Origin of the sequence: Rhodopila sp. (assembly GCF_035548095.1) — a bacterium.
Taxonomy (GTDB): Bacteria; Pseudomonadota; Alphaproteobacteria; order Acetobacterales; family Acetobacteraceae; genus Rhodopila.
In genome coordinates, this window is sequence record NZ_DASZUV010000002.1 from 1 (window position 1) to 113367 (window position 113367).

Annotated in this window: 112 protein-coding genes, 5 pseudogenes and 2 riboswitches (1 of these 119 only partly in view); of the genes and pseudogenes, 53 read left to right on the top strand and 64 right to left on the bottom strand. The window is 63.3% G+C overall.

The window, feature by feature from the left end; translation table 11 throughout:
* Window positions 1–146 precede the first annotated feature (146 nt).
* The 12 genes and pseudogenes from VHC04_RS02180 to VHC04_RS02235 all read right to left on the bottom strand — a co-directional run bounded on the left by VHC04_RS02180 (window position 147) and on the right by VHC04_RS02235 (window position 9127).
* On the bottom strand, window positions 147–593 hold the full coding sequence (locus VHC04_RS02180; RefSeq protein ID WP_325677478.1) for a type II toxin-antitoxin system MqsA family antitoxin: 447 nt from the start codon (window positions 591–593) through the stop codon (window positions 147–149).
* A gap of 36 nt (window positions 594–629) precedes the next feature.
* Window positions 630–893, bottom strand: a complete 264-nt coding sequence (locus VHC04_RS02185; RefSeq protein WP_325677480.1) for a type II toxin-antitoxin system MqsR family toxin — start codon at window positions 891–893, stop codon at window positions 630–632.
* A gap of 478 nt (window positions 894–1371) precedes the next feature.
* Complete coding sequence (locus VHC04_RS02190) at window positions 1372–1782, bottom strand: hypothetical protein (RefSeq protein WP_325678273.1); 411 nt, start codon at window positions 1780–1782, stop codon at window positions 1372–1374.
* A 197-nt stretch (window positions 1783–1979) separates the two neighbouring features.
* A pseudogene (locus VHC04_RS02195) lies at window positions 1980–2081 on the bottom strand (hypothetical protein); the annotation flags it as partial.
* Window positions 2082–2433: 352 nt separating this feature from the next.
* Window positions 2434–2703 (bottom strand): type II toxin-antitoxin system VapC family toxin, encoded by a 270-nt coding sequence (locus tag VHC04_RS02200; protein WP_325677482.1) that lies wholly within the window; start codon window positions 2701–2703, stop codon window positions 2434–2436.
* Window positions 2704–2861: 158 nt separating this feature from the next.
* On the bottom strand, window positions 2862–3215 hold the full coding sequence (locus VHC04_RS02205; RefSeq protein WP_325677484.1) for a UPF0175 family protein: 354 nt from the start codon (window positions 3213–3215) through the stop codon (window positions 2862–2864).
* 216 nt (window positions 3216–3431) lie between these two features.
* A complete protein-coding gene (locus tag VHC04_RS02210; protein ID WP_325677486.1) occupies window positions 3432–4052 on the bottom strand; it encodes a MaoC family dehydratase in 621 nt (206 codons plus the stop codon).
* Between the two features lie 33 nt (window positions 4053–4085).
* Window positions 4086–4874, bottom strand: coding sequence for a citryl-CoA lyase (locus VHC04_RS02215; protein WP_325677488.1), 789 nt, complete (start codon window positions 4872–4874; stop codon window positions 4086–4088).
* Between the two features lie 95 nt (window positions 4875–4969).
* Window positions 4970–6199, bottom strand: a complete 1230-nt coding sequence (locus VHC04_RS02220) for an ABC transporter substrate-binding protein (RefSeq protein WP_325677490.1) — start codon at window positions 6197–6199, stop codon at window positions 4970–4972.
* Window positions 6200–6240: 41 nt separating this feature from the next.
* Window positions 6241–7011 carry an SDR family NAD(P)-dependent oxidoreductase gene (locus tag VHC04_RS02225; RefSeq protein WP_325677492.1) on the bottom strand — a complete coding sequence of 257 codons (771 nt, stop codon included), beginning with the start codon at window positions 7009–7011 and terminating at the stop codon, window positions 6241–6243.
* 73 nt (window positions 7012–7084) lie between these two features.
* Window positions 7085–8305, bottom strand: a complete 1221-nt coding sequence (locus tag VHC04_RS02230) for a CaiB/BaiF CoA transferase family protein (RefSeq protein WP_325677495.1) — start codon at window positions 8303–8305, stop codon at window positions 7085–7087.
* A gap of 30 nt (window positions 8306–8335) precedes the next feature.
* A complete protein-coding gene (locus VHC04_RS02235) occupies window positions 8336–9127 on the bottom strand; it encodes an enoyl-CoA hydratase-related protein (protein ID WP_325677497.1) in 792 nt (263 codons plus the stop codon).
* A 130-nt stretch (window positions 9128–9257) separates the two neighbouring features.
* On the opposite strand from VHC04_RS02235, the gene VHC04_RS02240 reads away from it, so the two are divergent.
* On the top strand, window positions 9258–10211 hold the full coding sequence (locus VHC04_RS02240) for a LysR substrate-binding domain-containing protein (RefSeq protein WP_325677499.1): 954 nt from the start codon (window positions 9258–9260) through the stop codon (window positions 10209–10211).
* Between the two features lie 141 nt (window positions 10212–10352).
* Here VHC04_RS02240 and VHC04_RS02245 read toward each other — a convergent pair whose 3' ends face one another.
* The 10 genes and pseudogenes from VHC04_RS02245 to VHC04_RS02285 all read right to left on the bottom strand — a co-directional run bounded on the left by VHC04_RS02245 (window position 10353) and on the right by VHC04_RS02285 (window position 16959).
* Window positions 10353–11129, bottom strand: a complete 777-nt coding sequence (locus VHC04_RS02245; protein ID WP_325677501.1) for an enoyl-CoA hydratase/isomerase family protein — start codon at window positions 11127–11129, stop codon at window positions 10353–10355.
* A gap of 122 nt (window positions 11130–11251) precedes the next feature.
* Complete coding sequence (locus tag VHC04_RS02250; protein ID WP_325677503.1) at window positions 11252–12139, bottom strand: aromatic ring-hydroxylating dioxygenase subunit alpha; 888 nt, start codon at window positions 12137–12139, stop codon at window positions 11252–11254.
* Between the two features lie 15 nt (window positions 12140–12154).
* A complete protein-coding gene (locus VHC04_RS02255) occupies window positions 12155–12403 on the bottom strand; it encodes a hypothetical protein (RefSeq protein WP_325677505.1) in 249 nt (82 codons plus the stop codon).
* 255 nt (window positions 12404–12658) lie between these two features.
* Window positions 12659–13321 (bottom strand): GntR family transcriptional regulator, encoded by a 663-nt coding sequence (locus tag VHC04_RS02260; protein ID WP_325677507.1) that lies wholly within the window; start codon window positions 13319–13321, stop codon window positions 12659–12661.
* Between the two features lie 22 nt (window positions 13322–13343).
* Window positions 13344–13694, bottom strand: coding sequence for a Rieske (2Fe-2S) protein (locus VHC04_RS02265; protein ID WP_325677509.1), 351 nt, complete (start codon window positions 13692–13694; stop codon window positions 13344–13346).
* Between the two features lie 18 nt (window positions 13695–13712).
* Entirely contained in the window at window positions 13713–14831 is a 1119-nt protein-coding gene (locus tag VHC04_RS02270) for an amidohydrolase family protein (protein ID WP_325677511.1), read from the bottom strand.
* Window positions 14832–15111: 280 nt separating this feature from the next.
* Window positions 15112–15711, bottom strand: a pseudogene (locus VHC04_RS02275) (enoyl-CoA hydratase/isomerase family protein); the annotation flags it as partial.
* 34 nt (window positions 15712–15745) lie between these two features.
* Window positions 15746–15901: pseudogene (locus tag VHC04_RS23020) on the bottom strand (enoyl-CoA hydratase-related protein); the annotation flags it as partial.
* A 405-nt stretch (window positions 15902–16306) separates the two neighbouring features.
* Entirely contained in the window at window positions 16307–16474 is a 168-nt protein-coding gene (locus tag VHC04_RS02280; RefSeq protein ID WP_325677513.1) for a DNA methyltransferase, read from the bottom strand.
* A gap of 23 nt (window positions 16475–16497) precedes the next feature.
* On the bottom strand, window positions 16498–16959 hold the full coding sequence (locus VHC04_RS02285; protein WP_325677515.1) for a DNA methyltransferase: 462 nt from the start codon (window positions 16957–16959) through the stop codon (window positions 16498–16500).
* 643 nt (window positions 16960–17602) lie between these two features.
* Here VHC04_RS02285 and VHC04_RS02290 point away from each other — a divergent pair.
* Window positions 17603–17758 carry a hypothetical protein gene (locus VHC04_RS02290; RefSeq protein ID WP_325677517.1) on the top strand — a complete coding sequence of 52 codons (156 nt, stop codon included), beginning with the start codon at window positions 17603–17605 and terminating at the stop codon, window positions 17756–17758.
* 94 nt (window positions 17759–17852) lie between these two features.
* Here the strand turns inward: VHC04_RS02290 and VHC04_RS02295 are convergent, their stop codons facing one another.
* Genes VHC04_RS02295 through VHC04_RS02310 form a run of 4 tightly spaced genes read right to left on the bottom strand, consistent with a single transcriptional unit; the run spans window position 17853 to window position 21870 of the window.
* Window positions 17853–18734, bottom strand: coding sequence for a MaoC family dehydratase (locus VHC04_RS02295; RefSeq protein ID WP_325677519.1), 882 nt, complete (start codon window positions 18732–18734; stop codon window positions 17853–17855).
* Window positions 18735–18758: 24 nt separating this feature from the next.
* Window positions 18759–19982 (bottom strand): acyl-CoA dehydrogenase family protein, encoded by a 1224-nt coding sequence (locus tag VHC04_RS02300; protein WP_325677521.1) that lies wholly within the window; start codon window positions 19980–19982, stop codon window positions 18759–18761.
* On the bottom strand, window positions 19979–20665 hold the full coding sequence (locus VHC04_RS02305) for a TetR/AcrR family transcriptional regulator (protein ID WP_325677523.1): 687 nt from the start codon (window positions 20663–20665) through the stop codon (window positions 19979–19981). The genes VHC04_RS02300 and VHC04_RS02305 overlap by 4 nt, the downstream gene beginning before the upstream one ends.
* Window positions 20644–21870 (bottom strand): ABC transporter substrate-binding protein, encoded by a 1227-nt coding sequence (locus VHC04_RS02310; RefSeq protein ID WP_325677525.1) that lies wholly within the window; start codon window positions 21868–21870, stop codon window positions 20644–20646. Before VHC04_RS02310 ends, VHC04_RS02305 begins: the two co-directional genes overlap by 22 nt.
* 113 nt (window positions 21871–21983) lie before the next feature.
* On the opposite strand from VHC04_RS02310, the gene VHC04_RS02315 reads away from it, so the two are divergent.
* Entirely contained in the window at window positions 21984–23171 is a 1188-nt protein-coding gene (locus tag VHC04_RS02315) for an acyl-CoA dehydrogenase family protein (protein ID WP_325677527.1), read from the top strand.
* Entirely contained in the window at window positions 23161–24396 is a 1236-nt protein-coding gene (locus VHC04_RS02320; protein ID WP_325677529.1) for a CaiB/BaiF CoA transferase family protein, read from the top strand. The genes VHC04_RS02315 and VHC04_RS02320 overlap by 11 nt, the downstream gene beginning before the upstream one ends.
* Before the next feature lie 395 nt (window positions 24397–24791).
* Here the strand turns inward: VHC04_RS02320 and VHC04_RS02325 are convergent, their stop codons facing one another.
* Window positions 24792–25403, bottom strand: coding sequence for a hypothetical protein (locus VHC04_RS02325; RefSeq protein ID WP_325677531.1), 612 nt, complete (start codon window positions 25401–25403; stop codon window positions 24792–24794).
* Between VHC04_RS02325 and VHC04_RS02330 the strand changes: the two genes are divergently transcribed.
* Window positions 25383–25922: a glycoside hydrolase family 99-like domain-containing protein gene (locus VHC04_RS02330; RefSeq protein WP_325677533.1), complete on the top strand. Its 540-nt coding sequence runs from the start codon at window positions 25383–25385 to the stop codon at window positions 25920–25922. The two genes, VHC04_RS02325 and VHC04_RS02330, sit on opposite strands and share 21 nt — an antisense overlap.
* 2 nt (window positions 25923–25924) lie before the next feature.
* Window positions 25925–26251: a hypothetical protein gene (locus tag VHC04_RS02335; protein WP_325677535.1), complete on the top strand. Its 327-nt coding sequence runs from the start codon at window positions 25925–25927 to the stop codon at window positions 26249–26251.
* Between the two features lie 305 nt (window positions 26252–26556).
* Here the strand turns inward: VHC04_RS02335 and VHC04_RS02340 are convergent, their stop codons facing one another.
* Window positions 26557–26997 (bottom strand): hypothetical protein, encoded by a 441-nt coding sequence (locus VHC04_RS02340; protein ID WP_325677537.1) that lies wholly within the window; start codon window positions 26995–26997, stop codon window positions 26557–26559.
* 280 nt (window positions 26998–27277) lie between these two features.
* On the opposite strand from VHC04_RS02340, the gene VHC04_RS02345 reads away from it, so the two are divergent.
* Window positions 27278–27637, top strand: a complete 360-nt coding sequence (locus tag VHC04_RS02345; RefSeq protein WP_325677539.1) for a hypothetical protein — start codon at window positions 27278–27280, stop codon at window positions 27635–27637.
* A 25-nt stretch (window positions 27638–27662) separates the two neighbouring features.
* On the opposite strand, the gene VHC04_RS02350 is transcribed toward VHC04_RS02345, so the two are convergent.
* From VHC04_RS02350 to VHC04_RS02360, 3 genes and pseudogenes are all read right to left on the bottom strand, one after another.
* Window positions 27663–28592, bottom strand: a complete 930-nt coding sequence (locus tag VHC04_RS02350) for a DUF2493 domain-containing protein (protein ID WP_325677544.1) — start codon at window positions 28590–28592, stop codon at window positions 27663–27665.
* A gap of 328 nt (window positions 28593–28920) precedes the next feature.
* Window positions 28921–29973: pseudogene (locus VHC04_RS02355) on the bottom strand (DUF7146 domain-containing protein).
* A 58-nt stretch (window positions 29974–30031) separates the two neighbouring features.
* Window positions 30032–31600 (bottom strand): DNA-binding protein, encoded by a 1569-nt coding sequence (locus VHC04_RS02360; protein WP_325677546.1) that lies wholly within the window; start codon window positions 31598–31600, stop codon window positions 30032–30034.
* 81 nt (window positions 31601–31681) lie between these two features.
* On the opposite strand from VHC04_RS02360, the gene VHC04_RS02365 reads away from it, so the two are divergent.
* The 3 genes and pseudogenes from VHC04_RS02365 to VHC04_RS02375 all read left to right on the top strand — a co-directional run bounded on the left by VHC04_RS02365 (window position 31682) and on the right by VHC04_RS02375 (window position 33803).
* Window positions 31682–32614 (top strand): ISNCY family transposase, encoded by a 933-nt coding sequence (locus VHC04_RS02365; protein ID WP_325677548.1) that lies wholly within the window; start codon window positions 31682–31684, stop codon window positions 32612–32614.
* 30 nt (window positions 32615–32644) lie between these two features.
* Entirely contained in the window at window positions 32645–32866 is a 222-nt protein-coding gene (locus VHC04_RS02370) for a hypothetical protein (RefSeq protein ID WP_325677550.1), read from the top strand.
* Between the two features lie 304 nt (window positions 32867–33170).
* Window positions 33171–33803 (top strand): annotated as a pseudogene (locus VHC04_RS02375) (histidine phosphatase family protein).
* A 54-nt stretch (window positions 33804–33857) separates the two neighbouring features.
* Here VHC04_RS02375 and VHC04_RS02380 read toward each other — a convergent pair.
* The 3 genes from VHC04_RS02380 to VHC04_RS23025 are packed head-to-tail and all read right to left on the bottom strand — an operon-like array spanning window position 33858 to window position 35158.
* Window positions 33858–34253 (bottom strand): hypothetical protein, encoded by a 396-nt coding sequence (locus tag VHC04_RS02380; RefSeq protein ID WP_325677552.1) that lies wholly within the window; start codon window positions 34251–34253, stop codon window positions 33858–33860.
* Between the two features lie 24 nt (window positions 34254–34277).
* Complete coding sequence (locus VHC04_RS02385) at window positions 34278–34694, bottom strand: metallophosphoesterase (RefSeq protein ID WP_325677554.1); 417 nt, start codon at window positions 34692–34694, stop codon at window positions 34278–34280.
* Window positions 34652–35158: a metallophosphoesterase gene (locus VHC04_RS23025; RefSeq protein ID WP_408903767.1), complete on the bottom strand. Its 507-nt coding sequence runs from the start codon at window positions 35156–35158 to the stop codon at window positions 34652–34654. Before VHC04_RS23025 ends, VHC04_RS02385 begins: the two co-directional genes overlap by 43 nt.
* 125 nt (window positions 35159–35283) lie before the next feature.
* Window positions 35284–35345, bottom strand: a riboswitch (Fluoride riboswitch).
* A gap of 204 nt (window positions 35346–35549) precedes the next feature.
* Window positions 35550–35611: riboswitch (Fluoride riboswitch) on the top strand.
* Between the two features lie 110 nt (window positions 35612–35721).
* Between VHC04_RS23025 and VHC04_RS02395 the strand changes: the two genes are divergently transcribed.
* From VHC04_RS02395 to VHC04_RS02435, 9 genes are all read left to right on the top strand, one after another.
* Window positions 35722–36669, top strand: coding sequence for a respiratory chain complex I subunit 1 family protein (locus tag VHC04_RS02395; RefSeq protein ID WP_325677558.1), 948 nt, complete (start codon window positions 35722–35724; stop codon window positions 36667–36669).
* A 4-nt stretch (window positions 36670–36673) separates the two neighbouring features.
* Window positions 36674–37354 (top strand): hydrogenase, encoded by a 681-nt coding sequence (locus tag VHC04_RS02400; RefSeq protein WP_325677560.1) that lies wholly within the window; start codon window positions 36674–36676, stop codon window positions 37352–37354.
* Window positions 37354–38034, top strand: a complete 681-nt coding sequence (locus VHC04_RS02405) for a hypothetical protein (RefSeq protein ID WP_325677562.1) — start codon at window positions 37354–37356, stop codon at window positions 38032–38034. The genes VHC04_RS02400 and VHC04_RS02405 overlap by 1 nt, the downstream gene beginning before the upstream one ends.
* Window positions 38027–38818: a proton-conducting transporter membrane subunit gene (locus VHC04_RS02410; RefSeq protein ID WP_325677564.1), complete on the top strand. Its 792-nt coding sequence runs from the start codon at window positions 38027–38029 to the stop codon at window positions 38816–38818. The genes VHC04_RS02405 and VHC04_RS02410 overlap by 8 nt, the downstream gene beginning before the upstream one ends.
* Window positions 38815–40323, top strand: a complete 1509-nt coding sequence (locus tag VHC04_RS02415) for an NADH-quinone oxidoreductase subunit C (protein ID WP_325677566.1) — start codon at window positions 38815–38817, stop codon at window positions 40321–40323. Before VHC04_RS02410 ends, VHC04_RS02415 begins: the two co-directional genes overlap by 4 nt.
* Window positions 40324–40332: 9 nt before the next feature.
* Window positions 40333–41145, top strand: coding sequence for an NADH-quinone oxidoreductase subunit NuoB (nuoB, locus tag VHC04_RS02420; protein WP_325677568.1), 813 nt, complete (start codon window positions 40333–40335; stop codon window positions 41143–41145).
* Window positions 41135–43123 (top strand): proton-conducting transporter membrane subunit, encoded by a 1989-nt coding sequence (locus VHC04_RS02425; RefSeq protein WP_325677570.1) that lies wholly within the window; start codon window positions 41135–41137, stop codon window positions 43121–43123. The genes nuoB and VHC04_RS02425 overlap by 11 nt, the downstream gene beginning before the upstream one ends.
* 22 nt (window positions 43124–43145) lie before the next feature.
* On the top strand, window positions 43146–43520 hold the full coding sequence (gene crcB, locus VHC04_RS02430; RefSeq protein ID WP_325677572.1) for a fluoride efflux transporter CrcB: 375 nt from the start codon (window positions 43146–43148) through the stop codon (window positions 43518–43520).
* Between the two features lie 109 nt (window positions 43521–43629).
* Window positions 43630–43842 carry a DUF190 domain-containing protein gene (locus VHC04_RS02435; RefSeq protein ID WP_325677574.1) on the top strand — a complete coding sequence of 71 codons (213 nt, stop codon included), beginning with the start codon at window positions 43630–43632 and terminating at the stop codon, window positions 43840–43842.
* Here the strand turns inward: VHC04_RS02435 and VHC04_RS02440 are convergent.
* The 9 genes from VHC04_RS02440 to VHC04_RS02480 all read right to left on the bottom strand — a co-directional run bounded on the left by VHC04_RS02440 (window position 43819) and on the right by VHC04_RS02480 (window position 49563).
* Window positions 43819–44172 carry a hypothetical protein gene (locus VHC04_RS02440; RefSeq protein WP_325677576.1) on the bottom strand — a complete coding sequence of 118 codons (354 nt, stop codon included), beginning with the start codon at window positions 44170–44172 and terminating at the stop codon, window positions 43819–43821. The two genes, VHC04_RS02435 and VHC04_RS02440, sit on opposite strands and share 24 nt — an antisense overlap.
* Window positions 44173–44610: 438 nt before the next feature.
* On the bottom strand, window positions 44611–45249 hold the full coding sequence (gene trhA, locus VHC04_RS02445) for a PAQR family membrane homeostasis protein TrhA (RefSeq protein WP_325677578.1): 639 nt from the start codon (window positions 45247–45249) through the stop codon (window positions 44611–44613).
* Between the two features lie 232 nt (window positions 45250–45481).
* Window positions 45482–45682 carry a hypothetical protein gene (locus tag VHC04_RS02450; RefSeq protein WP_325677580.1) on the bottom strand — a complete coding sequence of 67 codons (201 nt, stop codon included), beginning with the start codon at window positions 45680–45682 and terminating at the stop codon, window positions 45482–45484.
* A 42-nt stretch (window positions 45683–45724) separates the two neighbouring features.
* On the bottom strand, window positions 45725–45931 hold the full coding sequence (locus VHC04_RS02455; RefSeq protein WP_325677582.1) for a cold-shock protein: 207 nt from the start codon (window positions 45929–45931) through the stop codon (window positions 45725–45727).
* Between the two features lie 467 nt (window positions 45932–46398).
* Window positions 46399–46974 (bottom strand): peroxidase-related enzyme, encoded by a 576-nt coding sequence (locus tag VHC04_RS02460; RefSeq protein WP_325677584.1) that lies wholly within the window; start codon window positions 46972–46974, stop codon window positions 46399–46401.
* A 130-nt stretch (window positions 46975–47104) separates the two neighbouring features.
* Complete coding sequence (locus VHC04_RS02465) at window positions 47105–47770, bottom strand: GntR family transcriptional regulator (protein WP_325677586.1); 666 nt, start codon at window positions 47768–47770, stop codon at window positions 47105–47107.
* Window positions 47771–47900: 130 nt separating this feature from the next.
* A complete protein-coding gene (locus tag VHC04_RS02470) occupies window positions 47901–48455 on the bottom strand; it encodes a hypothetical protein (RefSeq protein WP_325677588.1) in 555 nt (184 codons plus the stop codon).
* Between the two features lie 58 nt (window positions 48456–48513).
* On the bottom strand, window positions 48514–49317 hold the full coding sequence (locus VHC04_RS02475) for a pirin family protein (protein WP_325677590.1): 804 nt from the start codon (window positions 49315–49317) through the stop codon (window positions 48514–48516).
* A gap of 27 nt (window positions 49318–49344) precedes the next feature.
* A complete protein-coding gene (locus VHC04_RS02480; RefSeq protein WP_408903768.1) occupies window positions 49345–49563 on the bottom strand; it encodes a rubredoxin in 219 nt (72 codons plus the stop codon).
* 656 nt (window positions 49564–50219) lie between these two features.
* On the opposite strand from VHC04_RS02480, the gene urtA reads away from it, so the two are divergent.
* The 13 genes from urtA to VHC04_RS02545 all read left to right on the top strand — a co-directional run bounded on the left by urtA (window position 50220) and on the right by VHC04_RS02545 (window position 61863).
* Window positions 50220–51557, top strand: a complete 1338-nt coding sequence (gene urtA / locus VHC04_RS02485; RefSeq protein WP_325677592.1) for an urea ABC transporter substrate-binding protein — start codon at window positions 50220–50222, stop codon at window positions 51555–51557.
* Between the two features lie 74 nt (window positions 51558–51631).
* Complete coding sequence (gene urtB / locus VHC04_RS02490) at window positions 51632–53245, top strand: urea ABC transporter permease subunit UrtB (protein ID WP_325677594.1); 1614 nt, start codon at window positions 51632–51634, stop codon at window positions 53243–53245.
* Window positions 53242–54360: an urea ABC transporter permease subunit UrtC gene (gene urtC, locus VHC04_RS02495; protein WP_408903769.1), complete on the top strand. Its 1119-nt coding sequence runs from the start codon at window positions 53242–53244 to the stop codon at window positions 54358–54360. The genes urtB and urtC overlap by 4 nt, the downstream gene beginning before the upstream one ends.
* Before the next feature lie 5 nt (window positions 54361–54365).
* Window positions 54366–55106 carry an urea ABC transporter ATP-binding protein UrtD gene (urtD, locus tag VHC04_RS02500; protein ID WP_413789059.1) on the top strand — a complete coding sequence of 247 codons (741 nt, stop codon included), beginning with the start codon at window positions 54366–54368 and terminating at the stop codon, window positions 55104–55106.
* Complete coding sequence (gene urtE / locus VHC04_RS02505) at window positions 55106–55801, top strand: urea ABC transporter ATP-binding subunit UrtE (protein WP_325677598.1); 696 nt, start codon at window positions 55106–55108, stop codon at window positions 55799–55801. Before urtD ends, urtE begins: the two co-directional genes overlap by 1 nt.
* A gap of 70 nt (window positions 55802–55871) precedes the next feature.
* The gene (locus VHC04_RS02510) at window positions 55872–56615 is read left to right on the top strand and encodes an urease accessory protein UreD (protein ID WP_325677600.1); all 744 of its coding nucleotides are present in this window, start codon (window positions 55872–55874) and stop codon (window positions 56613–56615) included.
* Between the two features lie 13 nt (window positions 56616–56628).
* On the top strand, window positions 56629–56931 hold the full coding sequence (locus tag VHC04_RS02515) for an urease subunit gamma (protein ID WP_325677602.1): 303 nt from the start codon (window positions 56629–56631) through the stop codon (window positions 56929–56931).
* A gap of 11 nt (window positions 56932–56942) precedes the next feature.
* Complete coding sequence (locus VHC04_RS02520) at window positions 56943–57251, top strand: urease subunit beta (RefSeq protein WP_325677604.1); 309 nt, start codon at window positions 56943–56945, stop codon at window positions 57249–57251.
* Entirely contained in the window at window positions 57251–58960 is a 1710-nt protein-coding gene (ureC, locus tag VHC04_RS02525; RefSeq protein ID WP_325677606.1) for an urease subunit alpha, read from the top strand. Before VHC04_RS02520 ends, ureC begins: the two co-directional genes overlap by 1 nt.
* Window positions 58960–59430, top strand: coding sequence for an urease accessory protein UreE (locus VHC04_RS23030; RefSeq protein ID WP_408903770.1), 471 nt, complete (start codon window positions 58960–58962; stop codon window positions 59428–59430). Before ureC ends, VHC04_RS23030 begins: the two co-directional genes overlap by 1 nt.
* Window positions 59414–60076, top strand: coding sequence for an urease accessory protein UreF (locus VHC04_RS02535; RefSeq protein ID WP_325677610.1), 663 nt, complete (start codon window positions 59414–59416; stop codon window positions 60074–60076). Before VHC04_RS23030 ends, VHC04_RS02535 begins: the two co-directional genes overlap by 17 nt.
* A complete protein-coding gene (ureG, locus tag VHC04_RS02540) occupies window positions 60073–60696 on the top strand; it encodes an urease accessory protein UreG (RefSeq protein WP_325677612.1) in 624 nt (207 codons plus the stop codon). The genes VHC04_RS02535 and ureG overlap by 4 nt, the downstream gene beginning before the upstream one ends.
* A gap of 111 nt (window positions 60697–60807) precedes the next feature.
* Complete coding sequence (locus VHC04_RS02545; RefSeq protein ID WP_325677614.1) at window positions 60808–61863, top strand: S8 family serine peptidase; 1056 nt, start codon at window positions 60808–60810, stop codon at window positions 61861–61863.
* 85 nt (window positions 61864–61948) lie between these two features.
* Here VHC04_RS02545 and VHC04_RS02550 read toward each other — a convergent pair whose 3' ends face one another.
* The 4 genes from VHC04_RS02550 to VHC04_RS02565 form a co-directional block, all read right to left on the bottom strand.
* Window positions 61949–63514, bottom strand: a complete 1566-nt coding sequence (locus VHC04_RS02550) for a SpoVR family protein (RefSeq protein ID WP_325677618.1) — start codon at window positions 63512–63514, stop codon at window positions 61949–61951.
* Window positions 63511–64815 carry a YeaH/YhbH family protein gene (locus tag VHC04_RS02555; RefSeq protein ID WP_325677620.1) on the bottom strand — a complete coding sequence of 435 codons (1305 nt, stop codon included), beginning with the start codon at window positions 64813–64815 and terminating at the stop codon, window positions 63511–63513. Before VHC04_RS02555 ends, VHC04_RS02550 begins: the two co-directional genes overlap by 4 nt.
* 39 nt (window positions 64816–64854) lie before the next feature.
* Window positions 64855–66801 carry a PrkA family serine protein kinase gene (locus VHC04_RS02560; RefSeq protein ID WP_325677622.1) on the bottom strand — a complete coding sequence of 649 codons (1947 nt, stop codon included), beginning with the start codon at window positions 66799–66801 and terminating at the stop codon, window positions 64855–64857.
* 937 nt (window positions 66802–67738) lie between these two features.
* The gene (locus tag VHC04_RS02565; protein ID WP_325677624.1) at window positions 67739–67984 is read right to left on the bottom strand and encodes an anti-sigma factor family protein; all 246 of its coding nucleotides are present in this window, start codon (window positions 67982–67984) and stop codon (window positions 67739–67741) included.
* 308 nt (window positions 67985–68292) lie between these two features.
* On the opposite strand from VHC04_RS02565, the gene VHC04_RS02570 reads away from it, so the two are divergent.
* The 5 genes from VHC04_RS02570 to VHC04_RS02590 all read left to right on the top strand — a co-directional run bounded on the left by VHC04_RS02570 (window position 68293) and on the right by VHC04_RS02590 (window position 73607).
* Window positions 68293–69093, top strand: a complete 801-nt coding sequence (locus tag VHC04_RS02570) for an RNA polymerase sigma factor (RefSeq protein ID WP_325677626.1) — start codon at window positions 68293–68295, stop codon at window positions 69091–69093.
* Window positions 69093–69923, top strand: coding sequence for a dihydropteroate synthase (gene folP / locus VHC04_RS02575; protein ID WP_325677628.1), 831 nt, complete (start codon window positions 69093–69095; stop codon window positions 69921–69923). The genes VHC04_RS02570 and folP overlap by 1 nt, the downstream gene beginning before the upstream one ends.
* Window positions 69924–70045: 122 nt before the next feature.
* Window positions 70046–71416 (top strand): phosphoglucosamine mutase, encoded by a 1371-nt coding sequence (glmM, locus tag VHC04_RS02580; RefSeq protein WP_325677630.1) that lies wholly within the window; start codon window positions 70046–70048, stop codon window positions 71414–71416.
* A gap of 3 nt (window positions 71417–71419) precedes the next feature.
* A complete protein-coding gene (gene thiD, locus VHC04_RS02585) occupies window positions 71420–72232 on the top strand; it encodes a bifunctional hydroxymethylpyrimidine kinase/phosphomethylpyrimidine kinase (protein WP_325677632.1) in 813 nt (270 codons plus the stop codon).
* 115 nt (window positions 72233–72347) lie between these two features.
* Entirely contained in the window at window positions 72348–73607 is a 1260-nt protein-coding gene (locus VHC04_RS02590; RefSeq protein WP_325677635.1) for an ABC transporter substrate-binding protein, read from the top strand.
* Window positions 73608–74030: 423 nt separating this feature from the next.
* Here VHC04_RS02590 and VHC04_RS02595 read toward each other — a convergent pair whose 3' ends face one another.
* From VHC04_RS02595 to VHC04_RS02625, 7 genes are all read right to left on the bottom strand, one after another.
* Window positions 74031–75095 (bottom strand): ketopantoate reductase family protein, encoded by a 1065-nt coding sequence (locus VHC04_RS02595; protein ID WP_325677637.1) that lies wholly within the window; start codon window positions 75093–75095, stop codon window positions 74031–74033.
* Window positions 75096–75377: 282 nt separating this feature from the next.
* A complete protein-coding gene (locus VHC04_RS02600; RefSeq protein ID WP_325677639.1) occupies window positions 75378–76115 on the bottom strand; it encodes an ABC transporter ATP-binding protein in 738 nt (245 codons plus the stop codon).
* Window positions 76112–76912, bottom strand: a complete 801-nt coding sequence (locus tag VHC04_RS02605; RefSeq protein ID WP_325677641.1) for an ABC transporter ATP-binding protein — start codon at window positions 76910–76912, stop codon at window positions 76112–76114. The genes VHC04_RS02600 and VHC04_RS02605 overlap by 4 nt, the downstream gene beginning before the upstream one ends.
* A 3-nt stretch (window positions 76913–76915) precedes the next feature.
* Window positions 76916–78244, bottom strand: coding sequence for a high-affinity branched-chain amino acid ABC transporter permease LivM (gene livM, locus VHC04_RS02610; RefSeq protein WP_325677643.1), 1329 nt, complete (start codon window positions 78242–78244; stop codon window positions 76916–76918).
* Complete coding sequence (locus tag VHC04_RS02615) at window positions 78241–79155, bottom strand: ABC transporter permease subunit (protein WP_325677645.1); 915 nt, start codon at window positions 79153–79155, stop codon at window positions 78241–78243. Before VHC04_RS02615 ends, livM begins: the two co-directional genes overlap by 4 nt.
* 84 nt (window positions 79156–79239) lie before the next feature.
* Window positions 79240–80292, bottom strand: a complete 1053-nt coding sequence (locus VHC04_RS02620) for an LLM class flavin-dependent oxidoreductase (protein WP_325677647.1) — start codon at window positions 80290–80292, stop codon at window positions 79240–79242.
* A 223-nt stretch (window positions 80293–80515) separates the two neighbouring features.
* Window positions 80516–81949: an FAD-dependent oxidoreductase gene (locus tag VHC04_RS02625; protein ID WP_325677648.1), complete on the bottom strand. Its 1434-nt coding sequence runs from the start codon at window positions 81947–81949 to the stop codon at window positions 80516–80518.
* 205 nt (window positions 81950–82154) lie between these two features.
* On the opposite strand from VHC04_RS02625, the gene VHC04_RS02630 reads away from it, so the two are divergent.
* Window positions 82155–82634, top strand: a complete 480-nt coding sequence (locus VHC04_RS02630; RefSeq protein ID WP_325677650.1) for a helix-turn-helix domain-containing protein — start codon at window positions 82155–82157, stop codon at window positions 82632–82634.
* Between the two features lie 283 nt (window positions 82635–82917).
* On the opposite strand, the gene VHC04_RS02635 is transcribed toward VHC04_RS02630, so the two are convergent.
* Window positions 82918–83631, bottom strand: coding sequence for a cyclic nucleotide-binding domain-containing protein (locus tag VHC04_RS02635; protein WP_325677652.1), 714 nt, complete (start codon window positions 83629–83631; stop codon window positions 82918–82920).
* A 223-nt stretch (window positions 83632–83854) separates the two neighbouring features.
* Here VHC04_RS02635 and VHC04_RS02640 point away from each other — a divergent pair, with 223 nt between their 5' ends.
* The 15 genes from VHC04_RS02640 to VHC04_RS02710 all read left to right on the top strand — a co-directional run bounded on the left by VHC04_RS02640 (window position 83855) and on the right by VHC04_RS02710 (window position 102903).
* Window positions 83855–86554, top strand: a complete 2700-nt coding sequence (locus VHC04_RS02640; RefSeq protein ID WP_325677654.1) for a nitrate/nitrite transporter — start codon at window positions 83855–83857, stop codon at window positions 86552–86554.
* Window positions 86555–86568: 14 nt separating this feature from the next.
* Complete coding sequence (locus VHC04_RS02645; RefSeq protein WP_325677656.1) at window positions 86569–90312, top strand: nitrate reductase subunit alpha; 3744 nt, start codon at window positions 86569–86571, stop codon at window positions 90310–90312.
* On the top strand, window positions 90309–91835 hold the full coding sequence (gene narH / locus VHC04_RS02650) for a nitrate reductase subunit beta (protein ID WP_325677658.1): 1527 nt from the start codon (window positions 90309–90311) through the stop codon (window positions 91833–91835). The genes VHC04_RS02645 and narH overlap by 4 nt, the downstream gene beginning before the upstream one ends.
* Window positions 91835–92518, top strand: coding sequence for a nitrate reductase molybdenum cofactor assembly chaperone (narJ, locus tag VHC04_RS02655; protein WP_325677660.1), 684 nt, complete (start codon window positions 91835–91837; stop codon window positions 92516–92518). Before narH ends, narJ begins: the two co-directional genes overlap by 1 nt.
* 12 nt (window positions 92519–92530) lie before the next feature.
* Window positions 92531–93289, top strand: coding sequence for a respiratory nitrate reductase subunit gamma (narI, locus tag VHC04_RS02660; protein WP_325677662.1), 759 nt, complete (start codon window positions 92531–92533; stop codon window positions 93287–93289).
* Between the two features lie 4 nt (window positions 93290–93293).
* The gene (locus VHC04_RS02665) at window positions 93294–94175 is read left to right on the top strand and encodes a peptidylprolyl isomerase (protein ID WP_325677664.1); all 882 of its coding nucleotides are present in this window, start codon (window positions 93294–93296) and stop codon (window positions 94173–94175) included.
* Between the two features lie 67 nt (window positions 94176–94242).
* The gene (locus VHC04_RS02670) at window positions 94243–94542 is read left to right on the top strand and encodes a hypothetical protein (RefSeq protein WP_325677667.1); all 300 of its coding nucleotides are present in this window, start codon (window positions 94243–94245) and stop codon (window positions 94540–94542) included.
* A 47-nt stretch (window positions 94543–94589) separates the two neighbouring features.
* Window positions 94590–95798 (top strand): gephyrin-like molybdotransferase Glp, encoded by a 1209-nt coding sequence (gene glp / locus VHC04_RS02675; protein WP_325677669.1) that lies wholly within the window; start codon window positions 94590–94592, stop codon window positions 95796–95798.
* 43 nt (window positions 95799–95841) lie between these two features.
* Complete coding sequence (locus VHC04_RS02680) at window positions 95842–96393, top strand: DUF2478 domain-containing protein (protein WP_325677671.1); 552 nt, start codon at window positions 95842–95844, stop codon at window positions 96391–96393.
* A 447-nt stretch (window positions 96394–96840) separates the two neighbouring features.
* Entirely contained in the window at window positions 96841–97833 is a 993-nt protein-coding gene (locus VHC04_RS02685) for a glycosyl transferase family protein (RefSeq protein WP_325677673.1), read from the top strand.
* 31 nt (window positions 97834–97864) lie between these two features.
* Complete coding sequence (thrC, locus tag VHC04_RS02690) at window positions 97865–99271, top strand: threonine synthase (RefSeq protein WP_325677675.1); 1407 nt, start codon at window positions 97865–97867, stop codon at window positions 99269–99271.
* A complete protein-coding gene (locus VHC04_RS02695; protein WP_325677677.1) occupies window positions 99271–99813 on the top strand; it encodes a hypothetical protein in 543 nt (180 codons plus the stop codon). The genes thrC and VHC04_RS02695 overlap by 1 nt, the downstream gene beginning before the upstream one ends.
* A gap of 32 nt (window positions 99814–99845) precedes the next feature.
* The gene (locus VHC04_RS02700; protein WP_325677679.1) at window positions 99846–100709 is read left to right on the top strand and encodes a DMT family transporter; all 864 of its coding nucleotides are present in this window, start codon (window positions 99846–99848) and stop codon (window positions 100707–100709) included.
* Between the two features lie 158 nt (window positions 100710–100867).
* Window positions 100868–101323, top strand: a complete 456-nt coding sequence (locus VHC04_RS02705) for an RrF2 family transcriptional regulator (protein ID WP_325677681.1) — start codon at window positions 100868–100870, stop codon at window positions 101321–101323.
* 131 nt (window positions 101324–101454) lie between these two features.
* Entirely contained in the window at window positions 101455–102903 is a 1449-nt protein-coding gene (locus VHC04_RS02710) for an FAD/NAD(P)-binding protein (RefSeq protein ID WP_325677683.1), read from the top strand.
* A gap of 25 nt (window positions 102904–102928) precedes the next feature.
* On the opposite strand, the gene VHC04_RS02715 is transcribed toward VHC04_RS02710, so the two are convergent.
* From VHC04_RS02715 to VHC04_RS02755, 9 genes are all read right to left on the bottom strand, one after another.
* Entirely contained in the window at window positions 102929–103807 is an 879-nt protein-coding gene (locus VHC04_RS02715; protein WP_325677685.1) for an oxygenase MpaB family protein, read from the bottom strand.
* 7 nt (window positions 103808–103814) lie between these two features.
* Window positions 103815–104654 carry a hypothetical protein gene (locus VHC04_RS02720; protein WP_325677687.1) on the bottom strand — a complete coding sequence of 280 codons (840 nt, stop codon included), beginning with the start codon at window positions 104652–104654 and terminating at the stop codon, window positions 103815–103817.
* Between the two features lie 119 nt (window positions 104655–104773).
* Entirely contained in the window at window positions 104774–105178 is a 405-nt protein-coding gene (locus tag VHC04_RS02725) for a hypothetical protein (protein WP_325677689.1), read from the bottom strand.
* Window positions 105179–105282: 104 nt separating this feature from the next.
* Window positions 105283–107205: an ATP-dependent zinc metalloprotease FtsH gene (gene ftsH, locus VHC04_RS02730; RefSeq protein ID WP_325677691.1), complete on the bottom strand. Its 1923-nt coding sequence runs from the start codon at window positions 107203–107205 to the stop codon at window positions 105283–105285.
* Between the two features lie 78 nt (window positions 107206–107283).
* The gene (tilS, locus tag VHC04_RS02735) at window positions 107284–108654 is read right to left on the bottom strand and encodes a tRNA lysidine(34) synthetase TilS (protein ID WP_325677693.1); all 1371 of its coding nucleotides are present in this window, start codon (window positions 108652–108654) and stop codon (window positions 107284–107286) included.
* 15 nt (window positions 108655–108669) lie between these two features.
* The gene (locus VHC04_RS02740) at window positions 108670–109533 is read right to left on the bottom strand and encodes a hypothetical protein (protein ID WP_325677695.1); all 864 of its coding nucleotides are present in this window, start codon (window positions 109531–109533) and stop codon (window positions 108670–108672) included.
* 146 nt (window positions 109534–109679) lie between these two features.
* Window positions 109680–110549: a polyamine aminopropyltransferase gene (gene speE, locus VHC04_RS02745; protein WP_325677697.1), complete on the bottom strand. Its 870-nt coding sequence runs from the start codon at window positions 110547–110549 to the stop codon at window positions 109680–109682.
* A gap of 129 nt (window positions 110550–110678) precedes the next feature.
* Entirely contained in the window at window positions 110679–111146 is a 468-nt protein-coding gene (speD, locus tag VHC04_RS02750; protein WP_325677699.1) for an adenosylmethionine decarboxylase, read from the bottom strand.
* A 157-nt stretch (window positions 111147–111303) separates the two neighbouring features.
* Window positions 111304–113367 carry the 3' portion of a tetratricopeptide repeat protein gene (locus tag VHC04_RS02755; protein WP_325677701.1) on the bottom strand. Its footprint extends 1083 nt past the window's final position, so the window shows 2064 of its 3147 coding nt (coding positions 1084–3147); its start codon lies off the right edge, out of view; its stop codon occupies window positions 111304–111306.

Consider the following 113367-nt stretch of genomic DNA (forward strand, 5'->3'; position numbering starts at 1 on the left):
CAACTTCACCGCGGCGATGGCGGCTTCGAACTTGGCCCACTGGGCATCAGTCAAGACTTGCAACATCTACCCCTGCGAAAGCCGCAGAAAGACAGCACGTGCGCCGATTCGCCAAGTGATGAAATGCGAACAGGCCCTAGACAAGGCTATAAATGCGGCGTTGGCACAGGGGGGCGGGCAGGAGTTTTCGCCTGACGTGCTTCAAGCACCGTCAACGCCTTCGGATCGTGATCCAAGAGGACCAAGGCGCTGCTAATTGCGCGACTCGGCAACAGGTCGCCGGTTTCGTATTTCTGAAAAGCACGCGGTCCGCCGCCGATAAGCTCGCCCGCCGCTTCCTGCGTGAGGCTGAGTTTTTTGCGGATGCGTCTGATTTCCTCGGGTTCAAGCAAACCCTCGGTACGGGCCTTGAGCCGGTTCAACGCCCGGTCGGAAACCTTCATGTCCTCGGCCTCGAAAATCCCTTCGTCCGGCTTGTCGCCATACCAGCCGGGCATATCCACGGTGATGCTCTGCCCCTTGTAGGCGAGCGTCAGCGGGCGCACGTCGCGCCGCAACGGTGCGCCCGTTTCAGGATCGACAGGGTTAGTCATTGTCTTTCTCCTTGAACGACAGCAGCACAAATTCCGTCACGGCATCAGCCGTGAACTTGACGTAAAGCGTCCCTGCCGGTGAGGGGACGTGGAAACGTCCTGCCAAATCCGATGATCTCCATAGGAGGTCATGGATTTGTAGAACTGCCTCCGCTGCATGGTCTGAATGGTTGCCTCGATCTCGGCGCGGCCAAACCCAAGTGCGGCGGCGGTTCTAGTGGCAACAATCGTCACCCGCATCCCGTGCGCGGCAGCCTTAAAGGCATCAAGGTCGTAAGTCGGCTTCCGCTTTTCCGTCATGCTGCAATATACACCTTTAAGGTGTATTATCAAGGGGTCATCTCAAAAAATCGACGCCATCGCCCCCGGCGGTTCTCACGGCCCTTCCTAAACCAAGGTTCCTTGTTCGACGTGCCGCAGGCGTGGCGAAACCTTATGACGTTCTGTTCGCATTTGAATACTGTTCAGCGCACAGGCTAGAACCAGAAAACCGCCGCAAGCCTCCTGCTCGCCTATGTCGGCTACCACGATGACGCCTACGGGTGGGCAGAGCGCCGCCGCCGCATCGAGGCCCACCCAAAGACCGGCGCGATCCAGATCGTGGAGGTGCGGGAGAGGGTAGAGGAAATCGCGGCCCCCTTTGCGGCCGCGGCTCCTCAGGCACAGGCGCCGCGCAACCCAGATCTGGCCCTCACGGTAAAGTAGAACAACACGCGAGAAGGGCAATTATCGCGTCTTGGGCCGGGGAGGGCATTGCGGATAGGTTGGTCGCCGGGATTCATTCAGTCCGCCTGATTCGCCGCGATCGCGCTGCGGTTTCCAGCGCGAGGAATCGGCGACGGAGCTCAACGAAAAAGCGCGGCGGGAGAAACCCGTACGCGACGGAACTGTCATCGCGATAGCCCACACGCCGGAGATCCGGCCCAGGCCACTCGAACACATTGATCTCGGAGAGGATGACCCACGAGCGTTCGGAATCAAGGCCGAGATGGCGCTTGATCGCCACGGGTAGTTCCAGAGCAGCGTCGCGACTCTCCGGCGAGCTGTGGGTGACAGGAACGACCACCACCTGGGTCGCGGTATCACGATCCCGAACGGCAAGGATGATTGCGCAAGGCCGGTCCTTGGTGCCTTCCTCATGACCCTGCCGATGCTCCCGAAGCCACAGGTAGGAATAGCGGATGACCAAGCCGGGCTCAGGCGCGGGGAGCCGCACGGGATCCAGTCTTGGATCAGCTCATCAAGATGCTGGTGCCGCGGATCCATTTCGCTGCCGCGGATCGCTTCGACGATCTCGTCGAGAAGCTCGCCAGCGGCATAGACCTGACGGTCGCGACGCTTCAGGCGTTGATACTCCTCGGCCGAGATCACGACGGTTCGGTCCCGGCCGTTGCGGGTGACGATGACCGTTTGGCTCAAGGCCAGATCCTGGTAACGGCCGATCTCTTTGCCGAACTCGGTCGCAGATACACGGACGACGTCTGCCACGGCCTCCTCCGGGAACCGGAATTATAGCCGAAATCCTGGATTAAGGCAACAAATTGATTCCCCATAGATTTTGGCCATTGGTCATGCCGCGATTGATAAGAAACTAGGCCGCGTGGACACCGAGGACGGTTTCCTGGCGTTAGCAGCCCTCTGTCTTCACTCCAAGCGAAGAAGCGACTGCAGGCGCGGGCGTAGGCGCGGCGCGTGTTTGGGTTGCGAATGTTGGCAGTGAAGAACTCGACATAACGCCAGCTTGCCTGTTCGCTGACCGAGGCGATCAGCAGTGGCACGACGGCGGACGCATGCCCCACCAAGGTGACATCCAGCCCGCCAGGAGATTTTGCGATCTCGTTCATGGCGCGACCGCAAACAACGTGACGCCGGCCGTAGGGGCGGCAACGAGGAGGTCGCGGTCCCTGGTTGCGAGCGACAAGCCGCGCCGTTGCGCGAGCTCCAAATAGGCCGCGTCGTAGGCTGTCAGGCGATACGTGCGCATCAAATCGAGAACCACCTCGCACCGTGCAAGCGATGGCGGTTCGTCGATCTCGAGCGGAAGGGATCGCAGCAGGTTCATCGCCTCCGGCATACCAGTCTGGCTGATCCGCCCACGCCATTCAGCCATGCCGAGACCATTGGTGATTTCGGTAAATCAGAGCGGGGGGATGATTGCCCCTTCGCGTCCTACGACAGCCAAGGCTGCATATCCCTCAGGCGAGGCCTCGTCCCGGAACAACCATTGGTAGGTGAACGAGGCGTCCAGTACACAGACGGTCACGCCAGTTACCGCCTGCCTTCGCTGATCAGTTCCTTGATGTCGAGACCGCCAAGCGTGTGGGTGTCGGCAAAAGCTCGGAAACGCCTGACCAAATCGTCCGCCGCGACCTCGCGGTCCAGGTCCTGCATCTGGCGGTCGGCTTCCTCGGCGGTGATGCCGGCGGCGACGCCGCGCTCCTTGAGGAAGCCATCCAGCTCGCCGCGCGTGGCGAACCCGAGTAGATGCAGGAGCTCGGGCCGTGTCAGGCGGCCGGCACGGTACTCCTCGAGCGCCAGCGCCTCAACCGCGCGGCGGCCCAGCTCGGCTTCGGAGCCGAAGCGCGCCGCCAAGGCGTCGGGAATGGGGACCATGACGTTCATGAGGGTAGACTACGAACCCCCTGCCCGTTTTCGCAAGTCTCGCATGATAAAGGACGTTATCATGCATGACATTTGTCTTGAGCGCTTACCTGAATGGGCTGTTCGCAACAAATGTCGGATTGGCCGCTTTTCCCACGCCGCCTCACAAACACCTCTCGCGTGGTGACGCCACGCTGGCCGCTAAAGCGGTTTGAACCAGAGCACCGTTCTGCGTGGTTACCGTTCAGTCGCTTCCGGAACCTGATTGCGGATAACGAAGCGCATGTTCCCGTCCAACACCAACTCCCGACGCTGATTGTGGACGGTGCTGCTGAGACCGACGACGCCTGTTGTGCGCCGCGGGGTTAGTTCGGTAACCTCGAGCATCGGATAAAGCGTGTCGCCCACGAAAACTGGCTTGTGGAACCGACTAGACTGCTCCAAGAAGCCGCCTAGCGAGTCCTCGATCAGATAAGGAAACAAGCCGGCGCCGGGGGCGGTCTGGATAAGCGTTTGCAAGCCGTGTGCAAGCATATGCGGCATGTCGCGTGCACGGCAGTATTCGACGTCGTAGTGGACAGGGTGGTTGTCGCCGCTGGCGGCTTGGAAGGCGAGGAAAATCGCCTCGGTCATGGTTCGGCTAGTAAGGACGAAGCGCATGCCGAGGCTGAAGTTCTCGAACCACCGCTGCTCCGGCACCATGCGGTGGTTGGCGGGATCAAAGCTCGTAGGCTTCATTTCTGATTTTCCAGATTGTTGTGCAGCAGTCATTTGCCGGCGGGTGGCCGCAAGCCTGGCGTTTGCACTTCCCTTGGCCGCAACAAATACCGTCGCTCCGTTGCAGGCGTAGGGGCTCACTCATGGTAAACTCCAACGGCCTGTCACTCGGGCTTAGGTCGGCCGGAGATGCGCGGTCGCCTCGTCGTCCACCCGAAGCCAGATTTCACGGGCGATCGGCCGCTCGCTCTCCTCCAGGATATGGCCGACGAGGCCGATAGCCCGCGCCATCACGCAGAAGCCGCGGACAATCCGCCAGGGAAACCCGAATTCGCAGCAGATCGCACCGATTGCACCCGTTGCATTAACGGGCAGCGATCGTCCGTGAACGCGCTCGGCCTCAGCGGCGATTGCCTGAATCAGCCTAACGTAGGGTCCAGCCATGCCGTTTTCGGCTGCGATCTCGAAGAGCCGCGGCGCACGGGGATCAACCGGCTTGTGAATCGGATGACCGAGGCCAGGAAGAATACGGTTTGATTGCCGATAGGCTGCAACCTGATCTCGCGCGATTTCGGTCAGTTTTGCCTCGAAGCAGTCTGTAGGATCAGGCAATGCCTCTGACAGCATGCGCGCGGCGTCCTCCATGCTGCCCACGAAAACGGAACCAAGACCGCTGATCCCGGCTGCGACGGCCGCTTGCATCGCCTCCGGTGCGCCGGAGTATGTCAGCCGCGCGGCGATAGCACTTGGCGTGAGACCGTGTTCCACCAGTGTGATGATGATGGCGTTGAATACTGCCGATTGTTGTGGTGTGGCTTCGCGACCTGTGAGTTGCAGGAAGGCGAAGTCGCCGAGGTTCATATGGCCGAGAATTTGCCCGGGCAAGTCGCGCCCGCGCACTGTAATGCGGTCCGTTGTGCTCCATGCGATATCGGAACGGATAGGATTGGCGTTACGGTTCATCGTTTACTCCAGTCTCGCGCTCTGCGTCGTTTACCGTTCATCGGCTGGCCAGCAGCCAGCAGCGCTACAGATCCCGATCAACCTGCGAAGCGGGGTCAGTCCCGCAGGAGACTACAGGCAGCAGGGTCGGCTGGTTTGAAGGCTTGATCGGCGGGGATGGTCGCGATCTGCTCCATCAAATCCCACTCCCCTTTTGACCCGGATGGCGACTTAACGCGAAACACATAGAGGTCGCGCAGCAAACGCCCATCGGCCCTGATATGCCCGTCATGGGTCATGAAATCATTGACCGGCTGCGCCTTCATGACCTTAAGGACCGCCTCCGTCTGGTCCGCATTGGCGGCCTTGACTGCCTCAAGGTAATGCATCACCGCACCATACACACTGGCCTGCAAGCTGTTGGGCATCTGCCCAAAATTCTTGAGGAACCGGGTCGAGAAAGCCCGTGTCCGGTCATTCTGGTCCCAGTAGAACGGCTCCGTGACCAGCAGCCCCTGTGCAAGCGGCAGCCCCAGCGCGTGCACGTCGTTCATGAACAGGCCGATTGGCGCCAATTTCTGCCGTCCATTCAACAAGCCGAATTCCGCCGACTGCTTGACAATGTTGGCGATCAGGCCGGTTGGAGTGGCGAGACCGATTAGGTCGGCGCCAGAAGCCTGTGCTTTCAGCAGATCGGAGGAGAAATCCTTGGTCTCGATTGCGTGGCTGGCTGATCCCAGGACCTTGCCGCCGTGCGCTTCAATATAGCGTGTCGCCTCGGCCTGCAGGCTTCGACCATACGTATAATCAACGGTCATGAAGAACCACGTCTTCCTGTCGTTGGTCATGTTGGCTCTAGCGGCGCCGACAGAAATGCTGTATGAGTCGTAGGTCCAATGAATCCCGTTTGGGCTGCAATACTTCCCGGTGATGTCGACCGAACCCGTACTATTGAAAACGACAATCTTGTTCTTCTCATGCGCGAGTTGTTGCACACCAATTGCGACGGTCGTGATCCCGATATCAAAGATCGCATTGACCCCATCGTCGTACCACTGGCGGGCCATCGTCATACCGACATCCGCCTTGCTCTGATGATCGCCCGTTAGAACGATGATCGGCCGCCCAAGGACTGTGCCACCGAAATCCTCGACAGCCATCTTGGCGCTGATTTGGGAGCCAACACCTGCGAGGTCGGCGTTGGTACCGGAGGCATCTGTCAGAACGCCGATTTTCAGCGGAGCCGCCTCCGCCGATACCGCTGGGCGATATAACGGCATTGCAGCGGCACCAATAGCACCCCCTAGCAGCCCACGACGCCTAATCATGCGATCCACCTGACTCATGCGTTCCCCCTCTGATCTCCGCCTACAACCTGACCGTGCTCTCAACGAAAGCCGCCGCCGCCATTCACATAAACCGTGTCTGCCGTCATGTAGGGGCAAGCATCAGAGCAAAGGAAAAGGACAAGCTCCCCGATTTCATCCGGTTCGCCAAACCGTTTCATGGGGACATCGTCCTGCGACCTTTGCAGAGCCTCCGGCGACGTCTGCGCCGCAGCCTGGAACTGTGTCCTGATCGGCCCAGGTGAAATCGACAGGCACCTTATGCCCCGGTCAGCAAACTCACGTGCAACTCCGAGACTCATGGTCAGGACGGCAGCCTTGGCGGATGCGTAGTGCACAAATGCGCCTGGTCCACCGCGCTTATGTGCCATGCTTGCGACGTTGATAATCACGCCGCTGCCATTCTCCAGCATATGCGGAAGGATGGTCTGCATGCCGTAGAACGTGCCCTTGACGTTTAGGTCAAAGGTCCGCTCAAACAGCGCGTCGTCGATGTCGAGAAATGCGCATCGGCGTCCGCCTGCGCCCGCCGAGTTGAATTGGAACTCCACCCGACCGAATGCATCAATGGAGCGTGCTACCATCTCCTCAACCTGCCGCCGCGACGTCACGTCGGTTGTCACCGCCACCGCGCGCACACCGAGTTTCTGAACATCCTCGGCCGCTAGGGCCGCACCATCCGCATTGATATCTGCGCACACGACGTTGGCGCCCTCGCGCGCGAAAATCAGTGCAGTCGCACGACCGATCCCACTGGCAGCGCCGGTGATAATGATCGTTTTTCCGCGGAAGTAGTCCGGGGTCCTTGTCATCTATCACTCCCAGATGAGTCCGCACGTGCCGCGCACGTCCAGGATAAGCCAAGCGCTTGCTTCAGGAGATTGTTCAAATGACGCCTGCCCTGGCGAGGCTATCGATTTCGACCGTGCTCAGGCCAAGTTCTTCTGCAAGGACTGACGTAGTATGTTCGCCCAGCGCCGGCGGCGCACGATCATAGCTTGGCGGCGTTTCCGAGAACCTAATCGGGTTCGCTAGGATCGGAAGTACACCTGCCCTTTGATGCGGGATCTCCCTTTGCATTTCTCGAAACCGCACGTGCTCGTCAGCAAACACCTGCCGCAGGTCGTTAATTGGCCCGCACGGCACGCCAGCCGCAATCAGGCGCTCAGTCCAGTATGCAACCGGCTGCTTCGCAAACTCCGCTGTCAGCAATAGAATCAGCTTGTCTCGATGGCTGACACGATCAACGTTTGTTCTGAATGACGGACGCTGCGCCAGAGACGGCTGACCGATGATCTCGCACAGCTTCGCAAATTGCCCGTCATTGCCAACTGCCAATACGAACTTGCCATCTGCGCCGTCGAATACCTGGTACGGCACGATGCTTGGATGGGCTGTGCCCATCCGCGGGGGCACCTTTCCGGACACCAGGTAATTCATGTTGATGTGCGAAATAGCCGCGATCTGTACGTCAAGCAGTGACATGTCGATATATTGGCCGACGCCTGTGCGTTCGCGATGGAGGAGCGCTGCCGTGACGGCGAAGCTCGAGTAGATCCCGGTGATCACGTCACAGATTGCCACGCCAATCTTGGCCGGCCCGCCGCCGGGTAGATCGTCACGTTCCCCCGTCAGGCTCATCAGGCCACTCATCGCCTGAAAGACATAGTCGTAGCCAGGACGTTGCCGGTATGGCCCAGTCTGCCCAAAGCCGGTGATGGAACAGTATATTATGCTCGGGTTGATGCGCCTGATGCTTTCATAGTCCAGGCCGTAACGCTGCAGCGTGCCAACGCGATAATTCTCTATGATTACGTCCGTCTTGGCGGCAAGTGACCGGACCAGCGCCTGCCCTTGGGGTGTTGCCAGATCAATCGTGACGGAGCGCTTGCCGCGGTTCACTGAGGAAAAATAGGCGGAGTCGTCAGTCGTGCCGCCATCGGCCCCCTTTAGGTATGGTGGGAACGTACGTGATTCGTCCCCATGGCCCGGACGTTCGATCTTGATGACGTCGGCTCCAAGGTCGGCGAGATTTTGAGCAAGGAACGGTCCAGCGAGGACGCGGCTCATGTCGAGAACGCGTATATGGCTTAGAGCCTTCGCCATTTTGAAGATCTCCAGTAATCAGGGGCTGGTTTAACGGCCGGTAAACTGCGGCCTGCGCTTTTCCTTGAATGCGTTCACCGCTTCCTGATGGTCGGCACCGATATTGGTCAACGCTTCGTAGGCAAGTGACGCATCAAGCTGAGCATGCGCGATCTGGCGTAGTTGAAGATTGACGCAGGTTTTCGTCCAGCGGATCGCTTTGGTCGCGCCGCGGGCAAGCCGGTCGGCAATGTAATTTACCCGTGTGTCGAGATCGGCCGCTGGCACCGCGTGGTTGATCAGGCCAATTCGTTCGGCCTCCGTCGCGGTCAGCGTGTCACCGAGAAGCAGGTATTTCTTGGCTCGTGCAAAGCCGACGAGCTGCGGCCAAATTACGGCACCGCCGTCGCCCGCGACATAGCCCATCTTTACATGCGGATCTCCGATGCGCGCCGTGTTTACAGCAATGATGATGTCACAGAGCAGCGCAAGAGTGGCTCCCAGCCCCATGCAGTCGCCGTTAATCCGGCAAATGATCGGTTTCTCCAACTCGATGAGCCCGAACACAATCCGCTTCATTTCGACGTTCTTGCGGTTGAACAGCTCCGGGTCATCAATCCGGCGCTGCATATTCGGGATGTCGCCCCCTGCAGAAAACACCTCACCGCTACCGGTCAGCACAATGACATCCGCCTCGTGGTCAACCTGCACATCGAGGAAGATGCGGGAGAGCTCATTATGAAGCTCCATTTGGACAGTGTTCATCGGCGGATTGTGCAGCGTGAGAACGAGGATGCGACCGCGCCGCTCCGTCCGGATGAACTTGTACGAACTGTAATCCACGTCTGACGACCTCCTGTCACTCGGCATTTCCGGCGATCCGTAACGGCCGAGGGAAACTTCGTCTAATGCCCATTGCTTTGGGGCTATAACCTGTGGTTATGCTGATTTAATCAGGCCATGCGTCGAGCACATGAACCTCCAGCAGCTCCGCTATCTCTGTGAAGTCGCCCGTAACGGACTGAACATGTCGCTGGCAGCGTCGTCTCTGAACACGTCGCAGCCGGGCATCAGCAAGCAAATCAGGCAACTTGAGATCGAGCTTGGTGTCGAGATCTTCGAGCGTTCGCGAAACCGGGTATCGGGCATCACGGCCATTGGAAAGCATGTGGTCGCCCTTGCTCAGGACGTCGTGAGCCAAGTGAACCACATACGTTCTGTCGCCCACGACTTTGGAAGGGATACGAGCGGTGCCCTGATCGTCGCGACGTCGCACACTCAAGCAAGATACGTCCTGCCGAAGGTTCTGGAGCAGTTCACTCGACGCTATCCCGGTGTCGATCTCACACTGCGCCAAGGAGACCCTGAACAGATTGCGGAAATGGTGATGGCCGGTGAGGCGGATCTCGGAGTGACGACCGAAACCTATCGCAAGGATCCCGGTCTCGCCTTACTTCCGTGCCGAAAATTCCAGCGTGTTGTTGTTGTCCCGGCTGGGCATCCATTGCTCAAACTCAAGAGCATCACGTTGGCCGCGGTTGCCCAGTACCCGTTGGTCGCATACGAGAAGGCCTATACCGGCCGGCGCCTGGTGGTCGAAGCGTTCGAGCGCGAGGGCCTCTCGCCCAAAATCGTCCTGAGTGGCACTGATGCGGATGTCATCAAGGCTTGCGTCGAGCATAGCATCGGTGTGGCAATCCTGTCCGAGGTGACCTTCGATCCCAAGCGAGACCCTGCGCTGCGCGCTGTTCCCCTCGGTAATTTGGTGCAGCCGTCTTTCACAACGTTGGCAATAAGACGCCCGCGACGGCTCCGCGCCTATGAGTACGACTTTATACTTATGTGTTCGCCACACTGGACCCGATCGCGCGTCGACAAGGCGCTTGCGCAGGCAGTTCCTTCGCGAACATCGCGCACAGTGATATAGGCGCCGTACCAGCTAGGCGAAGTGCATTCATTGTTTTGTCCCGCACTGGCAGCGCCGGCCCTGGCACGGTGCTCGGCGGCGCTGCGTAGGAACTTCCAGCGAGGTCGCAGTGGTTGCCCGTTATTCTTCTTGCCGAGGTGGTCACGCCCAGGTCGGTGCGCGCTTTTCCACAAATGCCCGAAGACCCTCCTGCCCGTCGGCAGTATTAAATATGTTACACAACGTTTCAATCTGGTTTTCGACGTTGCGGCGGTAGTCGAGGTCGTTGGCGCGCATGAAGGATTGCCGGCCTAACGCCATAATTGTGGGCGATTTGGCCGCCATAACCTGTGCCACCGCGAATGCGCGAGGCATCAATTGCTCAGGTGGCACCGCGTCGTTAATGATACCAAGCGCAGCCGCTTCCCGGGTGGAAATGGGCTTGCCGCCAAACAGCAGTTCGAATGCCTTGTGACGGCTGATCTGGCGAGGCAGATGTACGTAATGGATCGCGGGGATCACGCCAACGTCGATTTCCGGATACCCAAGATCGACGTCATCGGCCGCCAGGATCATATCGCTGGTGATCGAAAGCGTCATGCCCGCACCGCGCGCGGGTCCGTTAACCGCAACGATTGTTGGTTTGGTCATGACGTATTGGATGTCCATCGTGCCGATATAGAATTTCGTGACGAAAGCTCGCAAATTCGCCGCGTCCCCCTGTGCTATCATCTTCAGGTCCATCCCACCGCAGAACATGCTCTGCAATGCGCTAGTCAGGATGATGGCGCGAACGCTGGGATCGGCATTTGCTGCACGGAGCGCGGCATGAATGGCATCGATCATCGCGTGGTCAATGGCGTTGACAGGCGGGCGCTTCAACGCGATGACCGCCACACGGTCTTCCACCTCATAGCTGATACGGTCGGTCATATCCATTGGCAGGCTCCAAGATTTACAAGGCCGTGCGCCGGCGGTGCGTCAGGACAAGTGCCTGAGGCTTGGACAAGCAGCGGCCAAGCGGGTGCCGCCTGTGGATCAGCCACCGGCGGCCTCGCGTATTAGCGTTGAAGCTGATCCGGCGGTAGTTCCGCTAGCTTGCTCAGGTGCGCGCGCAGATTCTGGTGAAAGTGGACCGCGGCTTTCTCAAAGCGTCCAAATGTAAAATGGGTATTTCCTTCGCCCGCCAGACCTTGTTGGATGGAGCATGCCGCTGCACGGTCCTCCACCACACCGGTGTCCTTGACAAAAGCAGCGTCACGCTTGGATTTTTCGAGATCGTCCGCGGCACCGGCGGCGGTAGGTGGACGCAGCCGATAGATCACCCATCGCGACTGCCTGACCGTCACGGGCTCCAGGATAACCAGCAGATAGTGGTTCGATAAGACCGCCAGGCGGGTGTTGGGAAACAGTTGGTAAAGGTATGTCAGCATCCCATCGGCGCGCCGTTCGCTGGCGGCCTTGTCACGCAGTTTCTCGATGCGGCGAAATGGGAAGACGAGGCGGGAGTTATTGCCGAGGGTTTCCACAATATTCAGGTTATCGTACCCGTACGGATAAAAGCTTTTATTATGCAGGGCCTTGATGTGATAGCCCTCCATTGATGTCTCCAGCAGCAGTTTCCAGTTGGCGTCATCCGTAAAGCTGCTGTACTCGAACACCGTCTGGTTCGGGCCGATTAGATCGGGCAATCCGTCCAGCGCCCCCTGAGAAATCGGTTCTTTTATGGTGATAAACACCAGCCCGCCCCGTTCCTCCGTGCGTACTGGCACCAAACCGTGGGCTTCCGGATCCAAATCGGGGAAACCTTCCTGACCGGCAACGTAGCGCAATCGGCCATCCAAACCGTAAGACCAAGCATGATACGGGCAAGTCAACGACCGCGCATTGCCTTCCCCCTGAGCGATCATCATCCCGCGATGCCGGCAGGTGTTGTGGAAGGCACGCACGACGCCATCTTCGCCTCACACCGCAAGGAGAGCCACACCAGCCAGGGTGCGTGCCACAAAGGAACCGATATCGGGCAGCGCCGCGGATGGGCAATAGACCAAAGGCAGGCGCTTAAACATCTCCATCTCTTCGGCGAACCGCCGTTCCGATCGGTAATTCTCCACTGGCTCACGCCAGATAGTATCGCCAAGGTCAGTCGTCTTCGCGTCTGCGTGGTCGAGGACACGTTGAATGACCTCGCTATCGTCCATAAAACCTGCCATGCGACGGCTCCTCCCTCTGATCGCGGGATCCCGGTCGGGAGTCCCAAATTGGACTATGGTCCGGGGCGGGCGGCCGCCGGAGTTGATCTTCTCGGAAACGATGCGTCGCCTCTCGCTCGGTCCGCAGCCAGAGAGTGGCGACAATCAGTTTGCGGCTCTTGTCCAGGATGTGGCCTACAATCCTTGCTGTGCAAACCGGTCACGCCAAGGCCCCGGCAGATCTTCCAGTCGACATCCATTTTCACGCCAGCGTGCTCACGCGGCGGCCTGCGCGCTTCTGGCCTCAAGCAGGCGGGTTATGGCGCGACGCTCTTTGCGGCCATGCGCTTCCTCGACCTGAGACAGGCTCCGCTGCTCGAGCCCGGCGACGATATCGCGATATTCCTGCAGCGAAAGGGACAGGCTGGCTGGGTGCGACAGCGACATGAAGCGGAACGGCTTCAGCCGGTTCCGTAGCTGTGCGTAGAAATCCTGCATGACAGTGTTGTCGGCAATACGGAACAGCTCCTGAAACATTGCCTCGACCTGTTCAATATACGCCGGAATTGCATTCTCCGCGGCTGCCCCAGCCATTCGTTCAACCGTGCGATTCAAAGCGGCAATCTGGCCATCGGATGCGACTTCAATGACTCGCCTCAAGGCAATCGCTTCCAGTCGATAGGTCGTATCGTAGAGGTCGCGCAGCTCCTTCGCCGTATAATCCTTGACAAATACGCCCCGGCGGGTGTGGCGCACCACCACGCCTTCCTGCTCTAGGATGTATGTCGCTTCGCGGATCGGCGCGCGGCTGGTGCCGAATCTTGCACCAAGTTCAATCTCATTCAGGCGCTCGCCGGACTGTAGCTGGCCGTGCACAATGGCGTCGGCGATCGCACGGGCGATCTGCTGTGCCATCGTGCTCTTGGTAATGTCGAACATGCGCTGCGCCCTGCCCTCTCCGCTATAGCTCCAGATAGACCGATTGGCCCTGCATGGTCACCGGGAAGAGCTTCAGGCGGCTTTTCGAAGGACACAATGTCTGCCCGGTCTCGAGGTCAAACTCCCAGCCATGCCGGGGGCATTGCAGCACCTGGTTCTCCATGCCGAAAACGAAGCTGCCAGATTCGCTCGGCAGCATGGTGCCCCGCATTGTACCCTTGCAAACCGGCGCCCGCTTGTGCGGGCAGAGGTTGCGCACGGCGTAGATCTTGTCGCTGGTGCGAATTAGCCCAATCGACTGTCCCTTCACCTCGAACACCGCTGGCTTGGCTTCAACCAGATTGTCCAGTTCCGTTACGTATTCCAGTGCCATGGCCGGCGCGTCCTTAGGTCAATCGAGATGAAACAAGTCGGCTGCGTTCTGGTAGAAGATCTGTTGCCGCCACTCTGGCGAGAGCTGTGTCAGGGTGTTGATTGGAAAGTCATTATCCCAGTGCGGGTAGTCAGTGCTAAACAACAGCGTTCTCTCAGCGTGGATCATTTGCAGTATTTGATCCAGGTATTCTGACTTTTCCGGCTCTTCAATCGGTTGGCTGGTGGAACGGATATGCGCCAATACCGTTTCGCTTGGCGGGGTCTGAACCCATGGCACTTCCTTGCGGAACTGACGCCAGTTCTGGTCCATGCGCCAGAGGAAATGCGGTAGCCAGCTGAAGCCGAACTCTGCGGCCAGCAGCATCATCTTTGGAAACCGCGCGAAAACGCCCTCAAAGACGAGGCTGTTGATGCTGGAAATGCCGACTTCCGGGAATGCGGTGTGGCGTTCAATGTAGGTAGATGGCGTTCCCCCAGCGAAGGCCACCGCCGTCGGAAAGCCACCTTCGGTCCCAGTGGGGTGGATCAGTATCGGTAGACCCACTTCCTCAGCCGCCTCATAGATCGGGTAGTAATGACGGTTGCCCATCAGGATATTCAGCAGCGGCATGTAGACCGCGACGATGCCTGGTTGTCGTCCGAAGCTGCGGATTTCCTTTGCCGAAGCTGTAGGATCGTGCGCTGCAACTACCATCGCAAGCTTGTAGCGCGGATCGACCGTCATGAACTCGTTAGCAAAGTATTCGTTAAACGCAGTCGCGAGTGCTAGAGCCTCGCCAGCATTGGGTAGCGCGGCTAGCTTGCCGGCCTGGATCGAGGACAGCACCGCATGGGCGATGTTGTGTCTGTCCAGATGGTCCTCCTTCATAAAGTGCGGATCGGATCCCGCTTCGCCACCGCGGGGTGGAAGCGCGTCGATCCGATTAGAGGAGGCACGCGCCAGCGGCGGCCGCAGCCACTGGTTGGGCAGCACGTGCCGGCCGTCGAAGTGTTCCCACCAGCTCCGCGACAGGTAGTTCTTCAATCCAGCAATGTCGCCGTTCACCCACGGATGCACATCGGAATCGATAATTACCTCGGGCGCCCTCAAAGTTGCGGGTGAAGCGTCACGGGCATGCAGGATGGTGTCAGGCATCGGGCAAAGCCTCCCAGAGCAGGCCGCGAGCACGCATTGGATATTGTCGACAGAATTTCCACCTAAACGACAGAACGCACATCGTCAACGCGAGATTCCGCACGGAATCGTCAGGCTTGGGCCCAAGCCGGCCGTTTGGGAGGGCCGTGCAACCATGCTCGACGGATTATCATAGCAAAAGCGCCTTGGTAGCGTCCTTCGAACACGAACTACCACGCCGAAGACCCTGATTCACGCAATCACGCGCAACGGTTACGCGACGACGCTTATGGGCCTTCCTTCAGGGTTTGCTTTGCCCCTTGTCGATGAACTCCTGCATCAGGCCGCGTATCGTTGGATTACCGCCGCACAACGCGTAGCCCCACATCGCCTCAACCCTGAGCTGGTCGTGTAGCTGGCGCCCAATAAGTTCCAGAATCGTTTCCTTCGCCGATTCTACGGCGGTCCGGTCGCAGCGAAGGATATTTTGCACTATCTCATCCGTCTTTGCCTTGAGCTGATCGGGCGGCACGACGTAATTTACCATGTTGGCGTTATACGCTCGATTGGCATCGACCTCCGCGCCCGTAAGCAGGAGCTCAAGCGTGAAGCCGACGCCGCAGGTATTGATCAGGCGCGAGATCCCGCCGTCGGCGTGATGCATCCCCTTGCGGACTTGGAACTCCGCGAAGCGGACGCGGTCAGTGGCAACGCGAATGTCGCATGCCATGACGATTTCGATGCCGTGGCCCACACACCAGCCGTCGATCGCGGCAATGATCGGCTTGTAGATACGCGACAGCGGCCCGCGAGTGATGCCGGAGAGACCGTCCTCGATACGGTGCCGTCCGACCATGGGCCCGATGTCCTGCCACTCCGGCGCATGGGTCTTGAGGTCGGCACCTCCGGTAAAGTGGCCCCCCTGCTCCTGACAGAACGGCCACCCGCAAGTTGCGGTCGTTGCGGAAGTCGGCCCAGATCTGGCACATCAGATCGTGCATTTCATGGTCGATGGCGTTTCGAACCGCCGGGCGGTTTAAAGTGACGTAGGCGACTTCGCCGGACTTCTCATAGACAACCTTATCGGCCATATCACTCTTCCGTCGCAGAGCTCGCTTTCGTGCCGCGGCTTATTTCCTGCCTGCAGAAAATACCATCGAGCGATTGGGCATCAACCAGCGCGGCTTTCGCGACGCCGTATGCACGGAGCAATTTGGACAGCATCATCCCCCCGCCTCTCTCAAAACCGCCTCAGGCGCCCATACATCGCTTTTCGTGCCCGAGCTCGACCGCCTGTTCGTGGCGGCGCGCGCCGGGTTCTTTAGCCTGGATTCAGACGCCGCCATAATTGTGGTGCGACCGGTAGACACGCCGCAAGGCGGCCGGAGGACGGTCAACCGCGCCGCACGACCGCGGCGCGGTTTCCGCTTCCCGTCGGCCAGCCCACATTCGTGCACTCGTACTTTTGTGCACAAATGCAAACTGGCGCCCTCCCCTTACGCAGCCACGGCAACGTCGCCTGTCAGGCGAGCGGTCGCGGTGCGATGGTGCTGAGCGTCGATCTCGAAGCCGAGAAAGCGGCGGCCCTGCTGTTGGGCAGCGACAAGGGAGGAGCCGGAACCGGCGCAGGGGTCGAGTACCACGCCATGCGGCGGGCAGAACACCGAAACGAGGGGTGCTAGTGCCGCTACCGGCTTCTGTGTCGGTGCAGCTTGTTGCCCGTGTAGCGAAACTCGATCACGTCCGGGATGGGCTGGGCGGGCGGGCGGCTGTACGTCACCCCTGGCAAGCAGGTACGCAACCTCATGCTCGGCACGAAAGAACCGCGCGGATAGGCATAGCGTTTGCGAAAGACGATATGTCCCACGGCCCGAAGCCCGGCTTGGCGCCATGCCGCCATGAAGAGGTGCACGCGGTTCCAGCCGTAAAAGCTGACACAGAAGGAGGCGGGCTTCATCACACGGTAGATTTGCGAGAAGGTCGGGCGCAGCCATTCGCCGTTGCGGTCATTGGCGACCTTGCGCCCGTCGCGGCTCTGATAATCGACAAGATAAGGCGGGTCGGTCAGCACAAAATCGACGGATGCCGGAGCCAGATTGCGCATGCCGGTCACACAGTCGCCGTGAACGATGGTGTTGTCGGGGGTCATGGGATTTCCTTTCCTTCTTGCTTGGGGTTGAGGTTCAGCTCGTCTGAACCTCTGCCCGTCGGCGAGACCGGGGTAGCAAGCGGAAGGCAGAAAATGCCGGGTCTTGGTGCGGGCGCAGAGAGCGCAGCGACTGAGCCACGGCCCGGCTTTTTGTGCTTGCAGCGCGCGAGGGCAGCGCCCTTAGCAACCTTGCCGCGTCGGCGTCCTTGTGGGTCTGTGTGAAGGGGCGTTAGCGGATGGCGGAGACGCTACGTCAGCGGCTCCGGTCGCGCAGCGACTAGCACGGGGGGGGGGCGGGGGGCGGTCGCAACGGAACCAAAAGTTCGATTCAGACTGGAGACCGGGCCGAGCTGCCCGATTCGTAGGACCGCATCCGACCCAAGTCGGCAATTCAGGCAGTGGCAGGACCTCCCTTGAACCGGACATAATGGCGGCGCTGCGCCGCCGGCTTGCGGCCTTGGCTATCTATGACTTAGCGCACGTGCCGGACCGATCTGCAGCGAGTACACAGGCTTGGCCATGCCGAAGAAAATCGGCACACTCCCAGGTTGCTTGCCGAGCAAGGCCTCACGCCCAGCGAGGCCACCGCCGAAGGCGTGCAGAATGGGCCGATTACGTCCTTGAGTTTGAGCAGGGGCAGCTGATGAACGAGATCGACTCTTGGAGTACGGGAGTTAATCGAAATGTCGAAGGCAAGCAGAAAGCGCGGATCGTACGCCATACCGGTGGCCACCCAGCGCATCGCGAGTACAGCGATGCTCTTGCAGCGAAGGACTATAGAAGATTGGCGTTGGCCTGAGTGGCAACGTAAATCGGCCGTGCTTCGGAGCGCGGAAGACCCGCAGCCCTGACACAGCCTGTCTCAGCTGCCTCATCTTGACGTGACGACTACCTCACGTGGGACTGGCAGCGGTCAGGGTGCTTGGCTTGAGGCCGCAGTGTCCGTGATCAAGGACAATGACATCCCGTTCCACTGAGCGCGCCCGGAACGAAACCGCCTCGCCGTCCACCCAGATCTGCGTCTCGACATGCTCGCCGGGGAAGACGGGCGCGGAGAAGCGCACGTCGCAGCTGTGGACTCTTGTGTGGTCGTAGTCGCAGACATGCGCCAGCACCTCGCGCGCGGCGACGGCATAGGTGCAGGCACCGTGCAATATCGGCGTGTGGAAGCCAGCATCACGCGCCACTTTGGGGTCGACGTGCACTAGGTTGCGGTCACCGTTGAGCCGGTACAGTAGTGGCTGGTCACGTCGCGTCTCCGCCGTTGCCACAAGATCTGGCTTACGAGTCGGCATCGGATGCGGCGCCGGTACTTTACCGCTAGGTCCGCCAACCCCGCCGTCGCCGCGCGCGACGATCAGGCTCATCCAATCGAACAGCGGCAGCCCACCGTCCGCATCGCGCACGACGCCATCCAATTGAATGACGCAACCCTTGCCGGGACCTTTGTCGTAGACCTCGGAAATCCAGGCATCTGCCAGCAGTGTCGCAGCTCGTGGCAGCGGACGGTGCAGCGTCAGCCGCTGCTCGCCGTGCAGAAACTGCCCGACATCCAGCCCGACATCCCAAATCAGTTTCTGCCGCGCCACGACCACCGCCTGGGTTGGCACGACGCGCAGGGGATAGTTCTCATAGACGTAGTGCAGCTCCTTTTCGTTCAGCGGATCACGCCCCATCCCGATGCTGACGGCGTAGAGCAGCGTGTCGCGCTCCTCGTACCGGTAGCGCACGTTTTCCTCCCGCAGGCGCATCAGCGCTTCATAGGTCGTGGGCATGGTATCGTCCTCCCTGCTTGTTCGTTATGGCTTGTAGACGCGCGGCTCCGCCGGCAGGCCAAGGATTCGTTCTGCAATAATGTTTCGCTGGATCTCGGCCGTACCCCCACCGATGCGCACGGACGCCGCGGTCAGCAGCAGGTTCTGGAACCGGCGCTCCGCATCGTCCGGCAGCAGCACGGACCCTGCCATGCCTTGCAGGTCGAGCGCGAACGACGCGATGTCCTGCACCATGTCACCCGCCACCAGCTTGCCAATAGAGTTCTCCGGCCCCGGCTGCCGACCGGCGGACAGCGCCGAGATCGTCCGCATCATGGTGTGCTCAAGCCCACTGGCGCGCGCGAACCAGGTGGCGAGGCGATCGCGCACGGCGGGATCATTGACCGCTGGATCGGCCGCGGACGGAAAGCAGCGGCAGAAGGCGACCAGCTCGCGCACACCAGTCGGGATGGCAGCGGCAAGCGAAAGCCGCTCATTCATCAGCGAAGTCAGCGCTACCCGCCAACCGTCGCCGGGCTTACCGACCATGGTATTGAGCGGGACGCACACGTCAGTCAGGAAAACCTGGTTGAACGACGCTTCGCCGGTGATCTGCCGCACCGGCTGTACCGTGATCCCCGGTAGCCGCATGTCCAGCAGGAAGATGCTGAGCCCCTGGTGCTTCGGGACAGCCGGATCGGTGCGTGCCAGCAAGAGCCCATAGTCGGCAATCTGCGCGTGCGTGGTCCAGATCTTCTGGCCGTTGATGAGGGCGCTGTCGCCATCCAGCACGGCGCGTGTCAGCAATCCGGCGAGGTCCGACCCGCCGGAGGGTTCGGAATATAACTGGCACCACAGTTCCTCGCCGGCAGCAATGCGCCGCAGATGCCGCATCTTTTGCGCGTCTGTGCCATGCGCCAGGATGGTGGGGCCGGCAATGCCGTGACTGACGGTGAAGGCGTCGTTGAGATGGCTGTAGACACCCTCCTCCTGCTGCCAGATCACCCGCTGGATCGAGGTGGCGTCACGCCCGCCCCATTCGCGTGGCCAGCCGAGGCAGGCCCAGCCACCGTCGTATTTGCGGCGCTGCCACGCGCGGCACTCCGCCAGCGCGTCGAAGCCAGGCAGATGTGGCAGGTGCACCGATGACGTCGTTTGCGCCGCCGACGCCGCAAGCGCGGCCTGCAGGTGATGCGGCGCATTCTGCTTCAGCCAGGTGCGCGCCTCGATGCGGAAGGCCGCCTCCTCCGGCGTATCGTCGAAGTTCATGACGGCGCCGCCTCCGCGGTCAGCGCCGGCCAGACAGCCGCAGGTGGTGGCGCCGTGCTGTAGGCCGCGCGGATGACCTCGTATGTCCACTGGAACAGGTCGTCGAGGCGCTGGAAGCTGCCCTCGAAACGGATGATGTGGCGGCTGGTGTGCAGCAGCGAGGAAATCTGCAGGACCAACGCGTGCCTTGGCGTCGCCGTCGACAGTTCGCCATCACCGATTGCGCGCCCGATGCCGGCGTCGATGTAGCGGTCCATGTCTTCCAGCGTCGTGCGGATGGTCTTACGCATCGACGGTGTCAGCAACTCTCCGTCGGCCACGAAGCCGGCCAGAAGGCCCCAGTTGTGGCCGCCCGACCCGCCGGGATTGAAGCGGATGTACTGCCGCCAGATCCAGTCGCGGCTGCGCACGAAGCGGTCAAACAGGCTGCAGCCGTCCTCTGCCCAGATCGCCAGAAAATCGGCCTTGGTCTGCGCCACGTAGGCATCCAGCACTGCCTCCGCTAGGCGCGACTTCGTGCGGAAATAATAATGAATGTGCGAATGGCTTATGCCCAGCAACGAAGCGATGGCCAGGAAGCTGACGCCCTTGTAGCCGTACCGAATGAACAGATCCGTGGCAACCGCCAGGATGCGCTCCTCCAGCGGCGCCTGCGTGGCATTCAGGCTCGTACGAGGCGGCATTCGCTCTCCGACAATGGCCGAAATCCTTCGGCGGCGGATACTGTGCTGGTGATGCTCAGGCAGTCCCACTCGCCTTTCGAGTCAGCGGGCGATTTCACCTTCACCAGGAAGCGGTCGAACACCATCTTGCCGTCCGCCCGGATGTGCCCGTCTGGGGCGAACATGTCTGATACGGGCGTCTCGCGCAGCGCCGCCATCACCGGTTCGGCCTGGTCGGTCTTCGCCCGTTCCATAGCGCGCAGATACTGCAGCACAGCCGAATACGCCGCCGCATGCGTATCGTTCGGCATCGTCTTCTGCTCCGCGAAGTAGCGTTTGGCCCAGGTGCGATTCGTGTCGCTCTGGTCCCAGTACCAGGACTGCATAAACTGCAGCCCCTTCGCAGTTTCCAGCCCCAGGCTGTGAATATCGCTCAGGAATACGATCGGCCCGACCACCGCCTGCTTCTCGGTCACGCGGAACTCCACCGCCTGCTTGAACGAGTTGACGAAGTCGACGCCGCCGTTCAGCAGCATTACCACATCCGCTCCCGACGACTGCGCCGACAGCAGCAGCGAGGAAAAGTCGCTGGCATGCAGCGGATGACGCGCGATGCCCAGCACCTTGCCACCGCCCGCCTGGATCGCGGTCGTGGCGTCGTTCTCCAGCGTCTTGCCGAAGGCATAGTCCGCGGCAATCAGGAAGTAGCTGGTCTTGCCTTGCTTCAGCAGTGCCCGGATCGGTGCCACGGTATTGGCCCAGGTGTCCTGCGCCCACAGCACACTGAGTGGCGAGCAGGCCTTGTTGACCAGGTCGCTGCTGCCGACTGTGGTGTAGAGCGCGATCCGGTGCGTCTCGGTCAGCAGCGGCTGAATGCCGAGGGCGATCGCGGTGTTGGCGACGTCCGTGATCATGGAGACGTTGCCGGGGCCAAACCATTCGCGCACGATCGACAGGCCGACGTCCGGCTTGTTCAGGTGGTCCGCCGTTACGATCTCGATTGGCCGCCCCAGCACGCTGCCGCCGAAATCAGTGATCGCCAGCCGTGCTGCGACTACTGACCCTGCACCGGAGATCCCGCTGTACGGCCCCGAGAAATCGCCCAATACGCCGATCCGTAACGGCGCCGATGATTGCGCCGCCGCCCGTCGCAGCATCAACGGCGCCAACGCCGCAGCGCCGCCGAGCAGAATGTCACGCCGCCCCGGGTGAAAACAGTTTGTCATTGCCGCCGCCTCCTCCGCACCGGGTCGCCCGGCGTTTGGCGCATCTAGCACCGCTCTTGACATTTATGTCAAACAGGACCGTCAAATAGTGCCTACGCTCAGGAGGAAACAGGTTGGACACGCTCGGAAGCTGGGAGTTGCCGGAGGAACTTGTGGCATTGCGGGAGACGGTGCGCCGCTTCATGGCGAGTGAGGTGAAGCCGGTTGAGGATGCACTGCCGCACGACACCTACCTGCCGCCGCCGGACATCCTCCGGCCGCTGCAGCAGAAAGCCCGCTCGCTGGGCCTGTGGTTCGTGCAGTCGCCGGCCGAATTCGGCGGCGCCGGTCTGAATGTCCTGGCGCAATGCGTGGTTGCCGAGGAAGCCGCGAAGTGCCGCATGGGCGCCTATTTCCCGGCCGGCGGTGCCTTCGGCTGGGACCCGCCGAATGTCATCTTCTCCGGCACACCCGCGCAGATCGAGAAATACGGCAAACCCACCATCGCCAGCGGCGAGGCGACATTCGTGGCCGTCAGCGAAGCCTCCGGCGGCGCCGACCCGGCCCGCGCCATCACCACGCGCGCACGCCGCGAAGGCGACCATTACGTCCTGAACGGCGCCAAGATGTGGATCTCCGGCATCGACCGCGCCCGCTGGGGTGTCGTGTTCGCGCGCATGGAAGGCACCCAGGGCCGCGGCGGCATCACCAGCTTCATCATTGAGCCAAAATGGCCGGGCATCACGCTGAAGAAGATCCCGGTGATGCGCTCCTTCCAGCCATTCGAGGTGCATTTCGACAATGTCCGCGTCCCGTCAGAGAACCGGCTGGGCGAGGAAGGGCAAGGCTTTCAGCTTGCCGAGAAGTGGCTGGTGCACGGCCGCATCCCCTACGCCGCCGTCAGCATCGGTCTGGCGCAGGCGGCGCTGGATCTCGCCGCCGACTGGGTGACGCAGCGTAAAACGTTTGGCTCGCTTCTGGCCGAAAAGCAGGCGATCCAGTGGATGATCGCCGACTCCGAGATCGAGTTGCGCGCCGCGCGCCTGCTGACTTGGCAGGCGGCGTGGAAAGCCGACCTCGGTCAGGATGCCAAGGTGGATTCGTCGATCTGCAAGGTCTACGCCACCGAAACTTCGTTCCGCGTGCTCGACCGCTGCATCCAGATGTTTGGCGGCCTTGGGGTGTCGCACGAAATGCCGCTGGAGCGGTGGTTTCGTGAGGCGCGTATCCGCCGCATTGGTGAGGGCCCCTCAGAGGTACACCGTATGGTGCTGGCACGCGATATTCTGTCCAGGCATGGAGGCGGCCGCCATGCAAGCTGAGCTCAACAAGCCTCGCGGCCCGCTGTCGGGAATCCGCGTCCTTGACCTGACGCGCGTGCTGGCCGGGCCATTCTGCACCATGATCCTGGGCGACCTGGGCGCTGAAATCATCAAGGTCGAGGAGATCAACGGCGGCGACCAGACTCGGAACATTCCGCCACACGTTAGCGGCGAGAGCCACTACTTCCTGACCATCAACCGCAACAAGCAGAGCATCGCGCTGGATGCGCGCACGCCCGGGGGGCGGGATGTGCTGCTGGACCTGGTGCGGCACTGCGACGTGCTGGTGGAGAATTTCCGCCCTGGCGTGATGGACCGCCTCGGCCTCGGCGAGGCCAGGCTGCGTGAGGCGAACCGAAGGCTGATCCTCTGCTCGATCTCCGGCTACGGACAGAAGACCAGTTTGAGCGAGAAGCCGTCCTTTGATCTCGTCGCCCAGGCGCTCAGCGGCGTCATGTCGATCAACGGCGAGCCGGACGGACCGCCGACGAAACTGGGCCTGCCGATGGGTGACCTCGGTGGCGGGTTGTGGGCCGCGATCGCCATCCTGTCGGCGCTGCAGCACCGCAACGCCACCGGCGAGGCGCTGACTGTCGATTTTTCCCTGCTCGAGGGGATGATTGGCATGCTTGGCTACTTGGCGCAGAGCTACTTCGTTACGGGCGAAAGCCCGGTGCGCGTTGGGTCCTCGCACCAGAGCGTGGTGCCCTATGGCCGCTTCCCCACCAGCGACGGCCATCTGGTCGTCGCACTGATGGTTGAGAGCTTCTACGTGAAGTTCTGCGCCGCCATCGGCCACCCGGAATTTGCCACCGATCCGCGCTTCGCCACTACCACGGCTCGCAAGCAAAACCGGGTGTTGCTGGAGGCCTTGGTTAGTGAGGTGATGGCGCAGCGCTCCACTGCCAAGTGGCAGGCAGTTTTCGCCGCGGCCGACATCCCTTGCGGACCGGTTAACACGGTGGCTGAGGCACTGTCGATGCCGATCGTGGCGGAGCGGGAGGTGATCCAGCAGATCAAGCACCCCACCGTCGGCAAGATGCCGATCGTGCGCTCGCCGGTGCGCTTTGCCGAACGGTTCCAGGACCCTGCCATCCAGCCGGCGCCGCTGCTGGGCGAGCACACGACAAAAATCCTGACGGATCTTCTAGGTTATGATCATGCCAAAGTTGAAGCGCTGATACACAAGGGCGCGGTGCAGGTTGCTGCTACAGAGCCAATGTAACGCGTGTTTCGAGACCGGCAGATGCACGGGCTTCCATCAGCCCGCCATGCACTGGACTTGAGCCAATCTCATCAGCGCTTTGGATTAGAATGGCGCGTCGCCTCCTCTTCGATGTCGAGCTATATCAAGAGCCATGGGCTGCCGCGCTTGCTCCAGGATGTGTCCGACCAAGACACGGCCCGCAGGCACCAACATCAAGGGCGCGGCTATCGCAAAGTCGCCGGTGCGAATGTCGGGTTATCCACATCCGGGCTCGATAGGCGCCGTTCCGCTATCCACCCACTCCAGCCTTACCGAAAGCCTTGAATCTCGATCTCCCCCGCCGCTGTCGGCGCATAATCCCCAATACGGTAAAGTTGGAGGCTGCGTGCTTTTTGGCACTCGTAAACGCCCCGTTATAGGCGAAGAGACGTCCCCAGCCTGGGCCTGAGCTGCTCCCGGTGAACTTTCCGCGCTTGATCCTGCTGCGGCGTGTGACGTCTCGCGATCTCGCGCAGCCGTTCGCGAGCAACCTCGTTGACTTGGTGCAGCACGTGCTGAACCCGCCCAACAGCCTGATGCAGCCACTTTACCCGCTCCGCCTGGTGCAGCGCCTGCGTCTGTTGGAAGGATGGCGCTTGCCTGCCTTCCTGTCCGCGCGTCTCGGCCTGGACACTGGCCGCCGGCAGCGCCGCAATACTGCCGCGCCGGATAGCGGTGCCGTGGCGCAGAAAATCCGTCGCCGACTGCCGCATGTCGGCGCGGCCGAGGTTGGCGGCGACGTTGTGCCAGATGTCGGCATCCCGGATCGGTTGGAACGTGCCGAGCGGTATCTTGCTGGCGATCTGCCGCTGTTCGGCAGCTTCATTGGTCACCAGCCAGGTCGTGTCGCGCTGCCGGCTCTCGGCCGGATAGGCCTTGCGGCTGTTCACTACACGCGAGCCGTCCGGCATGGCGTTGATGTGCTCATCCGACGTCACGCCCTGGGCCGCGTCGTGGGTCAGCGCATGCCCGTAGGCAAGCTGCACCGGCAGATCCCGCCTCAGGAGAGGATCGTGTTCGTGCACTCATGGAACGAATGGTGCGAGGGTACCTATCTTGAGCCGGACGCTAAGAATGCACGCTTCTTCCTCGAGCAGACGCGCGAAGCGGTTTCAATAGCGCGTCGTGCGATTGATGAAGTCGGCCCGTATGGCTTGAGCACGGCGGGTGAATTGCTCAAGATTCAGATGGCAAAAGACGCGGGTGCAATCCGCGTGATGCACGCTACGAGGATGCAGGTACACTACGCGTGGCGCGACCTTGTTGACGAACGACAGCAGAGAGTACGCCTATCAGCCGAACTTGCGGCATTGCGGCAGCAGATTATGCTGATGAAGGCGCAAGCGGCGGCCGAGATGGATGCCCGGGAGCAGCTAGAGGCGTCCGAGATGGATACGCGGGAACAGCTAGAGGCGATTCAGAATTCGACTTCGTGGCGCATGACAGGTCCACTGCGTAGGGCCGTGCGGCTATTGCGCGGCGAATTGAAGCGCACAGGAGCATAGAGTTGGATATCAACAACGCCGAGTTGAGTCCGCTATTGAAAGCTGTAGACGGTCGTTACGGTTTCATTGCTTTTTTCAGAACCGACTCCGGTGCCATCGGCCAATCGCTCGGCCTCTATGGTGAGTGGGCGGAGCAGGAGCTCTCGTTCATACGCCGATTCGTCGAGCCTGGCGCGACCGTTCTCGACGTTGGTGCCTATATCGGTACCCATACACTGGCCTTTGCGCAATACGTGGGTCAAACCGGCGCCGTGTCGCGCACCCATGCGTTGGCGACCTCACGGGTCAAGTGTCTAAATGTGCCTCTATGCCCACCCGACTTGACGTAACCACTCGTTGCCGCATCAAGATCCGGCCGACGGGTGCTTCCGGATAAATTGACCCGCATCTGACCAGGAACGGCCCTATGCGGTTCACCGTGACGACGGTCGGTCAGACGACCTCCCCGGTGCTGCGTCGTGTCCGGGCAAGATGCACCCCGCCTGGCTCGGCATAGCTCTCGGGCCGCGGACGAAGGGCCTGCTCGTAGGACGATCCGAGCTTTGCTGCCCTGATCGTGACCTCACCCTGCTGGCGAGGACGTCTGCCTGTGGCAGCCTGATCTGGTCCCGCTCCAACGACCACGCTAATGCGGTCAGCCCCGCGCCATGCCCTGCCCGGCTGGTCCGGGCGCGGCGACCCCTGTGAAGCGGACGAACGCCGTGATGCTGACGGCGATGGCCCCGATGACGGAGAAGATCATCTGCCAGGTGGTCGAGGGCATGGCCATCTGCGCGATCCCGTGCGTTGCGCTATACCCGGCGACGGTTGCGGGGGCGACGAAAAGAAGGATGAGCAGGAGCCGGAGCCAGGTCCAGGGAACGAAGCCGAGCGCGAATTGGCCGATCCCAAACGTCGCGCCGCCGGCGACAAGCCCGACGATGATTCCGCCGAGCACGCCAGCCCCGGTGTGGAAAGCCCAGATGCCGACCGTCAGGCCGACGAAAAAAGGGAGGGCAAAGACAGCAAGCATGAACAGCAGCCAGCAAAAGAAGCCGATGCCGAGAAGGACGAGGAGTGGTCCGAGTACAATCATGGTGGGTGTCTCCGTAAGATCGAGTTCCGACGGTCACCCTTCCACCACCACCACGGCGCGTGCTCGATTATAGCGAAAAGTAGCTGAGGACGAGAGGGGAAAACGGAGAATCCGGGAAGCCTGGATGGCGGCTCTGCTGAATGCCGGTGATGTGGATTTACGGCTCTCGTTCCTTGCTCCTGCTGAGTACCATGTCGATGTCGTCCTCTTGAGGGCGCAGTACGATCGACATCACGTGTCGCGCCGATGGAGTCACACTCGAACTTGAAGGCCGGAACGAATGGAACAGCGATTGACTGCTATCCTGCCATGCAACGACCTTGACGAGGCGCAGGCCTTTTTCGAGCGGCTAGGCTTTAGTCGAGAGGAAAGCCCTGATGAGTATCGCATGCTATCTGATGGGCTCGGCGGCTATATCCATCTCCAGCCGGCTGTCGAGGGTTGGCTCGTGCCAGGCCGCAATCCATTTGGCCTTTACCTCTATCGTAAGGACGTGGACGCCCTCGCGGCGGCGTTTAGTGGTTGGACAGTGGAAAAGGACGGACCAAGCGACAAGCCGTGGGGGATGTATGAGTTCGCCCTGAACGGACCCGACGGCACCCTTGTCAGGGTGGGTTGGCCCACCCGCCTCCGCGGCTGAGTTCGGCTCAACGGTGGGGCGGCGCTTACGCGCCGCCGACCTTCCAGACCGGGATGCCAAGCTTCTTGGCCTTGTCGGCGAGGTTGTCCTGGATGCCCGTGCCCGGGAAGTGCATGACGCCGATCGGTAGCGTATTCAGCAGCGCGTCGTTGCGTTTGAACGGGGCGGCCTTGGCGTGCTTCGTCCAGTCTGGCTTGAAGGCGATCTGTGGAACCTTGCGGTTGTCGGCCCATTTCGCGGCGATCAGCTCGGCGCCCTTGGGCGAGCCGCCGTGCAGCAGCACCATGTCAGGGTGCTTGGCGTGGACCTGATCGAGCTTCGCCCAGATCAGTCGGTGATCGTTGAACTCGAGGCCGCCGGTGAGCGCCACCTTCGGACCCGCAGGCAGAAGCACCTGGTTGTCGGCGCGCTTCTTCGCCGCCAGGAAGTCGCGGCTGTCGATCATCGCCGCCGTGAGATTGCGGTGGTTGACCTTCGACCCGTTGCGCGGCCGCCAAGCCGAATGGGTGTGGTGCTCGAACTGGTCGGCGGCTTGGTCGCGCATCAGCTCGAAGGCGTTGCGGCATTCGATCAGCGTCTGACCTTCCGCAGTGAGGCGCTCAAGCTCACCGGATTTGACCTCGCTGCCATCCTGTTCCCGCTGCGACCGCTGTTGAGCCAGCTCGTTGTCGTCGAGTTCGCGTTCGATCCGGTCGATGGCGCGGTGGAAGACGTTCACTGTCGACCAGAGCAGGTCCTCGAGGTCGGGCTCGAGGCGAGTGTCGGCCAGCGCCGCCACAAGGGCATCGAAGATGTCGAAGATGCTGCCGGCGAGGATGTTCGCTTCGGGGAGCGGCCTGGGATCTGGCTCGTCGTGGAAGGGACGGTAGCCATAAAGCTGGAGTTCGTGGAGCACCTGGTCGGTCGGGGATGAGCTGTGGTGCGGTTCGAAATCGTCGTCGTGGCTGGTGGTCATCGCGGCTTTCCTCGTCGGATCGGCCGCGCCCATCGCGGCCTTCATGGCGACGAAGGCGGCGGGCGGACCGGACCTGCACCCGCAGCGAAGCGGCGGGCCGCAGCCTCGGCGAAGGACCGAAGAGGGCCGACTATTTTGTCTCGCGATGTAAAGGCGGCTCTGCCGCCGACGGAAAATAGTCGGCCCACAAGGTTGCCGGTCCGGGCCGTTTGCCGCCCGATCGCCCTCTCGGAAGGCCGTGGGCGTGGCCCTCTCCGACGCTGACGGAAGGCATGATCGCCGGCCTCGCGATGGCGATGCCGACGAACCGCCTGTCATCCCGTTCCGGCTATGCCGCCAGCTCCATGAAGCGGGCGACGTCCTGCGCCGCGATCTGCACACGGCTTGTCGCTCGAAGCGTGTCGATTCCGAGCAGGCGGAGATCCTCGTTGAAGTCGCCGAGCCGTGGGGAGATCACGATCGCCTCGATTCCGGCCTCCTGCGCCCGGTCGATCAACGTCGCCATCGCGCCGTCACCGGCTGTGTCGTCGTCGCGGGCGATATAGAGGCGGCGCAGTGCGTCGGGGAACAGGATGGCGGCGAGATGCGCCGCCGAGAGCGCCGCGACCATCGGCATGGTGGGAAGCACGCATCGGAGCGACAGCATCGTCTCGATGCCCTCGCCGGCCGCCATGACTTCGCCCGCCACGCCAAATCGAACGGCATTTCCGAGAAGGTCGCCCATCGCCCGCCTCGGCGTGTCGATCGGCGCTTTGCCGAGCGTCGCCTCCGTGAAGCCGCCCGGATCGAGCCAGGTGCGATGCGCCCCGGTCAGATGGCCCGCGAGGTCGGTGATGGATGCGATCATCGCCGGCCAGGTCTCGGTCGGAGAATAGTCGTCAGGCCGGTAGTAGCAGCGTGGATGAAAGCGCAGGTATCCGGTTCCGTGCAAAGCCGTAATGCCGCGATTGCGGAGATACGTTTCTACAAGAGTACGGGAAATCGACTGCGACATGGTGAACAGTTGCCGTGCCGCCTCCAGCGATCCCGTCGGAGCGCTTGATGCGCGTGATCGGGAACGGTCCGGCTCCGGTTCTGGGTGCGGCAGACTGAGGAACGAACGCGCCTCGTCGGCGACGTCCTTGAAATCGATCAGGCCGCAGCTTTCCCGGATCACGTCGAGCAGATCGCCATGCTCGCCGGTGGCGGCGTCGGTTCATTTACCCGCCGGCCCTTTCGCAGATTCCTTGAGCCGGACGAACATTGAGCGGCCCGGCGTGTTGCGTGCGTCGCCCACGAGCCAATAACCGCCCTCACGCCGCCCGGCGGAGAGGTAGTGGCGGCACACGGCCTCGGCTTCTCGGCCAAGACGTTGTACGAGATCATGCGCGGTATTGCCCATGATAGTCCTCGAAAAGAAAAGGCCCGCCGTCGCCGGCAGGCCTCGTTGCGCAGGGCAGCTACTCGGCTGCGATCATGGGCTTGCCGGTATCGTCATTCTGGGCGACCGGCTCGTCTTCGTCCTCCGGCAGTTTTTCGCTGGGCTGCTCTGGAGTTTCCTCGATCACAGATTCCGGCGCCTGTTCGCCGTCAGTAGCACGGCCCGGCGTCCGGAGCGGTTCGGGCAGCCAGCCGGTGTCGGCCAGCAGCGTTTCCGCCTCGGCCGCCATGTCGCCCTTCTTCAGATGCTCGATCCGATCGGCGGCGCGCTGACCTTTCGCCTGAGCCACCGCCTGCAGGATACGAGCCTTCGTCACCCGGCCGAGGAAGTTGTCCACGGTGGGCTTCCACCCGGCGGCCGCCATGTCGAGGTCGACCGCCTGCGCGAGGCGATCGGCGTGGGCGAATGCCCGGGGGCGCCGGTTCCATGGCTCATACACGGCGCTGACCGAGAGGCTGACGACATGGGCGAACAGGCCCGCCTGGCTGTCGCCGTCCCACTCCTGCAGCGCGTCCCATAGGTCGGCCGATTCTCTGGGAAGCGCCTTCGCCCAGCTCTCGTGCCGTGCGCGGATGGCCTCGGCCGATGCGCTGTCGTTCAGCCCCGGCGCCTGCGTGCCGAAGCTGACGCTCTTCAGGTCCAGCTCGAGGCAGCTATCCGAACCGTAGTGGTAGAACGTCTTCAGCGTGAGGGTGTGGAGAGCGGCGAGGAAGGCGACATCCGGGCGTTCGCCCAACGCGTGGCGGAGGCCGAGCGTGCGATGCGCGGTCAGCTCAGTCATGAGCCGGTCGGAGATGGGCGACAGACCCTCATCCTCCTCCGGCTCGGCGTCGGGCTCCGTCGTCACGACCGCTTCGGCCCTCTCGTTGCTGGCAGCCAGCGCGCGATCGTCCTCGCCATCCACCGACACGTCGGCCTCGAGCTCCACCGCCAACTCGTCCTCCGGCTGGATATAGCCGCGCTCGACCCGAAGCTGGCCGTCGGCGCCGATGCTGACGAAGGCACCGGCGCGGGCGATCTCGGCGGGGTCGAACACCACGGGCCGGGTCTCGAAGCCCTCCAGCACCGTTTCCAGCTCCGACAGGCGCTCGTCCACCTCGTCCGGCAGCTCGTCGGCGTCCTGGTATTCCTCGGAAAGTCGGTCGAACTCGGCCTGGAGCGCCTCCCGGGTCACCTCCTCCTCGGCTGTGAGTGGAACAGGCTCGCCGCGAAGCTGGCGCAGGCCGAACGCATGGCCGTAGGCGAAGTCGGGCGCAACCTCGATCCACTTCCAGCCCTTGGCGGCCACCGCTTCCGATTCCGCCTTCAGCTTGTCGGCCATCATCTGGTCGACGAGCGGGACATCCTGCAGCCAGCCGCCATCGTCGCCCTGGAACAGGTCGCGCAGCACGGTCCCACCGGCCGCGACATAGGCGTCGAGGCCTATGAACTGCGCCCGCTTGTCGGAGGCTCGGACGGCGCCCTCGGTCAGCATCCGGCGGATGACGTAGGGCTGCTTATCGTAGGAGACCTTCAGGCGCTCGAACACCTGCTCCTGGCGCTCATGGTCGCCCGAGACGGTGAAGGCCATCAACTGGTCGAGCGTCATGTGTCGGGAGCGCGTGATTTGTCCGCCTGACGTAGCGCACGAGATGTCCGAAACGTTCGTGACCTGTTCGGGAGGTTGCGGATGCGTCGAACACGCGTGCTATGGGAGGCGTATGTGACGCGTTTTGAAGATGCCCTGGACCGCTACAGGAAAGGCCGGCTGACGGCGGAGGAAGCGGGTGAGTTGCTGGGCCTGTCCGGCCGGCACTTCCGCCGCCAGTGCGTCCGCTATGAAGCGGAGGGGCCGGAAGGCCTGCGCGACCGCCGGCTTGGCAAGCCATCACCCAAGCGGGCTGCGGAGAGCGAGTTGGACCGGATGCATCGCCTGTATCGCGAGGAATATGCCGACTTCACGGTCAAGCATTTCCACGAGGCGCTGCACACCCGTCACAACTACACGCTGGGCTACACGGTGACCCGGCTGTCGCTGCAGGCGGCCGGCCTGGTCAGGCCCGCGCCCCGCCGCGGCCAGCACCGCAAGAAGCGGCCACGCCGTCTGCTGCCGGGGATGCTGCTGTTCCAGGACGGTTCCACGCATCGCTGGATCGCGGCGCTGGAGCGCGACTTCGACCTGGTGGTGACGCTGGACGATGCCACGGGACACATCTGTTCGGCGATCCTGGTGGAGCAGGAAGGCACGATGTCGAGCTTGCTGGGCCTGCACGAGACGATCATGGCGTACGGCTTGTTCAGTTCGTTCTACACCGATCGCGACAGCCATTACTTTCATACCCCGAAGGCGGGTGGAAAGGTGGACAAGTCGCGCCCGACGCAGGTGGGCCGGGCATTGGCGCAGCTGGGTATCCGCCACATACCATCCTATTCGCCCGAAGCGCGCGGGCGGATGGAACGCGCGTTCGCGACGTTGCAGAAGCGCCTGCCGCCGGAACTGCGCCGCGCCGGGGTAACGAACACCGTGGCGGCGAACGACTATCTGCGCGCAGCGTTCGTGCCCGATTACAACGCCCGCTTCGGCAAGCCGGCGGCGGAGGAAGGCAGCGCGTTCGTCGCCTAGCAGGGACCGCCGTTGCGGGAGATCCTGTGCGTGCAGGAGGATCGTCAGGTCGGGCGCGACAACTGCGTCGGCTGGGCGGGGAAGTCGCTGCAGATCCCGCAGCAGACGCATCGCCACCACTACGTGCGCGCGACGGTGCAGGTGCGCCAGTATCCGGATGGCTTGCTGGCGCTGTTCGACGGGCCGCGCTGCCTGGCACGCTACCAAACCGATGGCACGCTGGTGGAAACGGAGAGCGCCAATGCCGCCTGACCCGCCGGCCATCCCCAGCCTCGCCGCGTGCTCGCCCGCGTCAAGGGCACGTCGCCTGCGGCGATGGCCTGCGGCCACCCTTGACGCAGGCTGCGCGCGCGGCGCTTCAAACACCAGGCCGGGACGGGAAAACGCCGTGTCAGCCGAACGCGTCACCGACAGTCCTCGGCACTCTCGGGCAACAGGTTCAGCCCAGGTCATCAAAACCCTTGACCGCCCCTGTCCTCCTTGATGACATTGTGGTGCGAAGGTGGGGTCCATCGCACCCAGTGTGTTATGTCAAGCGGCTGCGACAGGTATCTCCATGACCAAAATCATCCTGACTCGCCATGGACACGTCGAGGGGATAAGCCCGGAGCGGTTCCGAGGCCGCACCGACATGCCGCTCACCAAACTCGGGGAGGCCCAGGCACGAGCCGTCGCGGCCCGGATCGCGGCAGAATGGCAGCCGAAGATCGTCTATACCAGTCCGATGATCCGCTGTGTCGCCACTGGCGACGAAATTGCCCGAGCTTGTGGGGTTAAAGGCAGGGCACTGGATGACCTGAATGACATGGATTACGGAGACTGGCATTAGAAGACGTATGCCGAGATGAGCTCGCAGGATCCTGATCTTTTCGCCATGTGGCATCAGCGTCCTCATCTTGTCCGCTTCCCTCAGGGGGACTCCCTCCAGGACCTCGTCGCGCGCACGGCGAACGCCCTCCGGTTCGTGCTTGCCAATCATTCACAGGCTGACGAGACGGTCGTGTTGGTCGGCCACGACAGCGTTAACCGGGCGCTGTTGCTGCAGCTTCTGGACCAGCCGCTCTCTGCCTATTGGCGCCTCGTGCAAGGGCCCTGTTCGATCAATGAGTTAGACGTTGATCGACACCTGGTGCGGGTCCTCCGGGTCAACGAGACAGCACATCTCGATTCCCGTCCAACACCGCCATAGGATAGGCGCGAGCCCAGGAGTCGGCTCCATGAGCCGCCGGCGTCGAGGGTGCCGCTACTGACCACCGGCGCCCTGCCGAACATCTTCGGGAGCTCCGTTCACCAGCACAGCAGACTGCAGCCCCTCCTGCTTCCGCAGCCAGGCCAACACGCGGTCAGCTCGTCCGGTGATCAACTTGCACCACGCGGTATCGCGGATGCCCTTGTCGCGATCCGGTCCCCACCATCGCTCAGTCGCCACCATGATCTGCCAATCGATCTTGGTACCGGTTCTCCGCTCCAATCGGTGGACTTCCTGCTGCATCGAATAATGCTCACCCCAGTAGGCGTGTCGTTGCTTCGTCCAGGAAACGTCATCGACTTGCCAGTGGTCCTTGCTGTGGCCAGGATTCGAAGCCGCATAAATAGCGTGCCATTGCCAAAAGAAATTACGTGTATGGAGACCGCGCATTCCATCTCTACTTTCTGACGCAAATCATGGCTCTGCCGTTTCCACGGTGAGGAGCGGGTTGAAAGCCGGATTGAGTTGATCAGGGAAATATCCGCGCGGATTGCAGATCACACGCGTGCGACCGACGCGATAATCGAAAGAATCATGCACGTGACCGTGAACCCACAAGGAGGGTTCGTATCGCTGGATGAAGCGTTCGAGATCCGTCACAAAGGTCGGGTTGAGGGGATCATTCTGAAACCGCGGTGCAATCGACCGTGGCGACGGCGCGTGATGCGTAACGACGATCGTGGTTCCATCAAATTTGCGGCTCAGTTCCTTCCGAAGAAAGGCGAGTGTCGTAGTGTGAAGGCGTGCTGTATCCTCCGGTTGAAGAGTCCGAAGTTTGTAGCCCCGTTCTATTTTGATGATCTTGAAATCGTCGAGTTTCTCTTCGGCCACCTGCATGGATGCGGCGGGCGTGCCGTACAGCCGGAAGTCGCTCCAGAGTGTGGCGCCGATATTCGGACCTTTTCACCTCCTGCAGGACTTCTCTCCCAGGTTGCCCGCTCTAGGAAAGTGACCCGGCCATTGGTGGCTTGAGCCCGCTCTCGGTTGATCTGTATGACCCGGAAAAGCTCATGTCCGTAGGGTTCATGGTTTCCACCAATGATAATCGCCGGCATGGAGAAATGCCGAAGGACCCAGTCGATGCCAAGATCGCCGGAGTAGATGTCACCGGCAACAATCAGGAGATCGGCACGTGGCTGCGGCGGCTTATGACTGAACTCGCTTGTGCCTGACGCAGTGCCCTGCGCGGGCTGGCTCGCGCACTTCAAATCCAGCTCCAAATGCAGGTCGCTCATGACGGCGATCTTCATGCGAGCCGCCGTCCTTCCAAGACGGGTGCGAGCACCACCGGCCATCGATTTGCCGATCTAGGCCATGTTGGTGATCGATCCATCAACGACATCGCCTCCCAGCCAAGGGGGGCGGGCATAAACCCGCCAGGCGGTGAGACGGATTTGACCGCAAAGCTCCCACCGCAAAAATCGCAGTAGGAGTCATCAGCCTCGTCGGCGGTTTAGGGGGAACTCCATCCCCTTCTCAGGGCGTACTTTCCTTCAGCAACATCGAATGGTCAACAGGGTCTGAATCAAAGGGTCCGCATCACCCTCGGGCCTGCTTGCCGGCGTGCGGCCTGAAACTCCATCCGGAGTCCATCAACGGCCGCATCCGCCTTGTCCGATGGCTCGGCGACGCCGTTCATCGGCCCCTTTGCTATTGACAACTTGTTCCCACCGCACCATGCTTACCATGCCTATAGGTGATGGAGTTCACCTTTAACCGCCCCTGGGGCTGATGACTCCTCCGAGACGTCTGCGGACGCAGGAGGGGTTGGCATGAGAGGCGCAGGGCATTCCTCACGTAATCAAGTGCGCCTGTCCAGGGTGATTTCGTCGCCTTGTCGTCGATCGCGGGGCACGCAATGAGTGCGCGCGACGTCCTGCTCCAGATCGGCCAGGTGCTGACGGTTCTGGTTCTGGCTCCCCTCATTCAAGGCATCATCCTGCAATTTGAGGAGCGCGTGCAGCGCGCTCAAGGCCCGGGCATTTTTCAGCCATACCGCGATCTATGGAAGCTCTTCCACAAGCAGATCGTTGTGCCGCAGACGGCTTCCTGGCTGTTCTGGATCACGCCGATCGTTGCGTTCACCTGCATGCTTGTCGTCCCGATCCTGATCCCGGTACTGACGAACTTTCCGCTGCCGGAATCGGATATGGGCGACATCCTCGGCGGTGGCCTCGTCCTTACCCTTGGCTCGTTCATGATCATTCTGGCCGGCCTCGATACGTCGAGTGCCTATGGCGGGATCGGGTCGAGCAGAGCGGTAATGGTGTCGATCCTTGCCGAACCGACGCTCATCCTGGTCTTCGTTGGCATCACTCTGCTCGCGAGGTCGATGCTGCCTTTCGTCGTAAATCATCTCCTCGTCGCAAGCTGGCCGGTCTATTGGAGTCCGGCGCATCTGTTCCTCGTCGCCGCCTTTTTCATTCTATTGCTGGTCGAGACCGATCGCATGCCGATTCATTCAAGCACGCATATCGAAGTCTACATGATCGAAGAGGGTCGGATTCTGGAATATTCTGGGCCCTTGCTGGCGCTCTTGAAATGGGCGTCCGCGATGAAGCAGTTCATCCTCTACACAATCTTCTGCAACGTCCTGATCCTGCCATGGGGGCTTTCGATCGAAGGTTCGGCGTTAGGCGCCGTCGGTGCCGCGGCCGGTCTCGTGATCAAGTTCGTGATCGTCGCGCGCGTTGTCGTCTTCGTTGAGACCGCTCAATCCCGCTTGCGCTTCTATCGCTACCAGGAGCCACTCGCGGCCTCATTCCTCCTGGCGATGCTTTCCATCGCCGGGACTCAACTGAGTTAACGCCATGCTCATTCAGCATCTCGGCCCTCTCGCATCTTCCCTCTTCAGCCTGTTGGCGATCGCGAGTCTTCTGCTGTCCTTCGTGATGCTCGGCTCGCGGTGGCTCAAGAACTATCTCTACGCGTTTGCCGCGGAGTCCTGGATTATTGCCGCGCTTTCTGCGGCAGTCGGTTACTATGGGAACTACCCCGAGCTCTACCTTATCGCGATGCTGACGCTGCTCTTTCGAGGGCTACTGCTGCCATACCTCATTTGGCGGATCATCCGCCGCCTCAATGTGGGTCGCGAAATCCACGTCATTCTTCAGCCAAGTACAAGCCTGGTGGTCGGTGCTTTCTTCGTGATGTTCGCCCTGTCCGTCTCCTTCAGGGTCGCGACGGCATTTCAGCTTGAAATGACGGTGGCGGTGCTTGCTCTCACCGTCATGCTCTCCATGAAGCTGATCGGCTTTCTGATGCTGGCGGTTCGGCACGAAGCCATCAGCCAGATTCTGGGCCTTCTGGTGCTCGAGAACGGAATCTTTCTCGGTTCGCAGATCCTCGTTCCTGGCATGCCGCTTCTGATCGAACTGGTCATCCTCTTCGATCTCCTGATCATCGTCGCCTGCTTCGGCGTACTGGTCGGCTATCTACTCACCCATGTCGGCAGCACCAGCACACTCGACCTCAAAAGGCTCGTCGGCTGATGCTCGGCGCCTTGCTTCTTGCTCTCTCGCTGGCGCCGTTGGTTGCGCTGGTTGGATGTCTCATCGTCCGACGCCCCCGCATCTGCGAGGCGCTTAACGTCGTTGCAAGCGCGGTTTCCTTCCTCTGCGCGCTACCGCTGCCGTTCCTTGTCGACGGGTCGCCTTCCTTGTTCTGGAGCGACTATATCATCATTGACCGGACATCGGCGTGGGTCATCATCTGCACGTCGATCGTCTACTTTCTCGCGTCGATTTATGCCGTCGGCTACATGCGAATGCTGAAGGAGGATGAACGCCTTTTCCGTTTCTACGCGCTGTTTGCCGGCTTTGGGCTGACGACCCTGGCCGGCCCGCTTATGAACAGCGTCGGCATCTACTGGATCGCGATCGAACTTACGACGCTCGTCAGTACCTTCCTTGTCGCCTTCGAACGCGTGGCCGAGAGCATGGAGGCAGCCTGGAAATATATCATGGCGGTCTCAGCCGGGATCAGCCTCGCGCTGCTGGGCACAGTGCTCTTCTATTGGTGTGGCAGCTTTGTGCTTGGTCCGACCTATCAGATGACATGGGCGGTTCTGACCGACGCGGCGCCAAAGATGAATCCAACTCTTTTTGACCCTTGCGTTTCTGCTCGTGCTCGTCGGCTTCGGGACCAAGGTCGGATTGGCGCCCATGCATAGCTGGTTGCCGGATGCGCACAGCGAGAGTCCGGCGCCTGTCTCCGCGATGCTATCGGGGGCGCTCCTCAATACCGCTATGCTTGGAATCGCACGCTTCCTCGCGGTTACACGCAGTGCCGATCTTGGCTTACTGCCACAAATGGTGCTCGTCGCCTTCGGCGTGATCTCACTCCTTGTCGGCGCACTCTTCATTGTGCGTCAACGCGGGATCAAGCGCCTCATGGCCTATTCCAGCATCGAACATATGGGCGTCGTGGCGCTGGGGTTCGGCTTCGGCGGTGCCCTCGGCATCGCCGGCGCGCTTTATCACATGCTCAATCACTCGCTGAACAAATCGCTCATGTTCTTTGGCGCCGGGAATATGATGCGTGCCTACGGCACGAAGGAGATCGAACAGATCAGAGGCGTCGGCCAACGGTTCCCTGTCCAGGCCGCCCTCTGGCTTGCCGGAGCGGTCGCGATCACGGGAGCGCCGCCCTTCGGCCTGTTCCTGAGCGAGTTCACTATCATGCGCGCCGGCCTGAAGCCGTCATTCTCCTGGGCCGTTTACGCCATGGCGGTTCTGTTGATCGTCATTTTCATCGGCTTCCTGAACCACTTCCGGGCTATGTACTACGCGCCGGTATCCGGCTCCCCGGAACCTGCTGCAAAGGTCAGCGGCTGGTGCGCCGTACCGATGTGGCTCGCTCTTCTCCCCTTGTTGGTGCTCGGTGTGTGGTGGCCGGCCGAGCTCTGGTCCTATCTGACCTCCATCGCGCACTCTCTTTCGCCGGCAACGCCATGATCATCGCTTCGGAAGCCCTTTCGACACGTCTGGAGGCAGCGGTCATAGACGCGCAGGATTTGCCGTCCGCCGTAGAACGCGTCGTCAAAGGCGGCGGCCGGATGCAGATGGCCTACGCGTGGTATCCGGCACCAGGAAGCATTGAACTGCGTTACGTCGGAAGCGAAGGGCAGCGGGAAGAGTTCTTCGTGTGGCGTTGCCGCCCGCGCACCACCGTTCCAAGCGTCGCCGCGATCAGTCCTCTTCTCGGCTGGTATGAGCGGGAGATGGCAGACCTGTTCGGGGTTGAGTTTACCGGTCAACCGGAACCCGATCGGCTGGTCCTGCATCCGGGATCGCACCCACCGATTCCCCCCTTCGATCCAGCCTATCCCGCCGACACAATCCTTCCCTTCGAAGCAGCCGAGGGTGGCCTCCCGAAGATCGACAGCCCTGATGTTCAGCGCCTTCCATTCGGGCCAGTGCGGGCGGACGTGGTCGAATCCGTTGAGCTCATCTTCTTCTATGTCGGCGAACACATCCTGCATCTCCATCCGCAGCTATTCTTCAAGCATCGCGGCATGGAGAAGCGCTTCGAAGGGCGGTCGCTATCCCACGCTGCCATTCTTGCGGAGCGTGTCTCAGGTGTTGGCAGCTTCGCTCATGCCTTGGCATTTTGTCAGGCTGTTGAACGCGCTGCCGCTTGTGTTGTCCCGCCGCGCGCGAAGATGCTCCGCACGCTCATGGCCGAGCTTGAGCGGCTCTACAACCATCTTCATTACCTTGGGCATCTGGCCAATACGACCACGCTCAAGGTCGGTGAAGCTGAAGGAAAGCTTCTTGAAGAACGCGCAAAGCAGCTCAGCGGCCGCCTGACGGGTAGTCGGTTCCTGCGCGGTATCCTGACCCCTGGTGGTTTGCGGCGGGATCTCAATCCCAAGCCATGGCTCAGCGAGGAGCTCGAAAAGCTGCGGGCCGAGATCGTGACCTATGTGACGATGCTGGAGAATACCAACAGCCATCTGGATCGGCTGATGACGACTGGTATTCTTCCTCCTCAGATCGCGTTCGACCAAGGTGCTACCGGACCAATCCAGCGAGCATCGGGTTTCGATCGCGATCTTCGGCGAGATCATCCCTATGCGGCCTATGATCATATTCCCTTCGAAATTCCGGTTCGCACGTCGGAGGACGCCCACGCCCGCGCCCAGGTTCGCATGGCGGAAATCGACGCCAGTATCGGGATCATCCAGCGGGTCTTGCTTCTTCTGGCCGATGGCCCCGTCTTCGCGGATTGCCAGCCGGTGGCCGGGTCCGAAGGTCTCGGCTGGGCGGAGTCGCCTCGCGGTTCCTGCTTCTACGCCGTCCATTTCGGGACCGACGGCAAAATTGCGCGGGTAAAAATCAAATCACCCTCGTTCTCCAACTGGCGCGTTTTTCCTTTCACCGTCCACGACAGCAACATGATGGATTACGCCATCAACGAGGCGAGCTTCGGCCTCACTGTCGCGGGATGCGATCGCTGAGGAGGCCGCATGCCATTCTGGACCTTCTTCGGACTGCAAAAAGGCAAGGCATCCACTGCGTGGCCGAAGCGCGATCAAAGTGCCGGCCAGGATGGCGTGCTTGGGATGCCCCGCTTCGAGCCCGAACAATGTGACCCTTCGTGCCAGGAATGCGCGCAGGTCTGTCCGACCGGGGCGATTACCGTCGAGAGCCATAGTAACGGCCAACACCGGCTGGAGGTCGACTACGGGCGATGCGTCGCCTGTCAACTATGCGTCGAGACCTGTCCAACCCAGGCGGTCAAGGCCTCTTTCGATTGGGCGTTCGGTGTTCGGGATCGCGCGGATCTTCTGTCGTCGGCTGATCCCGATCAGGCGGTTGACCAATGGCGCAACCCACTCGAATCCCGGGTCCCGTTTCACCGCAGCCTCCACATCCGGCATGTTGATGCCGGGTCGTGCAACGGCTGCGAGTCTGAGCTCCAGGCACTCAACAACCCTTTCTACAATCTGCATCGGCTCGGAATTTTCTTCACCCCGTCGCCGCGCTTCGCAGACCTGCTTCTTGTCACCGGCCCCGTCACTTACGCGATGCGCGAGCCCCTGAAACGTGCCTACGAGGCAATGCCGGGGCCGCGCTGGGTGATGGCGGTGGGGACCTGCGCGGTTTCCGGTGGTGTCGCCAGTGGTGGCTATGCCTGCGGCAATGGCCTGGAAGGGGTGTTGCCAGTCGACGTCTACTTGCCGGGGTGTCCCCCCAATCCGGCGGCGATGATTCAGGCCTTCCTGATGTTTTTAGATCGCATGCCGCAACAGGTTCAGAGAGGGCGCGTTGTCGAATAGTCTTCTGGCCATAGGCATCGCGGCGTGGCTGCTCGCAGGCATCCTTGGCCTGACCGGCCGGGCTACCCTCGTCGCGCGTTGGCTTTTGGTGATCGGCTGCATCGCGATTCTTCTGCTTGCCCTGACAACTCTCCCGGGTAGCTCGCCGGTCATTTCCGTGCCGGTCGGCATCGGCTGGTCGTCCTTCATGTTGTCGCCAGACGCCCTGTGGCTCATGGGTTTCGGGATGCCGGGCGCGATCCTGGCCTGCTGGCTTGGAAGTCCCGCGGAACGAAAATCGGCCTGGATCTTTGGCGCGGCCGTCAGCCTGGTCGGCGCGGTCGGCGTTTTCGGGCTGCAGGACGCTGTGAGCTTCCTTATCGCATGGGAACTGATGAGCCTTGGCGGCGCCGTTATGATTCTCGGGGAAAACCTGGCTCCGGAAACAGGGCGGCCCGTTCTCTTCATGCTCGGCCTGTTGGAGGCCGGCGCGGTTGCACTGATGCTGGCCTTCCTCGTGCTTTCCGTGCACGCCGGCAGTATAGCGTTCGCCGGGTTCGGTACCGCTGCGACGACGATGCCGAGGAGCGAACAGCTCTTCGTGGGCCTGCTGATCCTGACGGGTTTTGGAGCGAAACTCGGGCTGCTGCCATTCTATGAGTGGTTTCCAGGGGTCTATGGGGCAGCGAGCGGCGCGACCGGCGCGCTCCTCTCCGGCGTCATCCTCAATGGCGCTTTCTTCGCCCTCGGCCGCGGCCTGATCGCCTGGGTGCCTGTGGATCACAGCCTGACGGCGTCCATTCCCGGCATCTTCATCGTCGCGCTGGCGGTGCTGAGCGCGATCCTCACCGCTCTTTACGCTTTCCAACAGGAAGGATGGCGCGAACTTCTGAGTCTGTCCTCGGCCGAGAACGGGTCGATCGCGGTCTGCTTGCTCGGGGCGTCGCTGATGTTTCGTCAGGGTGGGCTCATGGACTTGGCGGGCCTCGCCTGGACGGTCTCGCTGCTCCATCTCACGGGGCATGCGCTCGCGAAGGGCACGATGTTTCTGACCGCCGATGGGGTGTATCGACGGCTAGGCGACTATGGCCTGGTTCAACGCGGAGTCCTTGGCGACAGCTCGTGGATCTTTGGTGTAGGGGCGCTCTTCGCGGCAATGAGCCTGGCTGCCATGCCACCGCAGGCTGGTTTCGTGAGCGAATGGTACCTGTTTCAAACGTTCTTCCAAGGCTTTCATCTGTCGAGCCTGGCCAGCCGCCTCACGGCAGCGTTGGCGGGCGCCGGCTTGGCGCTCACCGCCGCAATCGCCCTTGCGACCTTCCTGAAGGTCTTCGGAATCGGGCTTCTGGGTCGCAAGGACTATAATGGTTCAGTCACACCGGTCCGAGATGAAATCGCGGTCGCGGTGCTCGGGACGCTTGTGCTCATTTTGGCGGTGGGAATGCCGGTTTGGCTCACGAGTCTGGAACCCGTCGTGGCGGCAATTTTCGGAACACCCGCCGCCACGCTGATGCATGACGGTTGGCTTCTGGTGCCTTTGACCGCAAAGTTTGCCTTCATTTCGCCCAGTAAACTCATCATTGCCATGCCGCTGCTGGCCTTGATTCCCGTTGCACTCCTGCTTCTCTCGATGCGCCGTCCGGTTCGGGTTGCTCCGGTCTGGTATGGCGGACGCGAACAAGACCCTCGCCGTTCCGGGACGACGGCCCTTACATTCTCGAACGCCCTGCGCACCTTCTACAGCTTTGTGTATCGGCCCACGGTCGAGACTGAGCGGGAGCAGGCGACTGAGGGGAACGGGAAGCCTTATTTCACGCGCCGGCTCGTCTTTACGCACGACATTGCACCGATCTTCGGACCATACTTGTTTGCTCCGCTGGAGAGTCTTGTAAAGGCGCTCGCTTGTAGGCTCCGGATCATCCAATCCGGTCACCTCAACTTCTACCTTGCACTGATCGGGCTGCTGCTGGTCGGCATTCTGGTCATTGCCCTTCTGTGATGACTAAACGGATCAAAGGTGAATGCAGCCGTACATAGCGATCGCGATAGGGGGCATCCTGGGATGCTGGGCTCGCTACGCAATGACAAATCTGGTCCAGGCAATCTATGGCCGCGATTTCCCGTACGCGACGCTGTCTATCAACATCCTCGCGTGCTTCCTAATGGGCTTCCTATTTGTGGAGACACTCGAACGCCTGACGATCAGCCCGATTCTCCGGACTGGGATTCTCACCGGCTTCATCGGTGGGTTCTCGACGTTTTCAACGTTTGCGATGGAGACGCTGCTGCTGGCGGAACAGGGCGACGCCGGCAAGAGCGTGCTGTATGTCATCCTCTCGATCTTTTTCGGTATGCTAGCAACCTTCGGCGGCACCTACATCGCTCGAAATCTCTGACGTGGGAGGTGTGCCATGGAAACGGAGGTTACCGTTGTCCGAATCTATCTGAGCGAAGCGGATCACGGCCGGCAAAAGACGCTTATGCAGGAGGTTCTGAATATCCTTCATGACCAGCACAAAGTGCGCGGTGTCACGCGGTATCGCCGGAATTGGCGACACGGGCCAAGTCCACGCTTCCGACATGCTCCGTATCCTCGTCGACCTCCCTCTGGTTATTGAATTCTTCGACACGCCCGAAGTCGTGACGGCCGTCCTTGGTCTCCTTGCCCCGCTTATACCGGCAGGCCATACGATTTCATGGTCGGCGACCTGCCGGTAATGGGTTCAGCACAAAGGCGGCAATCACGGATGCTGCCAGGCAGACCACGAGGACGAGCGTTCGGCCGTGAGGATGCAGCCGCATAAACGATAGAGGCTGGCCGTTATCCGCCGCTATCGGTTTTGTTGGGAGGCCGGCAGGAAGGGGCGCGCTATTGAACTCGATGCCGTTATCGCATAGCAGCCACACGCGGCCGCCGCGGCGTATGCCCTGCTTGCGCAGATCGGCGGCGAAACGGCGCACCGCGGCTGCAACCGCGCGGAAGCTGAGCGTGTGGCAGGTGCCGTCCTTCTGTTCGGCAGCCCCGCCAGGCCCTCTGTGGATCGGCATGGAAAATTGGCCCCGGCGGGCGCATTTTGTCCAGGGGCCAATCCATCGAGGCGATCGGCCGCGAGTTGGGGTTGGCGCGGAACACGGTGCGGACGGTGCTGCGGTCGGGTGAGACGTCACCGGCCTATGATCGGACTGTCCAGCCGCGGCCAAAGTTGGGCAAATGGGTTGACGAACTCGAGCGACGGCTGGCTGCCAATGAGCGCAAGTCACGACGTGAGCGGCTTGATCTGATCCGCATCCATGAGGGGTTGCAGGCGGACGGTATCACCGGCGGTTACGATACGGTGCGCCGCTATGCCCAGGTGCGGCAGCGGCGGTTGGGCAAGGCCGAAGGTGACACGCTTACGTGCCGCTCAGCTTCTCGCCGGGTGAGGCCTATCAGTTCGATTGGTCACAGGAAGTCGTGTTGCTGGGCGGCGCGACTAGGCGAATCCATCACGGCAGGATGAGTGCTATGGCCGTCAAATGCAGCGCCGCCGCGGTGACGACCATGCCATGCCAGGCAGCATCATGAAACGGAATCCGAACACGAGTATGAATGATCACACCGAGCGAGTAGACGACGCCACCCGCGAGTAGCAGCATCAGGACAATTGTCGATACGGTCGCCATCAGAGGGGGAAGGATCGCGAGAACCAGCCAACCCATGCAAAGATACAAAGCAATCGAAAGACGATCGGAAAGGCGCCGCCAAGCCAGGCAGAGGCTGACGCCAAGCGCCGCGATGGTCCACACAGCGGCACATAACGGCCAGGCTGCACCTGGCGCAAAAGCGGTAACAATGAAGGGCGTGTAACTGCCAGCAATCATCACAAAGATCATTGCCCGGTCGCATTTGCGGAGCACGCCTTTCCAGGCTCCGACCGGGCTCAGGTTGTACAATGCTGACATGGTCAGCATGCCGATCAAGCCCACGCTATAGACGGCAAGTGCAAAACGCTGACCGGTCGTCGCGCCAGGTCCAAGACCAGCAAATAGGCCGCCTAACGCAACCCCGGCCCCAAGTAGACCGACCCCATGGACAACTGCGTCGACGGTTTTTTCCAAAAATGTGCCGCCGTGAGGCAGATCCAACGTTGGCTAACTATTCGGGAGCCGGCTTTGCAACGCGCGTGTACCGGCCTCGGATAACGCAAACGTGCTACGACTGCACCGTCCCTTGAGCCGATGGTCTGGCTCATCCCAGGCGATCAGGTTGAGCCGCAGAAGGCCGCCGACGGTGATTGCATCCTGGCAGTCACCGGTCCACCGAGGTCCCGGTAGCAGCGAGACCAGAAATGCCCTCTGCACTGGCGTCAGGGGGTATTCAGCCATTTGCACGCTGAAGCAGGTGCTCGTCGAGCACACGCTCATGCGCGTCGAACGCGTTCCTCGCACGATACTGACAACCCCGTCCGGCAACAGGCAATGCCTTGACGATCGTATAGATTCCCGGCCGGATGTTTCTGTTCGCCGCGCTGATCACCGCGATGACGCGGTCACCGGCAGCGTATTTGTGTTTCGGCATTTGCACCTCAGCAAAGGGGCGGCGCCTTGCGCCGCCCACCGTTTAGACGGCCTGGAGATTTACAGCTGAAACCTTGCCTTGCTGCCCACGCTCGACGTCGAAGGCCACCTGTTGGCCCTCATTGAGACCGGATAAGCCAGCCCGTTCCACTGCAGAGATATGAACGAAGACATCCTTCGCTCCATCGTCGGGCTGAATAAATCCATACCCTTTTTGGCCGTTAAACCATTTAACGGTGCCTTTTGACATAACTATACTCCATGCCCGATCAGCACCTGCGCGTATGCAGGCTTCCGTACTTCTCACACTGATGGAACTGGAGCGACGCGATGGCCCGCGGCGTCGAGGTCTTCACCAAGGCCGAAAAGCCCAATCGGAAAACTCAATATGAAGATGCGAGCCAGAAAATGCAAGCCGCAAATATCTGCTCATGATCGAAGCGGGCACGCCGGGCGGCGCCACCCGGCGAACAGGCTGTGACGCATCGACCTCGCGACATATCAATCTCGCTGATTATCGTTGGCCTAAAACTGGATAAACGAGGCCGCGGACGCCGGTGGCGGCTCGCAATACCCGCAGGACCCAGTCGCGGAACAGGGCACGCGGCCGAGCCCCCTGCCCTGCTGCAACCGGTCGAGCACCAGGCGGCGGAAACCGAGGCGGCGGTGGAGCATGATCAGCATCCTTTCGGATCTCGCAACATATGGCGATCCACCTTAGCCACGGCCCATGCTGTAGAACTCGGCGTTCGGTCGCATGCCGGTCACGTTTGCCATCCGGTTCGACAACCCGAAGAAGGCGGCGATACCGGCGATATCCCAGATATCCTCCTCATCGAAACCGTGCGATCTCAACACGTCGAAATCCGCCTCGCCCACGGTTTCAGCCGAGCGGGAGACCTTGACCGCGAAATCGAGCATTGCCTTTTGGCGCTGACTGATATCGGCCTTCCGGTAGTTGATTGCCACCTGGTCGGCGATGAGAGGGTTCTTCGCCCGGATACGCAGGATAGCGCCATGGGCGACCACGCAATACTGGCACTGGTTCAGGTTTGAGGTAGCGACCACGATCATCTCGCGCTCGGCCTTGCTCAGGTTCCCCGGTTTCTCCATCAGTGCGTCGTGATAGGCGAAGAAGGCGCGGAACTCATCCGGCCGGTGCGCGAGCACGAGGAAGACATTCGGGATGAAGCCCGACTTCTCCTGCACGGCGAGAATACGGTTGCGGATGTCCTCGGGCATGTCGGCCAGATCCGGGATGGGGAAGCGGCTGATGGGATGTGCTTCGGTCATAGCTTGCGAGTTCCTGGGGCTTACTTATCAGAGATCGGGACGACGATGCGACCCCACACCATCTCGGCGATGAGGCAGTCGATGACGGACTCGCCACCCATGCGTTTCCGGAAATCCCGTGTCGACCAGTTCAGGAGCTGCGCCGCAACGTTTTCCGACCGCTTTTCTGGATGGCTTCCGCGAAGATCGGTTCCCAGGTCCGGATGTGCTCCTTGAGGAGCACCTTGATGGACCTGACGTTGCCGGCCATCGCCAGCTCAATGAGCTTATAATGTTCCGCCACGGATGCCGCCTGACGCTCCAGGCCAGCCCGCGACGAGATGCCGTAGAGCCGCATCTTATCGCGCGCCGCCATCGCCATATTGGTCAGGAGCGCGTTGCCTGCTGCGGCAATGAAAGCGTGGTGGAAACGCCGGTCGGCCTCCAGGTAGCCACGCACGTCGTCGGCCCTGACCGCGTCTCTGACGTCGTCAGCCAGTCGGTTCAAGCCGCCCAGATCCTTGGGCGCTCGGCGGGCAAGAAGCTCGGCGGCGCGCACCTCCAGGAGCTCCCGCACCTCAAACAGTTCGCTCAACTCTTCAAGCGTTGGTTCCAGGACCCTGAACCCGCGATTGCGGACAGGCTCGATCAGTCCGTTGCGCGACAGCTCGAGCAATGCCTCGCGAACGGGCGTCGTGGAGACGCCGAGGTCGTCGGCCAGAGCAGGCACCGAATACATCGTCCCCGGCGCGCTCTGGCCCGAGATGATTTCGGCGCGCACGTGCTGCAGGACCTGCTCACGTAGATTCTGATCCATGGACCTCCGCCGTCGCCCAACGCTCAAGCGTCGGGCGAGTTTCACAATGACACATTACATTAGTGTTTCACTGTGGCGCGTGCAACCGGACTTGTAGTCCAGCAAGTCATGGCGAGCACTATCCTGCAGCCTACGGTTTCTCCATCTCGCGCGACATGGACGGCGGCAGGCCACCCATGTCGACCGGGAAGCCAGCCATCGCCGCAGCACAGGCCTTGGCCGCAAAATAGGCGCGCGACCATTCGAGCCTCGGACCGTCCTCCGGCTGGCCGACGGCAAGGGCGATGGATTCGAGGCTGATTGGTAAACCCCGGCTTCCCCAATTGCCCTCCGTCACCTCATCGATGATAGTGAGAAGGCGAAGCTCGGACACGGCCGTATGCGTTGCCTCCGCAACGGATGATGCGACTCCGGCATGAACCTCGTTCTTGTGGACGCGGTTCATGTAGCCTTCGGGAACTGATACGTGGACAAGAAACGCGGGGCCTGCCCCCGACGTCACATTGCATCGTCCTGCAATCCACAGATCATCCATCGCAAATTCGCTGAAGCACACCCAGGCGAAGGCACGACCACCTTCTGTATTGGCTCCTCCCTCCATTTGGATCAGGACCTCGGTCAGCCGTTCAGCCAGCAGCGCCTTGCCAGCCCGGTCCAGGCTTCCGGAAGCGTAGCGCACGTCCATAATCGGCATATCGTTCCCCAATACTATCAGTGGATGCCGTCACCCGCGCCGGGCGGGTTCATTGGTGGTCGTCAGTCTCCCGCTCCCACCCGCGGACATGGCCAGCATTCAGCATAACAGTCTCGACCAGGAAAACATCCGTGGTGTCAGCGGCTTCACAGTCGATCTTGCCGACGCCACTGATACCGAGACTATCCCGAGGCCTAAGCGTGATATCCCCGCAGCGAAGTTCACCCTCCTTCACGAATATATAGGCGCCGTGCTCATCACTGCGCGGCGTGTAGGTGCAGGCTGTCCGACGGTCCGTCACAAGGCGCGAGACCCGAAGATCCTGCGCCACTGGCAGCGCGCCGTCGCCATCTCCGACCAGCTGCACGATCTGGTTGCGGCGAGTACGAAGATCGAAATGCGACCGATGATAGCTCGGCGGCAGGTAGAGTTGGTTCGGCATCAGCCAGAGATAGATCGCGTGCATGTCTTCGGGACTGATGCTCAGTTCGCAATGCTTGCCGCCCGAACCAGCCGAGAAAACGTAGTAATCGCCCTGCCGCAGCTGATCCACCATCCCGCCGCCGGCGGTGTTGATGTGCGTCAACTCCCCCTCGAGCACGAAGGCACAGATGATGAAGTTGTGGTGCGGATGCATGTTATAGCCGCAGCCCGCGCCGTGGAACGTCTCGTCACCGAACACTCTTATTGCACCAAACCCCGGGCGGCCACTTTGGTATTGGTGGAAGTTGAAGCTCGACTCGCGGCTGATGAAGCTGCCGGGATGCCCGGCAACATACGAGGACGCGCTGCCTTCCGAATAGATGACGTCATGGCCGCGCTCGCCGGCGCGGAGCACAAAGGACTGTGTCACGAGTCTCGTTCCTTCTAAGGGAGTAGCTTAAGCGCTCTGCGCCAGGAGATGGCCGCCGTCAGCGTAGCCGATAAAGACCATTTCGAACTGGCTTTTGGGTGTCCCACAGTCGGGGCAGACCCAGCTTTCCGGAATATCAGCCCATCGGGTTCCGGGAGCGATTCCATGTTCCGGCAGACCGAGGGCTTCGTCGTAGGAAAACCCGCAGCCGAGGCACATCAGACGCTTCAAGGCCGTTTCGCTCATTGGACATACCCGCGTTATAGTGGCGCGTGCCGTTTTATAGTAGCGCGTCACGCGGAGCAAACGAAATCCGCGGTCCGGGTGCATGTCGGAGTTCTGATCTGCGGCTGTTGCGGATTTCTCATCTGAGGGACGGCAGCACGCCCGCGAACAGACGTGTGCCCCAGGGACATGGGATCCGACCATTCACTGGCGAGGAACCATTGGTCCGCGCAACTGTGAGCGGATTTGCGCTGCCACCAAGACCGGTCCGTATTATTCCGTACTATAAGGACGCCCGGTGAGGTCTGACCTTCGCCGCACATGCCCGCACAACGGTGACGCGGATCGTCGTCCTCTCCCGAGTCGCGTTGAGGCCGTCAACATGGACAGCCCCTGCCCCAACCGGGCCAGACTGACCCAGCTGGAGGGTGCGGATTAAAAGTAAGCATCCTGAACCTAAGATTGAACGGAATATGACGCATTTATGAGCAAATGCGTGATTTAAATTCTTTATCCGGCGGCGCCACCACTCATCAGCCGGCTTTCAGCGATAGACGAGGCGGAATCGTCTGACCGCGGCCACAGCGGCGTGTTTCTGGCACAATGGTTGCAAGACGGGTTTCGCCGTCCCTCAGACGGGGAAACCGAAACAACAACAGGCACAGGAACAGGCGCTGATGTCCTCCGCTGAACCCCTTCTCTCCCGCCGCGATCTCGGCCGGCTAGGCGTAGCTGCCGCAACGATCGCCACGGTCGGCGCCGCCAAGGCCACGACTTCCCCGGCAGAAGCGCAGGCAAGCAGCGGGACTATCAAGGTCGGCATCCTGCATTCGCTGTCCGGCACCATGGCAATCAGTGAGACGACGCTGAAAGACGTCATGCTGATGTTGATCGAACAGCAGAACAAGAAAGGCGGCCTGCTAGGCAAGAAGCTGGAGGCGGTGGTGGTCGACCCCGCTTCCAACTGGCCGCTGTTCGCGGAAAAGGCTCGTCAGCTGCTGTCGGTCGACAAATGCGCCGCGGTGTTCGGCTGCTGGACGTCGGTGTCGCGCAAGTCGGTGTTGCCGGTGTTCGAGGAACTCAACGGCATCCTGTTCTACCCGGTGCAATATGAAGGGCAGGAATGCAGCCGCAACGTGTTCTACACCGGTGCGGCACCGAACCAGCAGGCAATCCCGGCGGTGGATTACCTGATGAGCGAAAGCAAGGTGAAGCGCTGGGTGCTGGCCGGCACCGATTATGTGTATCCGCGCACCACCAACCAGATCCTGGAAGCCTATCTGAAGATGAAAGGTGTTTCGGCCGACGACATCATGATCAACTACACGCCGTTCGGCCATTCCGACTGGCAGAACATCGTCGCCTCGATCAAGCAGTTCGGTTCGGCTGGCAAGAAGACGGCCGTGGTGTCTACCATCAACGGCGATGCCAACGTGCCGTTCTACAAGGAGCTGGGCAACCAGGGCATCAAGGCGACCGACATCCCGGTGGTGGCGTTCTCGGTCGGTGAGGAAGAACTCGCCGGCGTCGACACCAAGCCGCTGCTGGGCCATCTGGCAGCGTGGAATTATTTCGAGAGCGTCGATACACGAGAGAACAAGGCCTTCATCAAGGAATGGAAGGCGTTCACCAAGAACCCCAAGCGCACAACCAACGATCCCATGGAGGCGCATTACATCGGTTTCAACATGTGGGTGAAGGGCGTACAGAAGGCCGGGACCACCGATCCGGACGCTGTCATCGACGCGCTGATCGGCGTTTCGGTACCGAACCTGTCGGGCGGCTTTTCAGCGCTCATGCCCAACCACCACATCACCAAGCCGGTGCTGATCGGTGAAATCCAGCCCGACGGACAGTTCAACATCGTTTCGGAGACACCGGGACTGATGGTCGCCCAGGAATGGTCACCCTATGTCGAGGATACCAAGGACCTGATTGGCGACTGGCGGGCGCCGCTGAAATGCGGTGCGTTCAACGTAAAGACCGGCACATGCACTTCTGGCAAGAAGGCCTGATCGCCTGATTGCCGGAAGGAGGCGGCCGCTCCTCCCGGTCGCCTCCTCTTCTTCCGTTCAATGAAGGGATTGCGATGCATCGGCTTGTCGCATTGCTGTTGCTGATCTTTCTGTCATTGCCGACATCACGCGCGCACGCCGGTGGCACGGACGATGCCTATGATGAACTTTCAGCGTCCGCCCTGGCGATTTCATCCGACAGCTTTGACTCGGTCCGCAAGGGTGTCGAGACGCTGGCGGCGTCCGGAGACCCCCGCGCCGTCGTGGTGATCGGCGCACTGCATGACGGCTTGCTATACGCGCGTGACGATCACGCACTGTTCATTCAACAGCCGGATGGCAGCTATGTAGACGCGCATTCCGGGGCGAAGGCACCGGATGTGACCGATGACGATGTAAAGGTCGTGCGCGTCAACAATGCGGTTCGAAGCACGATCGACGCGGCGCTGGGTGGGCTGCAACTGTTCGCGCCGGATGCACGGACAAGGCTGCACGCGGCAGCGGCGGTCTTTACATCGCACGATCCCGCCGCCTTGCCGGCCTTGAAAAAGGCATTGGCAGAGGAAGCCGATCCCGCTGTGAAGCGGCTGATGGAACAGGCACAGGCCGCGGCGTTGCTATCGGCTCCGGATGCCAGCCAGGCGGACAGGCTGGCCGCAGTCGCGACCCTGCGGGCTCGGGGTGATCAGGATGCGCGCGGCCTGCTGGCCGCGCTCACTGGCCAGCCAGGGCCGGTGGCTTCGGCCGCCGCGGCCGCGGTGGTGTCGATCGATCACGTCCTGCAGGCCTGGAGCCTGGCGCAGAGCATCTATTACGGTATCAGTTTGGGGTCGGTCCTGCTGCTGGCCGCGGCCGGCCTGGCGATAACCTTCGGTGTCATGGGCGTTATCAACATGGCCCATGGCGAGATGGTGATGATCGGCGCCTATGTGACATTCGTCGTTCAGCAACTGATGCACGCCTATCTGCCGTCGCTGCATGGCATCAGCCTGTTGATCGCTGTGCCGATGGCCTTCCTGGTGGCCGGTGGCGTCGGCGTCGTGGTGGAACGCAGCCTGATCCGCTGGCTGTACGGGCGTCCGTTGGAGACGCTGCTGGCAACCTGGGGCCTGTCGCTGCTGTTGCAGCAGGTGGTGCGGTCGTTGTTCGGTGCCAACAACCAGGGTGTCGATACACCGGACTGGATGAGCGGTGCGTTCCAACTGGGCGGACTGACACTGACCTTGAACCGGCTGTATATCATCATATTCGCCTTCCTGGTCGTGGCGGCACTGATGGCTGCCTTGCGCTACACACCGCTGGGGCTGCAGATGCGGGCGGTGACGCAGAACCGCCGTATGGCCGCGGCGATGGGCATCCGCACACCGTGGATCGATGCGCTGACATTCGGATTAGGCTCCGGCATCGCTGGAATAGCCGGTGTGGCCTTGTCGCAGATCGACAACGTATCGCCCAATCTCGGGCAGGGCTACATTATCGATAGCTTCATGGTGGTGGTATTCGGTGGCGTCGGCAATCTGTGGGGCACGACGCTGGGCGCGCTGACCCTGGGCATCGTCAACAAGTTCCTGGAACCGATCGCCGGCGCTGTCCTGGGCAAGATCATTGTGCTGGTCATGCTGATCCTGTTCGTGCAGCGCAACCCGCGCGGCATGTTCCCGCTGAAGGGGCGGGCGGTGGAAGTATGACGCCCGATCGCGCAAGTATTGTTACCTTGATTGCCGTGATGGGGGCCGCGCTGATTCTGGCGTTGCTGAACCAGATGACGGCGGCCGCGTCGGCACTGCATGTCCCGACTTATGTGATCGCCTTGGCAGGAAAATATCTGTGCTTCGCGATGCTGGCCCTGGCGGTCGACCTGGTCTGGGGCTTCGCCGGCATCCTCTCATTGGGCCACGCGGCGTTCTTCGCGTTGGGCGGCTACGCGATGGGGATGTACCTGATGCGCCAGATCGGCGCGCGCGGCGTCTACGGCAACGCGATGCTGCCCGACTTCATGGTGTTCCTGGGATGGAAGGCTCTGCCCTGGTACTGGCACGGCTTTGAATGGTTCGGTTTCGCAGTCCTGATGGCGGTCCTGGTGCCGGCGATCCTGGCTGGCGTATTTGGTTGGCTGGCTTTCCGGTCCCGGGTCACCGGGGTCTATCTGTCGATCATCACCCAGGCGCTGACTTACGCCCTGCTGCTGGCGTTCTTCCGCAACGATATGGGGTTCGGCGGCAATAACGGGCTGACCGACTTCAAGGACATACTGGGGTTCAATATTCAGGCCGACTCCACCCGGTCGGTGCTGCTGGTGATTTCGGCCGCGGTGCTGTGCGGTCAATTTCTACTGGCGCGGTTCGTCGTGGCCTCACGCTTCGGCAAAATCCTCATCGCGATCCGGGATACCGAGAGCCGCACGCGGTTCCTGGGATACCGGCCGGAATCCTACAAGCTGGTCGTCTGGATCCTGTCAGCGGTCATGGCCGGGATTGGCGGCGCGCTCTACGTGCCACAGGTCGGCATCATCAATCCGAGCGAATTCGCGCCGGGTAATTCGATCGAGGCAGTGATCTGGGTAGCGGTCGGCGGGCGGGGCACGCTGGTGGGAGCAGTCCTGGGTGCGATCCTGGTGAATTTCGGCAAGACCTGGTTCACCGGGGCGCTTCCGGAAATCTGGCTCTATGCACTGGGGGCGATGTTCATCTTCGTCACGCTGTTTCTGCCGCACGGGCTCATGGGTCTGGCTCCTACCCAGGCGGCCGGGGAGCCGGAACAGGATGCACCGGGCGTCGCCGCGGCGCATGAGGTGGCGGGATGAGCGACATCGCCGACACGCTGCTTTATCTCGACGGCGTCACGGTCACCTTCGACGGCTTTCGCGCGCTGAACGCCTTGTCCCTGGTGTTGACCGAGGGCGAGATGCGGGCCGTCATCGGGCCCAACGGCGCTGGCAAGACCACGATGATGGATGTGATCACCGGCAAGACCAAGCCGGACAGCGGCAAGGTCGTGTTCTCCAAGGACACCGACCTGACCCGGCTGGATGAACCGGCGATCGCGTCCCTGGGAATCGGCCGGAAATTCCAGAAGCCGACAGTGTTCGAGCCGCAGACGGTCTGGGATAACCTGCTGTTGGCGCTGGCCGGGGACCGCGGGCCCCGGTTCATGATTTTCGCCAGAGAGACCGCGGAGGAAAAGCGGCGGATCGAAGCCATCCTGGAGACCACACGGCTGACCGACCACCGGTATCGTCGTGGTGCCGATTTGTCGCACGGGCAGAAACAATGGCTGGAGATCGGCATGTTGCTGGCACAGGAACCTCAGCTGCTGCTGGTTGATGAGCCGGTGGCGGGAATGACCGATGCTGAAACAGAGCAGACGGCGGTGCTGCTGCGGGAAATCAATCGTACGCGCAGCATCGTGGTGGTGGAGCATGACATGGCGTTCGTCCGAGCACTGGGCGTGAAAGTAACGGTGCTGCACGAAGGGTCCGTGCTGTCGGAAGGTTCGATCGATTTCGTCAGCGACGATCCGAAAGTCATTGAAGTTTACCTGGGGCGCTGATGCTGGAGGTCGACAAAGTTGATCTGCACTATGGCGCTGCGATCGCGCTGCGGCAGGTCTCCATGACCGTGGATGCCGGTGGGGTGACCTGCGTGCTTGGCCGCAACGGTGTCGGCAAGACCTCTATGCTGCGGGCGATTGTCGGGGCGCATCCGATCTCAGCCGGGGCGATACGGTGGGAAGGCGAGGATATCTCCCGCTTACCGATGTATGAGCGCGCCAGGCGGGGTATCGCCTGGGTGCCGCAGGGGCGGGACGTGTTTCCGTTGCTGACCGTGAAGGAAAACCTGGAGACCGGGTTCGCCGTGCTGCCGCACCGCGCTCGCAGGATACCGGATGAGATCTTCGACCTGTTTCCGGTGCTGAAAACCATGCTGCGGCGGCGTGGTGGCGATCTGTCCGGCGGTCAGCAGCAGCAACTCTCTATCGCTCGGGCGCTGGTGATGAAGCCGCGGTTGATCGTGCTGGATGAACCCACCGAGGGCATCCAGCCAAGCATCATCAAGGATATCGGGCAAGTGATTGCGCTGTTGCACGCCAGGGGCGAGATGGCCATCCTGCTGGTGGAACAGTATTTCGATTTTGCCCACGAGCTGGCGCAAACGATCGTCGTGATGGATCGCGGCGATATCGTGCTGTCGGGGCGGCGAGAGGACCTTGACGAAGCTGATGTACGACGGCGGCTGTCTGTCTAAGCCAGGTTCGCTGCAACGCGCGGTCGGGGAATTGCATGTTGTCACAAAGCAGTCTGGACTCGGAACCGTTTTGGACAAGCTGCGCCAGGCTGGATGCCTGAAGGTTCGATTCCCCAACCGGACCGTTCCCGGCTGGATGGACGTGGTGATGCTGAACACCGGCGGCGGTGTTGCCGGCGGGGATCGGCTGGACCTGGCGTTTGGCGTGGCGGCGGGTGGCCGGATGACGATCGCGGCGCAGGCGGCGGAGCGGTTCTACCGCGCGCTGGCGGCGGATGCGCCGTCCAGGGTGCGGACCCGATTGACGGTAGAAGCAGGGGCATTTGTAGAGTGGCTGCCGCAGGAAACGATTCTGTTCGACCGCTTCGCGCTGGACCGGCGGTTGGAAGTCGATCTGGCGGCGGATGCTTGTTTTCTCGGTGTCGAAACGACGGTGTTCGGCCGTACCGCTATGGGGGAACGGGTGCGGGACGGCTGGTTGCGGGATCTGATTCGCGTGCGGTATGGTGGGGCTTTGCTGCTGCACGACGCAATCCGGCTGGATGGCGATATTGATGGCGCGCTGCGCCGGCCGGCAATAGGTGGCGGGGCGTGTGTAATTGCGACGCTGGTATACGTGGCGCCGGATGCCTCGGATCGGTTGGATGCCGTGCGAAAGGCACTGGCGTCTGCCGAGGCTGGGGCGAGTGTGTGGAATGGGATGCTGGTGGCACGCGTCCTGGGCGCCGACAATGCCGCCGTGCGACGGACCGTCGTCGCCGCGCTGACGACCCTGCGGAAGGATCGTCCTCTGCCGCGCGTCTGGCTGTGTTGATGAGGTTGTCGGAATGCACCTGACTCCGCGCGAGAAAGACAAGTTGCTGATCTCCATGGCCGCCATGGTAGCCAGGCGGCGGCTGGAGCGCGGCGTGAAGCTGAACCACCCGGAGGCGGTGGCGCTGGTCACGGATTTCGTCGTGGAGGGCGCCCGTGATGGGCGGAGCGTTGCCGAGCTGATGGAAGCGGGCGCGAAGGTGCTGACCCGCGACCAAGTGATGCCGGGCGTCTCGGAGATGATCCAAGACGTGCAGGTGGAGGCAACGTTTCCGGATGGGACGAAGCTGGTCACCGTGCATGAGCCGATACGATAGGGAGCGCACAGATGATCCCTGGTGAATTGCTCCCTGAACCTGGCGATATCGAGTTGAACGCCGGCTTGTCGCGTTCCGTGCTGACGGTGACCAACACCGGTGACCGGCCGATCCAGGTCGGCAGCCATTATCATTTCGCCGAGGTGAATCCGGCGCTGTCGTTCGATCGCGATATCGCCAAGGGGCAGCGGCTGGATATCGCTGCCGGCACCGCGGTGCGGTTCGAGCCAGGGCAGTCAAGGGACGTGACGCTGGTGCCATATCGTGGCACCCGGACAGTGTATGGATTTCGCGGCAATGTCATGGGAGCGCTGGATTGATGGCTCATTTGACCCGCGCTGCCTATGCCGACATGTTTGGTCCCACGACGGGCGATCGCGTGCGGCTGGCCGATACCGATCTGATCGTGGAGGTGGAGAAGGATTTCACCATCTACGGTGAGGAGGTGAAGTTCGGCGGCGGCAAGGTGATCCGTGACGGAATGGGGCAGTCGCAATATTCGCAGGCGCAGGGCGCGGTGGATACGGTCATTACCAATGCGCTCATCATCGATCATTGGGGGATCGTCAAGGCGGATGTGGCGCTGCTGAACGGCCGGGTCGCCAGTATCGGCAAGGCCGGCAATCCCGATGTACAGCCCGGTGTCGACATCATCATCGGGCCGGGCACCGAGGTCATCGCGGGAGAAGGAAAAATCCTGACGGCGGGCGGAATCGACGCCCATATTCATTTCATCTGTCCGCAGCAGGTGGATGAAGCAATCGCGGCGGGCATCACCACGCTGGTGGGCGGCGGGACGGGACCCGCGACCGGAACGGCGGCGACCACATGCACGCCAGGGCCCTGGCACCTCGCACGCATGCTGCAGGCGGCGGAAGGGCTGCCGGTGAACCTGGCGTTCGCGGGCAAGGGCAACGCATCGCAGCCTCAGGCTTTGGAGGAGATGCTGCGGGCCGGGGCTTCATGCATGAAACTGCATGAAGATTGGGGCACGACGCCGGCGGCGATCGACAATTGCCTGTCGGTGGCAGATCGTTTCGATGTCCAGGTGATGATTCATACGGATACGCTGAATGAATCAGGTTTCGTGGAAAATACCATCGCTGCATTCAAGGGACGCACGATCCATGCGTTCCATACCGAGGGCGCTGGCGGCGGCCATGCCCCCGATATCATCAAGGTGGCCGGATTGCCGAATGTACTGCCCAGTTCGACCAATCCAACGCGGCCTTACACGGTGAACACGCTTGATGAGCATCTGGACATGCTGATGGTTTGCCATCACCTGGACAGCTCCATTCCGGAAGACTTGGCGTTCGCGGAAAGCCGAATCCGCAAGGAAACCATCGCGGCCGAGGACATCCTGCACGATCTGGGGGCGCTGTCGATGATGTCGTCTGACAGCCAGGCGATGGGGCGGGTGGGAGAGGTGATCATCCGTACGTGGCAGACCGCGCACAAGATGAAGACGCAGCGGGGTTCATTGCCTGGCGATCCTGAACGGAACGATAATATCCGGGTCAGGCGCTACATTGCAAAGTATACGATCAACCCGGCGATCGCGCAGGGATTTGCGCATGAGATCGGGTCGATCGAAGCAGGTAAGCTGGCGGACCTGGTTCTGTGGTCCCCGGCGTTTTTTGGAGTCAAACCCGATCTGGTGATCAAGGGCGGGTCGATCGTCTGTGCGCCGATGGGTGATCCAAATGCATCCATCCCCACGCCGCAGCCGGTACATTACCGGCCTATGTTCGGCGCGTTCGGCCGAGCGGTGGCAGCCAACTGCATCACGTTTGTTTCGGGTGCGGCGATGGAGGCCGGGATTGGCAAGGCGCTGGGCTTGGAACGGCGGTTGGCGGCAGTATCGAACACGCGGAGTGGAATCGGCAAGAAGGCAATGGTCCACAACGATGCGTTGCCGATGATTGAAGTCGATGCGGAAACCTATGAAGTGCGCGCCGACGGTATTCTGTTGACATGTGAGCCGGCGACCATTTTGCCGATGGCTCAGCGGTATTTCCTGTTCTGATGCTCGTCGAGACCATTCTCCCCGCGGGAAGTTGGGATGCGGCTCGTGAAGTCGACCGCGTGCTGATCGATTATGACCGGCGCTTCCGGCGTCGAATCGTTCTGGTAACCATCCTCGGGGCGGAGGTGCTGATTGATCTGCCGCAAGCGGTACGGTTGCGCGATGGGGACGGACTGGTGGTGCCAGCCGGCGTGGTCAGGGTCTGTGCGCAGGCGGAGGACCTGATGGAGATCCATGCGCACGGGGACGGGGACATGGTCCGGATCGTCTGGCATCTGGGGAACCGCCATCTGCCAGTGCAGTTGCTGGGCGATCGCATCCGCATCAGAGCCGATCACGTGATCGGCGAAATGGTCGAGGGGCTGGGCGGGCATGTCGAGCTGATCAAGGCTCCGTTCGACCCGGAGGCGGGGGCGTATGCCGGCGGTGGCCATCACCATCACCATGATGACGATGACCACCAGCACTGACCACCGATCCCTGCTGACGCTGCTGACGTGGCTGTCGCCCGTGCTGCCGACTGGTGCGTTCGCGTACTCGCATGGGTTGGAATGGGCCGTCGAAGCGGGCGACATATCGGATGGCGGCAGCCTGCTGAACTGGCTGACCGATGTATTGACGCTTGGGGCCGGCCGGTCGGATACGATCCTGTTGCGGCATGCGCATCGGGCGGCAGGGGATCTGGCGCTCTTGCGGGAAATTGTCGCCCTCGCGGCGGCATCGGCGCCGACGCGGGAACGGCGTGATGAGGCGTTGAACCAGGGGCGAGCATTCCAACTGGCGGTGGCGCCTTGGCTATCGATCGCATTGCCGGAGGATGCACCTTATGCGGTCGCGGTTGGCGCGATGGCGGCGGCGCGTGGTGTCGCGGAGGATGATACGGCCGTCGCCTATGGGCAGGCCTTCGCGACGAATTTGATTTCGGCGGCTGTCCGGCTGGTACCGCTGGGGCAGACCGCGGGTCTGCGGGTTCTGGCGGCGCTGGAACCGGTCATCCTGGCGACGGCAGCCGCGGCGGCTGATGCCACGCTCGATGATATCGGTGGCTGCGCTTTTCGATCCGATCTGGCCGCCATGCGGCATGAAACGCAATATACAAGGTTGTTTCGTTCATGACGACTTCCCCGAACGGCCCCCTGCGGGTTGGCATCGGCGGTCCGGTCGGTACCGGCAAGACCGCGCTGATGGATGCACTGTGCAAGATCTTCCGGGATCGCTATGATATTGCGGCGATTACGAATGATATCTACACCAAGGAAGACGCCGCGTTCCTGACCCGGGCGGGATCATTGCCTGTCGAGCGTATCATAGGCATCGAGACCGGAGGTTGCCCGCATACTGCGATCCGGGAAGATGCCTCGATCAATCTAGCGGGCGTGGCGGATTTGCGGAAGCGGTTTCCGGCGCTGGATCTGATCCTGATCGAATCGGGCGGCGACAACCTGGCGGCGACATTCAGTCCCGAGTTGGCGGATTTGACGATCTATGTGATCGACGTTTCGGCAGGCGACAAAATCCCGCGCAAGGGCGGGCCGGGTATCATGCGCAGCGATCTGCTGGTGATCAACAAGATCGATCTCGCGCCCTATGTCGGGGCCAGCCTGGACGTCATGGATCGGGACGCGAAGAAGATGCGAGGCGGCCGGCCGTTTGTGTTTGCCAACGTTCGCGCCGGCCAGGGTGTCGCCGACATCGCTGCCTTCATCGAAAAGCAAGGCGGCCTGCTGCCAGCCTGACCATAGCGTCAGCGTTGCCGGACACCGGCGGTGCAGCGGGCAATCACCTTACAACCTTGCGTTGCTGGCGCGATCGGTCATTCTTGCATGTCCAACCGCGGAGGCGTCGGCATGAGCACCCCCATTGCCCATCAGATTTACAGCTTCAGCCAGGTGGCGGAGATGTTCGCCTTCCCCGACAACACGGGCGCAGGCCAGATCGTAGGGGTTCTTGGCTGGGGCTCCAAGGGATCGATCGGGATCGATGTGAGCGAGCGCCCGAATGTCGAGATCATCCTCATCGGCGACCAGACGAACGGGACCGTGTCCAACGAGTTGATGATGGACACGGGGATTCTGAAAAACTTCGTGCCCGATGCCGTGATCAAGCTCTACCTGGCGATCAGCGACGAGGCGGGGATTGTCGAGGCCGTCCAGCGAGCGACGACCGAATGCAATGTCACCACATGCAGTTTCGGCCATCCCTACCAGAGTTGGGATGCGGGCACGATCGAGGCGGTCGATGCCGCGCTGGAAAAGGCACTCGCAACGGGGGTCACGCCATGCTTCGCCTCGGGTGATTTCGGGGCCAGCCGGGTGGCCTACCCAGCATCGAGCCCCTATGCGCTGGCGGTCGGCGGCGTCTTCGTGCCGACCAACATCGATCCCACCAACAGCACGGCGCAGGTATGGTGGAACACCATCGAGAGGAAGGGCTCGCTGGTGTGGATGGCATCGGGCGGCGGGGTGAATACCACGTACGAGAACGCGGTCCCCGGCTGGCAGACCAGCCTGATGCCTGTCATGAACACGGATGGTACGGCGCTGACCGGGCGCGCAATCCCTGACGTTGCCGGATTCGGCCAGGGGCTCACCAGCTGCGAGGGCACCAGCGCATGCTCACCACTCTGGGCTTCGCTGATCGCGCGGATCAACTGCGAGCTCGGCTACAATCCGCAGACTACACCAGTAGGGGTGGGCGCGGTGATCCACCGCGTGATCTACGACACGTCGTCCAGTCACGGTGCGTTCACCGACATCATCAAGGGGAACAACATTCCGCCCGGGGCGGGCCAAGTGGGATATGAAGCCCATGCGGGTTGGGATGCCTGCACCGGCTGGGGCACACCGATCGGCACCACGCTTGCGCAGGCGCTGCAGAACGCCCTCGCGTCCACGCGAACCTAGGACCTGAAGGATCGGGCCGACCCACCAGCGCTATGCGCGCCTCCTGACCGCCGGCCGCAGGCGCTCGTGCTCTGTCGCGGCGGGATCAGGACGCATCCAGGCGGATGATCCCTGACCGCGGCGAGGCCGCATGCTCCTTCAGTACGGCGTCCGTGCCGGGATCGACTTCCTTCATCAGGACTTCGTAACCCCATAGATCAGCCAGATGCTGCAGGACGAGCCGGGTGTCCTTCTCGTCCAACAACACCTTGTTCAGCGCGCGGTGATGCAGGATCAGTTTACGGTCGCCGGCCAAGTCGACATCGACCACCTGGATATCCGGCGCGAACCACGACACGTCATAGTGCTTGGCCAGGGCCTGCTTGATCTTGCGATAGCCACGTTCGTCGTGGATCGCCTCGACGCGCAGATTCGGCTCTGCCGAGTCATCATTGACGTGGAATAGGCCGAACTGCCGGACCAGATGCGGGCTCAGATACTGCAGCACGAAGCTTTCGTCGCGATAGTTTGCCCAGACATCGCGCAGCACCGCCATGTAATCCTGCTCCCCGGCGATGTGGGGGAACCATTGCCGGTCCTCCTCGGTCGGCTGCAGGCAAATCCGCTCGATATCCTGCATCATGGCGAAGCCGAGGGCGTAGGGATTCATCCCGGAATAGCGCGGATCGTCGAAACCAGGCTGGAATACGACGTTGGTGTGCGACTTCAGGAACTCGACCATCGCACCGTCGGTCAGCAGACCCTTCTCGTGCAACCGGTTCATGATTTTATAGTGGCAGTAGGTTGCGCACCCCTCGTTCATCACCTTGGTCTGCGTCTGCGGATAGAAATACTGCGCGATGATGCGAACGATCCGCAGGATCTCACGCTGCCATGGGGCCAGGCGCGGCGCCGTCTTCTCCAGGAAGTACAGGACGTTTTCCTGCGGCAGCTGCAGCAGTGCGCGGCGACGTTCTTCGGCAGTGGGATCGCTGCGCACATTCTCCTTGCCTGGCACCGTGCGCCACAGATCGTTGAATACCTGCTCGTCGTGCAGGCGACGCTCCCGTTCCCGCTTTTCCTCGGTGCGCAGATCGTTGGTACGCTTGCGCGGGTACTTGTGCACGGCATGGCTCATCAGCGCATGAGCGGCGTCCAGCAACCGCTCCACATTCGCTTCGCCGTAGCGCTCCTCGCATGACATGATGTAGTCGCGGGCGAACTCGAGGTAATCCAGGATGCCGTCGGCATCCGTCCACTGTTTGAAGACGTAGTTGTTTTTGAAGAAATGATTGTGCCCGAACGCCGCGTGCGCGATGACCAGCGTCTGCATCGTGGCGGTGTTTTCCTCCATGATGTAGCTGATGCAGGGATTGGAATTGATGACAATCTCATAGGCTAGGCCCTGCATGCCGGCTCGATACATTGCCTCATTCCGAGCGAACTGCTTCCCGAACGACCAGTGCCTGTAAAATAGCGGCATGCCGATCGAGGAATAGGCATCCAGCATCTGCTCCGTCCCGATCACCTCGATCTGGTTCGGATAGATATCCAGCCCCATCTCTCCCAAGGCGATCTTCGCGATTTCATCGTGCGACCGCTGGATCGTCTCGAAGCTCCAGTCGGCGCTTTCGAACAGCGGCCGTTCGGCCCGTTCCAGGGTGATGCTCATGCGGGTGTAGCCTCCGACCCGGTCTTTTTCGCGAAGAGTTCCCGGAACACCGGATAGATGTCACGACGGTGCCCGACTTTCCGCATGGCCATCGGCGCGCCTGCCTTGATGATGGCCGAATAGGTCTGCCACAGGTCACTGTCACGGCGGATGAAGCCGGGCGGGAAGTGTTCCGAATCCCGTCCCACCTCCAGATAGGCGTAATACTGGCAGGCGGGCAGGATCACCCTGGTCAGCAAGGCCGCGGTTTTATCATTGTCGCTGGCGGTGTTGTCGCCATCCGAGGCCTGGGCAGCGTAGATATTCCAGCTATCGGGGCTGTAGCGTTCATCGATGACGCGCTGCATCTCCTCGAGCGCGGTGGACACCACGGTGCCACCGGTTTCCGGGCTGTGGAAGAACGTGTCCTCATCCACCTCGGATGCCTGGTGGGTATGGCGGATGAAAACCACGTCGACGTTCTTGTACCGGCGTTTCAGGAAGATGTACAGCAACACGTAGAACCGCTTGGCGAGGTCCTTCATATGCTCCGTCATCGAGCCGGAGACGTCCATCAGGCAGAACATCACCGCCTGGGCAACCGGCCGGGGCATCGGATCGAAGCGCTTGTAGCGGACATCGATCGGGTCGATATACGGGATCAGGCCGGTCCGCCGCTCCTTCCGCCGCAACTCCAGCTCCAGCTCCAGCGCGCCGGCTTCGTCACCGCTTTCCTTCAGGGCCGCGATCGCGTCACGCAGCGCTTGCAATTCATGCGGCTTGGGCCGCCGCAGCGCGATGCGCCGGGACAGCGAATTCCGCACCGTGCGGTTCAACGCCAGGTTAGCCGGCGAGCCGCTGACCGAATAGCCAGCGCGGTGCCAGGTCGGCGCCTCGGCATTCACCACGCGGCGCTTCGCCAGGTCGGGCAGTTCCAGATCTTCCAGGAACAGGTCGACAAACTCGTCACGGGACAGGGCGAAGCGAAAATCATCCTCCCCTTCCCCATCCGGGCTGCCTTCGCTGCCACTGCCCCCGCCACCGCTGGGTGGACGTTGGATCGTATCGCCTGCGATGTACTCCTTGTTTCCCGGCAGCAGATGGTCACGGACGCCTCCCGACCCGCTGCGCCGGAACGTCGGCTCATGGACGCCCTGTGCCGGCAACACAACCTCCCCGCCATCATCGGCGTCACGGATGCTGCGGTTGCCGGCGCTTTCGTGCACCGCCTTGCGGATTTGCGCCTTGGCCCGGCGCATGAAGCGCTGGCGATTCGCCAGGTTCTTGCCACTGGGATTGAGGCGGCGGTCAACAATATGCATGTTCGCCTGTCACACCTTCCCTGGTGAGGGCCGGGTTCATCACCCGGCCTGCTTCACCCGCATATACCACTCAACGAGCCGTCGGACTTGCCGTTCCGTGTACCCGCGGGCGGTCATGCGCTCTACGAAGTCGTTGTGTTTCTTTTCTGTCTCACTGTCCTTCTTGGAGCCGAAGCTGATCACTGGCAGCAGCTCCTCGACCTGGCTGAACATCCGCCGCTCGATGACGTCGCGGATCTTCTCGTAGCTGGTCCAGGACGGGTTCTTGCCGTTGTTGTTGGCACGAGCCCGCAGACAGAACTTCACCACCTCATTGCGGAAATCCTTGGGATTGGCGATGCCGGCCGGCTTTTCGATCTTCGTCAGCTCCTGGTTCAGCAGCTCACGGTTGAGCAACTGGCCGGTATCCGCGTCCTTGAAGTCGATATCTTCGATCCACGCATCGGCATAGGAGACATAGCGGTCGAATAAATTCTGGCCGTAGTCGTGATACGATTCCAGGTATGCCTTCTGGATTTCATTGCCGATGAACTCCGCATAGCGTGGCGCGAGCTCGCCCTTGATGAACTCCAGGTAACGCTTCTCGGTCTCCTGCGGCATCTGCTCACGGCGGATTGCCTGTTCCAGCACATACATCAGATGCACCGGATCGGCGGCAATCTCGGTCGTATCGTGGTTGAACGTCGCCGCCAGCACCTTGAAGGCGAAGCGGGTGGACGCGCCGTCCATGCCCTCCTCGACGCCGGCCGTGTCCTTATATTCCTGCAGGGAGCGGGCTCGCGGATCGGTCTCCTTTAGGCTTTCGCCGTCGTAGACCCGCATCTTCGCGAACAGCGTCGAATTCTCGTGCCGCTTCAGGCGGGTCAGCACCGAAAAGCGGGCGAGCATTTCCAGCGTCGCCGGAGCGCACGGTGCGTCGGCCAGCTCCGATCGCAAGACCAGCTTCTCGTAGATCCGCTGCTCCTCGGTCACGCGCAGGCAGTATGGCACCTTGATGACGTAGATACGGTCGATGAAGGCTTCGTTGTTCTTGTTGTTCTTGAAACTCTGCCACTCCGACTCGTTCGAATGGGCCATGATGATGCCCTGGAACGGGATCGCGCCGATGTTCTCGGTGCCTATGTAGTTGCCCTCCTGCGTTGCGGTCAGCAACGGATGCAGCATCTTGATCGGCGCCTTGAACATCTCGACGAATTCCAGCATGCCCTGGTTCGCGCGATTCAGGCCGCCGGAATAGCTGTAGGCGTCCGGGTCATTCTGCGCATGCATTTCCAGCTTGCGTATGTCGACCTTACCCACCAGCGAGGAGATGTCCTGGTTGTTCTCATCGCCTGGCTCGGTCTTGGCGATGGCAACCTGTCGCAGCCGAGACGGCATCAGCTTCTGCACACGGAAGCGTGAGATGTCGCCATCGAACTCGTCCAGGCGCTTGATGCACCATGGGCTCATGAGGCCGGTCAGCCGCCTGCGCGGGATGCCGTAGCGGTCTTCCAGCAGACCGCCCATCCTGTCGGGGTCGAACAAGCCCAGCGGACTCTCAAAGACCGGGCTGAGCTCATCGCCCGCCTTCAGAACATAGATGGGATGCTGCTCCATCAGTGCCTTCAGCCGTTCGGCCAGGGACGATTTGCCGCCGCCGACCGGGCCGAGCAGATAGATGATCTGCTTGCGCTCCTCCAGCCCCTGCGCGGCATGGCGCAGGAAGCCTACGATGCGCTCGATCGTCTCCTCCATGCCATAGAACTCGCTGAACGCCGGGTAGACGCGGATGGTGCGGTTCATAAAGATCCGCCCCATCCGGGCATCCTTCGCCGTGTCCACCATTTCCGGCTCACCGATCGCGGCCAGCAACCGCTCCTGCGCCGTGGCGTACATCAGCGGGTTGTCGCGGCATCCTTCCAAATATTCCGCCAACGACATTTCGGCTTCGCGCGTATGCTCATAGCTGCGCGAGAAAACCGAGAAGATATCATCGACCGTCTGCATCGGCCGCTCCATTGCTAAGGGTGATACGAGCGTTCGCTGTCATCTGGGTGTTGCAATGCAAGATGGGTGCAAACGTCGTGAATGGGGGAGGTTGCACGCAAATATGTTGAGAGTGTGTGGTCATCGGGGAGTCGATCGCTGACTATTGTGCTGCTGTCCGATGCACGGACGGTTTCGGTGTAAAGGGAAGCTCCCTTGCGGCGGGTTGGTACAGGTTCCGCGGCACGGGTCGGAGGCCAGGAACCTTGCTGCCGCCCCGCGCGCATGGCAGGCGGCGGCCTTGACCGCCCGGCGCCGTCGCACAGCCCACCGTCCGGCTAGCAGCCGCGCTCGGATAGCGGCTGGCACGTCGGCTGCCTGGCCATGGCAGCCTGCACCTGATCTCGGAACTGTGAGAGCCGCGGCACTGTGTTTCAAGAAGATTCGCGACAGAGCGCTGAATTCTTCTGCGGGTGGATTGGTCCCGATGGACAGGCGGACCCTCCAGATACCGCCCGTGTCCGGCTGATGAACGGGTACCGATGGCAGTCAGGGTCACGATATCCCCCTCGACATGGAAGCCCGATCACAGCCGAACCGTCGCCAGAGATACCTTGATATCATTAACAATCCGTTAACGTCCCCCGTGTGAGGTCTCAGTTCGTTGTTCATTCCCGGCTAGGCTACACCTCGCCCACGCGTGCCCGCGATCAAATTTTCAATTTGTGCTGGCCGGCGGCACGCCGTGCCGTTTCCGAAGGCAGGTGATGCCGCAATGGCCCCGGACATGGAGCCGCCAGCGTCCGCCCAAGCGTCTGCCGCAGCCAAACAAGCTTTTGGAGCAAAGAGATACAGCCAGCGGACGGAGCGCAGGACATGGCCTGCCGGCGACATCCGGGGCGCGGATTTGCGCCCGTTCAACAAGCCGCGAATCGCCACGAATCCGCATGCCGGGACACTATCCCGTCGGCTCGTTCAGTCGCCGCATCACAGCCTCTATGTCCGACTCGGATATTTCCGACTCGGGCGGCATCGACTCCGTCAGGCTACGCAGCAGTGCCACGGTACGCCGCATCTGATCGAAATAAGCGCGGCAGGCAGCACAGGCCCGTAGATGCGTCCATGCCAGGACCCGCCGATGCCACGGCATTGCCCGATCCAGATAATCCGTCGCCAGCTCCGCCATGTCACGACAGTTCGGCACGCACCGGCCTCCCATTCTCCTTCGGGCGCCTCCGCCCTTGCGTGCGCCCCCCAGACAGCCCGCTGTTGCGGCGCGACTCGGTGACGGATCAGCCAAAGACGCCCGAACGGATCGGCCACGATGGGACCGGTCATGATGGGACCGGTCATGATGGGATCGGCCACGATGGGACCGAAAGACGCGCCTTTGATCAGTGACGACCGAACCGTGCCGCCGTTACACTCGCGCGGCCACTATGAACCCAACCTTGTGCACGCAGGAAGCACTGGTGGACGGCACCCTGGAATGCACCGGGGGAAAGGAACCGCATGCAGCCGATCGAGTTCGACAGCCCCGCCTTCCTGGCCCGCCTGCGCCAGGGCGACCATGCCGCCTATCGCGCTCTGGTCCGCCGCTACCATCGATCGCTGACGACGGTGGCACAGTCCATCATCGGCAGTCGGGCGCAGGCCGAGGAAATCGTGCAGGATGCCTGGCTGGCGGTATTCCGCGGCATCGACCGGTTCGAGGGACGGTCGAGCCTGGCGACCTGGTTGTTCACCATCGTCCTGAACCGCGCGCGAACCCGCGTGACGAAGGAGGTTCGCCTGGTCTCGCTGCCCACGCAGGAGGATCGGGTCGAGGAGCGGTCCGTCCCGCTTTCGGCGTTCCAGCCGGATGGGCACTGGGCGGCGGCACCGCGCCTGTGGGACGATATTGATCCCGAACGGATCGTCGGCGGCATGCAGATCTGGCAATATGTGCAAATCCAGATCGAGAAACTGCCGCCGGGCCAGCGCGCGGTGCTGGTTCTGCGCGACATGGAAGGCCAAACCGCCGAGGATGCCTGCCGCTTGCTCAACATCACGTCAGAAAATCAGCGTGTGCTGCTGCATCGGGCACGGACCCGGATTCGGGATGCGGTCGACGCGCTGACCCGCGCGCCGGTCCCGCTAGCACGTGGCACCGCGCCGCACGCCGCCGCGCGCAGCCGGCGCATGACCCGGCTGGCGATGACATGTCTGGCGATCGGGTTCCTGGACATGCCGCGGTTCCCGGCCGAGCGGCTGACCGCGGCGTTCCAGGCCTGGACGCTGACGGCCGCGCGGCAACTTCCGGCCTGCGCGTGATGACCAACCCTGGTCCGCGTTGGGCCGGCCTGGACCTCGCCACGCCGCGCGTGATGGGAATCCTGAACGTCACACCCGACAGCTTCAGCGATGGCGGCCGGCACGGTGCGACCGACGCGGCGATCACGGCCGGCTTCAAGATGGTCGAAGAGGGTGCGGATATCGTCGACGTCGGCGGCGAAAGCACGCGCCCCGGCGCCGATCCGATACCGCCGGAGGCCGAACAGGCCCGCATCCTGCCGGTCATCCGGGAACTGGCCGCGGGTTCGGTGCTGGTATCGGTGGATACGCGTCACGCCGCCACGATGGCGGCGGCGCTGGACGCCGGGGCGGCGATCGTGAACGACGTCTCCGGCCTGGCGCACGACCCGGATGCCGCCGCGGTCGTCGCCTCGCATGACTGTCCGGTGGTGATCATGCACATGCGCGGCACGCCAGCGACGATGAACGCCCTGGCCGAGTACCGGGATGTAGTCGCCGAGGTGCGCGCGGAGCTCCGGGCACGGCTGAATGCCGCGATGGCGGCGGGCATCCGGGCGGAGCGCATCATGGTCGATCCCGGCCTGGGCTTCGCCAAGACGGCGGAGCAGTCTGTCGCGCTGCTGCGCGACCTGCGCGCCGCCGTCCCGCCCGCGCTGCCGATTCTGGTCGGGCTGTCCCGCAAGCGCTTCATCGGCATGCTTTCGGCCGAGGCACGGGCCGACCGGCGTCTCGGCGGGTCGCTGGCTGCGGGATTGTTCGCCTTGTCGCGCGGCGCGTCCGTGCTGCGCGTCCACGACGTACGAGAGACGGTCCAGGGTGTTCGAGTTTGGCACGCTTTATCAATGTGATACACGGTTCCGCTTCCCTGTCTGCTCGCATTCCGTTAGACGCCGTGTGCACAATCAAGGCACCCCGCGCGTGAGCAGACAGGCGGCGAACGGCGTTTATCCGGCGTGACGAGAGTGGCGGCATGAGGCAGGCGAGACGGCTATTCGGCACCGACGGCATTCGCGGCACGGCGAACGCGGAACCGATGACCGCCGGAATCGCCCTGCGCCTGGGTCAGGCGGCCGGCCTGATGTTCACCCGCGGGGAGCATCGACACCGCGTCGTCATCGGCAAGGACACCAGGCTGTCCGGATACATGCTGGAGCCAGCCTTGACCGCCGGCTTCATCGGCGCCGGCATGGATGTGACCTTGCTGGGTCCATTGCCGACACCGGCGGTGGCGATGCTGACCCGCTCCCTGCGCGCCGATCTGGGGGTGATGATCTCCGCTTCCCACAACCCGTTCGAGGATAACGGCATCAAGCTGTTCGGCCCGGACGGCACCAAGCTGTCCGACCAGAAGGAACTGGAGATCGAGGCGCTGATGGACGCCGGTTTCGCCGACCGTCTCGCAGCCCCCGACAAGCTGGGCCGTGCCTCTCGCCTGGATGACGCGCCCGGCCGCTATATCGAGGTTGCAAAGGCCAGTTTTCCGCGCGGCCTGCGGCTGGATGGGCTGCGTATCGTCGTCGATTGCGCCAATGGCGCCGCCTACAAGGTCGCACCGTCGGTGTTGTGGGAACTGGGAGCCACCGTGATCGCGGTCGGCGTGAACCCGGACGGGTTCAACATCAACCGCGATTGCGGGTCCACCGTGCCATCCTTCATCTGCCAGCAGGTGGTGGAACATAATGCGCATCTGGGCATCGCGCTGGACGGCGATGCCGACCGCCTGCTGCTGGCGGATGAGACGGGTGAACTGATCGACGGCGACCAGATCCTGGCGCTGATCGCCAAGTCCTGGCACGCCGCCGGTACCCTGGAAGGCGGCGGCCTCGTTGCCACCGTGATGTCGAACCTGGGGCTGGAACGCTATATTGGCGGGCTTGGTCTGACCTTGCACAGGACGCCGGTCGGCGACCGCTATGTAGCGGAGCATATGCGCGCCACCGGCATCAACGTCGGCGGCGAACAATCCGGGCACGTCATCCTGTCCGATTTCGCCACCACCGGCGACGGATTGCTTGCCGCGCTGCAGGTGCTGGCGGTTCTGGTGCAGCAGGACAAATCCGCCTCGGAGGCCTGCCGGATCTTCGAGCGCCTGCCGCAGAAGCTGAAGAACGTGCGCTTCAGCGGCGTATCGCCGTTGCGCGACAGCAGGGTGGATGAGGCCATAAAGGGGGCCGAGGCACGGCTGCGCGGCACCGGCCGCGTACTGATCCGTCCCAGCGGGACAGAACCGCTGATCCGCGTGATGGCGGAAGGAGAGAACAGCACGCTGGTGACCGACGTGGTGGATTCGCTGTGCGAGGTGATTGCCGAGGTTGCCCGCACGAAGAAATCGGCGGCCTAGTTCATGCAAGGCCGCGTCCTCATCATCGCCGGATCGGATTCCGGCGGCGGCGCCGGGATCCAGGCCGATATAAAGACCGTTACCGCGTTGAACGGCTTCGCGATGACGGCGATCACCGCGCTGACGGCACAAAACACGCAAGGCGTGCAGGGCGTGCTGGCGATCCCACCGGCCTTCATCCGTCAGCAGATCGACGTGGTGATGCAGGACATCGGCGCAGACGCGATCAAGATCGGTATGCTGGGCGACAGCGCCACCATCGACGTCGTGGCCGAGGCCATCGTCGACCACGCGCCGACCGTGCCGGTTGTGCTGGATCCGGTGATGGTGGCCAAGGGCGGCCAGCACCTGCTGGCCGACGAGGCCGTGGCGGAACTGCGCCTGCGCCTGCTGCCGCTGGCGACGGTGATCACGCCCAACCTGCCTGAAGCGGAGGCGCTCACCGGCCTTCCCGCCATTGAGACCGAGCCACAGATGCGGCATGCCGCCACGACCCTGCTGGCCCTCGGCGCTCGGGCCGTGCTGCTGAAGGGCGGGCACTTGCCGTCCGATACGGTCACCGACCTGCTGGCCACCCGGCAGGGAACGGCCAGCTTCACCGCCCCGCGCATTCACACACGGCACACGCACGGCACGGGCTGCACGCTGGCGTCGGCGGTTGCCGCTGGTCTGGCGCAAGGCATGAGCCTGCATGATGCCGTGGCGCGGGCGCGGACCTATGTGCGCCGAGCGATCGCCGCTGCGCCGGGCTTCGGTCATGGCCACGGGCCGCTTGATCACGCGGTGACGTTCGATTCCGCCCGCCTTGAGGAATGACCGGTTCCGCAGCGACGACAGCCAGCCCGACAAATGACATAGGCTTAACGACAACGGCGCTTCCCGGCCCAGGTACGACTGTGTAACAATAAGAATTATTGTGGGAGCACCAAGAATGAGTGACTGGCTGAAAACGGTTACGACACGGCGACAGATTGGTGAACGGCTGAAGACGGGCCTGGGCGCGGGCGTGCTGCTGGCGGCGTCATCCAAGCTGGCGACCCCGGCGCTGGCGGCAGACCTGCCCGGCGTGACTGCGACGGAGCTCAAGATCGGCAATACGAATGCCTATAGCGGGCCGGCATCGTCCTATGGCGTGATCGCCAAGACGGAAGCTGCCTTCTTCAAGATGGTGAATGACCAGGGCGGGGTTGGCGGACGCAAGATCAACTTCATCTCCTACGATGACGGCTACAGCCCACCGAAGACGGTGGAGCAGGTGCGCCGCCTGATTGAGGTGGACCAGGTCGCCCTGCTGTTCAACACGCTTGGCACACCGACCAACACCGCGATCCAGCGCTATGTGAACCAGAAGAAGGTGCCGCATCTGCTGATATCGACCGGCGCGGACAAATGGGGCGACTACAAGCACTTCCCCTGGACGATGGGGTATCAGCCCAGCTACCGGACCGAGGCGCAGATCTACACGAAATACATGCTGTCACAGAACCCCAGCCCGAAAATGGCGATTCTCTATCAGAACGACGATTTCGGTAAGGACTATCCGGCCGGCGTGAAGGATATCCTGGGTGACAGATATGACAAGATCGTCGCCAAGGAAGTAACATACGAAACGACAGACCCGACGGTCGACAGCCAGCTCGCGACCCTGCAGTCTTCGGGCGCCGAGTATCTGCTGGTCGCGGCGACGCCGAAATTCGCCGCCCAGGCCATCAGGAAGGTGCACGACCTGGGCTGGAAGCCGACATTCTTCCTGACCAACGTATCGATCTCCGTCGGATCCGTCATGACACCGGCGGGGCCCGAGAACGGCATCGGGATCATTTCCACTGGCTATATGAAGGACCCGACCGATCCGGCGTTCAAGGAAGACAAGGGCATGAACGAATGGCGCGCGTTCATGACGAAATACATGCCGGACGCGGACCTCACGGACGGGAACTATTCGTTCGCCTATGGCGTCAGCATGGTGATGCTGCAGATCCTGAAGCAGTGCGGCGGCGACTTCTCACGGGACAACATCATGCACCAGGCGACGAACCTGCATGACCCGTATGATCCGATCCTGCTGCCGGGGATCAAAATAAACACCAGCCCCAGCAACTATCACCCGATCCGGGCAATGCAGCTTCAACGCTGGAACGGCAAGACGTGGGAACGCTTCGGTGAGGTGATCGAGGGCGCGACGATCTAAAGCATGATAGGGTCAGGCTGACCCTATCATGCTTTATCAACCCTTTGCTTCAAGGGCGCGATTCACGCCTTCCAACCGCCGGCTTCAGGCGATCGCGCTCTAAGCAGCCACGTCTCCGGTGACCCCTGCCAGCCGGCGGGGGCCACCTGGCGTACTTCACCTGGCGTACTGCGGGTCGCAGCAGACCATGACACCATTTTCCGGTCATTGCCGGCGCCGCGGCCGATGATTTTACCATCTTTCGACGTACAGCCGGCCGAGTGGGCTTGTCCTGTTCGCGACCCCGAGGCCACTTGACGTCTCCCGGTTTGCCGACTGTGCGCAAGGCGGAATGGGTCACCGCTCGATATTGAGCTGACCGTCCGGCATCCGTCATGATGGGCGAGGAGACATCGCCCACCGTAACGGGAACAAGCCGCGGGGTCAGTTCAGCCGAAGATCGAGCAGATGCTTCGGATCGGGTGCCAAAATCCCCTTCTCCACCCGCTTCACGATATCGGTCAGTGCCGCGTTGGCGGGGGTCGGCAGCCCGATCTCCTCGCCTTTACGGAAGATCAGGCCGTTCAGGAACTCGATCTCGGTGCGGCGACCCTTCACCATGTCCTGGCCCATCGACGGCCGATGCTCACCGCCGCCGGCCTTGTTTACCTCGGCAAGCCGATGCTCGTCATAGTCGCGTCCCGCAGCCGGATCACCTTCACCGGCGCGCGCGATCACCTCGGGATCGATATGATGAATGTCCTCCAGTTCATAGCCCAGGGCCTGGCCGACACGAATCGCCTCCGACCCCAGCCGCGCACCGAAATGACGCAGGGTGTCGTTGCGCAGGATGTCCTTGCTGATCAGGCCGGTGCAGGCCGACATGCCGTTGGCCATGGCATTGGTGACCAGCTTTGACCAACGCTCTCCCCACAGATTTGACGTCACCAGCGCCGAATCCGCCAAGGCGACCAAGCGGCGGATCTCCTCCACCCGTTCGGTGACGCGGCCATGCACTTCGCCAGTGCGGAACACCGTGTGCTTCTCGCCGCTTTTTCCAGCGGCGCGTCGGACGTGCCCGGGTTCGCACAGATCGACGGTGATCGAACTGGCGATGCAGCCGACTACCTTGCCCCAGCCAACGACGCCGGCGATGGTTTCCTCATTCATGCAGTTCTGCAACGACACGACGAATCCGTTCGGCGACAGATACTGTGCGATCATCGTCGTCGCCCATTCGGTATCGTAGGACTTCATGCAAACGAATGCGATGTCGAAGGGTTGTTCCTTCGACACGTGCTGCAATTCCGTCAAGTGTAGTGCGCGAACCGGCGTCGACCATTCCGGCACGTCGCGGATATGGGACACTTTCAGCCCCTTGGCCTTCATGGTCTCGACATTCTCGGGCCAGGGATCGATGAAGGTCACATCCTCCCCCGCCCGCGCCATATGGGCCCCGGCATAGGCGCCGACAGCCCCCGTGCCCATGATCGCGATTCTGTAGCCCATTGTTCCCGGTCCCTTCGCGGTGCTTATGCGGGCGCAGTCTGCCGCGTCGCGCGAGAAACGCAATCGGGCACCCTCTTGTAGCTGCCATGGTGTCGGCGCCGGCGTCGACGCCCGTGGGCAAACAGCCAATCACTACCGGATGTCCATCACCTTGCAATCATGGATGGACCGGTCCGTGCCACCTTCGCGGCAAGCAGCCGGCCGCCGGATGGCTAAGGCATGACAGGGTCAGCTTGGCCCTTGATTTATAAGAGCGCGATTCACGCCTTCCAACCGCCGGCTTCAGGCGATCGCGCTCTTGCCGTGTCCGCCCTCCAGATAGGCGGCCCGAATCTCCGGTCGTGACAGCAGGTCCCTGCCCGACCCGGCCATGGTGATCATGCCGTTCACCAGCACATAGCCGCGATGGGCCAGGCGCAGCGCCTGATAGGCATTTTGTTCCACCAGCAGCACGGTCAGGCCGGCGTCGCGGTTCAGGTCGCGGATGGCGCCGAAGATCTGCCGCACCACCAGCGGCGCCAGACCCAGCGACGGCTCATCCAGCAGCAGCAGCCGGGGCCGTGACATCAGCGCGCGGCCGATCGCCAGCATCTGTTGCTCCCCACCCGACAACGTGCCGCCGCGCTGGTCCATACGTTCCTTCAGCCGGGGGAACAGGGCGAACACCTGATCCAGCAGGTCGGGGATATTGATTTGTCCGGATACATCAGCGCCCATCAGCAGGTTTTCGTACACGGTCATGCGCGAGAAGATGCGTCGTCCTTCCGGCGCCTGGGCGATACCGCGCCGCATGATCCGGTACGTCGGCATCTTCGTAATGTCTTGCCCCTCATGCTCAATCCGGCCGGACCGGGCACGCGGATTGCCGCAGATCGTCATCATCAGGGTGGATTTGCCGGCACCGTTGGCCCCGATCAGGGCAACGATCTCCCCCTTCTCCACCGTCAGGTCGATACCGCGCAGCGCCTGGATCGCCCCATAGAAGGCGGTGACACCAGACAGCGACAGAACGGTACTCACGCCGGCGCCTCATCTTCCTCGCCTTCGCCCAGATAGGCGGCAATCACGGCCGGGTCGGTCCGCACCGCCTGCGGCGTGTCGTCGCTGATCTTCTGGCCATGATCCAGCACGACGATATGGTCGGAGATACGCATCACCACGCCCATGTCGTGCTCGATCAGCAACAATGAGCAGCCATCGGCCCGGATTCGCAGCAGGAGTTGGTTCAGCTCGTCCGATTCCCGGGGATTGAGCCCCGCCGCCGGCTCATCCAGGCACAGCATCACCGGATCGGTGCACATGGCCCGGGCGATCTCCAACCGGCGCTGCGCGCCGTAGGCCAGCGCCCCGGCTGGATCGTCGGCTCTGGCCGTCAGGCCAATCGCGTCCAGCCAGCGCCGCGCCTTGTCGATGGCCTCGGCCTGGGCGGCGCGATAGCGGCCGATGCCGAAGATGGCGAGCACTCCCAGCCCGGTCGCGCCCATCAGCGTATTGTGTTGCGCGACGAGCAGGTTCTCCAGCACCGTCATGCCGGCGAACAGACGGATATTCTGAAAGGTTCGGGCCACGCGCGCCACCGCGGCGATGCGATGGCCCGGCATCCGGTTCAAGGCGAAAGACCGCCCGTCCGCATGGGTCAGCGTGATGGTGCCCTGTGTCGGTCTGTAGAAGCCGGTGACGCAGTTGAAGACAGTGGTCTTACCGGCGCCGTTGGGCCCTATCACCGCGGTGATATCGCCAGCCTTCGCCTCGAAGGACAGGTCGTCGACGGCCCTCAGGCCGCCGAACCGCATGGTAAGGCCATTGACCGACAGCATCGGTCAGCCACGTCCTTCGGCGACCAGTTCCGCCGCAATCTCCCGCCGCTCTCCCAGCGCAACGGTGGGCGTTCGGCCGGATATCAGGCCGCGTGGCCGCAGCACCATCATGATGACCAGCGCCAGGCCGAAGATCAGCATCCGATACAGCGGCAACTCGCCGGCGATCCCCGCGAGGACGCTGCTGTGCATCTGGTCGCCCAGATCGCTCAGCACGCCGCGCAGCAGTTCCAGCCCGCCGATCATCACCAGTGCCGCCAGCGCGACACCCAGCTGGCTGCCCAACCCGCCCAGGACCACGATCGCCAGCACCGTGGCGGATTCAATGAAAGTGAAGCTTTCGGGGCTGATGAACGCCTGGCGCGTGGCAAAAAAGGCGCCGGCGAAGCCGCCGAACAGCGCGCCGGTGGCGAAGGCGGCCAATTTGGTCCGGGTGACATTGATACCGAGGGACCGACAGGCCACCTCATCCTCCCGCAGAGCCTCCCACGCCCTGCCCAACGGCAGGCGCCGCACGCGCAGGGTCACCCAGTTGGTCAGCAGCGCCAGAATCAGGATGACATAGTACAGGAAGATCACCCGATGGATCGTCTGCGGCTCGATCCCGAAAAAGCCGGCGATGGTCCCCTCGCCGCCATCCATGCTGAATGTCAGGCCGAACAAGGTTGGCCGCGGAATACCGGAGATGCCGTTCGGGCCGTTGGTCAGGGAGACCCAGTTGGTCAGGACGATGCGAATGATCTCCCCGAAAGCCAGGGTGACGATGGCCAGGTAGTCGCCGCGCAGCCGCAGGACCGGAAAGCCGAGGATGATGCCCCACAGAGCGGCCAGAATCCCGGCCAAGGGCAGGCAGGTCCAGAACCCCAGGCCGAAATCCTGCGCGATCAGTGCATAGGAATAGGCACCGACCGCGTAGAAGGCGACGTAACCCAGGTCCAGCAATCCAGCGAGCCCGACCACGATGTTCAGGCCCCAGCCCAGCATCACATAGGTCAATACCAGCGTGCCGAGGTCGATGTAATACCGGGACCCGCTGAACGGCAGGACAACGGCCAGCAACAGCAGTACAGGCGCGATGAACCGGCCGGCGCGGGTCACCGCCTCGGCCAGCGCCCGGTTGGTCTTTACGATCTCCCGCCTTGAATGGCGCTGTCGCCAGGTCAGGTAGATCAGCCGCCCGAAGAACACCATGCCAACCAGGATGGATGTCGCAATGGAGCGAAACCGCAGTGTCAGGCCAGAGGCTGTGGGGGCCGTGACCAGGCCGACGATCGGCACGAACAAACCCAGCGCGACCAGGGCTGACAGGAAGGCGTCGCGCAGCGGCTTCATACCTTCTCGACCTCGGCCCTGCCCAGAATGCCGGTGGGCATGAAGATCAGCACCACGATCAAGATCGAGAACGCTGCCACGTCCTTGTATTCGACGCTGAAATAGGCGGACCAGAACACCTCGATCAGGCCGATCAGCAGGCCGCCCAGCACCGCGCCCGGCAGGCTGCCGATGCCGCCGAGCACCGCCGCCGTAAAGGCTTTGATGCCGGCAATGAAGCCAATGTAGAAATCGATGACGCCATAGTACAGCAGGAACATGAAGCCGGCGACGGCCGCCAGCGCGGCGCCGATCACGAACGTGAGGCTGATCGTGCGGTCGGTGTCGATGCCCAGCAGGCTGGCCATCTTCAGGTCCTGCTCACAGGCCCGCATCGTACGGCCCAGCGGCGTTCGCGTCACCAGCCACGTGAAGATGCTCAGGACCAGCAGAGTCACGACCACGATGCTGACCTGCATCCAGGATAGCTGCACGGCGAAACCGCCCTGGTCCATCAGCTGGATACCGCCCGGCAGCACCGCCTGCAGCGGCTTCACCCGCGCGCCCTGGCTGACCTGCACGTAGTTCTGCAAGGTGATCGACATGCCGATCGCGCTGATCAGCGGGGCCAGGCGAAACGATCCGCGCAACGGACGATAGGCGACCCGCTCCACTGTCCAGCCGTACAGCGCGGCTATGGCGGCGGCGAAGATCAAGGTCAGTGCCAGAGCGATCGGCACCGCCGTGATGCCCAGCATGCCCAGTCCGGTCAGGGCAATGAGAGACAGGAAGGCACCCACCATGAACACATCGCCATGGGCGAAATTGATCATGCCGATGATGCCGTAAACCATCGTATAGCCGACCGCGATCAGGCCGTAGATCATGCCCAGCGTGACGCCATTGATCAGTTGCTGAAGCGCGTAGGCCAAACGTCAATCCGACTCGTGGTTTCGCGCAATGCAACCATGCAATCCGCGTATAGCGCAAGAATGCTCCCGCACCGGACTCGCGGTTCAGGGACGAAAATGCGGCATCACATCCCGACAAAGCAGGTGAAGCGATGTCAGCACGCGGTCGGCTGGAATCCGCATGCCGCAGTTCAGCTCCGCCAAAATCCCGGACAAGCCAAGCTCGCGTTGTAGTTCCCCCAGCCGATCCACCACCATGGCGGGAGTGCCGACGACGATCTTGGAGCGCAATGCCTCGTCGTAGTCGATGCTCAGCAGCCTGGCGCCTCGTTCCGCTCGGTTCTCGATCGCCCGAGCACCTTCCTGACGGGCTGAATCCTCGATGCGCTGGCCGAGATAGCGGTAGAAATACATGATGGATTCGCGCGGCTCCTCGCGCGCCTGGCGTTCGGTGGCGGCGAGGTAGACAGGCACGCGCAGATAGACCTTGCCGCCGCCGGGATGGCCGGCGGCTTTCCAAGCCTCACGATAGACCCGCAGGTTCGGCACCAGTTCATTCAGGTCACCCAGGCGGGTGGCGACGAAGATCGGCATCCCCTGCTCACCGCTTTGCTGAAACGTGTCGGGGCTGTTGACCGCCAACCGCAGTTCCGGATACGGGCGCTGCAGCGGCTTCGGAACCAGGCAGACATTTTCGAAGTTGTAGAACTGGCCGTGGAACGAAAAACGCTCCTGCGTCCAGGCGCGCTTGATGATCTCCAGCACCTCTACCATGCGCTCACGGCTTTCAGCGTAGGAAATGCCATAGGCTTGGTAGGTGCGGGGAAAGCCGCTGCGACCGACGCCGAAGATCAACCGTCCGCCGGAAATGTGATCGACGGTGGCGGCCTCCTCGGCGATGCGCAGCGGATGGCAAAGGGGCAGCACCTGCACGGCGATGCCGATCTTCATGCGGCGCGTGCGGGTGGCGATGGCGGAGGCGATGGCGAGCGGCGCGGCCAGGACAGAGCGTTCGGGGGCGTTGTGAAGTTCCGCCAGCCACATGACATCCAGCCCGGCGGCCTCGGCGGCATCCACCTGCGCGAAGGATTCCGCGAAGGCCTCGGCCTCGGTCTGGCCTTCACGCCGCTGAAATTCGTGGAACATCCCGAATTCCATGGTCTCGCTCCCTGTCTTTCAGGAACCGTCTGCCTGTTTTTGGGGAATGGCAAGAGCCACACTTGCAACGTACTCGCGCATGGACACGTCGCAGGTCACATTGACGACCCGACCCCCGGGTCCACGCATTGCCAGCGATGCACCCTTGTGAAAGGCCGGGTCAGGCAAGCCGGCCAACCCTTCGGCCGTCCCTCCGGCAACCGGGGGGCAGCGAAGGCGTTCGCTACATCCTCCAGACCGCGGAAGCGTAGAGCTCCGCCGGAAAATCCGCTGGCGGGGTTGCCTCGAAGCGCGCCGCATGGACGCTCAGATCGGCCAGGAACAGGTCCCGGCTGATCCGTGCGGCGACCACTGGAATGTCGCGCCGCATGCTGGGTACGTCCCCTATCGGCAATCCGAAGCTGACGAAGCCCGCCGGATTGTGGACATGGATATCGCGCAGATAAGGCGCCTCCCCCACAATCTTTTCCTGATATTCATGCGCTTCACCAAGATAGGGGTGGCTGCCCAGGAAGGAATCCGCCTCTTGCGGGGGCGGCGAATAGCGGTCTTTCCACAGCAGAATCCTGTCGGAAAACGCAGCCAGTTCCGGCCGTGCCGACGGATCGACGAAATAGCCCGTGCCGGCGATGACGTAATCGAAGCGGAACGTCCGGTCCGCCACATGGGCGACGACCTGCGACCGGTCCGCATAGGCATCCCGCCACGGCGAGGAGAGATGGAGATGGAACTGCGGAAAGGCGACCGCGCGCTGCACCGCGTCGATGGTCGGCGTGGACCCGGCCTGGCGAAACCGGAATGCCTGCCGCCAGCGAACGGCGTCGGGTAACTGCCGATAATTGTCGTACGCACCAGCATAGCCGCGAACGCGGGCGACCGGTATCGAGGCGATCGTCGACCTACGGGCAAACAGGTGAACGGCGGAAGCGCCGTGTTCCAGCGCGACGCCCGCGGCATCGAATGCCGCCGCCGCTGCCCCGACGACCGCGACGGTCTTGCCTCTCAGGCGGTCGAAGTCGATCGCGTCCTGGGTGTGCGATACCTTGTCCCGCGGCAACCCGGCGAGGATCGGCGGGAGGTAGGCGCCCCCGTTTCCGGTAAAGCCGGTGGCGAGAACGATCTTGCGTGTCGTTTCAATGCGCGGCTGTCCCCGCGTGTCAAGATGCAGGCGAAAGAATCCGTCCGCCGGTTCGATTCGCAGAAGACGCGTCTGGTATTGCACGGGGATGTTCAGGAACCGCCGGTACCAGCTTAGGTACTCGGCCCAGAGCATGCGGGGTATCCGATCGATAGCGGCATAGGCTTCGGCCCCGTGCCGAGCTTCATACCAGGCCTGGAAGCTCAGTGTGGGAATACCCAGTTCAGGGCCCACCAGCGTTTTCGGGGTACGCAGCAGGTTCATGCGGGCTGCCGTCAGCCAGATGCCGGCATGTTTCTCATCGGGCGCCGCGTCGATCACCGACACTTTGCCCACGCCGGCGCGGCGAAGCGCAAAGCTCAAGGCACATCCCGTCTGACCGCCCCCGACGATGACCACGTTATGATCCACACCTGGCCGGTCTGGGATCCAATTGGGCGGATCAGCGCCCAGAAGTCGCAGGGTCGCTCGTGCGAGCCGATCCGGGTCATCGGTCTGGCTCATGATGGCATCTCTCATGATGGGATCTCTTCAGGCAGCGCGGATAGTCGCGTTGATTGGGAAGGCGGCGCATCAGGCTGTCAGCCACCGAGCGTATAGCCAGAGGGACTGGTCTGCCACCTCCACCTCCGACGCGACGACCGGTCGGGTTCGGCATCGTCGCACCTATGTCGTAATACGACATATAAACGGCGGGCGACCCGGGTTATGAGAGCCATGCATCATGACGAGTAATCCCTCAGGCGCATCGGAACCATCAGGCCGACGAGCACGGAAGCTGGAGCTGCGGGACTATCGGCTGCTGTCCAAGTTCCGATACCTGATCCGCTGCTTTCTGGAATTCAGCGAGGCATCCGCCACGCGCATCGGCCTGACCGCCCGCCAGCACCAGGCATTGCTGGCGATCAAGGGCACACGGGAAGACGCCACGCCCACCATTGGCTACCTCGCAGAACGCTTGCGAATTCAGCATCATAGCGCGGTGGAACTCGTGGACAGACTGACCGAGGCCGGCCTGGTCGAACGGGAGCGCGATCCGGATGACCGCCGACGCATCAAGCTGCTGCTGACCCCTGCGGCGGAGCAACGCCTGGCCGAGCTTTCAGCCAGTCATATGCTGGAACTGCAACGGCTGGGACCGACATTGATGGCGCTTCTGGACGAGGCCGTGACACTTCGGCCTCCACAGCGTCCGGAAAAGTGAACAAACAAGAGAGTCGGCGATCCGGCCCGGACGCCTTACATGGCACTCCCCGCCTGACGCGAAGCAGTGCCGGTGAGACGAAAAGCGTATCCCATTTGCTGTACAGGTGTGCCCTGCCGTCGGCGCGGCGGCCTTGTGACCGGCCTCCCGACCACAGACTGTCCGCACCCAAAGCTACCCGGCACCCCGGATGGACATTCCCATCCGTCACGGTCTCGGCTGGCTCAAGTCGCCCTATTGATCCGTCCCCCAGGCGGAAAGGCAGGGCCTGACGCGTCATCGGTCAGCGCTCGGCCTCATCCGGTCCATCGATCAGCGGATCGGGGCGGCTCTCCTGTGACAGGTCGACCGGACTCAAAATATGGATGGTCTGTCCCTCTACACGGATGCAGGATCGTTCCAGGCTGGACAGCGCCCGGGAAAACGACTCCCGGGTGATACCCAACTCCGAGGCGACCAGGTTCTTCTCGTACGGCAGCACCGCCTTGTCCGGTGTGCCCTGCCGAGCGGCCAGAGCCAGGACATAGCTGCCAGCGCGCTGACGGGCGGACCGCAGCTTCAGGTTCTTGATCTGCCGTACCATGCGGCGAAACTGCGCCGACAGGCTGCCGATCACCGCCTGTGCCAGAAGCGGATCAGCCGCGACCGCCTCTCGGAATGGCGCCGCCTGGACCAGCAGGAACCGTGACGGCTCCGGCACCCGCGCCTGCATCAGATAAGGCGCGCCGGTGACCACCGCGGCGGGAATGATCAGGTCGCCGGGACGCACGGCCTCGATCAGCACCTCTCGCCCTTCGACCGACCGACCGAACAGATGCGCCGACCCCGCCAGCACGATCAGCTGGAAATTCGGCACGTCTCCCTGCTCGAAAAGCACCGTGCCTGATGCAACGCTGTGCTGCATGGCGTGGCGCAGCAGGTCTTTGCGTCGCGAGGTGGACAGGGTCCGCAGGATCGGCAGCTCCTCTGGAGCCATGTTGGTTGTCGCTGATTCCAAAGGAATGTTCTCCATTATGATTGACCGCCACCTCTAATACGTGTGACTTTTCTCACGCATTCAATTGATTCGAATCAATGCGTGGCTCTGCGGCTGCGGCCACACCCCCGCAACGAACGGCGCCCCCGACGCCGCGGTCTTCGGAGCAATCGCCGAGAGGCAGCCAATGATGCAAACCACCGAACCCTCAAGCGCCCACTCATCAGCGGGGCGGATTCTGGGCATGAGCACGGCGGCCTTCGTCGTCTGCTTCGCCGTCTGGACCATCTTCGCCATCATCGGCATTCGCATCCGCCAGGAATTGGGCCTGACGGAGACCCAGTTCGGGCTGCTGGTCGGTACGCCGATCCTGACCGGTTCGCTGATCCGCGTCGCGCTGGGCGTGTGGGCCGACATCTATGGCGGCCGGACCGTCTTCACGGCGACCATGATCGCCGCCGCCATCGCCACGTTCCTGCTGTCCTACGCACACACCTACCCACAGATGCTGCTGGCGGCGCTGGGTGTCGGCATCGCCGGCGGCTCCTTCTCGGTCGGCGTAGCCTATGTCTCGCGCTGGTATCCGGCCGGCAAGCAGGGCACCGCACTGGGTATCTTCGGCGCCGGCAATGTCGGGGCGGCGGTGACGAAGTTCCTGGCGCCGTTCGTGCTGGTAGCCTTCGGTTGGCAGGCGGTCGCACAGGTCTGGGCCGCTGCGTTGATCCTGACAGCCGCGGTCTTCTGGTTCACCACCAGCGACGATCCGGTGCACGCGGAGCGCCGGCGCACAGGCGTGAAGCCCCAGAACGCGTGGCTGGAGCTGGAGCCGTTGAAGAACGTCCAGATCTGGCGATTCGCGCTGTATTACTTCTTTGTCTTTGGCGCCTTCGTCGCCCTGTCCCTGTGGCTGCCGCAATACCTGATCAACGTCTATGGCGTGGGCATCAAGAGCGCCGGCATGATCGCCGCCGCCTTCTCGGTCCCGGCCAGCTTGTTCAGGGCTTATGGCGGTCATCTGTCCGATACCTATGGCGCGCGGCGCGTGCTGTACTGGACGTTCTTCGTTTCGGTCGTAACCACGTTCATCCTGTCCTACCCGCCCACCGACTACGTGCTGCATGGCGCCAACGGCACTTACAGCTTCCATCTGGAGATGGGGCTGATGGGCTTCACCGTGACCGTCTTCGTGCTGGGTTTCTTCATGGCCCTGGGCAAGGCGGCCGTCTACAAGCATATCCCGGTCTATTATCCTGACCATGTCGGCTCCGTCGGGGGCCTCGTTGGCATGATCGGCGGACTGGGCGGCTTCATCCTGCCGATCCTGTTCGGTGTGCTGCTGGATCTGACCGGTCTGTGGACCAGTTGCTTCATGCTGCTGTTCCTCCTGGTGACCGGCGCGCTGATCTGGATGCATGTCGCGATCCGCCAGATGGAGCGCGAAGCGGCCGGTGCGGCACTGGCACGGCTGCCGCCCTTCCCCGAGATGCGGGACATGCCGGCCCCCGCCGCCGTGCCCCACGCCGGCGCCGCGGTACTGACCGACTGGCGACCCGAGGACACGACGTTCTGGCAACAGACAGGCCGCCGCATCGCCCGCCGCAACCTGTTCCTGTCGATTCCGGCGCTGCTGCTCTCCTTCGCGATCTGGCAGGTCTGGTCCGTCGTCGTCGCGAAACTGCCGCTGGTAGGCTTCACCTTCACCACCGACCAGTTGTTCTGGCTCGCCGCGCTGCCCGGCATTTCGGGCGCCGTGCTGCGGATCTTCTACTCCTTCATGGTACCGATCTTCGGCGGTCGGCTGTGGACCACGCTGACCACATGGTCGCTGATCATTCCGGCGGTGGGTATCGGCTATGCGGTGCAGAACCCGGATACGCCCTATGTCCTCCTGCTGGCGCTGGCACTGCTGTGCGGCTTCGGCGGTGGCAACTTCGCCTCCTCCATGGCCAACATCTCCTTCTTCTTTCCGAAGGCGGAGAAGGGCAATGCCCTGGCGCTGAACGCCGGCCTGGGCAACCTGGGTGTCAGCGTCGTGCAGTTTGTCGTGCCGCTGGTCATCACCACGGGGCTGTTCGGTTACCTGGGCGGCGCGCCGGCGATGGTGAACACCGCCACCGGACCGGCGCCGCTGTGGCTGCAGAACGCCGGCTTCTTCTTCGTGCCGTTCATCGCGATCTCGGCCTTCGCGTCGTGGTTCGGAATGAACGACGTCGCCTCGGCCAAGGCATCGTTCAGCGACCAGGCGGTGATCTTCCAACGCAAGCACAACTGGATCATGTGCTGGCTGTACACCGGTACCTTCGGCTCCTTCATCGGCTATTCGGCAGGCTTTCCGCTGCTGGCGAAGATGCTTTTCCCGGACGTGAACGCGCTGCAGTTTGCCTTCCTGGGCCCGATGATCGGCGCCTTGTCGCGCAGCGGCACAGGCTGGCTGGCCGACCGGTTCGGCGGCGCCAGGGTCACCGTCTGGGTGTTCATCCTGATGATGGCAGGCGTCAGCGGCGTGCTGTGGTTCACCGGCATCCGCACCCAGCCCGGCGCATTCTGGGGCTTCTTCGCCAGCTTCCTGCTGCTGTTCTTCGCCACCGGCGTCGGCAATGCCTCGACCTTCCAGATGATCCCGGCGATCTGCGCCAAGGAGATGGAACGGCTGATGCCCGACGCAGACGCCGAGGCGAGGCGCCAACAGGCCGAAAAGGAAGCCGCGGCGATCACCGGCTTCACCTCTGCCGTCGCCGCCTTTGGCGCCTTCTTCATCCCCAAGAGCTTCGGTACCTCCATCGCGCTGACCGGTGGCGCGGAAGCCGCCCTATGGGGGTTCCTGGCCTTCTATGTGACCTGCCTGCTGATCACCTGGGCCGTCTACGCCCGTAGGGGCGGATTGCTGCACGATATCGAGCGTGCCCGCCGCGGCACAGCCGCCCGTTCGGTCGCGGCCGAATAAGCGAGGACAAAGCCATGTCATACTTTCTGGATCGCCTCACCTTCTTCAGGAAGAACGTCGACACCTTCGCCGGCGGCCACGGCGTCGTCACGGCCGAGGATCGTTCCTGGGAGGACGGCTATCGCCAACGCTGGCAGCACGACAAGATCGTACGTTCCACCCATGGGGTGAACTGCACCGGCTCCTGCTCCTGGAAAATCTATGTCAAGGGCGGCATCGTCACCTGGGAGACGCAGCAGACCGACTATCCGCGCACGCGACCGGACCTGCCGAACCACGAGCCCCGCGGCTGCTCGCGCGGCGCGTCCTATAGCTGGTACCTGTATTCCGGTTCGCGTGTGAAATACCCCATGATCCGCGGCCGCCTGCTCAAACTCTGGCGTGCCGCTCGGAAGACCCTGCCGCCGGTCGCTGCCTGGGCCTCGATCGTACAGGACGCGGACAAGCGGAAATCCTATACCGCGATCCGCGGCCATGGCGGGTTTGTCCGGGCAAGCTGGGATGAGGTGAATGAGATCGTTGCGGCGGCCAATGCCTACACGGTGAAACACCATGGACCGGACCGGGTGATCGGATTTTCACCCATCCCGGCAATGTCGATGATCTCCTACGCCTCCGGCGCGCGCTATCTGTCACTGATGGGCGGCGTCTGCCTGTCCTTCTACGACTGGTATTGCGACCTGCCACCCGCCTCACCGCAGACCTGGGGCGAGCAGACCGACGTGCCGGAAAGCGCCGACTGGTACAATGCCGGGTTCATCATCGTCTGGGGCTCCAACGTGCCGCAGACACGCACGCCGGATGCGCATTTCTACACCGAGGTCCGCTACAAGGGCACCAAGAGCGCCGTGGTCAGCCCTGATTATGCCGAGGCGACGAAATTCGCCGATATCTGGCTGAACCCGAAGCAGGGCACCGACGCGGCGCTGGCGCTGGCGATGGGCCATGTCATTCTGCGCGAGTATCATCTGCAGCGGCAGGTGCCATATTTCCAGGACTATGTTCGCCGCTACACCGACCTGCCCTTCCTGGTGCGGCTGACCGAACGGGACGGCCGCTTCGTGCCGGAACGACTGTTGCGCGCGTCGGAGTTGCCGGACGCGCTGGGTGAAACCAACAACCCGGACTGGAAGACGGTTGCGATCGATGAACGGACCGGCACGCCGGTGGCCCCGCTGGGCTCGATCGGCCATCGCTGGGGCGAAACCGCGAAGTGGAACCTGGAGGAAAAGGACGGCCAGGGCCGCGACATCCGCCTGATGCTGACCCTGGCGGGCGACGGCGCCGAGATCGTGCCGGTGGACTTCCCCTATTTCGGCGGCCGCGCGTCGGAGCATTTCGTGGCTACCCGGCACGGCGAGGTGCTGACCCGCAACGTGCCGGCACGGACGCTGCGGACGGCCGATGGCGGCAGCGTGAAGGTCGCCACGGTCAACGACCTGATGATGGCGAATTACGGCCTGGACCGCGGCTTCGGCGGCGGCAACGTCGCGTCGTCATATGACGAGGATGTGCCCTTTACCCCCGCCTGGGCGGAGCGGATCACCGGTGTGAAGCGGGAAGCGATCATCACCGTCGCGCGGGAGTTCGCGACCAACGCCGAAAAGACCAATGGCCGCTCGATGATCATCATCGGGGCTGGCATGAACCATTGGTACCACATGGATATGGGCTATCGCGGCGTCATCAACATGCTGGTGTTCTGCGGCGCGGTCGGCCAGTCGGGCGGTGGCTGGTCGCACTATGTGGGACAGGAGAAGTTGCGGCCGCAGACGGGGTGGACGCCGCTGGCCTTCGGCCTGGACTGGTCGCGTCCGCCGCGCCACCAGAACGCCACGTCGTTTTTCTATGCCCATACCGACCAGTGGCGGTATGAAACCTTGACCGCGGCCGAGATCCTGTCACCCACCGCGCCCGACGGAGACTGGCAGAACAGTTTCATTGACTACAATGTGCGGGCGGAGCGCATGGGCTGGCTGCCATCGGCCCCGCAACTCAAGCAGAACCCGCTGACGATCGCAGCCCGCGCCGCCGCCGCCGGCCTGGAGCCGAAGGACTATGTCGCCCAGGCGCTGAAGTCCGGAGATCTGGAGCTGTCCTGCCATGACCCGGACGACCCGGCGAACTGGCCGCGCAACATGTTCGTCTGGCGGTCCAACATCCTCGGCTCCTCCGGCAAGGGGCACGAATATTTTCTGAAGCACCTGCTGGGCACCACGCATGGCGTGATGGGCAAGGACCTGGGCGCCGAGGGCGCGGTGCGGAACAAGGAGGTCGCCTGGCATGAAACAGCGCCGGAGGGCAAGCTGGACCTGCTGGTGACGCTGGATTTCCGCATGTCCACCACCTGCGTCTATTCCGACATCGTGCTGCCGACGGCGACCTGGTACGAAAAGAACGACCTGAACACGTCCGACATGCATCCGTTCATCCACCCGCTGTCCGCGGCCGTGGACCCGGCATGGGAGGCGAAGTCGGACTGGGAGATCTACAAAGGTCTGGCGAAGGCCTTTTCCGCCGCCGCGCCGGAGGTACTGGGCGTGGAGAAGGATGTCGTCCTGACCCCGATCCAGCACGACAGCCCCGGCGAGATCGCGCAGCCCTTCGATGTGGCAGACTGGAAGCGCGGCGAGGCCGAGCCGGTCCCGGGCAAGACAATGCCATCGGTGACCGTCGTCACGCGCGATTACCCGAACTTGTACGCCCGCTTCACCGCATTGGGTCCGCTGATGACCGAGATCGGCAATGGCGGCAAGGGCATCACCTGGAAGACGGCGCATGAAGTGGAGGCGCTGGGGGCGCTGAATGGCATCCACGCCGAAGGCGCCAATAAAGGACTGCCGAAGATCGAGACCGATATCGACGCCACCGAGGTCATCCTGATGCTGGCGCCTGAAACCAATGGCGAGGTGGCGGTGAAGGCGTGGGAGGCGCTGTCGAAGGCGACCGGCCGCGATCACGCGCACCTGGCGATCCCGAAGGAAGACGAGAAGATCCGCTATCGTGACATCCAGGCGCAGCCGCGCAAGATCATCTCCTCTCCCACCTGGTCCGGGATCGAGAGTGAGAAGGTCTGCTATAACGCCGGCTACACGAACGTGCATGAGCTGATCCCGTGGCGCACGCTGACCGGGCGGCAGCAGCTGTACCAGGATCACCTGTGGATGCGGGCCTTCGGCGAGGGCTTCGTGACCTGGAAGCCGCCAGTCGACCTGAAGACGATCGCTGCCGTGAAGGGTATGCGCCCCAACGGCAACAAGGAGATCGTGCTGAACTTCATCACGCCGCACCAGAAATGGGGCATCCACTCCACCTACACGGACAACCTGCTGATGCTGACGCTGAACCGCGGCGGACCGGTGGTATGGGTCTCCGAGACCGACGCGAAATCCGCCGGGATCGTCGACAATGACTGGGTAGAGGTCTTCAACGCCAACGGCGCCCTCACCGCTCGGGCGGTCGTCTCCCAGCGGATCAAGCAAGGCATGATGCTGATGTATCACGCGCAGGAGAAGATCGTGAACACGCCCGGATCCGAAATGACAGGGAATCGCGGCGGCATCCACAACTCGGTGACCCGCACGGTGCTGAAGCCCACCCACATGATCGGCGGCTATGCCCAGCAATCCTACGGGTTCAACTACTACGGAACGGTCGGTTCCAATCGCGACGAGTTCATTGTTGTCCGCAAGATGGCGAAGGTGGACTGGCTGGAGGAATCGGGCGAAGCCCTGGCTGCGAAGGAGGCCGCGGAATGAAAATCCGAGCGCAGATTGCGATGGTTTTGAATTTGGACAAATGCATCGGGTGCCATACGTGCTCCGTCACCTGCAAGAATGTCTGGACCAATCGCGAGGGCGTGGAATACGCCTGGTTCAACAACGTCGAAACGAAACCCGGTGTCGGCTATCCGCGCCAGTGGGAAAACCAGGATGTCTGGAATGGCGGCTGGACGCGCAAGCGCAACGGACGGATCGAGCCGAAAATGGGCGCCAAGTGGCGCATCCTGGCGAACATCTTCGCCAACCCGGACCTGCCGGAAATCGACGACTACTATGAGCCGTTCACCTTCGATTACGAGCATTTGCACACCGCTCCCGAATCAAAGGCGTTCCCCACCGCCCGCCCGCGCTCCCTGGTCAGCGGCGAGCGCATCGAAAAGATCGAATGGGGCCCGAACTGGGAGGAGATCCTGGGCGGCGAGTTCGAGAAGCGGTCGAAGGACATCAATTTTGAGGGTGTGCAGAAGGAAATCTACGGCCAGTTCGAAAACACCTTCATGATGTACCTGCCCAGGCTGTGCGAGCACTGCCTGAACCCCGCCTGTGTCGCGGTCTGCCCCTCAGGCGCGATCTACAAGCGGGAGGAGGACGGCATCGTCCTGATCGACCAGGACAAGTGCCGCGGTTGGCGCATGTGCGTCTCCGGGTGTCCCTACAAGAAGATCTACTACAACTGGAACTCCGGCAAGTCGGAGAAGTGCATCTTCTGCTTCCCGCGCATCGAGGCGGGGCAACCGACCGTCTGTTCGGAAACCTGTGTCGGGCGCATCCGCTACCTGGGCGTGCTGCTATATGACGCCGATCGGATCGAGGCCGCGGCAGCAACGCCGAATGAGCAGGACCTGTACCAGGCCCAGCTCGATCTGTTCCTGGACCCGAAGGATCCGGCGGTGATCGGCCAGGCGCGCGCCGACGGCGTGCCGGAAGCCTGGATCGAGGCGGCACGTCACTCGCCGATCTGGAAGATGGCGATGGACTGGAAGGTCGCGTTCCCGCTGCACCCGGAATACAGGACCCTGCCGATGGTCTGGTACGTGCCGCCATTGTCGCCGATCCAATCGGCCGCGTCCGCCGGTAAGATGGGGATGGATGGAGAGATGCCCGACGTCCGCTCCCTGCGTATCCCGCTGCGCTACCTCGCGAACCTGCTGACCGCGGGAAAGGAGGAGCCGGTGGCTTTGGCGCTGGAGCGCATGCTGGCGATGCGCGGCTACATGCGCGCCAAGACGGTCGACGGCCGGCTGGATGAGCGCATCGCCGCCCGTGTCGGCCTGACCGGCGCGGATATCGAGCAGATGTATCAGATCATGGCGATCGCCAACTACGAGGATCGCTTCGTCATCCCGACCGTGCACCGGGAATGGAGCGAGGATACCTATGATCTGCGCGGATCCTGCGGCTTTTCCTTCGGCAATGGCTGCTCCGGCGGCACGTCGGACACCAACCTGTTCGCCACCAGGCATCACCGCAAGGCGCGCAACCCGATGGAGCTGGTGTGATGGCCGCGACCTTCAAGGCGCTGTCCGCCCTGCTGACCTACCCGACCGAGGAGTTGCAGCGGGCGGCCGGGGAAATCCGAACGGCGATCGAGACGGAGGGCCTCGTCGATCGCCATGCGCGGGCGGCGCTGGCGCCATTCCTCGATGAGCTGGCGGCGGCCGACCTGTTCGACCTGCAGGAACGCTATGTCGACCTGTTCGACAAAAGCCGCCGTCTGTCGCTGCATCTGTTCGAGCATGTGCATGGCGAAAGCCGCGACCGCGGCCAGGCGATGGTGGACCTGGCCGCGCTGTATGAGCGCGGCGGGCTGGTGCTGTCGGCCAACGAACTGCCGGACTTCCTGCCGCTGTTCCTGGAATACCTGTCGACACGGCCGCTGCAGGAAGCCCGCGGCGTGCTGTCCGACACGCTGCACATCCTCTCCGCGCTACAGGCTCGGCTGGCCGAACGCGGCTCTCCCTATGCCGCCGTCCTCGGCGCGATCCGCGCCGCGGCAGGCGATCGCAAGACGGCGTCCGACGCGGAACCGGCGCAGCCGGACGACCTCGCCGCGCTGGATGCGGCGTGGGAGGAGACGGCGGTCGTTTTCGGGCCAGGTGACGCAACGGACGGCTGCTCCGTCGACCGGCTGCGAATCCGCATGCGCGCCGGGCAGCGCGACGTCCGGCAGGCTGCTGTTTAAGGAGGCGGAACAATGTCATACTCCATCAACAGCGCGTTGTTCGGCTGGTACCCTTATCTGTGTCTGACCATCTTCCTGCTGGGCAGCCTGCTGCGTTTCGACCGTGAGCAATATACCTGGAAGACCGGCTCCTCCCAGTTGCTGCGGCGCCGCCAGCTGCGCTGGGGATCGAACCTGTTCCACATCGGCATCCTGATCATCTTCTTCGGCCATCTGGTCGGCCTGCTGACGCCGATCTGGGTGTTCGACATGATGGGCATCAGCCACGAATTCAAACAAGGTCTGGCGATCACCGTCGGCGGCCTTGCCGGCATCGCCTGCTTCATCGGCATCGTCCTGTTGGCGCATCGCCGTTTCCTGGACCCGCGCATCCGCGCGACCTCCAGCTTCGGCGACAATGCCATCCTGCTGATCCTCTGGGTCCAGCTCACCCTCGGCCTCTCCACCATCTTCGTTTCGCTCCATCACATGGATGGGCACGAAATGGTCAAGTTCATGAACTGGGCGCAGGGCATCCTGACGATGCAGCCCTCGGCGGCCGCCTATGTCCAGGACGCGAGCCCGATCTTCAAGGCGCACCTCATGCTGGGCATGACGATCTTCCTCATCTTCCCGTTCACCCGGCTGGTGCATGTATGGAGCGTGCCGGTCTGGTACCTCGGCCGTCCGGGCTACCAGGTGGTGCGCAGCCGTTCCGCCGCGCCGCGACGCGTCCCGCGTCGAGGGCCCCATCAGGCGCGCCACCAGACCCCCCACCAGGCCGCGGAGTAGGCCCATGACCACCACGATCGTGATCGACCACGCGGCGAAACGGGGTGACGCGCCCCGGCCGCGGAGCACCCAACCTTCCCCCGAACGGGTTCCGATGGGGCCCGTCACGGTCAATGGCGTGACGATCCCGCGCAAGGCGATCGCCGCCGAGGTGCAGAACTTTCCGGCGCGGACACCCGCCGCCGCCTGGCAGGCCGCCGCCCGCGCACTGGTGATCCGTGAATTGCTGCTGCAGGAAGCCCGCCGGCTGGACGTGGCGGCGGAGCAGCAGGCAGACGATGAGGGCCGGCTGGAGACCACCGAGGACGCGATGATCCGCGCCGTGCTGGAACAGGAGGTGCGCACGCCGCAAGCCGACGAGGCGACGGCACGCCGCTACTACGTCAACAACCGCGGCCGCTTCACGACCGCTCCGCTCTATGAGGCGGACCATATCCTGATCGCCGCCCGCCGCGACGACGCGGCCGGATTCCAGGCAGCGCGCGACAAGGCCGGCGCGCTGGCGGCGGAGCTGGCGCGGCATCCGGACCGGTTCGCCGCCCTGGCGCGCGACTGCTCCGACTGTCCGTCGGCGAGCGTTGGCGGCAGCCTGGGTCAGATCGGGCCCGGCGATACCACCACCGAGTTCGAGGCCGCGCTGAAGGCGCTGGAACCGGGCACCCTGTCGGGGCCGGTGGAGACGCGGTACGGTGTACACCTGATCCGCCTCCACCGCCGGATCGACGGACGGCATCTGCCGTTCGAAGTGGTGCGCGGACGGATCGAATCCTATTTGAACCAGCGGGTTCGCCATCAGGCCAGCGCCCAATACATCGCGCTGCTGGTCGGCAGGGCCGAGATCCGGGGCATCGCCCTGGACGGCGCCGCGTCACCGCTGTTGCAATGACCACAGGTGTAAAGACTGCTGATGTATTGACTACCGATGTATTGACTGCCGATGCAATGAGGGTGCCATGCTGGGCCGGTTGATCGATTCCCTGGACGACCCCGCGGTGACCGCGCGGGTGATGGCGGCGCTGGAGGACACATCGATCCCGCGACGGGTGGCCGAGGCGGCCGAGGCGTCGGGACGGTCGCCGGCCGACACGCTGGCCGCCACCGTGCGAGGTTTCCTGGACACCGCGTCGGATGATTATTTCGTCCAGCTCATCGGCATCATGAACCGTGCGCCGGACCCCAGCCTGGCGGCGATGCGCGCCATTCTGGAAAAAGCCCTTCCGCACGCGACAGTCGCCGGGCCCAAGGAGGCCTGATCATGTCCGCCACCTTGCAAGATTGCTGCTTCCAACCGGGGGGCCGGATGGTTTCTTTCGAAACCGCCCGTGCCGCCGCCGCCGCGCTCGCCAGCCCGCTAGATCGCCGGCGGGAGGTGCCGTTGCACGCCGCCGCCGGCCGCGTGCTGGCGCGGACCATCCATGCGCCGCGCTCGCTGCCCACGTTCGACCAGGCGGCGATGGACGGGTACGCCGTGTCCCTGGTCGGACGGGCTGGCCTGCCGCTGGTGCTGCCGGTCTCCGGCCGCACCCATGCCGGCGACGCGCCCGGCGTCCTGGTGCCGGGCACCGCGCACCGGATCATGACCGGCGGCGCCCTGCCGGCCGGCGCCGATACCGTCGTGATGCAGGAACAGACCACGTTGCGTGGCAGCGGCCTTGTCCAGCTCGGGCCGGACATCCAGGCCGGCACCCATATCCGCCGGGCGGGAGAGGACGTGCGACAGGGCGCCGCCGTGCTGCCGGCCGGCACCGTGCTGGCCTGGCCGGAGATCGCCCTGCTGGCGGCACTGGGCATCGCGTCGGTGCCGGTGACGGGGCCGGTGCGGGTCGGTGTCCTGACCACCGGGTCCGAGTTGCGCGACGCCGCTGAAACGCTGAACGAAGGGACCGTCCATGACTCCAACGGTCCGATGCTGGCGGCGCTGCTGGCGGCGCCCGGCATCCAGCTCACCTCGGTCTCGGCGCCGGACGATGCCGCCGCGATCACCGCAACGATCGCCGCGCTGGCCGAACGGACCGACCTGCTGATCACCACCGCCGGCATGTCGGTGGGGGAGGAGGATCACGTGCGGGGCGCCGTGCTGAACGCGGGTGGCCAGCTTGATGTGGTGAAGGTGGCGATGAAGCCCGGCAAGCCGCTGGGCCTGGGCCGGATCGGCGATGCCTGCTTCGTCGGGCTGCCGGGCAACCCGCAGGCCGCCGCCTATGGTGCCCTGGCCTTCGTACGGCCGATGCTGGCGATCATGGCCGGGGAGGCCTCCGCCGCGCCGGTGACCGCCCGCGCCGCCTTCACCCGGGCGCGCCGGCCGGACCGGACCGACATGCTGCCCGTCCGGCTGCGCAGCCAGGACGGCGGCCTGACGGCGCAGCGCATCCCGAGCGACGGTTCCCACCGCATGCTGCCGATGGTCGCGGCCGATGCCATCGCCATCGTGCCGGCCGCGGCCGCGCCGCTGGACAATGGGTCCCTGGTGGAGATCCTGCCGTTCGATCGGCCCCGTTTCGTTCGATAGCGCTCCCTTCGCGCCCGCACCTCGCCACCATAAGAAGACCGCCATGCAGATCGCCGATCCCGATTTCCCTATCACCGCGATCGTCTACACCGATGGCGCGGCCTTCGAGACCTATCTGTGCGAGATCACCCGCGCGATGACGGAATCCGGCCTTCGTCTCGCGGGACTGGTCCAGCACCGTATCGCTCGGCCAGGCCGGCGAAAATGCGACATGGTGCTGCGGGATCTTGCCACCGGCACGCGGCATCCGATTTCCGAGGATCGCGGGCCGCTGGCCCGCGGCTGCGTCCTGAACACCGATTTGCTGCTGCGGGCGTGCGTGGCCGCCGAGGCGTCATTGTCGAGCCGTACCGAACTTCTTGTGCTGTGCAAGTTCGGCAAGACCGAGGTGGAGGGTGGCGGCGTGCGCGGCCTGATCGTGCACGCCCTGGACCTGGGCGTATCGGTGCTGATCGGCGTACCCGCCATCAACCTGGCTGCGTTCCGGACGTTTGCAGGCGGCCTGGCGCGCGAGCTGACGCTGGCCCCATACAGCGTGGAAGAGATACCATCAGCGTCGATGTTCAGAGACTACCTGACGACAGAGCCAGGTTGACCCGACATGCCCCGGAACTTCTGCTGCCTGGGCATGATAAGCGCCTTCTGACCGTCGGTCTGAGCTGATCAGGCGCCAATCCGGAATATACGTTTAGATTGACATACTACCGACCCGTGAACTGCCTGAGCCAACCACGCCTATGCTGCCGCGCGGCGTAGGAACGCGGCGGTGTCAGCATCAGCGGGCAGTCGTCGAGAGATCCACTTCGCAGGCGAGGTCGAGTTGCGTCATGCGCCGCCTCATTCGCCAGCTTCTTGGAAGAGCGCGCGCCGTTTCCCACACAGACATGCGTTGGTCATCCACCCCTATGTTGACACCGTGTCGAGCCCGGATGTCGCCCCAGGGGCCCGTTTTAGCAGACGGTGTAGGCCCTTACGTTATTTCGCCGTCCTGGGTCGTGAGTTCGCATCCCGCCCTCTCCGGATCCGCGGTAAACTGCCGACCATGGCCCGTTCCGCCGATACCGAAACCCGTTTCGCCAGCTTCGTCGCCACCCTGGGCCGAGGACCCGGCCGATCACGCGCGCTGACACGGGAGGAAGCCGAGGACGCTTTCGGCATGGTGCTGCGCGGCGAAGCGGATCCGCATCAGATCGGCGCTTTCCTGATGCTGCTGCGGTTCCGTGGCGAGGACGCCGACGAAATCACCGGCCTCGTCACTGCCGCCCGGCGGCATGCCGGATTGCCCTGGACGGATCTGGCGGTGACCTTGGACTGGCCTTCCTATGGTGCCGGCCGGACCCGAGGTGCTCCCTGGTTCCTGCTGTCGGCGTTGGCGATGGCCCGCGCCGGGATACCGGTATTGATGCATGGTTGCAACGGCTTCACCCAGGGCATCGGTACCGAGGCGGGCGTGCTCGCCCTGGACCTGCGGCCCGTGGCCTCGGCCGCCGAAGCGCGGCGTGCACTGCGTCGTGACCGCTTCGCCTATGTGCCGCTGCGTGCGATGGCGCCCACGGTCGAGGGTCTGCTGGGCATGCGCCGTCTGTTCGGCCTGCGCTCCCCGGTGAACACGGTGGCGCGCCTGCTGAATCCAGCGGACGCGCCGTGTGGCGTCGATGGCGTGTTCCATCCGCCCTATATCGACGTACACCTGGGTGTCGCCGAACGGATGCGGCGGCCGCGCCTTGTCGTGCTCAAAGGCGGCGGCGGAGAGGTGGAGCGGATACCGCTGAAGCCGGCCATCGCCTCGGTGTGGGACATGCATGCTGGTCGCGGAGAGCTCGCCCTGCCGGCAGTGACCGGTCTGGCGCCGTACTCGGCCTCTGAGGATCCGGCGGCGTTGATGGCGGCTGTCTGGCGGGGAGACGCTGTCCCGGCGACACCGCTTGCCACGGTATGGGCGACCATCGCCCTGGGCCTGCTGGCTATCGGCCGCACCGCCGATCCGGCCATGGCCATGACCGACGCCCAGGCCATCTGGGCACAACGGCACTGACAGACGCCGCCGCTGCGCCTAAAACCCCGCCATGCGCTACATCTCCACCCGCGGGCAGGCGCCCGCGCGCGATTTCGCCGACGTGCTGCTGGCCGGCCTTGCCGAGGACGGCGGCCTGTTCGTCCCCGAAACCTGGCCACATTTCTCGCCGTCCGACTGGCGGGCCATGCGTGCCCTGCCCTACCCGGCCCTCGCCGCGCGGGTGATGCAGCCTTTCGTCGGCACGTCCATTCCGTTCGCCGTGCTGGAGCGGATCTGCCATGAGGCATATGCCGGCTTCGGCCATCCGGCGGTGGTACCGCTGGTGCAGCTCGACACGCATCTGTTCGTGCAGGAGCTGTTTCACGGCCCGACGCTCGCCTTCAAGGACATGGCGATGCAGGTGCTGGGGCGGCTGTTCGACTATGTGCTGACCCGGCGTGACACGCGGGTGACGATCGTGGGTGCCACCTCGGGCGATACCGGATCGGCGGCGATCGAGGCCTGCGCCGGACGTGACCGTATCGACATCATGATCCTGCATCCGCACGGGCGCACCAGCCTGGTGCAGCGGCGGCAGATGACGACCGTGCTGGCGCCGAATGTCGGCAATGTCGCGGTGGAAGGCACATTCGACGACTGTCAGGACCTGGTGAAGGCGATGTTCGCTGACACCCCGTTCCGCGAGCAGATGCACCTGTCGGCGGTGAACTCCATCAACTGGGCCCGCATCGCCGCGCAGGTGCCGTATTATGTCGCCGCCGCCCTGGCGCTGGGCGGGCCGGATCGGGAAGTGGCGTTCAGCGTGCCCACCGGTAATTTCGGCAATGTCCTGGCTGCCTGGGTGGCCGGCCGGATGGGGCTGCCGATCACCCGCCTGACCATCGGCTCGAACCGCAATGACATCCTGACGCGATTTCTTGACCACAACGATATGTCTATTCAACAGGTCGAGCCCTCGCTGTCGCCCAGCATGGACATCCAGGTCAGCTCCAACTTCGAGCGGTTGCTGTTCGAACTGCTGGACCGCGACGCCGAGGCGACGCGACGCGCGATGGAAGGGTTCCGCAAGACTGGCCGAATGGTCGTCGCCGACCCGGTATGGCATCGGGCGCGCAGTCGGTTCAGCGCGTTTCGTCTGGACGATGCGGGCACCGAAGCGGAAATCCGCGGGCTGCGAAGCGCGACCGGCTATCTGGCCGATCCGCATAGCGCGATCGGCATCGCCGCCGGCAGGGCACATCCGGCTGGACCGGGGGTGCCGATGGTGGCGATGGCGACGGCGCATCCGGCGAAGTTCCCTGAAGCGATCGAGCGCGCCACCGGCGAGCACCCTGCCCTGCCGCCGCGTCTGGCCGACCTGTTCAATCGGACCGAACGCTTTACGGTCATGCCGGCGGATCTGGGTGCGATCGAGGCGGCGGTACGCGCACTGGCCGGCCGCAACGCGGCGGCCTGATGGCGATGCGGCTGGTCGTTCCGCATCAGGACCGGCCGCTGCAGCCTCCCGCGCCGGACCGCGTCCGCCGTTTCAAGCGTCATCTGATCGAATGCCTGCGGGAGCTGCGCAAGGCCCGCCGGCCGGACCGGCTGATCCAGGCTCTGGTCGTCCCGGTGGCGGCGGATGTGGTCCCGGTTCTGGTCGCCGGCTGCACCGCCTGTCGCGGCTTCTGTTGTCTGGGCGGCGGGGAACACGCCTATATCGACGAACGCACCCTGGCCCGTATCCATCGCGACCAGCCGGCGCTGACCGGGCGCGGGATGATCGCGGCCTATGTCCAACAGATCGCCCCCCGCTCCTTCGCGGATTCCTGCCTGTTCCACGGGGAGACAGGCTGCACTTTGCGAGCGGACATGCGCGCCCGCCTCTGCCACAGCTTCTTCTGCAGCCCGCTGAAGGAATTCCTGCGTGGCGCGGTGCCGGCAGATGAGGTCACGGTCGTTCCCGGACCTGCCGGCTGGGATGGCGGACGGGTGCCGAAGGTGACCTCGCCGCGTTGACGCTCCGCTCGGCGTGGCTGACACCGGAGGACATGTTCGACCGAGTCGCGCCGCTGCTGTTCGTCCTGCTGTGGAGCAGTTCTTTCGTCGCGGCCAAGGTCGGGCTGGTGCATCTGTCACCACTGCTGTTCGTGGCGGTGCGGCTTGCCGGTTGTGCGGTGGTGCTGGTGGCGACGATGCTGGTGCTGCGCCGATCCTGGCGGCCGCTGCGCAACTGGCGCTGGCTGCATTGCGGCATCGCCGGGGCCAGCCTGAACGCAATCGGGCTGATGGCCCCGCATGTCGGGCTGCTGCTGGTCCCCGCCGCGCAGATCGCCCTGGTGCAGTCATTGACTCCGCTGCTGACAGCGCTGCTGGGCGTGGTGCTGCTCCATGAACATCTGCGACCGCGGCAATGGTTGGGTCTGGCGTTGGGAATGGCCGGCGTAGGATTGGTCGTCGGCCATGCCGCGCTGGACAGCCCCACCCGCTTTGCCGGGCTGGTGCTGGCCTTTATCGGCGTCCTCGGTCTCGTCGCGGGCACATTGTATTTTGGCCGCTTCTGCCGGGGCGTACCGTTGCTACCGGGCGCCGCGGCACAGTTCCTTGCCGCCGCGGCGGTGTCGGCGGCTGGCGCCTGGCTGCTCGAAACCCCGCGCGCGGTGTGGACCGCCTCGTCGGTGTCGGCGGCGGCGTGGAATACACTGATGGTCTCACTGGGCGGCATGTGCCTGTATTCCGCCATGCTCGCCCGCGGCACCGCCGCTCGGGTCAGTGCGAACTTCTATCTTGTGCCCGGAACGGCCGCTTTCCTGGCCTGGGCCTTGCTGGGCGAGGGCCTGACCGCGCTATCGATCGCGGGCCTCGTCGTCGCATCCGCCGGGTGCTGGCTGGTCAGCAGCAAAAGCCGTGCATAGGGCGGAAGCACCCGTCTCTACCGCCTTGGCACCGGCCGCATCATCCCGGCCTTGCGCCCGCGACATGGACTTGCGTTTTGCGCGGACCGAGTGCCCAGCCTATGGTGGTACAACGTGCTGGCGAATCGCCTGACGCACGTCCAGGGTGCGAAACGCCAATGCTGTCAAGCAAAGCCAAATACGCCCTCCGGGCGGCAGTCTTTCTGGCCAAGACATACCCCAACACCACCTGGACGCTGGCGTCGGATATCGCCGCGACGCAGGATCTTCCGAAAAAATTCCTGGAAGCCATCCTGGTGGAGCTGCGCGATCATGGCATCGTCGATAGCCGCCGCGGCCGTTACGGTGGCTACCGCCTGACCAGGCCGCCGAGTCGGATCAAGGTCGGGGATATCATCCGCGTCATCGACGGCCCGCTGGCGCTCACACCCTGCTCAAGCCGCACACAATACGGGGTGTGTGCCGATTGCGTCGATCCCGTCCTGTGCTCCCTGCGTCCCGTGCTGCAGGAAGCTCGGGACGCCGTGGCAGGGGTGCTGGACAATTGCTCCCTCGCTCAACTGGCCGAGGGGCCGGACACCAGGCCGTCCCCCGCCCACAAGGCGGTCGCGTAAGCCGCCGGCGCGGCTCATTTCATATCCTATTCGATAAATAGAAAAATATTGTTGACAGGCACCTCCAGGCCATGCGTTGATTTCCTATAAAAGAAATAGGCAATCACGAAGCACAGCAGCGGAGACGGACCATGCCTGATGCCACTGCCTCACGCGCTCCCGGCACCACTCGGTCACCGGACGCGGCCGACGGTTCCACGATCGCGGTCATCGGCGCCGGGTTCTCTGGCACCTTGCTGACGCTGCATCTGGTGCGGCGATGTCCCGCCAACACCCGGATCATCCTGCTGGAACGCGGCGGCGCGCACGGCCCCGGCGTGGCCTACGGTACGCCGCACGCCTGCCATCTGCTGAATGTCCCGGCCGGAAGAATGAGCGCTTTTCCCGACCGTCCACTGGACTTCCTGCACTGGTTGCAGGCACGCCCCGGGACCGCCTCATCCGGCCCTGCCGCAGCCTCCCCGGACCTGTTCGCGCCACGTGCCGTCTATGGCGCCTATCTCCGTGATCTGTTGCAGCAGGCGATGCGAGACCCGGCGGTTCGCGGCCGCCTGACCCTGGTGCATGACGGGATCACCCGCCTGGAGCAGACCGGCAAGGGCCTGCGCCTGCACGGCAGCCACGGCGCGTCGACCGAGGTCGATCTGGCGGTGCTCGCCACCGGCAACCTGCAGCCCGATCCCATCCCGGTGGGCAATGGAGCCTTCTACGCCACACCGCTCTATCGCCACGATCCGCTCGCCTCCGGCGCACTGGACGGGCTGGACCCGGATGCAGCGGTCCTGCTGATGGGCACCGGCCTGACCATGATCGACACCGTGCTGACCTTGCTCAACAAAGGGCATCGCGGGCCGATCCAGGCGGTGTCCCGTCGCGGTCTCGTGCCGCATCGGCATGCGCCGGCCGGTCCGCTGCCACAGACGGCGGCGGCGTTGCCGACCAACCTTCGACAACTGACCCGCTTCGTGCGGGCCCAGGCCAGCGCCGCCGCCGAAGCCGGCAGCGACTGGCGCGCGGTGATCGACTCGTTGCGGCCGTTCACCGCCGATCTATGGCAGGCTTTGTCCCCTGCCGACCAGAAGCGCTTCCTCCGCCATGTCCGGCCCTGGTGGGACATCCACCGTCATCGCATGGCCGGCCCCGTCGCCGATCGCATCGACGCGGCACGCGAGACTGGCCAGCTGCACATCTTCGCTGGTCATCTCCACGACCTCGCGGTCCAGGACGAGACGGCCGTCGCCACCATTCGTCCGCGTGGCGGTTCCGACACGATAATCCTGCGGGCAGCCCGCGTCCTCAACTGCACCGGCCCCGGCACCGAATGCGCTCGACTCCGCGACCCGCTCCTGCGCGCCTTGCTGCGGAACGGGATCGTGCGCCCGGATCCGCTGGGCCTGGCGCTGGATGTCGCCGCCACCGGCGCGGTCCGCGGTCGGGATGGCACCCTTTCGCGCTGCGTATTCGCCATCGGCCCGCTGACCCGTGCAGCGTTCTGGGAGATGACCGCCGTCCCGGATATTCGTCGCCAGTGCGATATGATGGCCCGGCACCTGAGCACCCTGGTCAAGCCCGCGCGATAGGACCTGGTCGCCGGCCCCCGATGGGTCACCGGAACGCCCACCGCACCGCCACGGCCAGCCCCAGCGTGCCGGCTCGCACCAGCGGAGCGGACACCACGGGTGACGGCAATCCGTGCATCACGCGGGCCCAGTCCGGCAGCAGATCAACCGCGGCGTGCATCGCCATCGTCTGAAACGGCTGGACGGCGCGTGATCGAGCGCGTTGGGTCAGCAGGAAGCGGGCCACCTCGCGGGTGCGGTCGTCGCATCGCAACCGGGGGCGCATCGCCTGCACCAGCGCCTGGGCCTCTGCCCGTGAACGCGGCACCGGATCAGCCCCCAGCGCAACGCCGATCCGCGCCATCTCGGCGATATAACGATCCTGGTCGGCCGCCGACGTTCCGGGTGCGGCATAGCGCAGCCAGGAGTTCAGGAAGCAGGTCGTCTCGGTCACGTGCACCCAGGCGAGCAGGGTCGGGTCCGACGCAGCATAGGCCGTCCCATCCGGCAGGACGCCACCGATGCGATCATGGATCGCCCGCACGCGGTCGACCGCCGCCTGCGCCTCCTCCGGGCTGCCGTAGGTGGTCTGGGCGATGAACCGAGCGGTGCGGCGCAGTCGACCCGGCATGTCCTGCCGGAAATTCGAGTGGTCCCAGACGCCCGCCAGTACTGCCGGATGCAGCATCTGCAGCAGGAGCCCGGCGATGCCGCCGACCATCATCGCCGTAACGTCGCCGTGCACCTGCCAGGCCATCGACCGCGGACCGAACCAGCCATCCGGTCGTCGCCGCACCGGCCGCTCACCGCGCGCCCGGTCGTTGAACAGTGACACCACCCGTTGGGCGATCACGGTCTTGACCGGCGCGGCGATCAAAGCGGCAAGGCCGGCGCCACGCGAGCCTACAGGATCGGGATAGGGCATCAGCGGGTCAGGGGGATCGGGGCGGAACGCCCTTGCGCGGTATCAGATATTGCTCGAGTTCCGAGAACAAGGTCTCGAACGGCTTGTCTCCGAACACCGTCATGATGTCGAAGCCGATCCAGAAGAATTTCGCCTCGCTGGAATAGTCCTTGAACTGCTGATCGTCCTGCAACGCCTTCAACACGTCCTTGAGCCGAGCGGCATAGGCAGGGTCCAGGTCCTGGAACGCGGACACGCCGCCGGTCATGATCGGCAGCGCGTCCTTGAAGTCATAATCGCGCAGACGGCGCGACCACTCCGCCACCACCTGCGTCCGGATACGGGCACGGCGGCGATCCACCTCACGGTTCACCGCAGCCAGGAAGGTGTCGACCGCGAACGCGGGACCAACCGCAACATCGGTGCCGCCCGGCTGGCGCAGGGTGAACAGCTTGGTGCGGATGATCACCATTGCCCCGAAGCCGGAGAGGAACGCCAGGTCGATCAGGTTGTCCTTCAGGCCGAATGTGGACGGCCCGATATGGCGAATAAAATACAGGGCGATCATGCCGGCCGCGCCATTCGCGCCGATGTAGCACAGGCCGGGTGGGGAGCAGGCGGCCATCCAGGGATTATCCCGATAGCGGGAGATCAGCTCGCATGCCCCGACCATGCTGGCCAGGACGAAGGCGAGTCCAAACGCCACCCACTCATTCCGGTCGAACGGCGCATCGATGATGGCGTGGTGTCCGGTCAGCCAGACCAGCGTCGCAAACGCGAGCAGCCCGATGACCACCGACAGCAGCACGACGTTATCGGGTGGCCGGAGTGGTGCCGGGCTGGCAGTGACCGGCCTAGGATCACGCATCGCCGTTTCGCAACACGCGATTTTCCCGAACCATGGCCGTTTCAGGTGCCGAAGCGCGGTCGGCGGCGGCCCGCGCAACCCTGCGATCGACGGCCGCGCACGGGCTCAGGCTCATGCGGCTACGCGGGTTGGGGCGGCGCCACCGCCCTGCCCTGACCGGTGATTTTATAGAGAGCGTCGCCGAATTCATTGACACCGTCGGCGACGATCAAGCCTTCCTGCCGCAGCGCGCCCAGGGCGAGACGATAGGCCCCAAAATCTGGCTGGCTGACCTGGGCCGACACCTGCTTGAACAGGTCCCGCTCCTCGATTGCCTGATCGGGCTGGCCGGCCAGCAACTGCAGGACGGGCGCGCTATAGGTGATGTATGCGCGGCGCAGTTCCACGGCCATCACGGCGGCAGGGGTAGCATCCGCGCGGGCCGTGTTTGCGGTGACCGAGGAAATCAGGTCCAGCAATTCACGCGCAGGGGAACTGGGGGCGCCGCTTTTCGCGAATTCGGTACTCAACAGACGTTCGGCCATGGTTCCGTTCCGCCGCCGGTTTCAGGCGGTCATCCTACCAAAAGCAACGGCCCGAGGCATATAGGCGACGCCCGGGGCCGGAACCAGATCGGGACGTCGCCGCATCAGGTCGGCTGCGGTGCCGGCGCGACGCCGCCACCAGGGCCGGCCGCCGGGCGTCCGGTGGTCGGCACCGAGGCCCGGCGGGATTCAGGCGCGGGCTCATCGACCACCTTACGGATCACCGGCTCACCGCGCAGGACGGTGCGGATTTCATCGCCCGACAGCGTTTCGTGCTCCAGCAATCCGCGGGCAATGCGGTGCAACTCCTCGATATTTTCCGTCAGGATGTGCCTCGCTCGGCTATAGGCTCGATCGATGATCGACTTGATCTCGGCATCGATCTCCCGCGCGGTCGCTTCCGACACGTTCTTGTTCTGCGTCACTGAATGACCCAGGAACACTTCCTGGCTGTTATCACCATAGGCGATCATGCCGAGCTTATCGGACATGCCCCATTCGGTGATCATGCGGCGCGCCTGGTCGGTCGCCATCTTGATGTCGCCGGCGGCGCCGTTCGACACCTTGTCGGGACCGAAGATGATCTCCTCGGCGGCGCGTCCGCCCATCGCCATGGTCAACTCGCCCAGCAGCTTCGACTTGGACTTGGAGTAGCGATCGCCCTCCGGCAGGCTCATGACCAGGCCCAGCGCGCGGCCGCGCGGCACGATGGTCGCCTTGTGGACCGGGTCACACTCCGGCTCATACATCGCGCACAGCGCGTGACCGCCTTCGTGGTACGCGGTCATGCGCCGCTCGGCCTCGGACATCACCAGCGACTTGCGCTCCGTGCCCATCATGACCTTGTCCTTGGCGGCCTCGAACTCGGCCATGGCAACCACGCGCTTGCCCAGGCGGGCGGCCAGCAAAGCCCCTTCGTTCACCAGGTTGGCCAGATCGGCGCCGGAGAAGCCTGGCGTACCGCGGGCAATGACCTTGGGATCAACATCGGATGCCAGCGGAACCTTGCGCATGTGAACGCGCAGGATTTTCTCGCGCCCGTTCACATCCGGGTTCGGCACGACCACCTGGCGGTCGAAGCGACCAGGGCGCAACAGCGCCGGGTCCAGTACGTCCGGACGGTTGGTGGCGGCGATCAGGATAACGCCTTCGTTGGACTCGAAGCCGTCCATCTCCACCAGCATCTGGTTCAGCGTCTGCTCGCGTTCGTCATTGCCGCCACCCAGGCCGGCGCCGCGATGGCGGCCGACCGCATCGATCTCGTCAATGAAGATGATGCAGGGGGCGTTCTTCTTGCCCTGCTCGAACATGTCGCGGACGCGACTGGCGCCAACGCCGACGAACATTTCCACGAAGTCGGAGCCCGAGATGGTGAAGAACGGCACATTCGCCTCACCCGCGATGGCTCGGGCCAGCAGGGTCTTGCCGGTGCCGGGCGGGCCGACCAGCAGCACGCCCTTGGGGATCTTGCCACCCAGGCGCTGGAACTTCTGCGGGTCCTTCAGGAATTCGACGATCTCCTGCAGTTCGCCCTTCGCCTCATCGATGCCGGCCACATCCTCAAACGTCACGCGGCCCTGCTTTTCCGTCAGCATGCGCGCACGGCTCTTGCCGAACCCCATCGCGCGGCCACCGCCCGACTGCATTTGGCGCATGAAGAACACCCAGACGCCGATCAGCAGCAGCATCGGGAACCAGGACAGCAGATAATGCAGCAGCGGGTTCACATCGCTGTCTTCCGGCTTCGCGATGACGCGGACGTTCTTGTCCGTGAGCGTCTTCACCAGCGCCGGGTCTTCCGGCGTGTAGGTCTGGAAGGTGCGCCCGTCGTTCAGTTGGCCGGAGACAGTGCGTCCCTGGATCACCACATCGCGCACACGGCCGGAATTCACTTCGGAAATGAAGTCCGAATAGGCGATCTGCGTCGAGTTCGCGTGATTCACGCCCGGCTGGAACAGATTGAATAGCACCACGAGCAACAGGGCGATGATCACCCATAGCGCGAGGTTCCGGCCAAAATTGCTCATGTGCACTTTCTCATGTGTTCTCGATCGGACATCAGGGCGCGCCCGGCCATGGGCCGTCGGCGGACAGCATGGCGCCGTTTACATAGTGTGTGAAGCAGAACCCTGCACCCCCGTCGGTGACGACATGCCGGAAAATACACGGTCTGGCGACGACTGGGCGGGGGCTGGGCTGTCCCAACCGGAAATGGGACGGAAAGCCGCTCCCGCAGCAGGCCGGGGCGGTTCAAAGACAAAGCGGACGCGCTTCAGGGCGACATCGGCGGCATGGCGCAGATGCGGCACGGCCAGCAGCTCTTGCCCCAGCCATAGCGCAGGCAGGGTGCGCAGCGCGGCCGCGGGCAGCAGCGACGCGCGGCGGAACCTGGACGCGGCGTTGCCAAGGGCGCCGATCGTAATCCCCTCCCGCCCCGGTGGCAGTGACCCGAGCAGACGCATCCTGCCGTCCCACCGGACACCCGCTCGGGCCGTGACAGGGGGGGCCATGGCCGCTTCCTCCCGAACCAGCATGAGCCGGCCGCGGCTCTCCAGAATCCGCACACCGGCCAATGTTGCCGGCCGCGGCGCGGCGGCCAGAAGCACCAGGGTCCTGCCGGCCGGTGGGTAGGGCGCGCCGCCAATCGTCTGCACAAGCGCCGCAAGGGTCTCCACGCGGATCGGACCACGCGGCAACAGCGCGACACCTTCTGGCCGGATGGTGGCAATGGCGGCGAGGCTGACGGCGGTCGCGGCCTCGGAGGCGGACCTGGCGCAACCTGCCATGATGGAGGCCGCAACCAGGCACATCGGGTCGGTCCGGGTGAGACGGTCACGCAGGCGTACGCGGAGTGCGGCGGGATCCCGATTGGAAGGGTCCTCCACCCAGGCGATGCCGCGCGCTTCCAGGAAGCCGCGCAGGATGCCGGGCGGCACAAGGAGCAATGGGCGCAGCAGGCGGATGTCCCGCGTCTCGGCCACGGCGGGCATGCCGGCCAGACCGGAATTGCCGGAGTCGCGCAGCACCCGCATCGCCAGCGTCTCCGCCTGGTCCGCCGCATGGTGGCCCAGTAGAAGATGCAGGAAGCCACCGGCGCGGCAGGCGGCCGTCAGCGCGGCATAGCGGGCGATCCGCGCACGCTCCGCCAGGGCCGGCCCGCGTTGCAGACCGCTCAGCGTCAGGATCGTGGCAGGGACGGACAGGGATGCCAGGCGGCGCGCCGTCACATCCGCCTCGGCGGTGGAGTCCGGGCGCAGGCGGTGGTCCACGATGAAGGCCTGCACGCCGCCGCCCTGCCCGGTCGCCCAATCCCGCGCGAGCAGGGCCAATGCCGTGGAATCGGCGCCGCCCGACGTGGCGATGGCCAGTCGCGGGTGCGCCTCAAACGGTCCCAGCGACGCCATGGCGCCGGCAAACGCCGTCGGCAGGTCGGCGACCGGCGGCGCGGCCCATGCGAGTCCACGCCGCGCATTCATCGGGAAAACGGCGTTTTATCCGCAGCCACCCAGGCGGGCGCGGGTCGACGCAGCGCCTTCCCGGATGTCGGGGCGGGCCTGCGGGAACTCGGCACGCAGGCGGTTCAAGGTGTCGCAAGCGGCTTTCTTCTCATTGATCGCCGCCAAGGAGTTGGCCAGGCCCAGCAACGCGGCGGGGGCGTGCACCCCTTTGCGGGAACGGTTGTAGGCATCATCGAAGGCAATCGCGGCCTGCGCGTATTGACGCTGTCCGGCCAGCGATTGGGCGAGCAAAATCTGCGCATCATAGGCCCGCGGCGAGGTGCGGTTCGCCAATACCTCGCGCGCCGACTGTTCCGCCCTGGCATAGTCGTGGCGGGCCAAGGCGGCATTACCGTCTTGCAACGCGATTTCCGGCGTGCGCGGCGCAGGGGCGGACGGAGCCGGAGGCGGCGCGGCCGCGGTCGTGCCCGGCGAGGGCGCCGGTGGGCTGCCCGAGGGCGGGCGGGCGGCGCTTCCCTGCCCGGACTGGAATGCCAGGTCATCGATCCGCTTGCCCAGCTCCGCCGTCTGCTGCCCGAGCTGATTCTGCGTGTCCTGGATCTGGCCCCGCAGCTGGCGCACCTGGTCCTCCAGCGAATCCACCCGCGTCAGCAGCTGGGCCACGAGATCGCCGCTGCCGCCGGATGAAGGCGGCGGCGCCACGTAGATCGGTCGGGAGCCCCCGCCGCCCCCGCCGCGTGCGATCTGGTCCTGCAACACCTGCACCTGCTGGCGCAGCTGATAGATCTGGTTCTGCAAGGCGATCCCTTCGCGGCTGTCGATCTGCGCGAAAGCGGGTGCGGTTGCGACGGCCGTCAGCAGCGAGGCAGACAGGACGGTACGGGCGAAAAGCCGCATGCGAAGTTCCCTGCGTGGTTGGGCCTGGGATAGCACGATCTGAGGCAAGGCTGCGTAGAGCATGATCGGGGTCAGGTCCACCCGATCATGTCCCGCAATTCCCTTGCTTCGCAGACAGGTCGCGGTGCCCCGCGCAGCAGTCGCGGCTACGCCTTCGGCAGGTGACGGGCGATGTAGGGCGGCAGGTTGAAGGCACCGACGTGGATCTCCGGCGTCCAGTACTGCGTCGTACCCTCGATCCCTGCCTGGCTGGCGCGCTGGCGAATGGTCTCAAGGGGAATCTGCGTCAATCCGGCGTCCTTGCCTGCCCAGCCCAGCGTCATGAAGCCGCCGACATAGGTTGGCACGGCGGCGACATAGGCCGTGACATGGGAAAAGAAGGCACGGCGCCGAGCGCTGGTATCACGCAGCTCATCGGCTTGCATGAACGGCACGCCGCACTGGTTCACGACCACGCCGCGCGCAGTGAGAATGCGGGCGCAGTTGCGGTAGAAATCATCGGTGAACAGCACTTCTCCCACGCCGATCGGATCAGTGGAATCGACGATGATGACATCGAAGGATGCGTCTGGCGCCTTCTTCACGTAATCGATGCCGTCGCCCACGATCACGTTCGCGCGCGGGTCGTTCCAGGCTCCCCCAGCGATGCCGGGCAGGAACTCCCGCGACAGGCGGATGACCTCGCCATCGATCTCCACCATCACAGCCCGCTTCACGGTCGGGTGCTGCAGCACGCGGCGGAGTACCCCGCCATCGCCAGCGCCGATGATCAGTACGTTCGCCGCCTCACCATGTGCCAGCAGCGGCACGTGTGCCAGCATCTCCTGGTAGACGAACTCATCGCCTTCGGTGATCTGGATGACGCCGTCCAGCACCATCACCCGGCCATGCGTCTCGCTTTCGAAGATGGCGATGTCCTGGAACGGGCTCTGCACCCGCGCGAGCTCGCGCTTCACGCGAAAGCGCTGGCCCCAGGCCTCATACAGTGTTTCGTTGATCCAGCTGTCGGTCGGCATCGTGACCCCTTTGAGCGTGCGTCGGACGATCGTCCCGTCGCTATCGTTCCCGGTCGATCGTGCCCATTTTGCACGCGAACGGCCCGGATCAGGGTCCGGGCCGCCGGCCGGTCGTTACGGAAGTGGCGGTCAGGTGATCAGACCGCGGCGCTGCTCACCCAGGTTGATGGAAGCTGGCTGGAACGCTGCCTTCAGCATCGGGATGCTATGATACGGATTGCAGGCGCCGCACATGAAGATGTCGATCGCCGCGAAATCCCGCTCCGGCCATGTGTGGATCGAGATGTGGCTCTCCGCCAGCACCAGGACGCCGGACACGCCGCCATTGGGCGAGAAATGATGGAAATGCCCGTGCAGGATCGTTGCGCCGGCCGCCTCGGCCGCATTGCGTAGCGCGCGATCGATGTGCTGGGGATCCGCCAGATTGGTGGCCCCCCACAGATCGACCAACAAATGCGTGCCGGCGAACTTCACCCCGTCCTTCTCGACGAAGTAGTCCTTCTCGACATCGGAACCAATCCGCTCAGCGTCGGATGAGGAAGTCTGGTTGCTGCTCGGAAGTTCCGAGACCATCCCCAGTGGGCTGAGTGCGTTCATCGCGTACCCTCCTACCAGTAGACGGCCTGTTGGACCGTACGCGCGAAACGCGCCCACAGTCCCCTCGGGCCAAGGCCGCGGAACATGATGACTAGGAAGATGGGATGCAAGCCCTTTTCGGACCTGCACGCAGTGAAAAACGCATGGCTGACGGGAATTAATCTTTCGGTGCCGGGGGTGCCGCATACAGCGCCCGCAGGTTGGCGGGCAATGACTGCGCCAGGTTGATGTCCTGGCGCACGCGTTGCAGGTCAGAGGTGCCGCGCACGGGCGGTGCCGTCAGCAGACGAAACATGTCGGCCAGCGCCCCACCGGGCAGGCGGGGTGAAAACCTCTCACGCAGGTCGGCCAATGCCGCATCATCCCCGGCGCGCGCGGCGGCGGTGGCCAGACGGACCAGGGTGCGTGCCTGGTCGTCGTCCAGGCTGCCGTCCTCGGGCAGCGACTTCGCGGCGTAGTCGGCCCAGGCCTTTTCGGCACCCGGCCAATCCTGCGCCTGCTCCAGCATCGCCGCGCGCGCCTGCATCGCCGCCGGCGTGCCCAGCGTCGCCAGCAGCGCATCCGCAACCTTGGTATCGCCGCCGCGCGACAGTGCCTCGGCGCGGGTGAGCGCGCGCCTCTCCGCCAGGGCGGGCGGCAGGTCCGGCGCGTCCGACGCGTCCAGCACGGCCAGCGCGGCGGAGGCATCCTTTTCCCGCACATCAATGGCGGCGAGTTTGGCGCCGTACAACGCCCTGCTCAACGGCGTCGGCGCGCCTTTCATCAGCTTCTCCAGCACCGGTCCGGCGCGGTTCGGCAGATCGAGCGCGACGAGCCGATCGGCCAACCGTTCCTGAACCCGCGAATCGTCGGGCCGGTTGGAGGCGAGATCGGCGTTTTCCTCGATCGTGGAGACGACATCGATCGGCGACTGGCTCTGCAGACGCGGGTCGGAGACCATGTCGGCAAAGGCGTTTTGCAGCCGTGCATGGACCTGGGCTGCCTGGTCGGGGAAATCGGCCTCGGCCTGACGCAGGGTGGTCAGCGCGACGCGCCACTCGCCTGTCTGCTCGCGCAACTCGGCAATGCGTTCGCGCAACGACAACTCCCGCTGATCGCCTCGCCACGCGTAAACCAGCCGGTCCATCGCGTCCGCCGCTTCGGCCGGCTTGATCTTGCCGGCAGCGAGGCGGGTTTCCACTGCCATCACGGCGGCACGGACGCGATCGAACTGATCCGCCGAGACGGCAAGCTGGTCCAGCATGGCCAATGCCTTCCCGGTCTCATTCTCTTTCAGCGCCATCAGGGCCCGCGCGTAGTCCAGTTTGGGATTGTCCTTGTATTCGAGCAACAGCCGTCCAGCCGCCGCGGATTCGCCCCCCAGTGCCTCGGTCTCGGCCACCAGAGGCAGCAGGCGGTCGCGAAGCGCCTTGGGATAGAAAGACAGTACGGGGGCAGTCGCTGCAAAGACGCTGGCGGCGGCGGGCGAGCCTTCCTCCAGCATCGCCTGGCGGACTCCCCGCCAAAAGGTGATGTCGTCGGCGCCGCTCAGGCGCGGATCATCGATGGCATCGGCTTCGGATGTGCGGCCGGCAAGCAGCGCCGCGACAGCACCCAGCGCGGCGACATCCGGCGAGTCCGCCAGTCTGGGATCCTGTTCGGCGGCGACATGGATCAGGCTTTCGGCCTCGGCGGCCATGCCCAGGGCGAGCATTGTCGACGCAACGGCCAGACGGCGCGGACCGCGGGCCTGAGCGGGGGCAGCAGCTGCTTCGCCGATCTGGCTGACCAGCCGGGACAGCAGGATGTCGGGGCTGGCGGCGGCGATGCTGAGCCTGCGGGTCAGAGCCAGCGGGTCCGCCGCGACGCCAGTGCCGGGCGGCGACACCGCCAGGCCGGACGGCGGGTGCGCGATGGCGAAGCCGGTGGCGGCAACCTTCATGGTCAACGCGTCCGACAGCGGTTCCACCACCACGCCCAGCCTGGTCGGCCGGATGACGAAATCGGCACTGCCGCGGCCGACGGGGACTGCCTGGCCGGACCGGGTGGTCGTGCCGATCAGCAGTGTCGCGCCGGTATCGGGATCGGCCATGGTAACGACGCTGGCTGGCTTCTGCGCCGTCAGGGTCATGTCGCCGGAGCCATATAAGGCGGTGATCGCCTGCGGCCTGGGCGGCGCCTTCGTGACCATGACGCGCCAGCCACCACGGATCGGAACCAGGTCCGTGCCAGCGCCACTCGG

Excerpts from the sequence above, each read along its gene's own strand:
- VHC04_RS02180 (WP_325677478.1), bottom strand. The coding sequence starts at position 593 with ATGACTAACCCTGTCGATCCTGAAACGGGCGCACCGTTGCGGCGCGAC.
- VHC04_RS02185 (WP_325677480.1), bottom strand. The coding sequence starts at position 893 with ATGACGGAAAAGCGGAAGCCGACTTACGACCTTGATGCCTTTAAGGCT.
- VHC04_RS02200 (WP_325677482.1), bottom strand. The coding sequence starts at position 2,703 with ATGGCTGAATGGCGTGGGCGGATCAGCCAGACTGGTATGCCGGAGGCG.
- VHC04_RS02205 (WP_325677484.1), bottom strand. The coding sequence starts at position 3,215 with ATGAACGTCATGGTCCCCATTCCCGACGCCTTGGCGGCGCGCTTCGGC.
- VHC04_RS02215 (WP_325677488.1), bottom strand. The coding sequence starts at position 4,874 with ATGAACCGTAACGCCAATCCTATCCGTTCCGATATCGCATGGAGCACA.
- VHC04_RS02220 (WP_325677490.1), bottom strand. The coding sequence starts at position 6,199 with ATGAGTCAGGTGGATCGCATGATTAGGCGTCGTGGGCTGCTAGGGGGT.
- VHC04_RS02225 (WP_325677492.1), bottom strand. The coding sequence starts at position 7,011 with ATGACAAGGACCCCGGACTACTTCCGCGGAAAAACGATCATTATCACC.
- VHC04_RS02230 (WP_325677495.1), bottom strand. The coding sequence starts at position 8,305 with ATGGCGAAGGCTCTAAGCCATATACGCGTTCTCGACATGAGCCGCGTC.
- VHC04_RS02240 (WP_325677499.1), top strand. The coding sequence starts at position 9,258 with ATGAACCTCCAGCAGCTCCGCTATCTCTGTGAAGTCGCCCGTAACGGA.
- VHC04_RS02245 (WP_325677501.1), bottom strand. The coding sequence starts at position 11,129 with ATGGATATGACCGACCGTATCAGCTATGAGGTGGAAGACCGTGTGGCG.
- VHC04_RS02255 (WP_325677505.1), bottom strand. The coding sequence starts at position 12,403 with ATGGCAGGTTTTATGGACGATAGCGAGGTCATTCAACGTGTCCTCGAC.
- VHC04_RS02260 (WP_325677507.1), bottom strand. The coding sequence starts at position 13,321 with ATGTTCGACATTACCAAGAGCACGATGGCACAGCAGATCGCCCGTGCG.
- VHC04_RS02265 (WP_325677509.1), bottom strand. The coding sequence starts at position 13,694 with ATGGCACTGGAATACGTAACGGAACTGGACAATCTGGTTGAAGCCAAG.
- VHC04_RS02270 (WP_325677511.1), bottom strand. The coding sequence starts at position 14,831 with ATGCCTGACACCATCCTGCATGCCCGTGACGCTTCACCCGCAACTTTG.
- VHC04_RS02285 (WP_325677515.1), bottom strand. The coding sequence starts at position 16,959 with ATGACCCCCGACAACACCATCGTTCACGGCGACTGTGTGACCGGCATG.
- VHC04_RS02290 (WP_325677517.1), top strand. The coding sequence starts at position 17,603 with ATGAACGAGATCGACTCTTGGAGTACGGGAGTTAATCGAAATGTCGAA.
- VHC04_RS02295 (WP_325677519.1), bottom strand. The coding sequence starts at position 18,734 with ATGCCCACGACCTATGAAGCGCTGATGCGCCTGCGGGAGGAAAACGTG.
- VHC04_RS02300 (WP_325677521.1), bottom strand. The coding sequence starts at position 19,982 with ATGAACTTCGACGATACGCCGGAGGAGGCGGCCTTCCGCATCGAGGCG.
- VHC04_RS02305 (WP_325677523.1), bottom strand. The coding sequence starts at position 20,665 with ATGCCGCCTCGTACGAGCCTGAATGCCACGCAGGCGCCGCTGGAGGAG.
- VHC04_RS02310 (WP_325677525.1), bottom strand. The coding sequence starts at position 21,870 with ATGACAAACTGTTTTCACCCGGGGCGGCGTGACATTCTGCTCGGCGGC.
- VHC04_RS02320 (WP_325677529.1), top strand. The coding sequence starts at position 23,161 with ATGCAAGCTGAGCTCAACAAGCCTCGCGGCCCGCTGTCGGGAATCCGC.
- VHC04_RS02330 (WP_325677533.1), top strand. The coding sequence starts at position 25,383 with ATGCCCGTAGGCAAGCTGCACCGGCAGATCCCGCCTCAGGAGAGGATC.
- VHC04_RS02340 (WP_325677537.1), bottom strand. The coding sequence starts at position 26,997 with ATGATTGTACTCGGACCACTCCTCGTCCTTCTCGGCATCGGCTTCTTT.
- VHC04_RS02345 (WP_325677539.1), top strand. The coding sequence starts at position 27,278 with ATGGAACAGCGATTGACTGCTATCCTGCCATGCAACGACCTTGACGAG.
- VHC04_RS02350 (WP_325677544.1), bottom strand. The coding sequence starts at position 28,592 with ATGACCACCAGCCACGACGACGATTTCGAACCGCACCACAGCTCATCC.
- VHC04_RS02360 (WP_325677546.1), bottom strand. The coding sequence starts at position 31,600 with ATGACGCTCGACCAGTTGATGGCCTTCACCGTCTCGGGCGACCATGAG.
- VHC04_RS02365 (WP_325677548.1), top strand. The coding sequence starts at position 31,682 with ATGCGTCGAACACGCGTGCTATGGGAGGCGTATGTGACGCGTTTTGAA.
- VHC04_RS02380 (WP_325677552.1), bottom strand. The coding sequence starts at position 34,253 with ATGCGCGGTCTCCATACACGTAATTTCTTTTGGCAATGGCACGCTATT.
- VHC04_RS23025 (WP_408903767.1), bottom strand. The coding sequence starts at position 35,158 with ATGGCCGGTGGTGCTCGCACCCGTCTTGGAAGGACGGCGGCTCGCATG.
- VHC04_RS02395 (WP_325677558.1), top strand. The coding sequence starts at position 35,722 with ATGAGTGCGCGCGACGTCCTGCTCCAGATCGGCCAGGTGCTGACGGTT.
- VHC04_RS02400 (WP_325677560.1), top strand. The coding sequence starts at position 36,674 with ATGCTCATTCAGCATCTCGGCCCTCTCGCATCTTCCCTCTTCAGCCTG.
- VHC04_RS02405 (WP_325677562.1), top strand. The coding sequence starts at position 37,354 with ATGCTCGGCGCCTTGCTTCTTGCTCTCTCGCTGGCGCCGTTGGTTGCG.
- VHC04_RS02410 (WP_325677564.1), top strand. The coding sequence starts at position 38,027 with ATGCATAGCTGGTTGCCGGATGCGCACAGCGAGAGTCCGGCGCCTGTC.
- VHC04_RS02415 (WP_325677566.1), top strand. The coding sequence starts at position 38,815 with ATGATCATCGCTTCGGAAGCCCTTTCGACACGTCTGGAGGCAGCGGTC.
- nuoB (WP_325677568.1), top strand. The coding sequence starts at position 40,333 with ATGCCATTCTGGACCTTCTTCGGACTGCAAAAAGGCAAGGCATCCACT.
- crcB (WP_325677572.1), top strand. The coding sequence starts at position 43,146 with ATGCAGCCGTACATAGCGATCGCGATAGGGGGCATCCTGGGATGCTGG.
- VHC04_RS02435 (WP_325677574.1), top strand. The coding sequence starts at position 43,630 with ATGACCAGCACAAAGTGCGCGGTGTCACGCGGTATCGCCGGAATTGGC.
- VHC04_RS02440 (WP_325677576.1), bottom strand. The coding sequence starts at position 44,172 with ATGCCGATCCACAGAGGGCCTGGCGGGGCTGCCGAACAGAAGGACGGC.
- VHC04_RS02450 (WP_325677580.1), bottom strand. The coding sequence starts at position 45,682 with ATGCCGAAACACAAATACGCTGCCGGTGACCGCGTCATCGCGGTGATC.
- VHC04_RS02455 (WP_325677582.1), bottom strand. The coding sequence starts at position 45,931 with ATGTCAAAAGGCACCGTTAAATGGTTTAACGGCCAAAAAGGGTATGGA.
- VHC04_RS02460 (WP_325677584.1), bottom strand. The coding sequence starts at position 46,974 with ATGACCGAAGCACATCCCATCAGCCGCTTCCCCATCCCGGATCTGGCC.
- VHC04_RS02465 (WP_325677586.1), bottom strand. The coding sequence starts at position 47,770 with ATGGATCAGAATCTACGTGAGCAGGTCCTGCAGCACGTGCGCGCCGAA.
- VHC04_RS02470 (WP_325677588.1), bottom strand. The coding sequence starts at position 48,455 with ATGGACGTGCGCTACGCTTCCGGAAGCCTGGACCGGGCTGGCAAGGCG.
- VHC04_RS02480 (WP_408903768.1), bottom strand. The coding sequence starts at position 49,563 with ATGAGCGAAACGGCCTTGAAGCGTCTGATGTGCCTCGGCTGCGGGTTT.
- urtA (WP_325677592.1), top strand. The coding sequence starts at position 50,220 with ATGTCCTCCGCTGAACCCCTTCTCTCCCGCCGCGATCTCGGCCGGCTA.
- urtB (WP_325677594.1), top strand. The coding sequence starts at position 51,632 with ATGCATCGGCTTGTCGCATTGCTGTTGCTGATCTTTCTGTCATTGCCG.
- urtC (WP_408903769.1), top strand. The coding sequence starts at position 53,242 with ATGACGCCCGATCGCGCAAGTATTGTTACCTTGATTGCCGTGATGGGG.
- urtE (WP_325677598.1), top strand. The coding sequence starts at position 55,106 with ATGCTGGAGGTCGACAAAGTTGATCTGCACTATGGCGCTGCGATCGCG.
- VHC04_RS02515 (WP_325677602.1), top strand. The coding sequence starts at position 56,629 with ATGCACCTGACTCCGCGCGAGAAAGACAAGTTGCTGATCTCCATGGCC.
- VHC04_RS02520 (WP_325677604.1), top strand. The coding sequence starts at position 56,943 with ATGATCCCTGGTGAATTGCTCCCTGAACCTGGCGATATCGAGTTGAAC.
- ureC (WP_325677606.1), top strand. The coding sequence starts at position 57,251 with ATGGCTCATTTGACCCGCGCTGCCTATGCCGACATGTTTGGTCCCACG.
- VHC04_RS23030 (WP_408903770.1), top strand. The coding sequence starts at position 58,960 with ATGCTCGTCGAGACCATTCTCCCCGCGGGAAGTTGGGATGCGGCTCGT.
- VHC04_RS02535 (WP_325677610.1), top strand. The coding sequence starts at position 59,414 with ATGACCACCAGCACTGACCACCGATCCCTGCTGACGCTGCTGACGTGG.
- ureG (WP_325677612.1), top strand. The coding sequence starts at position 60,073 with ATGACGACTTCCCCGAACGGCCCCCTGCGGGTTGGCATCGGCGGTCCG.
- VHC04_RS02545 (WP_325677614.1), top strand. The coding sequence starts at position 60,808 with ATGAGCACCCCCATTGCCCATCAGATTTACAGCTTCAGCCAGGTGGCG.
- VHC04_RS02550 (WP_325677618.1), bottom strand. The coding sequence starts at position 63,514 with ATGAGCATCACCCTGGAACGGGCCGAACGGCCGCTGTTCGAAAGCGCC.
- VHC04_RS02555 (WP_325677620.1), bottom strand. The coding sequence starts at position 64,815 with ATGCATATTGTTGACCGCCGCCTCAATCCCAGTGGCAAGAACCTGGCG.
- VHC04_RS02560 (WP_325677622.1), bottom strand. The coding sequence starts at position 66,801 with ATGCAGACGGTCGATGATATCTTCTCGGTTTTCTCGCGCAGCTATGAG.
- VHC04_RS02570 (WP_325677626.1), top strand. The coding sequence starts at position 68,293 with ATGCAGCCGATCGAGTTCGACAGCCCCGCCTTCCTGGCCCGCCTGCGC.
- folP (WP_325677628.1), top strand. The coding sequence starts at position 69,093 with ATGACCAACCCTGGTCCGCGTTGGGCCGGCCTGGACCTCGCCACGCCG.
- glmM (WP_325677630.1), top strand. The coding sequence starts at position 70,046 with ATGAGGCAGGCGAGACGGCTATTCGGCACCGACGGCATTCGCGGCACG.
- thiD (WP_325677632.1), top strand. The coding sequence starts at position 71,420 with ATGCAAGGCCGCGTCCTCATCATCGCCGGATCGGATTCCGGCGGCGGC.
- VHC04_RS02590 (WP_325677635.1), top strand. The coding sequence starts at position 72,348 with ATGAGTGACTGGCTGAAAACGGTTACGACACGGCGACAGATTGGTGAA.
- VHC04_RS02595 (WP_325677637.1), bottom strand. The coding sequence starts at position 75,095 with ATGGGCTACAGAATCGCGATCATGGGCACGGGGGCTGTCGGCGCCTAT.
- VHC04_RS02605 (WP_325677641.1), bottom strand. The coding sequence starts at position 76,912 with ATGCTGTCGGTCAATGGCCTTACCATGCGGTTCGGCGGCCTGAGGGCC.
- livM (WP_325677643.1), bottom strand. The coding sequence starts at position 78,244 with ATGAAGCCGCTGCGCGACGCCTTCCTGTCAGCCCTGGTCGCGCTGGGT.
- VHC04_RS02620 (WP_325677647.1), bottom strand. The coding sequence starts at position 80,292 with ATGGAATTCGGGATGTTCCACGAATTTCAGCGGCGTGAAGGCCAGACC.
- VHC04_RS02625 (WP_325677648.1), bottom strand. The coding sequence starts at position 81,949 with ATGAGAGATGCCATCATGAGCCAGACCGATGACCCGGATCGGCTCGCA.
- VHC04_RS02630 (WP_325677650.1), top strand. The coding sequence starts at position 82,155 with ATGACGAGTAATCCCTCAGGCGCATCGGAACCATCAGGCCGACGAGCA.
- VHC04_RS02640 (WP_325677654.1), top strand. The coding sequence starts at position 83,855 with ATGAGCACGGCGGCCTTCGTCGTCTGCTTCGCCGTCTGGACCATCTTC.
- VHC04_RS02645 (WP_325677656.1), top strand. The coding sequence starts at position 86,569 with ATGTCATACTTTCTGGATCGCCTCACCTTCTTCAGGAAGAACGTCGAC.
- narH (WP_325677658.1), top strand. The coding sequence starts at position 90,309 with ATGAAAATCCGAGCGCAGATTGCGATGGTTTTGAATTTGGACAAATGC.
- narJ (WP_325677660.1), top strand. The coding sequence starts at position 91,835 with ATGGCCGCGACCTTCAAGGCGCTGTCCGCCCTGCTGACCTACCCGACC.
- narI (WP_325677662.1), top strand. The coding sequence starts at position 92,531 with ATGTCATACTCCATCAACAGCGCGTTGTTCGGCTGGTACCCTTATCTG.
- VHC04_RS02665 (WP_325677664.1), top strand. The coding sequence starts at position 93,294 with ATGACCACCACGATCGTGATCGACCACGCGGCGAAACGGGGTGACGCG.
- VHC04_RS02670 (WP_325677667.1), top strand. The coding sequence starts at position 94,243 with ATGCTGGGCCGGTTGATCGATTCCCTGGACGACCCCGCGGTGACCGCG.
- glp (WP_325677669.1), top strand. The coding sequence starts at position 94,590 with ATGGTTTCTTTCGAAACCGCCCGTGCCGCCGCCGCCGCGCTCGCCAGC.
- VHC04_RS02680 (WP_325677671.1), top strand. The coding sequence starts at position 95,842 with ATGCAGATCGCCGATCCCGATTTCCCTATCACCGCGATCGTCTACACC.
- VHC04_RS02685 (WP_325677673.1), top strand. The coding sequence starts at position 96,841 with ATGGCCCGTTCCGCCGATACCGAAACCCGTTTCGCCAGCTTCGTCGCC.
- thrC (WP_325677675.1), top strand. The coding sequence starts at position 97,865 with ATGCGCTACATCTCCACCCGCGGGCAGGCGCCCGCGCGCGATTTCGCC.
- VHC04_RS02695 (WP_325677677.1), top strand. The coding sequence starts at position 99,271 with ATGGCGATGCGGCTGGTCGTTCCGCATCAGGACCGGCCGCTGCAGCCT.
- VHC04_RS02700 (WP_325677679.1), top strand. The coding sequence starts at position 99,846 with ATGTTCGACCGAGTCGCGCCGCTGCTGTTCGTCCTGCTGTGGAGCAGT.
- VHC04_RS02705 (WP_325677681.1), top strand. The coding sequence starts at position 100,868 with ATGCTGTCAAGCAAAGCCAAATACGCCCTCCGGGCGGCAGTCTTTCTG.
- VHC04_RS02710 (WP_325677683.1), top strand. The coding sequence starts at position 101,455 with ATGCCTGATGCCACTGCCTCACGCGCTCCCGGCACCACTCGGTCACCG.
- VHC04_RS02715 (WP_325677685.1), bottom strand. The coding sequence starts at position 103,807 with ATGCCCTATCCCGATCCTGTAGGCTCGCGTGGCGCCGGCCTTGCCGCT.
- VHC04_RS02720 (WP_325677687.1), bottom strand. The coding sequence starts at position 104,654 with ATGCGTGATCCTAGGCCGGTCACTGCCAGCCCGGCACCACTCCGGCCA.
- VHC04_RS02725 (WP_325677689.1), bottom strand. The coding sequence starts at position 105,178 with ATGGCCGAACGTCTGTTGAGTACCGAATTCGCGAAAAGCGGCGCCCCC.
- ftsH (WP_325677691.1), bottom strand. The coding sequence starts at position 107,205 with ATGAGCAATTTTGGCCGGAACCTCGCGCTATGGGTGATCATCGCCCTG.
- tilS (WP_325677693.1), bottom strand. The coding sequence starts at position 108,654 with ATGAATGCGCGGCGTGGACTCGCATGGGCCGCGCCGCCGGTCGCCGAC.
- VHC04_RS02740 (WP_325677695.1), bottom strand. The coding sequence starts at position 109,533 with ATGCGGCTTTTCGCCCGTACCGTCCTGTCTGCCTCGCTGCTGACGGCC.
- speE (WP_325677697.1), bottom strand. The coding sequence starts at position 110,549 with ATGCCGACCGACAGCTGGATCAACGAAACACTGTATGAGGCCTGGGGC.
- speD (WP_325677699.1), bottom strand. The coding sequence starts at position 111,146 with ATGAACGCACTCAGCCCACTGGGGATGGTCTCGGAACTTCCGAGCAGC.